The sequence below is a fragment of the Bacillus sp. PS196 genome (assembly GCF_037963555.1).
In the GTDB taxonomy this organism is placed as follows: Bacteria; Bacillota; Bacilli; order Bacillales; family Bacillaceae; genus Bacillus; species Bacillus subtilis.
In genome coordinates this window covers 1,267,992-1,381,249 of sequence record NZ_CP150159.1, presented here as the reverse complement: position 1 = coordinate 1,381,249, position 113,258 = coordinate 1,267,992, and the positions used below count along the sequence as shown (strand labels likewise).

The 113,258-nt window shown below is 45.0% G+C and carries 127 protein-coding genes, 1 pseudogene and 3 riboswitches (1 of these 131 only partly in view); of the genes and pseudogenes, 35 read left to right on the top strand and 93 right to left on the bottom strand.

Annotation, left to right across the window (positions count from 1 at the left end; all coding sequences use genetic code 11):
• Positions 1-230, bottom strand: the beginning of a protein-coding gene (gene ykoG / locus NST79_RS07360; RefSeq protein ID WP_029317700.1) for a two-component system response regulator YkoG. It extends 457 nt beyond the left edge of the window; 230 of the gene's 687 nt are visible here — the first part of the coding sequence; it begins with the start codon at positions 228-230; its stop codon lies beyond the left edge, outside the window.
• A gap of 101 nt (positions 231-331) precedes the next feature.
• Positions 332-444, top strand: a riboswitch (TPP riboswitch).
• A 96-nt stretch (positions 445-540) separates the two neighbouring features.
• On the opposite strand from ykoG, the gene thiU reads away from it, so the two are divergent.
• The 4 genes from thiU to thiX are packed head-to-tail and all read left to right on the top strand — an operon-like array spanning position 541 to position 4,110.
• Positions 541-1,143: a Ykof family thiamine-binding protein gene (thiU, locus tag NST79_RS07355; RefSeq protein WP_212059220.1), complete on the top strand. Its 603-nt coding sequence runs from the start codon at positions 541-543 to the stop codon at positions 1,141-1,143.
• Between the two features lies 1 nt (position 1,144).
• Positions 1,145-1,744, top strand: a complete 600-nt coding sequence (locus NST79_RS07350; protein ID WP_003232554.1) for an ECF transporter S component — start codon at positions 1,145-1,147, stop codon at positions 1,742-1,744.
• Positions 1,731-3,374, top strand: coding sequence for an ABC transporter ATP-binding protein (locus tag NST79_RS07345; protein WP_212059218.1), 1,644 nt, complete (start codon positions 1,731-1,733; stop codon positions 3,372-3,374). Before NST79_RS07350 ends, NST79_RS07345 begins: the two co-directional genes overlap by 14 nt.
• Positions 3,349-4,110 (top strand): CbiQ family ECF transporter T component, encoded by a 762-nt coding sequence (gene thiX / locus NST79_RS07340; RefSeq protein ID WP_212059216.1) that lies wholly within the window; start codon positions 3,349-3,351, stop codon positions 4,108-4,110. The genes NST79_RS07345 and thiX overlap by 26 nt, the downstream gene beginning before the upstream one ends.
• 33 nt (positions 4,111-4,143) lie before the next feature.
• Here thiX and rsbRB read toward each other — a convergent pair whose 3' ends face one another.
• Entirely contained in the window at positions 4,144-4,977 is an 834-nt protein-coding gene (rsbRB, locus tag NST79_RS07335) for an RsbT co-antagonist RsbRB (protein WP_003232560.1), read from the bottom strand.
• Positions 4,978-5,199: 222 nt separating this feature from the next.
• On the opposite strand from rsbRB, the gene isp reads away from it, so the two are divergent.
• From isp to guaD, 3 genes are all read left to right on the top strand, one after another.
• Positions 5,200-6,159: a S8 family peptidase gene (gene isp, locus NST79_RS07330; protein WP_212059214.1), complete on the top strand. Its 960-nt coding sequence runs from the start codon at positions 5,200-5,202 to the stop codon at positions 6,157-6,159.
• 132 nt (positions 6,160-6,291) lie between these two features.
• Positions 6,292-6,447, top strand: a riboswitch (SAM riboswitch).
• Positions 6,448-6,574: 127 nt separating this feature from the next.
• Positions 6,575-8,863 carry a 5-methyltetrahydropteroyltriglutamate--homocysteine S-methyltransferase gene (gene metE, locus NST79_RS07325; RefSeq protein WP_212059212.1) on the top strand — a complete coding sequence of 763 codons (2,289 nt, stop codon included), beginning with the start codon at positions 6,575-6,577 and terminating at the stop codon, positions 8,861-8,863.
• A gap of 171 nt (positions 8,864-9,034) precedes the next feature.
• Positions 9,035-9,505 (top strand): nucleoside deaminase, encoded by a 471-nt coding sequence (guaD, locus tag NST79_RS07320; RefSeq protein ID WP_212059211.1) that lies wholly within the window; start codon positions 9,035-9,037, stop codon positions 9,503-9,505.
• Between the two features lie 49 nt (positions 9,506-9,554).
• On the opposite strand, the gene NST79_RS07315 is transcribed toward guaD, so the two are convergent.
• Together NST79_RS07315 and NST79_RS07310 are read right to left on the bottom strand one after the other, a co-directional pair.
• The gene (locus NST79_RS07315) at positions 9,555-9,737 is read right to left on the bottom strand and encodes a hypothetical protein (RefSeq protein ID WP_212059207.1); all 183 of its coding nucleotides are present in this window, start codon (positions 9,735-9,737) and stop codon (positions 9,555-9,557) included.
• A gap of 15 nt (positions 9,738-9,752) precedes the next feature.
• The gene (locus NST79_RS07310) at positions 9,753-10,163 is read right to left on the bottom strand and encodes an organic hydroperoxide resistance protein (protein ID WP_003232570.1); all 411 of its coding nucleotides are present in this window, start codon (positions 10,161-10,163) and stop codon (positions 9,753-9,755) included.
• A gap of 142 nt (positions 10,164-10,305) precedes the next feature.
• Between NST79_RS07310 and ohrR the strand changes: the two genes are divergently transcribed.
• Positions 10,306-10,749 carry an organic hydroperoxide resistance transcriptional regulator OhrR gene (gene ohrR, locus NST79_RS07305; RefSeq protein WP_133954301.1) on the top strand — a complete coding sequence of 148 codons (444 nt, stop codon included), beginning with the start codon at positions 10,306-10,308 and terminating at the stop codon, positions 10,747-10,749.
• A 31-nt stretch (positions 10,750-10,780) separates the two neighbouring features.
• Here ohrR and NST79_RS07300 read toward each other — a convergent pair whose 3' ends face one another.
• The 9 genes from NST79_RS07300 to NST79_RS07260 all read right to left on the bottom strand — a co-directional run bounded on the left by NST79_RS07300 (position 10,781) and on the right by NST79_RS07260 (position 17,748).
• On the bottom strand, positions 10,781-11,206 hold the full coding sequence (locus NST79_RS07300; RefSeq protein WP_003232574.1) for an organic hydroperoxide resistance protein: 426 nt from the start codon (positions 11,204-11,206) through the stop codon (positions 10,781-10,783).
• Between the two features lie 125 nt (positions 11,207-11,331).
• The gene (gene proA, locus NST79_RS07295; protein WP_014479592.1) at positions 11,332-12,579 is read right to left on the bottom strand and encodes a glutamate-5-semialdehyde dehydrogenase; all 1,248 of its coding nucleotides are present in this window, start codon (positions 12,577-12,579) and stop codon (positions 11,332-11,334) included.
• Positions 12,580-12,590: 11 nt separating this feature from the next.
• The gene (gene proB, locus NST79_RS07290) at positions 12,591-13,688 is read right to left on the bottom strand and encodes a glutamate 5-kinase (protein ID WP_014479591.1); all 1,098 of its coding nucleotides are present in this window, start codon (positions 13,686-13,688) and stop codon (positions 12,591-12,593) included.
• 350 nt (positions 13,689-14,038) lie between these two features.
• Positions 14,039-14,941 (bottom strand): formyltetrahydrofolate deformylase, encoded by a 903-nt coding sequence (purU, locus tag NST79_RS07285; protein ID WP_021479442.1) that lies wholly within the window; start codon positions 14,939-14,941, stop codon positions 14,039-14,041.
• Positions 14,942-15,011: 70 nt separating this feature from the next.
• Positions 15,012-15,329, bottom strand: a complete 318-nt coding sequence (gene ykkD / locus NST79_RS07280) for a multidrug efflux SMR transporter subunit YkkD (RefSeq protein WP_015252242.1) — start codon at positions 15,327-15,329, stop codon at positions 15,012-15,014.
• Positions 15,329-15,667, bottom strand: coding sequence for a multidrug efflux SMR transporter subunit YkkC (gene ykkC / locus NST79_RS07275; RefSeq protein ID WP_003232583.1), 339 nt, complete (start codon positions 15,665-15,667; stop codon positions 15,329-15,331). The genes ykkD and ykkC overlap by 1 nt, the downstream gene beginning before the upstream one ends.
• A 77-nt stretch (positions 15,668-15,744) precedes the next feature.
• Positions 15,745-15,856, bottom strand: a riboswitch (guanidine-I (ykkC/yxkD leader).
• A gap of 32 nt (positions 15,857-15,888) precedes the next feature.
• Positions 15,889-16,407, bottom strand: a complete 519-nt coding sequence (locus NST79_RS07270; RefSeq protein ID WP_212059205.1) for a GNAT family N-acetyltransferase — start codon at positions 16,405-16,407, stop codon at positions 15,889-15,891.
• Complete coding sequence (locus tag NST79_RS07265) at positions 16,397-16,924, bottom strand: DinB family protein (protein ID WP_212059203.1); 528 nt, start codon at positions 16,922-16,924, stop codon at positions 16,397-16,399. The genes NST79_RS07270 and NST79_RS07265 overlap by 11 nt, the downstream gene beginning before the upstream one ends.
• A 92-nt stretch (positions 16,925-17,016) precedes the next feature.
• On the bottom strand, positions 17,017-17,748 hold the full coding sequence (locus NST79_RS07260; protein ID WP_015715759.1) for a DUF421 domain-containing protein: 732 nt from the start codon (positions 17,746-17,748) through the stop codon (positions 17,017-17,019).
• 144 nt (positions 17,749-17,892) lie between these two features.
• On the opposite strand from NST79_RS07260, the gene NST79_RS07255 reads away from it, so the two are divergent.
• The gene (locus tag NST79_RS07255) at positions 17,893-18,117 is read left to right on the top strand and encodes a hypothetical protein (RefSeq protein ID WP_212059202.1); all 225 of its coding nucleotides are present in this window, start codon (positions 17,893-17,895) and stop codon (positions 18,115-18,117) included.
• Positions 18,118-18,193: 76 nt separating this feature from the next.
• Here the strand turns inward: NST79_RS07255 and hmpA are convergent, their stop codons facing one another.
• Positions 18,194-19,393 (bottom strand): NO-inducible flavohemoprotein, encoded by a 1,200-nt coding sequence (gene hmpA, locus NST79_RS07250; RefSeq protein WP_003232593.1) that lies wholly within the window; start codon positions 19,391-19,393, stop codon positions 18,194-18,196.
• 238 nt (positions 19,394-19,631) lie between these two features.
• A complete protein-coding gene (locus tag NST79_RS07245) occupies positions 19,632-20,150 on the bottom strand; it encodes an acyl-CoA thioesterase (protein ID WP_003232595.1) in 519 nt (172 codons plus the stop codon).
• 159 nt (positions 20,151-20,309) lie between these two features.
• On the opposite strand from NST79_RS07245, the gene NST79_RS07240 reads away from it, so the two are divergent.
• Entirely contained in the window at positions 20,310-21,170 is an 861-nt protein-coding gene (locus tag NST79_RS07240; protein WP_212059198.1) for a dimethylarginine dimethylaminohydrolase family protein, read from the top strand.
• An 89-nt stretch (positions 21,171-21,259) separates the two neighbouring features.
• A complete protein-coding gene (gene pgl / locus NST79_RS07235) occupies positions 21,260-22,309 on the top strand; it encodes a 6-phosphogluconolactonase (protein WP_038428841.1) in 1,050 nt (349 codons plus the stop codon).
• Between the two features lie 44 nt (positions 22,310-22,353).
• Here the strand turns inward: pgl and NST79_RS07230 are convergent, their stop codons facing one another.
• The 10 genes from NST79_RS07230 to proG all read right to left on the bottom strand — a co-directional run bounded on the left by NST79_RS07230 (position 22,354) and on the right by proG (position 32,733).
• Positions 22,354-23,343 (bottom strand): oligopeptide/dipeptide ABC transporter ATP-binding protein, encoded by a 990-nt coding sequence (locus NST79_RS07230; protein ID WP_029317689.1) that lies wholly within the window; start codon positions 23,341-23,343, stop codon positions 22,354-22,356.
• Positions 23,344-23,355: 12 nt separating this feature from the next.
• Positions 23,356-24,246 (bottom strand): gamma-D-glutamyl-L-lysine dipeptidyl-peptidase, encoded by an 891-nt coding sequence (eepC, locus tag NST79_RS07225; RefSeq protein WP_041351222.1) that lies wholly within the window; start codon positions 24,244-24,246, stop codon positions 23,356-23,358.
• The gene (ykfB, locus tag NST79_RS07220; protein ID WP_212059196.1) at positions 24,243-25,343 is read right to left on the bottom strand and encodes a dipeptide epimerase; all 1,101 of its coding nucleotides are present in this window, start codon (positions 25,341-25,343) and stop codon (positions 24,243-24,245) included. The genes eepC and ykfB overlap by 4 nt, the downstream gene beginning before the upstream one ends.
• Complete coding sequence (locus NST79_RS07215; protein WP_212059193.1) at positions 25,340-26,299, bottom strand: LD-carboxypeptidase; 960 nt, start codon at positions 26,297-26,299, stop codon at positions 25,340-25,342. Before NST79_RS07215 ends, ykfB begins: the two co-directional genes overlap by 4 nt.
• An 87-nt stretch (positions 26,300-26,386) precedes the next feature.
• On the bottom strand, positions 26,387-28,036 hold the full coding sequence (gene dppE / locus NST79_RS07210; protein WP_212059250.1) for a peptide ABC transporter substrate-binding protein: 1,650 nt from the start codon (positions 28,034-28,036) through the stop codon (positions 26,387-26,389).
• Positions 28,037-28,038: 2 nt separating this feature from the next.
• The gene (dppD, locus tag NST79_RS07205) at positions 28,039-29,046 is read right to left on the bottom strand and encodes a dipeptide ABC transporter ATP-binding subunit DppD (protein WP_015252254.1); all 1,008 of its coding nucleotides are present in this window, start codon (positions 29,044-29,046) and stop codon (positions 28,039-28,041) included.
• Between the two features lie 4 nt (positions 29,047-29,050).
• The gene (gene dppC, locus NST79_RS07200) at positions 29,051-30,013 is read right to left on the bottom strand and encodes a dipeptide ABC transporter permease DppC (RefSeq protein ID WP_014476568.1); all 963 of its coding nucleotides are present in this window, start codon (positions 30,011-30,013) and stop codon (positions 29,051-29,053) included.
• A gap of 5 nt (positions 30,014-30,018) precedes the next feature.
• Positions 30,019-30,945, bottom strand: a complete 927-nt coding sequence (gene dppB / locus NST79_RS07195) for a dipeptide ABC transporter permease DppB (RefSeq protein ID WP_003245446.1) — start codon at positions 30,943-30,945, stop codon at positions 30,019-30,021.
• 16 nt (positions 30,946-30,961) lie between these two features.
• Positions 30,962-31,786 (bottom strand): D-aminopeptidase DppA, encoded by an 825-nt coding sequence (gene dppA, locus NST79_RS07190; protein WP_029317684.1) that lies wholly within the window; start codon positions 31,784-31,786, stop codon positions 30,962-30,964.
• Positions 31,787-31,914: 128 nt separating this feature from the next.
• Complete coding sequence (gene proG, locus NST79_RS07185) at positions 31,915-32,733, bottom strand: pyrroline-5-carboxylate reductase ProG (RefSeq protein WP_038428836.1); 819 nt, start codon at positions 32,731-32,733, stop codon at positions 31,915-31,917.
• 168 nt (positions 32,734-32,901) lie between these two features.
• On the opposite strand from proG, the gene htrA reads away from it, so the two are divergent.
• Entirely contained in the window at positions 32,902-34,260 is a 1,359-nt protein-coding gene (htrA, locus tag NST79_RS07180; protein ID WP_212059190.1) for a trypsin-like peptidase domain-containing protein, read from the top strand.
• Positions 34,261-34,777: 517 nt separating this feature from the next.
• Here htrA and NST79_RS07175 read toward each other — a convergent pair.
• The 4 genes from NST79_RS07175 to NST79_RS07160 form a co-directional block, all read right to left on the bottom strand.
• Positions 34,778-35,749: a glycosyltransferase family 2 protein gene (locus NST79_RS07175; RefSeq protein ID WP_015715747.1), complete on the bottom strand. Its 972-nt coding sequence runs from the start codon at positions 35,747-35,749 to the stop codon at positions 34,778-34,780.
• 11 nt (positions 35,750-35,760) lie between these two features.
• Complete coding sequence (locus NST79_RS07170; RefSeq protein WP_212059186.1) at positions 35,761-37,911, bottom strand: glycosyltransferase family 39 protein; 2,151 nt, start codon at positions 37,909-37,911, stop codon at positions 35,761-35,763.
• A 7-nt stretch (positions 37,912-37,918) separates the two neighbouring features.
• On the bottom strand, positions 37,919-38,065 hold the full coding sequence (locus NST79_RS07165; protein WP_003244977.1) for a hypothetical protein: 147 nt from the start codon (positions 38,063-38,065) through the stop codon (positions 37,919-37,921).
• Positions 38,066-38,165: 100 nt separating this feature from the next.
• Positions 38,166-39,116, bottom strand: a complete 951-nt coding sequence (locus NST79_RS07160) for a ring-cleaving dioxygenase (protein WP_003245086.1) — start codon at positions 39,114-39,116, stop codon at positions 38,166-38,168.
• A gap of 388 nt (positions 39,117-39,504) precedes the next feature.
• On the opposite strand from NST79_RS07160, the gene steT reads away from it, so the two are divergent.
• The 6 genes from steT to spoIISC all read left to right on the top strand — a co-directional run bounded on the left by steT (position 39,505) and on the right by spoIISC (position 43,977).
• Positions 39,505-40,821 carry an amino acid permease gene (gene steT / locus NST79_RS07155; RefSeq protein WP_212059184.1) on the top strand — a complete coding sequence of 439 codons (1,317 nt, stop codon included), beginning with the start codon at positions 39,505-39,507 and terminating at the stop codon, positions 40,819-40,821.
• A 275-nt stretch (positions 40,822-41,096) separates the two neighbouring features.
• Positions 41,097-41,714, top strand: coding sequence for a DUF47 domain-containing protein (locus tag NST79_RS07150; protein ID WP_003218470.1), 618 nt, complete (start codon positions 41,097-41,099; stop codon positions 41,712-41,714).
• Positions 41,715-41,726: 12 nt separating this feature from the next.
• Complete coding sequence (locus NST79_RS07145) at positions 41,727-42,728, top strand: inorganic phosphate transporter (protein WP_003232642.1); 1,002 nt, start codon at positions 41,727-41,729, stop codon at positions 42,726-42,728.
• A 109-nt stretch (positions 42,729-42,837) separates the two neighbouring features.
• A complete protein-coding gene (gene spoIISA / locus NST79_RS07140; RefSeq protein ID WP_089172519.1) occupies positions 42,838-43,584 on the top strand; it encodes a toxin-antitoxin-antitoxin system toxin SpoIISA in 747 nt (248 codons plus the stop codon).
• Positions 43,584-43,754, top strand: coding sequence for a three component toxin-antitoxin-antitoxin system antitoxin SpoIISB (spoIISB, locus tag NST79_RS07135; RefSeq protein ID WP_003232646.1), 171 nt, complete (start codon positions 43,584-43,586; stop codon positions 43,752-43,754). Before spoIISA ends, spoIISB begins: the two co-directional genes overlap by 1 nt.
• An 85-nt stretch (positions 43,755-43,839) precedes the next feature.
• Positions 43,840-43,977: a three component toxin-antitoxin-antitoxin system antitoxin SpoIISC gene (spoIISC, locus tag NST79_RS07130; protein WP_003232648.1), complete on the top strand. Its 138-nt coding sequence runs from the start codon at positions 43,840-43,842 to the stop codon at positions 43,975-43,977.
• 36 nt (positions 43,978-44,013) lie between these two features.
• On the opposite strand, the gene NST79_RS07125 is transcribed toward spoIISC, so the two are convergent.
• The 36 genes and pseudogenes from NST79_RS07125 to NST79_RS06950 form a co-directional block, all read right to left on the bottom strand.
• The gene (locus NST79_RS07125) at positions 44,014-44,907 is read right to left on the bottom strand and encodes an N-acetylmuramoyl-L-alanine amidase (RefSeq protein WP_014479567.1); all 894 of its coding nucleotides are present in this window, start codon (positions 44,905-44,907) and stop codon (positions 44,014-44,016) included.
• A gap of 12 nt (positions 44,908-44,919) precedes the next feature.
• Entirely contained in the window at positions 44,920-45,183 is a 264-nt protein-coding gene (locus NST79_RS07120; RefSeq protein ID WP_003232653.1) for a phage holin, read from the bottom strand.
• A 12-nt stretch (positions 45,184-45,195) separates the two neighbouring features.
• Positions 45,196-45,465 carry a hemolysin XhlA family protein gene (locus tag NST79_RS07115; RefSeq protein ID WP_015252265.1) on the bottom strand — a complete coding sequence of 90 codons (270 nt, stop codon included), beginning with the start codon at positions 45,463-45,465 and terminating at the stop codon, positions 45,196-45,198.
• Positions 45,466-45,517: 52 nt separating this feature from the next.
• Positions 45,518-46,357: a phage-like element PBSX protein XepA gene (gene xepA, locus NST79_RS07110; RefSeq protein ID WP_212059181.1), complete on the bottom strand. Its 840-nt coding sequence runs from the start codon at positions 46,355-46,357 to the stop codon at positions 45,518-45,520.
• A 46-nt stretch (positions 46,358-46,403) separates the two neighbouring features.
• Positions 46,404-46,568: an XkdX family protein gene (locus NST79_RS07105; RefSeq protein ID WP_015252267.1), complete on the bottom strand. Its 165-nt coding sequence runs from the start codon at positions 46,566-46,568 to the stop codon at positions 46,404-46,406.
• Positions 46,565-46,894: an XkdW family protein gene (locus NST79_RS07100; RefSeq protein ID WP_015252268.1), complete on the bottom strand. Its 330-nt coding sequence runs from the start codon at positions 46,892-46,894 to the stop codon at positions 46,565-46,567. Before NST79_RS07100 ends, NST79_RS07105 begins: the two co-directional genes overlap by 4 nt.
• A 2,191-nt stretch (positions 46,895-49,085) precedes the next feature.
• Positions 49,086-49,349 (bottom strand): annotated as a pseudogene (locus tag NST79_RS07095) (terminase); the annotation flags it as partial.
• Positions 49,350-49,351: 2 nt separating this feature from the next.
• On the bottom strand, positions 49,352-49,624 hold the full coding sequence (locus tag NST79_RS07090) for a hypothetical protein (RefSeq protein WP_003232665.1): 273 nt from the start codon (positions 49,622-49,624) through the stop codon (positions 49,352-49,354).
• On the bottom strand, positions 49,621-50,199 hold the full coding sequence (locus tag NST79_RS07085) for a YmfQ family protein (RefSeq protein ID WP_042974283.1): 579 nt from the start codon (positions 50,197-50,199) through the stop codon (positions 49,621-49,623). The genes NST79_RS07090 and NST79_RS07085 overlap by 4 nt, the downstream gene beginning before the upstream one ends.
• A complete protein-coding gene (locus tag NST79_RS07080; RefSeq protein WP_015252271.1) occupies positions 50,183-51,229 on the bottom strand; it encodes a baseplate J/gp47 family protein in 1,047 nt (348 codons plus the stop codon). Before NST79_RS07080 ends, NST79_RS07085 begins: the two co-directional genes overlap by 17 nt.
• Positions 51,222-51,647: a DUF2634 domain-containing protein gene (locus NST79_RS07075; protein ID WP_029317673.1), complete on the bottom strand. Its 426-nt coding sequence runs from the start codon at positions 51,645-51,647 to the stop codon at positions 51,222-51,224. Before NST79_RS07075 ends, NST79_RS07080 begins: the two co-directional genes overlap by 8 nt.
• A gap of 56 nt (positions 51,648-51,703) precedes the next feature.
• On the bottom strand, positions 51,704-51,970 hold the full coding sequence (locus tag NST79_RS07070) for a DUF2577 family protein (protein ID WP_003244812.1): 267 nt from the start codon (positions 51,968-51,970) through the stop codon (positions 51,704-51,706).
• On the bottom strand, positions 51,970-52,947 hold the full coding sequence (locus tag NST79_RS07065) for a phage-like element PBSX protein XkdQ (RefSeq protein WP_042974276.1): 978 nt from the start codon (positions 52,945-52,947) through the stop codon (positions 51,970-51,972). Before NST79_RS07065 ends, NST79_RS07070 begins: the two co-directional genes overlap by 1 nt.
• A 15-nt stretch (positions 52,948-52,962) precedes the next feature.
• Entirely contained in the window at positions 52,963-53,622 is a 660-nt protein-coding gene (locus NST79_RS07060) for a LysM peptidoglycan-binding domain-containing protein (protein WP_212059179.1), read from the bottom strand.
• Positions 53,615-57,496: a transglycosylase SLT domain-containing protein gene (locus tag NST79_RS07055; RefSeq protein ID WP_212059242.1), complete on the bottom strand. Its 3,882-nt coding sequence runs from the start codon at positions 57,494-57,496 to the stop codon at positions 53,615-53,617. The genes NST79_RS07060 and NST79_RS07055 overlap by 8 nt, the downstream gene beginning before the upstream one ends.
• A gap of 1 nt (position 57,497) precedes the next feature.
• Positions 57,498-57,647, bottom strand: a complete 150-nt coding sequence (locus tag NST79_RS07050) for a hypothetical protein (protein ID WP_003239113.1) — start codon at positions 57,645-57,647, stop codon at positions 57,498-57,500.
• A gap of 29 nt (positions 57,648-57,676) precedes the next feature.
• Positions 57,677-58,123, bottom strand: a complete 447-nt coding sequence (locus NST79_RS07045) for a phage-like element PBSX protein XkdN (protein WP_003232676.1) — start codon at positions 58,121-58,123, stop codon at positions 57,677-57,679.
• 90 nt (positions 58,124-58,213) lie between these two features.
• The gene (locus NST79_RS07040; RefSeq protein ID WP_003232677.1) at positions 58,214-58,657 is read right to left on the bottom strand and encodes a phage tail tube protein; all 444 of its coding nucleotides are present in this window, start codon (positions 58,655-58,657) and stop codon (positions 58,214-58,216) included.
• Position 58,658: 1 nt separating this feature from the next.
• Positions 58,659-60,059, bottom strand: coding sequence for a phage tail sheath family protein (locus tag NST79_RS07035; RefSeq protein ID WP_003245369.1), 1,401 nt, complete (start codon positions 60,057-60,059; stop codon positions 58,659-58,661).
• Positions 60,056-60,274, bottom strand: a complete 219-nt coding sequence (locus tag NST79_RS07030; protein WP_003232679.1) for a hypothetical protein — start codon at positions 60,272-60,274, stop codon at positions 60,056-60,058. Before NST79_RS07030 ends, NST79_RS07035 begins: the two co-directional genes overlap by 4 nt.
• A gap of 3 nt (positions 60,275-60,277) precedes the next feature.
• Positions 60,278-60,718, bottom strand: coding sequence for a phage-like element PBSX protein XkdJ (locus NST79_RS07025; protein WP_003232680.1), 441 nt, complete (start codon positions 60,716-60,718; stop codon positions 60,278-60,280).
• Positions 60,719-60,730: 12 nt separating this feature from the next.
• A complete protein-coding gene (locus tag NST79_RS07020; protein WP_116315571.1) occupies positions 60,731-61,216 on the bottom strand; it encodes an HK97 gp10 family phage protein in 486 nt (161 codons plus the stop codon).
• Positions 61,213-61,569 (bottom strand): YqbH/XkdH family protein, encoded by a 357-nt coding sequence (locus tag NST79_RS07015; protein ID WP_069703740.1) that lies wholly within the window; start codon positions 61,567-61,569, stop codon positions 61,213-61,215. Before NST79_RS07015 ends, NST79_RS07020 begins: the two co-directional genes overlap by 4 nt.
• Entirely contained in the window at positions 61,566-61,949 is a 384-nt protein-coding gene (locus NST79_RS07010) for a DUF3199 family protein (protein WP_033885235.1), read from the bottom strand. The genes NST79_RS07015 and NST79_RS07010 overlap by 4 nt, the downstream gene beginning before the upstream one ends.
• A 21-nt stretch (positions 61,950-61,970) precedes the next feature.
• On the bottom strand, positions 61,971-62,906 hold the full coding sequence (locus tag NST79_RS07005) for a phage major capsid protein (RefSeq protein ID WP_003232690.1): 936 nt from the start codon (positions 62,904-62,906) through the stop codon (positions 61,971-61,973).
• Between the two features lie 25 nt (positions 62,907-62,931).
• Positions 62,932-63,759, bottom strand: a complete 828-nt coding sequence (locus NST79_RS07000; RefSeq protein ID WP_003232691.1) for an XkdF-like putative serine protease domain-containing protein — start codon at positions 63,757-63,759, stop codon at positions 62,932-62,934.
• A gap of 19 nt (positions 63,760-63,778) precedes the next feature.
• Positions 63,779-65,266 carry a phage portal protein gene (locus NST79_RS06995; protein ID WP_024572593.1) on the bottom strand — a complete coding sequence of 496 codons (1,488 nt, stop codon included), beginning with the start codon at positions 65,264-65,266 and terminating at the stop codon, positions 63,779-63,781.
• A 3-nt stretch (positions 65,267-65,269) separates the two neighbouring features.
• Complete coding sequence (locus NST79_RS06990) at positions 65,270-66,571, bottom strand: PBSX family phage terminase large subunit (RefSeq protein WP_212059178.1); 1,302 nt, start codon at positions 66,569-66,571, stop codon at positions 65,270-65,272.
• A complete protein-coding gene (xtmA, locus tag NST79_RS06985) occupies positions 66,568-67,365 on the bottom strand; it encodes a phage terminase small subunit (RefSeq protein ID WP_019712461.1) in 798 nt (265 codons plus the stop codon). The genes NST79_RS06990 and xtmA overlap by 4 nt, the downstream gene beginning before the upstream one ends.
• 114 nt (positions 67,366-67,479) lie before the next feature.
• A complete protein-coding gene (locus tag NST79_RS06980; RefSeq protein WP_024572595.1) occupies positions 67,480-67,989 on the bottom strand; it encodes a sigma-70 family RNA polymerase sigma factor in 510 nt (169 codons plus the stop codon).
• 115 nt (positions 67,990-68,104) lie between these two features.
• Positions 68,105-68,311: a phage-like element PBSX protein XtrA gene (gene xtrA, locus NST79_RS06975; protein WP_015252285.1), complete on the bottom strand. Its 207-nt coding sequence runs from the start codon at positions 68,309-68,311 to the stop codon at positions 68,105-68,107.
• Entirely contained in the window at positions 68,308-68,658 is a 351-nt protein-coding gene (gene xkdD, locus NST79_RS06970; protein WP_212059176.1) for a phage-like element PBSX protein XkdD, read from the bottom strand. Before xkdD ends, xtrA begins: the two co-directional genes overlap by 4 nt.
• Positions 68,659-68,742: 84 nt before the next feature.
• On the bottom strand, positions 68,743-68,910 hold the full coding sequence (locus NST79_RS06965) for a hypothetical protein (protein ID WP_003245588.1): 168 nt from the start codon (positions 68,908-68,910) through the stop codon (positions 68,743-68,745).
• Positions 68,910-69,710: an ATP-binding protein gene (locus NST79_RS06960; RefSeq protein ID WP_015252287.1), complete on the bottom strand. Its 801-nt coding sequence runs from the start codon at positions 69,708-69,710 to the stop codon at positions 68,910-68,912. Before NST79_RS06960 ends, NST79_RS06965 begins: the two co-directional genes overlap by 1 nt.
• A complete protein-coding gene (locus NST79_RS06955; protein WP_212059174.1) occupies positions 69,610-70,446 on the bottom strand; it encodes a phage portal protein in 837 nt (278 codons plus the stop codon). The genes NST79_RS06960 and NST79_RS06955 overlap by 101 nt, the downstream gene beginning before the upstream one ends.
• Complete coding sequence (locus tag NST79_RS06950) at positions 70,433-70,612, bottom strand: hypothetical protein (protein ID WP_003232712.1); 180 nt, start codon at positions 70,610-70,612, stop codon at positions 70,433-70,435. Before NST79_RS06950 ends, NST79_RS06955 begins: the two co-directional genes overlap by 14 nt.
• A gap of 178 nt (positions 70,613-70,790) precedes the next feature.
• On the opposite strand from NST79_RS06950, the gene xre reads away from it, so the two are divergent.
• Together xre and NST79_RS06940 are read left to right on the top strand one after the other, a co-directional pair.
• Entirely contained in the window at positions 70,791-71,132 is a 342-nt protein-coding gene (gene xre, locus NST79_RS06945; RefSeq protein WP_212059172.1) for an HTH-type transcriptional regulator Xre, read from the top strand.
• Positions 71,133-71,294: 162 nt separating this feature from the next.
• The gene (locus tag NST79_RS06940; RefSeq protein WP_212059165.1) at positions 71,295-71,891 is read left to right on the top strand and encodes an ImmA/IrrE family metallo-endopeptidase; all 597 of its coding nucleotides are present in this window, start codon (positions 71,295-71,297) and stop codon (positions 71,889-71,891) included.
• Positions 71,892-71,934: 43 nt separating this feature from the next.
• Here the strand turns inward: NST79_RS06940 and NST79_RS06935 are convergent, their stop codons facing one another.
• Together NST79_RS06935 and NST79_RS06930 are read right to left on the bottom strand one after the other, a co-directional pair.
• Positions 71,935-72,771, bottom strand: a complete 837-nt coding sequence (locus tag NST79_RS06935; RefSeq protein ID WP_003245071.1) for a manganese catalase family protein — start codon at positions 72,769-72,771, stop codon at positions 71,935-71,937.
• A gap of 76 nt (positions 72,772-72,847) precedes the next feature.
• Positions 72,848-73,450 (bottom strand): poly-gamma-glutamate hydrolase family protein, encoded by a 603-nt coding sequence (locus tag NST79_RS06930; RefSeq protein ID WP_041344770.1) that lies wholly within the window; start codon positions 73,448-73,450, stop codon positions 72,848-72,850.
• Positions 73,451-73,555: 105 nt separating this feature from the next.
• Here NST79_RS06930 and NST79_RS06925 point away from each other — a divergent pair, with 105 nt between their 5' ends.
• The gene (locus NST79_RS06925; RefSeq protein WP_015715726.1) at positions 73,556-73,933 is read left to right on the top strand and encodes a PH domain-containing protein; all 378 of its coding nucleotides are present in this window, start codon (positions 73,556-73,558) and stop codon (positions 73,931-73,933) included.
• Between the two features lie 39 nt (positions 73,934-73,972).
• Here the strand turns inward: NST79_RS06925 and NST79_RS06920 are convergent, their stop codons facing one another.
• Entirely contained in the window at positions 73,973-74,926 is a 954-nt protein-coding gene (locus NST79_RS06920) for an N-acetylmuramoyl-L-alanine amidase (RefSeq protein ID WP_212059163.1), read from the bottom strand.
• Between the two features lie 120 nt (positions 74,927-75,046).
• Between NST79_RS06920 and NST79_RS06915 the strand changes: the two genes are divergently transcribed.
• Entirely contained in the window at positions 75,047-75,304 is a 258-nt protein-coding gene (locus tag NST79_RS06915) for a YciI family protein (RefSeq protein ID WP_024572656.1), read from the top strand.
• A 29-nt stretch (positions 75,305-75,333) separates the two neighbouring features.
• Here the strand turns inward: NST79_RS06915 and phrA are convergent, their stop codons facing one another.
• The 3 genes from phrA to yjoB all read right to left on the bottom strand — a co-directional run bounded on the left by phrA (position 75,334) and on the right by yjoB (position 78,011).
• Positions 75,334-75,468, bottom strand: a complete 135-nt coding sequence (gene phrA, locus NST79_RS06910) for a phosphatase RapA inhibitor PhrA (protein WP_003245487.1) — start codon at positions 75,466-75,468, stop codon at positions 75,334-75,336.
• Positions 75,458-76,594, bottom strand: coding sequence for a response regulator aspartate phosphatase RapA (gene rapA, locus NST79_RS06905; RefSeq protein WP_015252291.1), 1,137 nt, complete (start codon positions 76,592-76,594; stop codon positions 75,458-75,460). Before rapA ends, phrA begins: the two co-directional genes overlap by 11 nt.
• A gap of 145 nt (positions 76,595-76,739) precedes the next feature.
• Positions 76,740-78,011, bottom strand: coding sequence for an AAA family ATPase (yjoB, locus tag NST79_RS06900; RefSeq protein WP_212059155.1), 1,272 nt, complete (start codon positions 78,009-78,011; stop codon positions 76,740-76,742).
• A gap of 148 nt (positions 78,012-78,159) precedes the next feature.
• On the opposite strand from yjoB, the gene NST79_RS06895 reads away from it, so the two are divergent.
• The gene (locus NST79_RS06895; RefSeq protein WP_076457809.1) at positions 78,160-78,624 is read left to right on the top strand and encodes a DinB family protein; all 465 of its coding nucleotides are present in this window, start codon (positions 78,160-78,162) and stop codon (positions 78,622-78,624) included.
• Between the two features lie 224 nt (positions 78,625-78,848).
• Entirely contained in the window at positions 78,849-79,613 is a 765-nt protein-coding gene (locus tag NST79_RS06890) for a sulfite exporter TauE/SafE family protein (protein WP_003245643.1), read from the top strand.
• Between the two features lie 38 nt (positions 79,614-79,651).
• Here the strand turns inward: NST79_RS06890 and NST79_RS06885 are convergent, their stop codons facing one another.
• The 13 genes from NST79_RS06885 to NST79_RS06825 all read right to left on the bottom strand — a co-directional run bounded on the left by NST79_RS06885 (position 79,652) and on the right by NST79_RS06825 (position 94,739).
• Positions 79,652-81,145: an altronate dehydratase family protein gene (locus NST79_RS06885; protein ID WP_212059150.1), complete on the bottom strand. Its 1,494-nt coding sequence runs from the start codon at positions 81,143-81,145 to the stop codon at positions 79,652-79,654.
• Positions 81,142-82,584 carry a tagaturonate reductase gene (locus NST79_RS06880; RefSeq protein ID WP_003245710.1) on the bottom strand — a complete coding sequence of 481 codons (1,443 nt, stop codon included), beginning with the start codon at positions 82,582-82,584 and terminating at the stop codon, positions 81,142-81,144. Before NST79_RS06880 ends, NST79_RS06885 begins: the two co-directional genes overlap by 4 nt.
• Before the next feature lie 76 nt (positions 82,585-82,660).
• The gene (locus tag NST79_RS06875) at positions 82,661-83,662 is read right to left on the bottom strand and encodes a LacI family DNA-binding transcriptional regulator (protein WP_003244946.1); all 1,002 of its coding nucleotides are present in this window, start codon (positions 83,660-83,662) and stop codon (positions 82,661-82,663) included.
• An 87-nt stretch (positions 83,663-83,749) separates the two neighbouring features.
• Positions 83,750-85,018, bottom strand: coding sequence for an MFS transporter (locus NST79_RS06870; protein WP_003245531.1), 1,269 nt, complete (start codon positions 85,016-85,018; stop codon positions 83,750-83,752).
• A gap of 47 nt (positions 85,019-85,065) precedes the next feature.
• Positions 85,066-85,902: an SDR family oxidoreductase gene (locus NST79_RS06865; protein WP_003232752.1), complete on the bottom strand. Its 837-nt coding sequence runs from the start codon at positions 85,900-85,902 to the stop codon at positions 85,066-85,068.
• Positions 85,899-86,978, bottom strand: a complete 1,080-nt coding sequence (gene uxuA, locus NST79_RS06860; protein WP_212059148.1) for a mannonate dehydratase — start codon at positions 86,976-86,978, stop codon at positions 85,899-85,901. The genes NST79_RS06865 and uxuA overlap by 4 nt, the downstream gene beginning before the upstream one ends.
• A gap of 24 nt (positions 86,979-87,002) precedes the next feature.
• On the bottom strand, positions 87,003-88,022 hold the full coding sequence (locus NST79_RS06855; protein ID WP_003245542.1) for a zinc-binding alcohol dehydrogenase family protein: 1,020 nt from the start codon (positions 88,020-88,022) through the stop codon (positions 87,003-87,005).
• Positions 88,023-88,027: 5 nt separating this feature from the next.
• A complete protein-coding gene (gene allD / locus NST79_RS06850; protein ID WP_116315585.1) occupies positions 88,028-89,041 on the bottom strand; it encodes an ureidoglycolate dehydrogenase in 1,014 nt (337 codons plus the stop codon).
• 104 nt (positions 89,042-89,145) lie between these two features.
• Positions 89,146-90,525, bottom strand: a complete 1,380-nt coding sequence (locus NST79_RS06845) for an MFS transporter (protein WP_212059146.1) — start codon at positions 90,523-90,525, stop codon at positions 89,146-89,148.
• Positions 90,526-90,592: 67 nt separating this feature from the next.
• Positions 90,593-92,014: a glucuronate isomerase gene (gene uxaC, locus NST79_RS06840; RefSeq protein WP_212059144.1), complete on the bottom strand. Its 1,422-nt coding sequence runs from the start codon at positions 92,012-92,014 to the stop codon at positions 90,593-90,595.
• A 198-nt stretch (positions 92,015-92,212) separates the two neighbouring features.
• On the bottom strand, positions 92,213-93,391 hold the full coding sequence (locus NST79_RS06835) for an FAD-dependent oxidoreductase (RefSeq protein WP_003232765.1): 1,179 nt from the start codon (positions 93,389-93,391) through the stop codon (positions 92,213-92,215).
• Between the two features lie 39 nt (positions 93,392-93,430).
• The gene (locus NST79_RS06830) at positions 93,431-93,853 is read right to left on the bottom strand and encodes a DUF1641 domain-containing protein (protein WP_003220510.1); all 423 of its coding nucleotides are present in this window, start codon (positions 93,851-93,853) and stop codon (positions 93,431-93,433) included.
• Positions 93,854-94,241: 388 nt separating this feature from the next.
• Positions 94,242-94,739 carry a cupin domain-containing protein gene (locus tag NST79_RS06825; protein WP_029317652.1) on the bottom strand — a complete coding sequence of 166 codons (498 nt, stop codon included), beginning with the start codon at positions 94,737-94,739 and terminating at the stop codon, positions 94,242-94,244.
• A 131-nt stretch (positions 94,740-94,870) separates the two neighbouring features.
• Between NST79_RS06825 and NST79_RS06820 the strand changes: the two genes are divergently transcribed.
• The 3 genes from NST79_RS06820 to fetB all read left to right on the top strand — a co-directional run bounded on the left by NST79_RS06820 (position 94,871) and on the right by fetB (position 97,469).
• Positions 94,871-95,845 carry a multidrug resistance efflux transporter family protein gene (locus NST79_RS06820; protein WP_048655274.1) on the top strand — a complete coding sequence of 325 codons (975 nt, stop codon included), beginning with the start codon at positions 94,871-94,873 and terminating at the stop codon, positions 95,843-95,845.
• A gap of 119 nt (positions 95,846-95,964) precedes the next feature.
• Complete coding sequence (locus NST79_RS06815; protein ID WP_048655273.1) at positions 95,965-96,717, top strand: phosphate ABC transporter ATP-binding protein; 753 nt, start codon at positions 95,965-95,967, stop codon at positions 96,715-96,717.
• Positions 96,717-97,469, top strand: a complete 753-nt coding sequence (gene fetB, locus NST79_RS06810) for an iron export ABC transporter permease subunit FetB (RefSeq protein WP_212059141.1) — start codon at positions 96,717-96,719, stop codon at positions 97,467-97,469. The genes NST79_RS06815 and fetB overlap by 1 nt, the downstream gene beginning before the upstream one ends.
• 45 nt (positions 97,470-97,514) lie before the next feature.
• Here the strand turns inward: fetB and NST79_RS06805 are convergent, their stop codons facing one another.
• Positions 97,515-98,327: a uroporphyrinogen-III synthase gene (locus NST79_RS06805; RefSeq protein WP_212059139.1), complete on the bottom strand. Its 813-nt coding sequence runs from the start codon at positions 98,325-98,327 to the stop codon at positions 97,515-97,517.
• Positions 98,328-98,500: 173 nt separating this feature from the next.
• Between NST79_RS06805 and NST79_RS06800 the strand changes: the two genes are divergently transcribed.
• The gene (locus NST79_RS06800; RefSeq protein WP_003232781.1) at positions 98,501-98,689 is read left to right on the top strand and encodes a hypothetical protein; all 189 of its coding nucleotides are present in this window, start codon (positions 98,501-98,503) and stop codon (positions 98,687-98,689) included.
• A 40-nt stretch (positions 98,690-98,729) separates the two neighbouring features.
• On the opposite strand, the gene NST79_RS06795 is transcribed toward NST79_RS06800, so the two are convergent.
• Entirely contained in the window at positions 98,730-99,908 is a 1,179-nt protein-coding gene (locus NST79_RS06795; protein ID WP_212059131.1) for a glycosyltransferase, read from the bottom strand.
• Positions 99,909-99,930: 22 nt separating this feature from the next.
• A complete protein-coding gene (gene yjiB / locus NST79_RS06790) occupies positions 99,931-101,121 on the bottom strand; it encodes a monooxygenase YjiB (RefSeq protein WP_003232789.1) in 1,191 nt (396 codons plus the stop codon).
• 390 nt (positions 101,122-101,511) lie between these two features.
• Between yjiB and NST79_RS06785 the strand changes: the two genes are divergently transcribed.
• Positions 101,512-101,790 (top strand): hypothetical protein, encoded by a 279-nt coding sequence (locus NST79_RS06785; protein WP_003232791.1) that lies wholly within the window; start codon positions 101,512-101,514, stop codon positions 101,788-101,790.
• Positions 101,791-101,820: 30 nt separating this feature from the next.
• Here the strand turns inward: NST79_RS06785 and NST79_RS06780 are convergent, their stop codons facing one another.
• From NST79_RS06780 to fdhF, 4 genes are all read right to left on the bottom strand, one after another.
• The gene (locus tag NST79_RS06780; protein ID WP_076457825.1) at positions 101,821-102,447 is read right to left on the bottom strand and encodes an NUDIX hydrolase; all 627 of its coding nucleotides are present in this window, start codon (positions 102,445-102,447) and stop codon (positions 101,821-101,823) included.
• A 78-nt stretch (positions 102,448-102,525) separates the two neighbouring features.
• A complete protein-coding gene (locus tag NST79_RS06775; RefSeq protein WP_003244850.1) occupies positions 102,526-103,167 on the bottom strand; it encodes a DUF4352 domain-containing protein in 642 nt (213 codons plus the stop codon).
• A 196-nt stretch (positions 103,168-103,363) separates the two neighbouring features.
• The gene (locus NST79_RS06770) at positions 103,364-103,924 is read right to left on the bottom strand and encodes a DUF1641 domain-containing protein (protein WP_003232799.1); all 561 of its coding nucleotides are present in this window, start codon (positions 103,922-103,924) and stop codon (positions 103,364-103,366) included.
• Positions 103,917-106,874: a formate dehydrogenase subunit alpha gene (fdhF, locus tag NST79_RS06765; protein ID WP_212059129.1), complete on the bottom strand. Its 2,958-nt coding sequence runs from the start codon at positions 106,872-106,874 to the stop codon at positions 103,917-103,919. Before fdhF ends, NST79_RS06770 begins: the two co-directional genes overlap by 8 nt.
• Positions 106,875-107,019: 145 nt before the next feature.
• Between fdhF and NST79_RS06760 the strand changes: the two genes are divergently transcribed.
• Together NST79_RS06760 and NST79_RS06755 are read left to right on the top strand one after the other, a co-directional pair.
• Positions 107,020-107,595: a YjgB family protein gene (locus tag NST79_RS06760; RefSeq protein WP_014476503.1), complete on the top strand. Its 576-nt coding sequence runs from the start codon at positions 107,020-107,022 to the stop codon at positions 107,593-107,595.
• Positions 107,596-107,695: 100 nt separating this feature from the next.
• Positions 107,696-108,094, top strand: a complete 399-nt coding sequence (locus tag NST79_RS06755) for a DUF2809 domain-containing protein (RefSeq protein ID WP_017697549.1) — start codon at positions 107,696-107,698, stop codon at positions 108,092-108,094.
• An 8-nt stretch (positions 108,095-108,102) separates the two neighbouring features.
• Here NST79_RS06755 and NST79_RS06750 read toward each other — a convergent pair whose 3' ends face one another.
• Positions 108,103-109,002, bottom strand: coding sequence for a DUF2268 domain-containing protein (locus NST79_RS06750; RefSeq protein ID WP_212059127.1), 900 nt, complete (start codon positions 109,000-109,002; stop codon positions 108,103-108,105).
• Between the two features lie 126 nt (positions 109,003-109,128).
• Here NST79_RS06750 and NST79_RS06745 point away from each other — a divergent pair, with 126 nt between their 5' ends.
• Together NST79_RS06745 and NST79_RS06740 are read left to right on the top strand one after the other, a co-directional pair.
• Positions 109,129-109,296, top strand: a complete 168-nt coding sequence (locus tag NST79_RS06745; protein WP_014476499.1) for a YjfB family protein — start codon at positions 109,129-109,131, stop codon at positions 109,294-109,296.
• Between the two features lie 124 nt (positions 109,297-109,420).
• Positions 109,421-109,894, top strand: coding sequence for a YjfA family protein (locus NST79_RS06740; RefSeq protein ID WP_003244679.1), 474 nt, complete (start codon positions 109,421-109,423; stop codon positions 109,892-109,894).
• 39 nt (positions 109,895-109,933) lie between these two features.
• On the opposite strand, the gene pdaC is transcribed toward NST79_RS06740, so the two are convergent.
• A complete protein-coding gene (gene pdaC / locus NST79_RS06735) occupies positions 109,934-111,337 on the bottom strand; it encodes a polysaccharide deacetylase family protein (RefSeq protein WP_212059123.1) in 1,404 nt (467 codons plus the stop codon).
• Positions 111,338-111,589: 252 nt separating this feature from the next.
• Here pdaC and cotT point away from each other — a divergent pair, with 252 nt between their 5' ends.
• On the top strand, positions 111,590-111,838 hold the full coding sequence (cotT, locus tag NST79_RS06730; protein ID WP_015715704.1) for a spore coat protein CotT: 249 nt from the start codon (positions 111,590-111,592) through the stop codon (positions 111,836-111,838).
• 122 nt (positions 111,839-111,960) lie between these two features.
• Positions 111,961-112,950 carry a heme o synthase gene (cyoE, locus tag NST79_RS06725; RefSeq protein ID WP_212059235.1) on the top strand — a complete coding sequence of 330 codons (990 nt, stop codon included), beginning with the start codon at positions 111,961-111,963 and terminating at the stop codon, positions 112,948-112,950.
• Positions 112,951-113,258 lie beyond the last annotated feature (308 nt).

Genomic DNA, 113,258 nt, shown 5'->3' with positions numbered 1-113,258 from the left:
GGTATCTGCGAATCCGTTTTTCTCAAGCGGCGCAGCACTTCCAGTCCGCTAAGCCCCGGAAGCATGACATCAAGAAGCACCAAGGAATACCCGCCCTCCGCTGCCGCATCAAGACCTTCTGTGCCATTGTGTTTGATCGTGACGCTGTATCCTTCATATTCCAATTCAAGCTGAAGAACCCTGGCGATTTTTTCTTCATCTTCCACAATTAATATGTGTCCTTTTTCCAAATTTGACCATCCTCTCCCGTCCCTATATGAAAAAAATGATTTCGTTGTTTACAAAATGATTCTTATCATCTATTATGATGTCAAAATAAAAAATTGTATACGGAAAGCACTAGGGGTGCTGTTTTGGCTGAGATAAAGCGCGGAAGAAACGCGCTTTGATCCCTTATGACCCGATCTGGATAATACCAGCGTGGGGAAGTGCAGGTTGACCGAATGGTGTATTTTTTTGTGCGCTTAATCGATCTATGACTGCATATTCCCTTAGGATATGCAGTTTTTTATTTTACCAAAAAAACAGGAGGTCGGAGAAATGGAGCATATTTGCGGTACAAGCAGAATCGCCGGTTTTCGCTTCTCTTTATATCCGATGACGGATGATTTTATCAGTGTGATCAAGTCTGCGCTGAAAAAAACAGATACATCCAATGTATGGACGAAAACCGACCATATCAGCACGGTTTTACGCGGATCAATTGATCATGTATTCGATGCTGCAAAAGCCATTTACCTTTATGCAGCGAACAGCGAACAACACATCGTCATGAACGGCACGTTTTCCATTGGATGCCCGGGTGACACACAGGGGGATACATATCTTTCCAAAGGTGATAAGCGTGTCAATGATGATGCTGTCCGAGGCTTGAAGGCGGAAGCGCCGTGCCAATTTGCCCTTTATCCAATGAACGAGCCGGATTATATGGGATTGATTATGAAGGCTGTCGACATTGCAAAAGCCCAAGGCACTTTCGTACAGGGTGTCCATTACGCGAGCGAGCTTGACGGGGATGCGCATGACGTATTCAGCACATTGGAAGCCGTTTTCCGCATGGCTGAGCAGCAAACAAACCACATCACCATGACTGTGAATCTTTCGGCTAACAGTCCATCAAGAAAAAACAGAAAGCAGGGATAAAATGAAAAGCTGGAAAGTAAAAGAAATTGTCATCATGTCGGTTATCAGTATCGTATTTGCCGTTGTTTATTTATTATTTACACATTTCGGAAACGTGCTTGCAGGTATGTTTGGGCCAATCGCCTATGAACCGATTTACGGCATTTGGTTTATCGTTTCTGTGATCGCCGCGTACATGATTCGAAAACCGGGTGCGGCGCTCGTTTCTGAAATCATTGCCGCTCTCGTTGAGTGCCTGCTGGGAAATCCGTCTGGCCCGATGGTCATCGTCATTGGCATTGTTCAAGGACTCGGGGCTGAGGCTGTGTTTCTTGCAACACGCTGGAAAGCATACTCTCTCCCTGTCCTTATGCTGGCCGGTATGGGGTCTTCAGTAGCCAGCTTTATCTATGATCTCTTTGTTTCTGGCTATGCAGCCTATTCACCAGGTTATCTGCTCATTATGCTTGTGATCCGCCTCATTTCCGGCGCGCTTTTGGCGGGGCTTCTCGGAAAAGCTGTCAGCGACTCTCTCGCTTATACAGGTGTGTTAAACGGAATGGCACTCGGAAAGGAACTGAAAAAGAAACGGAAGCGGGCGTCAGAACATGCAAGCCTTTGATGAGCTTCTGACGGTTGAGCAGCTCAGCTTCTCTTATGAAGAAGACGAGAAACCGGTTTTTCAAGACATTTCGTTTGAGCTTCAAAAAGGAGAATGTGTTTTATTATTAGGACCGAGCGGATGCGGCAAAAGCTCGCTCGCCCTTTGTTTAAACGGTCTATATCCGGAGGCTTGCGACGGCGTTCAGTCCGGACATGTCTTTCTATTTCAAAAGCCGGTCACAGATGCTGAAACCTCCGAAACGATTGCTCAGCATGCCGGGGTCGTTTTTCAGGATCCTGATCAGCAGTTCTGCATGCTGACGGTGGAGGACGAAATAGCGTTCGGGCTGGAAAATCTGCAAATTCCAAAAGAAGAAATGACAGAGAAAATCAACGCCGTATTAGAAAAATTACGCATTACCCATTTAAAAGAAAAAACGGTCTCAACCCTTTCAGGAGGACAAAAGCAGAAAGTGGCTCTCGCCTGTATTTTGGCGATGGAGCCTGAGCTTATTATTTTAGATGAGCCGACCTCTCTTTTAGACCCTTTCTCAGCGCGGGAGTTCGTTCATCTGATGAAGGATCTTCAGCGGGAAAAAGGTTTCAGCCTCCTCGTCATTGAGCACCAGCTTGATGAATGGGCGCCTTGGATTGAGAGAACGATCGTACTCGACAAATCAGGCAAAAAGGCGCTGGATGGCCTGACGAAAAATCTATTTCAGCATGAAGCGGAGACACTAAAGAAATTGGGCATCGCCATTCCAAAGGTCTGTCATCTGCAGGAAAAGCTGAGTATGCCGTTTACTTTATCAAAAGAGATGCTGTTCAAAGAGCCTATTCCTGCCGGGCGTGTCAAAAAGAAGAAAGCCCCTTCTGGGGAGAGTGTGCTTGAAGTCAGCAGCCTTTCGTTCGCGAGAGGACAGCAGGCGATTTTCAAAGACATCAGCTTTTCGTTGCGCGAAGGCTCTTTAACGGCGCTTGTCGGTCCGAACGGAACTGGAAAATCGACGCTCTTATCAGTTCTGGCCCGTCTCATGAAACCGCAAAGCGGCAAAATCCTTCTCTATGATCAGCCGCTGCAGAAATATAAAGAAAAAGAATTGCGTAAACGGATGGGATTTGTTTTTCAAAACCCTGAGCATCAATTCGTCACCGATACGGTATATGACGAGCTTCTGTTCGGCCAGAAAGCAAATGCTGAAACTGAGAAAAAAGCGCAACACCTGCTGCAGCGTTTTGGTCTTGCACATTTGGCTGATCATCATCCGTTTGCGATCAGCCAAGGGCAAAAACGGCGACTGAGCGTTGCTACTATGCTCATGCATGACGTAAAGGTTTTATTATTAGACGAACCAACCTTTGGCCAGGATGCCCGCACGGCGGCTGAATGCATGGAAATGATTCAGCGTATCAAGGCAGAGGGAACCGCTGTCCTTATGATTACACACGATATGGAGCTAGTCTCTTCGTATGCTGACAGCGTGCTTGTGCTTCACGATACGGGCCTGGCCTTTGACGGATCTCCAGCGCAGTTGTTTTCTCAAGAAACAGGGCTTGTCCAAAAAGCAAAGCTCACCCTTCCCCTTCTATATGAATGGATGGCATATCAAGAGGAGGTGCGTGATGAAGCAGCCGTTACATCTCATTAATCCGACTGTGAAAGCGGCGGCGGTTTTTTGTTGTGTCGTCATGCTGTCGTTTATTTACAACCCTTACACTCCGGCATGTTTTTATATCATCATCGTTGCGGGCGTTTTACTGGCGGCCGGAATCCCATTGAAAAAATGGTTGTTGTTTACGATTCCGTTTTTGATTTTAGCATTCGGGTGCGTGTGGACAGCCGCAGTTTTTGGAAAGGTGCCGACAACACCGGATAATTTTTTGTTTCAAGCAGGCCCTATCTCAATTAACAGCGATAATGTGTCTGTCGGCATCTCCCTCGGGTTTCGTATTTTATGCTTTTCCGCCTTATCGATGATGTTTGTTTTTACAACCGATCCGATTCTATTTATGCTGAGCCTTGTCCAGCAGTGCAGGCTCTCACCAAAGCTCGCGTACGGTGTCATTGCAGGCTTTCGCTTTCTTCCGCTGTTAAAGGATGAGGTCCAGCTGATTCAGCAGGCTCATAAAATCAGAGGAGGAGCGGCGGAGAGCGGCATCATGAATAAAATCAGTGCATTAAAACGATATACCATACCGCTATTGGCAAGCGCCATCAGAAAAGCGGAACGAACAGCGCTTGCGATGGAATCGAAAGGATTTACAGGAAGCAGAAACCGGACATACTACAGGACATTGAGCGTGAACCGGCGCGACTGGGTGTTCTTTTGCCTCGTCCTCATATTATTCGCGGGATCCTTTCTCGTATCTTTATGTTTCGCATGATAAAAAATCCGCTATCACAGATAGCGGATTTTTTTATTGATGATAGTTTAATGCTTGGGCAAGGTTGGTTTTAATGGTAATATTCGAAAAGTCAATCCCCAGCTGTACAGCAGTTTGCGCAATTTCAGGCCTGATTCCTGACAGGGTTGACCGGACACCGATCAGATTAAGCGCCTCAATCAATTTAAAGATCTGGTGCGCCACCATCGTATCCACCACAACAACACCTGACAGATCGATTAACAGATGCTCCACACGTCTTTTCGCACAAGCTTGAAGCGTGTTTTCCAGAATAAACTTCGCCCGTTCGGTATCAATGTCACCGACAAGCGGCAGCAGAGCTGTTGATTTGCTCAGGGTAATGACAGGTGAGCTTAATTCCAATATCATTTCTCTTTGGGCGTTTAATTGCTGCTTGGCATTCATTTCAGCGTGATCAACGAATGTATAAATGGTGAAATCAAATACTTTTACAATCAAATCTGCCCATTTTTGCTTCTCTCCCGGTTCAAACGCTGATTCATTTTCTTCTGCGAACTTCTCAAAATACTTCGTATATAATCTCCTGTTTCTCATAAACTCCCGAATGACATACTGAACCGGTGTGTCGAGATGTTTTTGATCGTTGGTCAGCTCAATGACCCACTCTTGAAACTCTTCGAGAAATTGTTTTTCCGGTAAAACATACATGTAATTCAGATGCCGGTAAAATTCTCTGTCCTGCTCTTTCAATTCTTCCGTTACTGTTGCATTATGTAGGGCGTAAAGCGAATTCGGATCACTTTCCTCCATCGTTTCAATCCATTCCTCGGCCATTTGTTCCACATGCTCTGAAAAAAATGCATATAATTTTTCATTCAGTTTCATGACACTGCTCCTTTCCCCAACACTATTATAACTTGACTTACAGTTGAATCCCAGTCATACACGCCGAAGCCATCCAATATTTTGAAGATTACTAATTCTTTGGTGTGTATCCTATTTTTTCAAAATGCTTCAAATGGCTCTGTCCGAGCGCTTGCTTTTTTCATATAATATAAGGCAACACCCTTGAATCCACTTGAAAGCATAAAAAAGGAGGGCTTTTTTATGAATGGTGAAATCCGCTTGATCCCGTATGTGACGAATGAGAAGATCATGGATGTAAACGAGCTTCCTGAGGGCATTAAAGTGATTAAGGCGCCAGAAATGTGGGCAAAAGGGGTAAAAGGCAAAAATATTAAAGTTGCTGTATTAGACACGGGCTGTGACACAAACCACCCTGATTTAAAAAATCAAATCATCGGCGGAAAGAACTTCACGGATGACGACGGCGGCAAGGAAGATGCGATTTCCGACTACAACGGACACGGCACACACGTCGCCGGAACGATTGCAGCTAATGATTCAAACGGAGGCATTGCCGGAGTCGCGCCTGAGGCAAGCCTATTGATTGTGAAAGTTCTTGGCGGCGAGAACGGCAGCGGACAATACGAATGGATAATCAACGGCATCAACTACGCGGTGGAACAGAAAGTCGACATCATCTCAATGTCCCTTGGAGGGCCAAGCGATGTGCCAGAGCTGGAAGAAGCAGTGAAAAACGCAGTTAAAAACGGAGTGCTTGTCGTTTGTGCAGCGGGAAATGAAGGTGACGGCGACGAACGCACAGAAGAGCTTTCCTACCCCGCAGCTTATAATGAAGTGATTGCAGTTGGATCTGTTTCTGTAGCGCGAGAATTATCAGAATTTTCTAACGCGAATAAAGAGATTGACCTTGTGGCACCAGGAGAAAACATCTTATCCACCCTTCCCAACAAGAAGTACGGTAAGCTGACCGGCACTTCAATGGCTGCCCCTCATGTCAGCGGTGCGCTTGCTTTAATCAAAAGCTATGAAGAAGAATCATTTCAAAGAAAGCTTTCTGAATCTGAGGTTTTCGCACAGCTAATCCGCAGGACACTTCCTCTTGATATTGCAAAAACGCTGGCAGGCAATGGATTCCTGTATTTAACAGCTCCTGATGAGCTCGCAGAAAAAGCAGAGCAATCACATTTGTTGACCCTATAAGATTATTTTTCTTATATAATATACACCACATCATGTAAATAAAAATTTCAAATTCTATGTTGACAATGAATTTGAATTACTGTTAAGATTACCAACAAATGATTCAACTTTTCAAAAAATTAATAACATTTTCTCTTATCGAGAGTTGGGCGAGGGATTGGCCTTTTGACCCCAACAGCAACCGACCGTAATACCATTGTGAAATGGGGCGCACTGCTTTTCGCGCCGAGACTGATGTCTCATAAGGCACGGTGCTAATTCCATCAGATTGTGTCTGAGAGATGAGAGAGGCAGTGTTTTACGTAGAAAAGCCTCTTTCTCTCATGGGAAAGAGGCTTTTTGTTGTGAGAAAACCTCTTAGCAGCCTGTATCCGCGGGTTAAAGAGAGTGTTTTACATATAAAGGAGGAGAAACAATGACAACCATCAAAACATCGAATTTAGGATTTCCGAGAATCGGACTGAACCGGGAATGGAAAAAAGCACTTGAAGCGTATTGGAAAGGCAGTACTGATAAAGATACGTTTTTGAAGCAAATCGACGAACTATTTTTATCCGCAGTAAAAACACAAATTGACCAGCAGATTGATGTTGTGCCTGTTTCTGATTTCACACAGTATGACCATGTACTCGACACAGCAGTCAGCTTCAACTGGATCCCGAAACGGTTCAGACATTTGACTGACGCTACCGATACATACTTCGCTATCGCCCGCGGAATCAAAGACGCTGTATCTAGTGAAATGACAAAATGGTTTAATACAAATTACCATTACATCGTTCCGGAATATGACGAGAGCATTGAGTTCCGTCTGACAAGAAACAAACAACTCGAAGATTATCGCCGGATCAAACAGGAATACGGTGTGGAAACAAAGCCTGTGATTATCGGCCCTTATACGTTCGTTACGCTTGCTAAAGGCTATGAACCGTCTGAAGCAAAAGCGATCCAAAAACGCCTTGTGCCATTATATGTACAGCTTTTGAAAGAGCTTGAAGAAGAAGGCGTAAAATGGGTTCAAATCGATGAGCCGGCGCTCGTTACCGCCTCTAGTGAAGATGTACGCGGCGCAAAAGAATTATTTGAAAGCATTACAAGTGAGCTTTCATCCTTGAATGTGCTTTTGCAGACGTATTTTGATTCTGTTGATGCTTATGAAGAGCTGATCTCTTACCCGGTTCAGGGAATTGGCCTTGATTTCGTTCACGACAAAGGCAGAAATCTGGAACAGCTTAAAACACATGGCTTTCCGACAGACAAAGTGCTGGCAGCCGGCGTTATCGACGGACGCAACATTTGGAAAGCGGACCTTGAAGAGCGTCTCGATGCCGTTCTTGATATTCTCAGCATTGCAAAAGTTGATGAACTGTGGATTCAGCCTTCCAGCAGCCTGTTGCATGTTCCGGTAGCGAAACACCCTGATGAGCATTTGGAAAAAGACCTATTGAACGGATTATCCTACGCAAAAGAGAAGCTGGCCGAGCTGACAGCTTTGAAAGAAGGTTTAGTATCAGGAAAAGCGGCGATCAGCGAAGAGATTCAGCAGGCTAAGGCTGATATCCAGGCGCTTAAACAGTTTGCAACAGGCGCCAATTCTGAACAAAAGAAAGAGCTTGAGCAATTAACTGATAAAGACTTCAAGCGTCCGATTCCGTTTGAAGAACGTTTAGCCCTGCAAAATGAATCTCTCGGCCTTCCGCTTTTGCCGACGACAACGATCGGCAGCTTCCCGCAGTCTGCTGAAGTGCGGAGCGCACGCCAAAAATGGCGGAAAGCTGAGTGGTCCGATGAACAGTATCAAAACTTTATCAATGCGGAAACAAAAAGATGGATTGATATTCAGGAAGAATTGGAGCTTGATGTCCTTGTTCACGGCGAATTTGAACGGACAGACATGGTCGAATACTTCGGTGAAAAGCTGGCCGGTTTCGCCTTCACTAAATATGCCTGGGTTCAATCATACGGCTCACGCTGTGTCCGCCCGCCAGTCATTTACGGAGATGTTGAATTTATTGAACCGATGACAGTGAAAGACACAGTCTACGCACAGTCATTGACTTCCAAGCATGTAAAAGGAATGCTGACGGGCCCGGTTACAATCTTAAACTGGTCTTTCCCTCGAAACGACATCTCGAGGAAAGAAATCGCCTTCCAAATCGGGCTTGCCCTTCGCAAAGAAGTTAAAGCGCTTGAAGACGCAGGCATTCAAATCATTCAAGTCGATGAACCAGCGCTGCGCGAAGGCCTTCCATTGAAAACCCGCGATTGGGATGAGTATTTGACTTGGGCGGCAGAAGCATTCAGATTAACCACTTCTTCCGTGAAAAACGAGACACAAATTCATACACATATGTGCTACAGCAACTTCGAAGATATCGTTGATACAATCAATGATCTTGATGCCGATGTGATTACAATCGAACATAGCAGAAGCCACGGAGGATTTTTAGATTACTTAAAAAACCACCCGTATTTGAAAGGGCTTGGCCTTGGTGTATATGACATTCACAGCCCTCGTGTGCCGTCAACTGAAGAAATGTACAATATTATCGTTGATGCGCTTGCCGTCTGTCCGACTGACCGCTTCTGGGTAAATCCAGACTGCGGATTGAAAACAAGACAGCAGGAAGAAACGGTTGCAGCATTGAAAAACATGGTTGAAGCTGCAAAACAGGCAAGAGCACAGCAGACACAGCTAGTATAATTTGAAAAACCATCTGCATTTGGCAGATGGTTTTTTTCTATAATACAGCCACAATCGGTTTCTTATTTAGCAAATCCCCCAAATACTTTGTTTATTTTGCACTTTTTTAAGAATGTTCTTTGCATTCTTTTCGGCTATACTAATAACACTCTATTGACAGGAGGGATTGGGATGAATCATGAAACGTTCTTAAAACGGGCTGTCACTCTCGCATGTGAAGGAGTGAATGCAGGAATCGGCGGGCCTTTTGGAGCCGTTATCGTGAAAGACGGAGCCATTATTGCAGAGGGCCAGAACAACGTCACAACAAGCAATGATCCGACTGCCCACGCGGAAGTTACAGCTATTCGGAACGCCTGTAAGGTGTTAGGAGCATACCAGCTTGATGACTGCATTTTGTATACGAGCTGTGAACCATGCCCAATGTGCTTGGGCGCCATCTACTGGGCCCGGCCGAAAGCCGTTTTCTATGCAGCGGAGCATACAGACGCTGCCGAAGCCGGGTTTGATGATTCATTCATTTATGAAGAAATTGATAAACCCGCTGAAGAAAGAACAATTCCCTTTTATCAAGTGACTCTGACAGAGCATTTATCCCCGTTTCAAGCATGGCTGAATTTAGCCAATAAGAAAGAATATTAAAAGGATCAGGCATGTGCGGCCTGATTCTTGTTATTTCTCCAAGTAGCCGCTATGCCCTGTGCAAATACAAAACAGCATATACGCGCAATTCAGCACGGCAGACACCGTGCCAGCCACCCGCTTCATCTGTAACTTTTGGTTTAAAGGCATGCTTCAAACGCTTCTCTGACGTTTTATCATAAATCTGTGCCCGCCCCGCATGTCCGACACCAAAAAAACATCCTGAGAACACTCAGGATGCCGGTCATTATTTTAATTCGAGTTTTACATCAACATTTCCTCTGGTTGCCTTTGAGTAAGGACAGAATTCATGAGCGGCGTTGACAAGCTCTTGTGCCTTTTCCCGATCTAAATCTTTCGTGTTCACAACAAGTGTGACACCGATTTTAAACCCGCCGTCGCTCTCATCCTTCATGAGGCTGACCTGTCCTTCAATCTCCGAATCAATTTCGATATTCTGCTCTTTGGCTACGTGTTCGAGCGCGCCGCCGAAGCATGCAGCATACCCTGCCGCAAAGAGCTGTTCCGGATTTGTGCCGGTTTGTCCTTCTTTTTTGGCATTTGGCATGACAATATCAAAATCAAGAACACCGTCATCTGATGTAATATGTCCTGCCCGTCCGCCTCGCGCGGTTACTTTTGCTGTAAATAGTGCCATATTTCCCAACCTCCTTATTTGTATCTAGTTGTTATATTTCCCTTTCTGATCTTTTTAAACATGCTATGTTTGCCGAGAATAGGAAAAGTGAGGTTTTTCAGATACAATAGAATCGAATGACAAAAAAGAGTTGGTGAACAAAATGGAAAATAAATTTGATCATATGAAATTGGAGAATCAGCTATGTTTTTTGCTATATGCAAGTTCGCGGGAAATGACAAAGCAATACAAGCCGCTGCTTGATAAGCTGAATATAACATACCCTCAATATTTGGCTTTGCTTTTGTTATGGGAACATGAAACGCTTACTGTCAAAAAAATGGGCGAACAGCTGTATTTAGATTCAGGGACGCTCACTCCGATGCTTAAACGAATGGAACAACAGGGTTTGATTACGAGAAAAAGATCTGAAGAGGATGAGCGGTCCGTGTTGATCAGCCTGACAGAGGACGGAGCGTTATTAAAAGAAAAAGCGGTTGACATCCCAGAAACAATTCTGGGGCTCTCAAAGCAGTCTGGAGAGGATCTCAAACAGTTAAAATCCACTCTATATACATTGCTGGAAACACTCCATCAAAAAAATTGAGGATGCCTTGTACAAGGCATCCTCTTTTTATTTATTCAGCAACTTCAAGTGTCACATCAATATTTCCGGAGGTTGCTTTTGAATACGGGCAGACGCCGTGCGCTTTTTTCACAAGCGCCTCCAATTCTGATGCACTGACTCCTTCTCCTTTTACTTGCAGCGTCACACCAAGCTTGTAGCCCTGGTCCGCTTCATCCTTTAACAGGCTTACATTCGCTGTAACCTCTGTCTCTACTTTTACCCGTTCTGTTCTTGCGACAAGCTGCAGGGCGCTGTCAAAGCAAGCTGCATAACCTGCTGCAAACAGCTGCTCTGGATTTGTCGCTTTTTCTAATTTCTTGGCTCTCGGTGTCCCCGGCATTGCGACATCAAGCTCAAGAACGCGGTCTGATGAAATGACCTTTCCTTCTCTTCCTCCTACCGCTGAAACAGTTGCTGTAAATAATGGCTGACTCATTTTTCATTCCCCCAATATATTTTATGCAATTAAATTGTATACAATTAAATTTGAAATGTCAATTTTTCGCGTATAAAAAAGCTTATCTCGTAATGAGATAAGCTTTTTCATTGAACATTACCCCGCTATTCACGGATTTGCCCAGTTCCTTTAATGATGTATTTTGTAGAAGTCAGTGCAGGAAGCCCCATCGGTCCTCTTGCATGAAGCTTTTGCGTGCTGATACCGATTTCGGCTCCGTAGCCGAATTCAAAGCCGTCGGTAAAGCGGGTTGACGCGTTATGATAGACCGCGGCAGCATCGACAGCCGTTTGAAAATATGCCGCGTTTTTGTCATTTTCAGTTAAAATCGCTTCTGAATGATTGGTGCCGTATTGTTGGATATGCTTCACAGCTTCTTGGACGTTTTCAACCGTCTTTACACTGAGGACAGGCGCTAAAAATTCGGTTTCCCAATCTTCTTTTGATGCTTGTTTGCTTGAAGGATGAAGTTCACACACCAATTCATCACCGCGAATTTCAACTCCCGCGTTTTCCAGCTGGTCCAGCAATTCTTTCCCGTGCTGTCTTGCCCAAGCCTTGTGAATCAGCAATGATTCAATCGCGTTGCATACGGAAGGGCGCTGCGTTTTGGCATTTACGACAACCTTTTCTGCCATTTGCGGTTTGGCTGTTTCGTCAATGAATATGTGGCAGTTTCCTGCTCCCGTTTCTAATACAGGAACTGTTGATTCTCTCACAACGAGATCAATCAGTTTCTTGCCTCCGCGCGGAATCAATACGTCTAAGCCATCATTTAACGTAAAGAGCTCTTTTGCTGTCTCTCTGCTCGTATCCTCAATCAGCTGCACAGCGTGAATCGGAAGCGCTGATTGCTCAAGTGCTCTGTGAATGACACTGACGAGCGCTTTGTTGCTGTGGATGGCTGAGGAGCTTCCCCGCAGCACAACCGCGTTCCCTGTCTTCAGGCAAAGGGTAGCCGCATCAACTGTGACGTTTGGCCTCGCCTCATAAATCATTCCTACGACACCGAGCGGCACACGGATTTTTTCAATAAACAGGCCGTTTTCTTTTTCAATCGTTTCAAGAGAGTCGCCGATTGGGTCCGCTAAGTCGATTAAGAGCTCCACCGCGTCCGCGATATCGCGTATACGTTTCTCATCCAATGTGAGACGGTCAATGATGTCCGGTGTTAAACCATTCTCTTTTCCGTTCACAATGTCTTTTGCATTCTCCGCCAAGAGAAAATCCAGTTCTTTGCGGAGTCCGTTTGCAATGAGGCTGAGCGCCTCATCCTTCTCGGCTGTTGTTTTCATGATCATTTCGGCTGCTGCTTCTTTCGCCAGCTTCGCTTTTACAGAAACTTCACTCATTTTTCCGCCTCCTAGTCTTTTACATTGACCCAGTCATTCCTATGAATAACCTCAAACGTTTTCTCAAAATCAAGTTCGTCACTGCGTTTGCCTTTAGCCTCCATAATCTCCTCGGAGGAGTAATGAGTTTGGCCTTTGCCGATCACGCCGCCCGGTCCCCTGACTTCCACAACCGCCCCTTTCGGAAAGCTTCCGTTCACACCCACAACGCCAGCGGGCAAAAGGCTGCTTCCATTATGGATCATCGCCTCCTCGGCACCCGCATCAATGATAATTTCTCCCGATATCGGCGAGTGGAACTGAATCCACTGCCTTGTGTTGTTAACCGAAGATAGTTCTTTGTCTCCGATATAAGTGCCGTCTCCCCTGCCGTCCAAAATGTCCGCAAGTTTTTGCTCTCCGCTGCCTGTTCCAATGAATACTTTCACTCCCAGAGACAGCGCGGTTTGTGCGGCTAACAGCTTTGATTTCATTCCGCCGGTGCCGACCTTTGATCCAGCTGAACCTGCATATCCAAGCAATTCAGGCGTGATCTCCGGCAAATAATCAAATCGTTTCGCCTCAGGATTTTCATTTGGATTGGCATCATACAGTCCGTTAATGTCGGTGAGAATCATGAGCTGGTCCGCGTGAATCAATCCGCTGACTAACGCAGAAAGCATATCATTATCCCCGAATGTCAATTCTTCAACAGATGTAGAATCGTTCTCGTTGATAATCGGAATGACGCCCCGCTCTAATAATTCCATTATCGTAGCATACGCGTTTCGATACCGTTCTCTTTTCGAAAAATCATTTCTCGTTAAAAGGATTTGTCCCGGAGTTAATGAGTATTGTTTAAATTGATTCATATATTGCTGCATTAACAGTGTTTGTCCGACCGCGGCCGCCGCCTGTTTTCCTTTGATGGTAACGGGACGGGATGGATAACCGAGGCTGGAAAACCCCGCCGCTACGGCACCCGAGGTAATCAGAATCATTTCATGCCCCGCTTTTTTTAACACGGAAATCGCCTGAACATGCTCTCTGATTTTTGCCTCATCAATGCTTCCTTTGCTATTCGTGAGCGAACTGCTTCCTATTTTTACTACTATTCTTTGTTTTTTCATTTATTCTCCTCCGCGGCTCTTCTACAATAAAAAAACCCATTTCATCCTGATTCATAAGGACGAAATGGGTTTCCGTGGTACCACCTTGATTGAACGCGCTTGTGCACGCTCCGCTCTCCTGTAACGCCAGGTTATGCGCCTAGGTTTTCCCCCTAGGACTCCAAGGCAGGTTCGGCAGGTTTCATGCGGCAAAATGTTTCAGCGATTCATTTTGCTCTCTGTCACAGAAAGGTCTGCTTACTAATCCTCTTCAACGCTCAATGATTTTTTTATATTATGCAAAGAAAAAAGACACTTGTCAAGGTTTTTTGTCATCAAAAATAGCCCGCATTGCGCGGGCCTCTTGCAGTCTAGTTAAAGACGATTGTTTTATTTTCATGAACGATGACACGGTCTTCCAAATGCCATTTCACAGCACGGGCAAGCACGCTGCGCTCAATTGTTCTTCCGATGTTTTTCAGCGCTTCCGCATTATCGCGGTGGTCCACACGCTCAATATCCTGTTCAATGATCGGCCCTTCATCAAGATCGTTTGTCACATAATGAGATGTCGCACCGATCAGTTTCACGCCGCGCTCGTAGGCCCGTTTGTACGGATTCGCACCGATAAAAGCTGGCAGGAATGAATGGTGGATATTGATGATGCGATTCGGATGAGCCGAAACAAAATCAGGAGTTAGAATCTGCATATAGCGTGCGAGAACGATGACATCAACATCGTACTGCTCCAGCAGTTCAAGCTGCTTCTTTTCGACTTCCGCTCTGATGTCTTTGTTCGCTTTCATATAGTGGAATGGAATGTTCAGGCGCTCAACCAGCTCTCTCGCTTCCTCATGGTTACTGATGACAACAGCGATCTCCGCCATCAGGTTGCCGGTTTGCCATTCCCAAATCAGCTCATGCAGGCAATGAAGCTCCTTTGAAACAAAAATGGCGACACGCTTCAATTCACTTGCCAAAGTTAAGCTCCATGTCATGTCGAATTTTTCCGCTACAGAGGCAAACGCCGCCTGAAGAGATGTTTTTTTCTCACGAATGCCTGCGCAGTCGAATTCGATTCTCAGGAAGAACCGGCCGCCTTCAGGGTCTGTCGTATATTGATTTGATTCTATAATATTGGCACCGTGTTCAAATAAAAACGCGGAAACTGCAGAGACGATACCCGGCTGATCGGGGCAGCTGACCAAGAGCCGACCTTTATCCTCATTTCCGTCACGGTATTCGTCCAACCGCTGAGTCATATATGATTTCATGAATAATCCCTCTTATCTTTGTAAGTCTAAACTATTTATCCATTATACTGAAGATTTGATAAAAATCAATTTATGACAGAATTTTTAAACCAACTGCTGAGCATAAAATCAACGCGATAAAGAAGATCCGTTTGGCGTCTTTCTGCTCCTTGTAAAAGAGGATGCCGATAAGCGCCCCTCCGGCGGTGCCAATTCCTGTCCAGACCGCGTAAGCCGTTCCCATCGGAATGGTTTCCATTGCGTACGACAGCAAGGAAAATGAAGCGGCAAAACCAACAATGATCAACAGCACCCATTTCACGCTTTTTTCTTTCGCATATTGATTCATAAGGGCCACGCCGGCCATTTCTAAACAGCCCGCGCACAATAAACTGATCCAGTGCAGCATTATGCCTCGCCTCCTTTTTCCTCTGTCTCATCCTGTGTCACAAGCTTCAACCCGATTACACCGATTAAGAGCACGCCAATTAACAATAGCTTCGGCCATCCAACCGGTTCATGAAAAAGAACGATTTCACTAAGTACTGTTCCCGCTGTGCCGAGCCCGGTAAAGACGGCATACACGGTACCAACAGGCAGACTGTGAGTCGCCTTCATTAGAAGGTAAAAGCTAAATATGATGCCGATGGCAGTGCCGCTCCATGTTAAGGCTGAGTCAGCGTGCTTTAAGCCTATCACCCAAACAACCTCGAAAACAGCGGCAAGCACGACCAATCCCCATTTCATTTTGAGTCATTCCTTTCTATCTATTAAGATTCTCCGAAAACAAAAAAAGCCCGGACAGTCGTCTCACATGAGATTGACTCTCCCGGGCTTTTTTCCCTCCGTGTGCATACGCGCTTCTATTTACGCGTATGTGTTTTCTCTCGGACCAGTCCATGTCAATTGACATGCGGAACCCTAGAAAACTTTACATGATATCATGATACTAAACTGAGCTCTATCTTTCAATTGTAAGATTTTCTTTCATATACCGCGATCGGTTTATTCCATTTTCTGATCGTTTTGCTGTAATGCATGCCGATTTTCTCCGCTACCCGTATGGACGCTTTGTTACCCGGATCAATCAAAGCCGTCATTTTGCCGAGCTGCCGCACGTTAAAGCCATAGTCCAGACAGGCCCGAGCCGCTTCTTGCGCATAGCCGTTCCCCCAGTGGCGGCGGGCAAACATATAGCCAATTTCCATTACGGTTTGATTTTCGATCTGCTGGGGAACGATGCCGCATTGCCCCAAAAACTCCCCTGTCAGCTTATCTTCGGCGATCCACAGACTAACGCCGTACCCTTTTTCATTTCGTTGGTTCCAATTGACCCACTCGCGGGTTTGCCTCTTATCTTTTAAACCGGAATAATATGTCATGACGTCAGGATCATTAAAAAGCAGCCCAAACAAATTGGCTTGATCCCGATCTTCCATACAGCGCAAACGAATTCGATCAGTCACAAGCTTCGTTTTAGCGTTCATACTTCGCCACATCCTGCTTCCATTCTTTTTTGAGAGCTTCAATATGTGCCTGATGATAGCGGTTATGATCTGCCATATGCCAAATTCCCCATCGTATCGTCGCGGTGTCACCTTCGAAAGAAAGCGGCTGGTTCAAAGCATTTTCAGTTAAAGTGAAGCATACCGATTTCAGCTCGTCTACTACATGCTGATGTCTTTTCAGGAGTTCATCTAAGTCTGGCTGATTTACCGGTTCAGGCAGCCGTCCGCTTTCATCTGTCATCGGGCCGTATGCCTGTTCAATATGGTTCGGTATCCGATTTTCCTTGATACGCCAGACCCATCTGATATCAACATTTGTGATATGGTGCAAAAGCTGAGCCGTGCTGTTTTTTGTGTGGCAGCGCCCCTTATAGTAAAGTTCACTGTGTGTCATATGGCTTACGATAGAAGCCAGACGGAGACTGTTTTCTTCCACTGCGGAATACAGCAAACTGACCGTTGGCGCCATGTCGTTTCTTATGGATAAGTCCTTCATGTTCAGTTCCCCTCCTAACTAGGTACATTTGACACCAAACAAAAATTCCCTTTAAAAAAGAAAAAAAGCTCTCATTACAAGAGAGAGCCATCTTAATTGTTATTTCCCGGTTTATATAAGTAAGGATCATGCTGCGGTTCATTAGCGGTATTTAAATCAAGGGATATATCACCGCGTGCATTCATCGTGCCAAGGGTAATCGAAGACAGCAGTTTGGGGCTGTACCCTTTTTCCTCAAGCTTCTCAAACAGCCAGGATCGGTTTTTTTGGAGATATTTCAAATTATGATCAAGGATTTCGCCATCCAGTATGAGCGGAATCGGGATAAAATTCCGTTCAGCTTCCATATTCAAATCCCGCACCTGCACCGCTCTCGCTTCCTCTTTCGGGATGACGCTTACTTCTCCCGTTTCTTCAATGATAGCAAGATCAATGTCAGCCGGGTCGGCATAGCCCTTTTCCCTCAGCTTTCCAAGCAGCTCATTAACAGTCAGCCTTTCTTTACGAAGGCCGCGTTCATCAATATCCCCGTTTCGGATTAGGACAGTCGGGCTCACGACTAGGAGCCATCGCCATTTATTAGATAAAGAGAGCTTGCTCATGATAAGATAAAGCACCAAAAAAGCACCCGCATAATAAATTGACATCGGCAGCTTGGATGTAAGGATCGGCTCACTGATAATGGTTCCGATTGCGAAGGTCAAAAGCAGGTCAAAATTGTTCATTTGTGACACAGCTTTTTTACCGGCAAGCCGAAACAAAATATATGCAATCGAAAATACGATAACTGGCTTCAGTAAAAATACCCATACCATCCATAACACCGATCTTTACCTCCATCCGCTGGTCATATTGAGCCTATTGTGCCCCGTGGCAGGCCCTCTATGCATCAGTGTCTAGGCGAACGTGCATATCGCCTGAACATAACATAATAGAAAGTGACACCGATTGGAGGCGCAATACGCAATATGAAAAATCAGAAGTCGAATACCCTTTGGCCCTTTGATCTGCCATTGGCTCCCCAATCCGAGAGCTACCAGCAGCAAACAATCGACAGGCTGGCCGGTTTGGAGCTAAGGATGGAGCAACTAATTAGAGCGATTGAGGTAAACAATGAATTGCTGAGAACAATGCAAGAACAGCAAAACCGTGTATGCACAAATGGCGGCGGGTCTGTGATTGTCCGGATGTAGAAACCGGCGCTTGTCTGCCTTCTTATATCTCAATAAAAAACTCTTCTCTGAAAGGAGAAGAGTTTCATGTATGTGTTCAAACGGACTGCGCCAAACTTAATTGCGGGCCGAATAGCTCGTAATGGATAGACTCCGGCGCTGATCCGAGCTCTGATACAAGCTTATGCATTGCCGTAATAAACGACGGTGAACCGCAAATATAGTAATCCGCATCTGTGTTGGCAATCAGTTCTTTGAGGAATTGCTGATCAATCTGTCCTTCATGAAAATGCAGATCACCTGCACGGTCTTCCTCTGTCGGCTCGCGATACACAAATGCTGTTTTAACAGCAGAATGTTTTGCTGCTTCTTCTACTTCATGGCGCAATGCATGATATTCACTGTTTTTCGCCGCATGAATGAACAGAATTTGCCGTTCAGGCTGTTTGGAAACAGATGTTTTCAGCATGCTGATCATTGGTGTAATGCCAACTCCGGCACTGATCAAAACGAGATCTTTTTGTGATGCATGATCTAAAACAAAGTCCCCTGCCGGTGCGCTGATCTCTATTGAATCTCCCTCCTGCAGCCCATCGTGTAAGTAGGAAGACACGACACCATCTTTCTTCACTGAAATTCGATAATAGTCTTTTCCCGGCATATCAGACAGGCTGTACTGGCGGATATGCGTATATTCAGAATCAGGAATCCGCACTTTGATGCTGATATATTGCCCTGCTTGGAATTCAGGTAACGGCTTGCCGTCTTCCGGTTTCAAATAGAAGGATGTAATTTCTTTGCTTTCCCGCTCTTTTTTTGCGATAACGAATGGCTTATACTCCTTCCAGCCGCCGGCTTGCTCTTCAGCCTGTTCATACATGTCTTTTTCAATTCCGATGAACGCGTCAGCAATGACTCCGTACGCTTTTTCCCATGCCTGCATAATGTCAGGAGTTGCAGCGTCTCCCAATACATCTTTAATCGCAATCAGCAAATATTTACCGACGATTGGGTAGTGCTCAGGCTTAATTCCGATACTGCGGTGCTTGTGGCCGATTTGTTTGACAACCGGAATGATGTTTCCTAATTGGTCAATGTTTGCCGCAGCTGCAATAACGGCATTTGCCAGTGCAGTTCGCTGTGTTTTTTTCTTTTGGTTTGTTTGATTAAAAATGTTCAAAAGCTCTGGATGGTCTTGAAACATCCGATCGTAAAAACGGCCAGTGATTGTTTCTCCATGCTGTTGCAATACGGGTACAGTGCTTTTAATAATTTCGATTGTTTTGTTATCTAACATTTTATAAACAATCCTTTCGAAAAGATGTATTTAAAATATATCTTTAAAATACATGATCTTACGAATAAAAGATATATCTAAAATGAATCTTTAATAAAGTTGTCACAAAATTATCAATTTAACATGACATTTGTTGCTTTTTTATAGAATCCCCTAGCAAAAACGGACTAACCATTGTAATAATCACCATTGAAAAGTACAAAAAAACCCAAAACAACTTATGTTTTGGGTTTAACGTTCACCAAGGCTTATCAGTTCCGAGCGCATTTGCAAGCGCCTGGCTGTGTTTCTTGCGGTTCTTACGTTCATTAGCACGCTGTACAGCTGTATTATGCAGCATGATTTCTTCTTCTGTTTCCGGTACAACCCTCGGTACAGGCACCGGCTTGCCATTTGAATCTAATGCGACAAATGTCAAAAAGGATGTGGCAGCGAGTTCCCGTTCGCCAGTCATCAAATGCTCCTTAATAACTTTCACAAATACTTCCATGGAAGATGTGCCGACCCATGTCACATATGACTCTAGGCAGACAGAATCCTTTTGCCCGATCGGCTTTAAAAAATCTACAGAATCCATTGAAGCTGTTACCGTTTCACGTCTGCAATGGCGCGCCGCTGAAATAGAGGCAATGTCGTCTATGTAGCTCATTAATTTTCCGCCAAACAGCGTATTATGGTTGTTCGTGTCAAGCGGGAACACCCTGCTGGTTTTCACAACCTTTGACTCTTTACAAAATCTTGTTTCCGGTGTTTCCATACCTTTCTCCCCTTTGATGTCTGATCTTTTAGCTAAATGCACTTATATTCTCCTATTAAACAATATTCTCTTCCATTTGTCTAAAATTTAAAATGGTTTAATGATTTTCATGATGAGGGAATAATAAATGTATTCTTCACACTTTAGGAGGAAAAACAAATGGACGTATCCATCCCGAAATCTCAGCACAAAACGGTATGCCGAACGGAATACGGCACACTTCAAAAAGTGATCTTATGCAAACCTGAGCACATGACCATAAAAGATGTTATAAACGAAACACAAAAACATTTTGAAGATGACAATATTCATGTAAAAACCGCTAACGACCAGCACAGCCGCTTAGTGGAGGCACTTAGGTCACACAACGTTGAGGTCGTCCTTTTGCCCGTTCGCGACGGGCTACCAGAGCAGGTTTTTACTAGGGACATAGGATTTGTCATCGGAGAAAAAGCCTTTCTGTCAAGCATGACTGAACCGATTCGCCAAGGAGAAGAAGCCGTTATAAAAGATTTTTTTCACAGCCAAGGTATCTCTTACACCCGCATGCTTGATACGAGTATTGAAGGCGGAGACGTCATAATCGATGATGACATTGTTTATGTCGGAATCAGCCAGCGCACCGACATTTCAGCTATCGGCCAGCTGGAAGAGGCACTTCCTGAATATACGATCGTTCCAGTGAAGCTTCATGAAAAATTTTTGCATTTGGACTGCGTATTTAACATTGTATCTGAAAGCGAAGCGTTAATTTATCCACAGGCCATTGAGCCAGATGCAGCCGATATGCTGGCAAAACGTTATGATCTTATTGAGGTGCCCGAGGACGAACAATTTACGCTTGGCACCAACGTCCTTTCAATCGGAAAAAAAACGATCATCAGTCTCCCTGGCAACCGCCATGTCAATCAACAGCTATCGAAAAGAGGCTATCACATTATCGAAATTGACCTGTCAGAAATTATTAAATCAGGCGGCTCCTTCAGGTGCTGCACAATGCCGCTGATTCGAGGCGATTGAAGAATCTTCCCCTTTTTCATGTTTTGAACAGCTTATTTTAGCAAGATACGTTAATATAGAGGTGACATCATTTTTAAGGGGGAAATCGCATGACAAAATACATAGGATATGTGGGAACATATACAAAAGGCGGAAGCGAAGGAATTTATTCATTTGAGCTTGATACTGAGAAAAAAGCACTGAGCGAGCCAAAGCTGGCCGCTAAGCTGGGCAACCCGACATATGTGGCGCCGAATAAAAACAACACCATCCTTTACTCCATCGAAAAAGCAGACGGCCAAGGCGGAGTTGCTGCCTATCAAATCGATAAAAACAGCGGCGAATTGACATTTCTGAATCATCAGTTAATTGATGGCCCTTCGCCATGCCACGTAAGCGTTGATGATCAAAATCAATTCGTACTGACTGCCAATTATCACAGCGGGAAGGTACACGTTTTTCCGGTTCAGGAAGACGGCAGCTTGCAATCACCTGTTTCAGAGGCCGCTCACACAGGAAAAGGGCCGCACGAAAGACAAGAAAAACCGCATACACACTACGCGGGGTTCACACCTGAACACAATTATGTGGTAGCGGTTGATTTAGGTATAGATAAGCTCTACACCTATAAGCTGAAAGACGGTGTGTTGACTGAATCCGGAAGCCATTCCTTCGCTCCCGGTGCAGGACCTCGCCATATCGCTTTTCATCCGAAAGAAAAATACGCTTATGTCATGACAGAATTAAGCAATGAAGTGATTGCGCTTGAATACAACCCGACAGCCGGCGAATTTAGAGAAATCCAAGTCGTTTCTGCCATCCCTGATGATTTTACAGATAACAGCCAGGGAAGCGCAATACATGTCACGCAGGACGGACGTTTTGTTTATGTCGCAAACCGCGGCCATGACAGTATCGCCGTATTTGAAGTGAATCAATATTCAGGAGAGCTGGCTTTCGTAGAAAGAGTGTCGACAGAAGGAAACTGGCCTCGTGACTTTGTATTTGACCCAACGGAAGAGTTCCTCGTTGCTTCAAATGAAGAAACAGGCAACCTTGTCTTGTTTGAAAGAGACAAAGAAACCGGCCGATTGACACTCCTCCCATCAACGGTTTCTGTCCCTTACCCGGTTTGTGTAAAGTTTTTACATCAAGTATAATCAAATGGAGTGGCTCAAGTAAAAAGGAGCCACTCTTTTTATTTTTATCTCACTTTTTCCTTCGTTTCAGCATTTCGATACAAATGGCAAGCGACAAAACGGCCGGGTTCGATTTCTTGAAGCTGGGGACGAGATTCTCCACATTCAGACATCGCCTCAGGACAACGGGTACGAAACACGCAGCCGCTCGGCGGATTCACTGGGCTCGGCAGCTCCCCTTTCAAGAGAATACGCTCACGCTTGTCCTCCAATTCGGGATCCGGAATCGGAATCGAGGACAAAAGCGCCTTTGTATAGGGATGGAGCGGTTCACGATACAAGGTGCCGCTCTCTGTAATTTCCATCATGTGTCCTAAGTACATAACACCGATCCTGTCACTGATATGCTTCACCATCGAAAGATCATGGGCAATGAATAAAAACGTTAGCCCTTTCTCTTTTTGAAGCCGCTTCAGCAGGTTAACCACCTGCGCTTGAACAGAGACATCAAGAGCAGAAATCGGTTCGTCCGCCACGATAAATTCAGGATTCAGCGACAGTGCTCTCGCAATCCCGATTCTTTGCCTTTGCCCGCCGCTGAATTCATGCGGATAACGGCTGCCAAAATCGGGGTGAAGCCCAACTGCCTCAAGCAGCTCGTCCACGACGAGAAGCCGCGCTTTATGGGTATTGTAGAGATTGTGAATCTCCATCGGCTCCAAAATAATTTCTCGAACGGTCATGCGCGGGTTAAGTGAAGCATAAGGGTCCTGAAAAATCATCTGCAGTTTGCGGTTGAAGGCAAACTGCTCTTTTTCACTCAGTGCATGAAGATTTGTGCCGCGGTATGTCACGCTTCCTTCTGTCGGCTGATAAAGGCGCATCAGCACTCTCCCCAAGGTTGATTTCCCGCACCCTGATTCCCCGACTAGCCCGAACGTTTCTCCTTCACGAATCTGAAAGGTGACCCCGTCGACGGCTTTGACTGTCCGCTTTTTCCCTGCGTCAAAATGCATTTTCAGCTGGCTGACCTCTAACAAAGGCAGTGGCGTCATTTGTCTCCCTCCTTACTCTGAAAAACAGCGGCGCACCGCACAAAGTTCTTTTTCATAGATTGTCTCTTTTAATGTGAGGATTTCGATTGATTTTCCTGTCTTTGGAGAATGAAGCATTTTCCCGCCGCCTACATACAGACCGACGTGATGAATCGCTCCTTTTCCTTCCTCATAAGCAAAAAACAGCAGGTCACCGGCTTTCATATCATCAAGCGGGACACCCTTCCCCGCCTTAGCCTGATCTCCCGCATCACGGGGGATGCTGTATCCATTCGCCTTAAATATACTGTACATAAATCCGGAGCAATCAAACCCAAACCCGCTGATCCCTCCCCACAGGTAGGGAAGGCCAAGGAAAAACGCACCCGTTTGAATGATGTCTTCAGCAGTCCCTTTCTGTTGGCTGACAGGCACTGCATCACTTTGCTTCACAAACCTTTCTCCCAAAACAGTCGAAACCTTAAAATATCCGTTTTCTTTTGCAATGAAGGGGAGAACCGTCAAAAAGCTTAATTCGATCTCCTTTTCCCCATTGCTTCTGTACAAAAAGGCAGCAGGTTTGCTGATCATCACATCGTGTTGTGTATGGATGGGCTTTGTTTTTTCCAGCTGGTTCTTTTTCATCCAGCCCGGGTATCCGCGCGGATCCTTTCGGGATGGCTGGCTAGGCACGATCACAGAAACCCATTCCTCCTGTTCCGCTGTCACAAGTACCTTTTCGCCAAAGAGAACCTGAGTTTGGATTACATTGTCTGTACATAATCCAAGCCGTTCATCATACGTCATGCGCTCCAGCCAGTCTCTGATCATTACAGTCGGTTGAAGCATGAATTGATCAGACGGACGCGGTGAAACAGGCGCTGTCCAGATGTTGGCCACTGCTGATATGACAGTGTGCATCATTGCTCTTTTTCCCCTTTCAAAAGCGCAGTCCCGGTGATTCCGAGGCCCGGTTTGCCAGGCATCGAAACCGTGCTGCCGCTATATGTTATGCCGCCTTTGAATACATCTGTTTTCAGCATCAACGGCGCGTCAAAATCAAAGCGTGTGATGTTTCTCTTGCTTGCCGCAAAATGCGCCGCGGCCGTAATGCCCAGCTTCGTTTCGATCATGCTGCCGACCATACACTCCACCCCGCAGGCCTCCGCCATGGCATTAATTTTCTCTGCTCCGCTGATGCCGCCCGCTTTCATCAATTTAATATTGATCAAGTCTGCGCTCCGGGTTTGCAGAACTTCGAACGCCTGGCGCGGTGTAAAAACACTTTCATCAGCCATAATCGGCGTATCTGTTGCATCTGTCACCTTTTTAAGCCCAGCGAGATCATCTTTATGGACAGGCTGCTCGACAAGCTCAATGCCTAGACCCGCATCCTCCATTTTCCGAATGGCAGTTACCGCTTCCTTCGGCCTCCACCCCTGATTAGCGTCTAAACGCAGTTTCACAGCTGATCCGACACGTTTTCTGATTTCCTGGATACGGGCGATATCTGTTGCAATATCATCTTTTCCGACCTTTATTTTCAGCGTTTGAAAGCCTTGTTTGAGATAATTCTCGGCATCAGCTGCCATCTCTTCAGGTGAGTTGACACTGACGGTATAATCTGTTTCCAGCGTATCTCGATATCCGCCAAGCATTTGATAAAGCGGCAGCCCGCACATCTGCGCCCAGCCGTCGTATAGCGCCATTTCTACAGCAGCCTTCGCGCTCATATTTCCTGTAAGAAGATGCTGGATGTCGTGCAGTATGGCCTCACAGCCGGACAGGCTTTTTCCAAGCAATGCCGGTTTTAAAACATTGTGAATGGCACTTTCAATGCTATCCATGCAGTCTCCTGTAATCACTAACGTCGGGGGTGCTTCTCCCCATCCGACTGCACCGCTGTCATAAGTAATCCTTACTATGACTGATTCAGCCGTATACACAGTGCGAAGCGCAGTTTTAAACGGCTTTGTCAGCGGGACAGCGATTCGGCTTGTTTCGATTCGAATGATTTTCATGTCTTCAGCGCCCCTTCTGAAACGCCCGCCTCTATTACGACTGTTTTTTCTGCTGTATTCATAGCAGCTTTCGCACCAATCGGAACGGCAATACTTGGCGAGCAGTGGCCGATTTTAAATCCTCTCAGAGCAGGCCTGCCCGCAGAAATAATATAGTCTTCCAGCACCTGCTCAAGCGAGAGAGACTTCTCTCGCTTCACCGGGACACAATTGTGAAAATCACAAACTAGAATTCCCGCCGCCTCCGTCAGCTTCCCCGCCATTTTCAACTGATTCAGCATTCGGTCGATTTGATAAGGCTCCTCGTCAATATCTTCAATAAACAGAAGCTTTCCTCTCGTATCAATTTCAAATGGCGTGCCCAGTGTAGACGTCAGCAAAGACAGATTTCCCCCGACAAGCTCGCCTTCCGCTTTTCCAGGAACAAGCGCGGTCAGCGGAGAAAGCTCTTCTGTATAGGTGAATTCCGTCTCCTGGAAGAGCTGCTTATATGACGCTTTTGTCAGCGGGTGAACGTCGTCAAGGCCAATATCCGTGCTGAGCATCGGGCCATGGAAAGTGACAAGACCTGTGTTTTGATGAATGGCAGTATGTAAAAACGTAATATCGCTGTATCCCCAAAAGATTTTAGGGTGTTTGCGGATCAAGCTGAAATCAATGCCCGCGGCGATACGTCCTGTCCCAAAACCCCCGCATGCGCACAACACTGCTTTTACCTCCTCGTCTCTGAACATCTCATGGAGATCCGCCAGCCGCTCATCATCCTGTCCCGCTAAATAGCCGTGCTGGTTTTTCAGCGCCTTGCCCAACTTCACCTGAAGACCGAGCTCTTCTAAAAATAATAGCGCGGTGTCAAGCTTTTTTTGATCCGGCGGACTTGCGGGCGCGATCACTCCGACTGTATCACCCTTTTTCAGCGCTTTCGGCTTGTAATTCAACGAAAACACTCCTTTCATTTGCTCTGCACCCTACGTATACGTGCAAGAAAGAGAAAAAATACCGCTCCTTCGCATAAAGAAGCAGTATTTCCTCAATCACCGCCATCAGTTTTTATCTGCCCATTTTAAATCGATATAGCCGACAGGGTGACGGACAATTCCCTTTACTTGTTCATTTTGCAGGTGAACCTGATTATAAAAATAAACCGGAATGATCGGCGCTTCATTGATGAGCAGCTCTTCAGCTTGATGCATAAGAGAGAACCGTGTTTTTTCATCGGCTTCATTTTTCGCCTGTTTGATCAGCTGATCGTATTCTTTATTGGCCCAGCCTGTGCGGTTCATCGAATTACCCGTTTGAAAGGCTTCCAGAAAACTGATAGGGTCTGCATAATCAGGCAAAAATGAGCTTTGAGAGAATTGGAATTTCAGCGCTTTTTGATCCTCTAAAAATACGTTCCATTCCATATTGGCCAGCTTTACATCGACTCCAAGGCTATTTTTCAATTTTTGCTGAATAGCTTCGGCAATCTTTTTATGCTCCGGCTTTGTACTGTAAGTAAGCGTGATCGTAGGAAGCTTATTATAGTTTTCTTCCTTCATGCCCTTTTCGAGCAGCTGCTTCGCTTTGCTTTCGTTAGGCTTGATCAAGTCTCCGCCTGCTTCACGGAAATCTTTGCCGTCAGGCTGCGTAAATCCAGGCGATACAAAGGCGCGCGCCGGTTTTTCATTATTTTTCGTGACGTACTTTACAATTTCCTCTTGATCCACAGCCATCGCAAAGGCTTTTCTGATGTTTTCATTTTGAAACGGCTCCATGTTGACATTAAATCGATAGAAATAGAGACCCGCCTGGTCAACAATATTGACGTTATCCTGATCCATCAGCTGGTCGCTTAACTCTGCAGGGACATAAGCGGTATCAAGTTCCCCTGATTGAAACATCTGATAATCTGTATTTCTGTCACTGACCATCGCCCATTTCACCTTATCAAGCTTCACGGTATCTTTATCCCAATACGTGTCGCTTTTCTCCATAGTGATGCTGTCATCATGCTTCCATTCCGTCAGCTTAAACGGGCCGTTTCCGACAAATGTATCCGCCTCAGCAAACCACTTTGGATTGTCTTTATCGACCTTTTCATTTACCGGAAAATACGCAGGATTGGACACAACGCTCAGAAAATATTTTTGCGGTGCTTCCAGTGTAACTTCAAGGGTTCGATCATCCTTTGCCGTCACCTTCACATCGTCTTTTTTCCCTTTCCCGCTGTTATATGCTTCGCCGCCTTCAATAAAATAACCTAGGAATGCTGATGAAGCGCCTTTTTTCGGATCAAGCATCCGCTTCCACGCGTATTCGAAGTCTCCGGCTGTTACAGGATCTCCGTTTGTCCATTTCGCATTTTCCCGAATCGTAAATGTGTAAGTTTTATTATCTTTCGAAACAGACCACTTCTCCGCCATTGCCGGCTCAGGCTCATGATCTTTGCCAAGACGCGTCAGCCCCTCCATGATGTTATTTAACGGCTGCCATGACACATTATTAAAGCCGATCGGCGGATCGAATGAAGTCGGTTCATTTTCATTATTTACATACAGCACCTTTTCTCCGCTGGTTTTTGCCTTATCATGACTGCCTTCTTTTCCGGCCTGTTCATTTGCTGTGCACCCCATCAGCGCAAACGAAAGTCCTAATGCAAGACTCATGCCCCATAGCTTTTTCACTCGTTTCATCCTCTTCCCCCTTTTCATGTTCAATCCTTCGCATCTCCTGACAGCACCGCATGCTCTGCTCGTTGATCCTGCAGCCAGCAGTTGACGGTGTGCGAGTCAGATCTGATCGTCTGGCCCGGGTACACCCTGTCACACACAACCATCCTGTTCGGACAGCGGGCGGCAAACGGGCAGCCCGGCGGAGGCGAAAATAAATCCGGCGGCGTTCCGTCGATTGGGATCAGCTCAGCGCCATCTAAATCCAGCCGCGGGACAGAACCCAGCAGGCCTTTTGTATAAGGGTGCTGCGGCTGATAAAAAATATCTTTTCTCGTGCCGATTTCCGCCATTTTCCCGGCATACATGACTGCGACTCTGTCAGCTACCTGGGCAACGACCCCTAAATCATGTGTAATCAGAATGACGGACACATTCGTTTTTCTCTGAATCTCTTTAAACAGCTCTAAAATCTGTGCCTGAATGGTTACATCCAGGGCGGTGGTCGGTTCATCCGCAATTAAGATGTCAGGCTCGCAAATCAGCGCCATCGCAATGACAATCCGCTGTCTCATGCCGCCGCTGAATTGGTGGGGATATTGCTTTAGGCGCTCTTCGGGATCTGGAATACCAACCAATGACAGCATGGAAAGCACCTCTTTCCGTGCCGCTTTTTTGCTCATTTTTTTGTGGCGCAATAGCGCTTCCCCCAGCTGGTCGCCGACAGTCAGCGTAGGGTTTAACGCCGTCATCGGGTCTTGAAAAATCATAGAAATGTCGGCTCCCCTTATACCTCTCATTTCTTTGTCAGAGAGACGGCAAAGGTCTTTGTTTTTAAATAGAATGCTGCCGTCTGTCACCTTCGCCGAATAAGGCGGAAGCAGGCCCATGATGCTTTGGGAGGTAACGCTTTTGCCGCAGCCGGATTCGCCGACGATCGCAAAGGTTTCTCCTTTATACAAATCAAAGCTCACCCCTCTGACCGCCTGAACCGTCCCGCCGTAAGTCGTAAAAGACACGTGCAGATTTTGGACTGACAGAACTTTTTCCATACAGCTACCTCCTCAGCTTAGGGTCAAGCGCATCCTGCAATCCGTCCCCCAGCACATTAAACGCGTACATCGTCAGAGATATGAAAAAGGCCGGAAAAAACAGGCGCCACCAATGCCCAGATAAAATCGTGGGCAGGCCGTCATTCGCCATCACGCCCCAACTTGCAAACGGAGCCTGTATGCCGAGGCCGAGAAAGCTTAAAAATGATTCTGCGAATATGGCGGCAGGTACGGTTAATGTCATTTGTACGATGATCGCTCCCATAGTATTCGGCAGCAAATTCTTCCGGATGATGCGAAAGGTTTTCGCGCCAAAGGTTTTCGAGGCGAGTACATATTCATAATTTTTAATCTGAAGCACCTGGCCTCTTACAATTCTCGCCATGCCGACCCATCCGGTCACAGTCAGCGCCACAATAATCGTGCCCAGTCCCGGTCCCATGAGCACCATCAGCAAAATGACAACAAGCAGGTACGGCAGTCCGTACAGCACTTCGATAATCCTCATCATAATGCTGTCAATCCTGCCGCCTTTATAGCCGGCAACGCCTCCGTAAATGACACCAATCAAAAAATCAATCAGTGCTGCCATCACGCCGACAAACAACGAGATTCTCGCGCCATACCATGTTCGGGTAAACACATCCCGGCCGAGTTCATCGGTGCCGAACCAATGATCGGCTGAGGGCGGAAGATTTTGTTCTGTCAGTGATTGGCGTACGACACTATGGGGCGATAAAAAGGGCCCGATAACTGCCATGACAAAAAGAAATAAAAGAATAAAGAGTCCGGCCATCGCTAATTTATTTTTTTTCAGCCTCCTCCAGGCATCCTGCGTGTATGACAAACTCGGCCGCTTGACCGAATCTGCTTCCCGATTTTTTTCCTGATTCGAGACAAACCACTCATCAGGCACCTGATTGTGCTGTTCTGGCTGGCGTTCATCCGTTTGTACAGGGAGATTCACACGCTTCACCCTTTCTTATGCAGTTTAATGCGCGGGTCTAAGAGACCGTAGGCCAAATCGACCAAAAACAGCATGATAATCAGAATGACGCTGTAAAAAACGGTCGTTCCCATAATCACGGGATAGTCCCGCTGATTAATGCTTTCAACAAAATATTTTCCCATTCCCGGAATGGCAAAGATTTTTTCAATGACAAAGCTTCCTGTTAAGATGCTGGCGACGAGTGTGCCCAGGACGGTAATGACGGGCATGAGTGCATTTCTGAGTGCGTGTTTTACGATAATTTTGAATGGAGAAAGCCCTTTTGCTTTTGCTGTGCGGATATAATCCTGTGTCAGAACTTCGACCATGCTCGACCGTGTCAGCCTGGCAATGATCGCCATTGGCCCTACAGCAAGCGCTGCGGTCGGAAGCACCATATGAATCGGGCTCGTCCATGTCGCAGCAGGAAATAGTTTGAGATTGACAGCAAATTGCTGAATGAGCAATGTTGCCAGAATAAAATTCGGGATGGAGATGCCAAGTACTGCAAGACTCATCGCGGCGTAGTCCAAAAAGCCATTGCGGCGGAGTGCAGCAATTACGCCCAGCACCAGCCCAGAAATCACAGCAATGACAATCGCTGTCATCCCAAGCTCAAAGGAAACGGGAAATCCGCGTTCCAGCATATCATTTACACTGTCCGACGGTTTTTTAATTGAAGGTCCGAAATCGAATGTAATGATGGATTTTAAGTAGAAAATGTATTGGAAAATGAGAGGATCGTCTAAGTGATAGTAGGCTTCGAGATTTTTTTGAACGGCTTCATTTGTGCCTCTCTCCTCGTTAAAAGGAGATCCGGGAATGACCTTCATGAGAACAAAAGTCAGGGTGGTAATCACCAAAATCGTAGCTGCCATTGCCCAAAAACGCTTTATCATGTATCGCGCCAAAGCCTAAAACACCCCTTTAGCAGAATGATGTCCGCATCGCAAGCTCAGTCATGACAAGCATCGCCTGATAGGCTTCAAGCATGTCCTTCGCCTGAAATTGAACGGTTGTAGTTCCCGTCTTGATTTCCGTTCCCGGCATCAGATTCGCCCATTCTGCTTGGCCATAATTGGCGAATTCAATGCTCAGAACCGGCCTGTCAGGCGGTGTGAGCGGCTTGACTTTGTCCTTGTTTTGCAGGGCAAACGCAGTTTTTTCTGTCAACAGCCGTCCGGCTTTCGCAGGCGACAAGCACTTCACTGCGGATCTTGAAATGGTTTGTTTGACTGCGGCTGTTGTCACGTTCGGGATAAGCTCTTCCGCTTCCTTTGCCGCCCGGTCATCCCCGGCTACCATTAATACCGGGACACCATAATAACCGGCAACGTATGCATTTAATCCAAGCTCACCGACAGGCCGATCGTTTATGTAAAAATGACGGACGCCGAAAATCATGCTGTGTGACATGACACCGGGAGTCGAGGCTCTCGCATGATAACCGAGAAACAAAGCGCCTGTAAACGTATCATCCAGTCCCTCCACCATTGAAAATGGTTTGACGTCACCAGAAATCAAGTCTGCTTCAGGGTGAAGCTTTTCAACCATCAGATTATTCATCTTCGAATGACTGTCATTGACCAGCACCTCGGTACACCCGCTGTTAAACGCTTCAGCAATACAGTAGTTTGCTTCTTCAGTCATGATAAGCCGTCCGCGTTCATAATTCCGCTTGCCGGAATCCACAAAGGTATCGTCCGGAAGACCCGAAATACCTTCCATATCTACTGACATGTACAATTTCATAACGCTCCTCCTTTTTTACTAAATTATGAATATTCTAACAGATTATATTAAAAAAAGAGGAAAAATGCAATATAACTGGGAAAAATCTCAATCATTCAGTGATAAAAAAAGAATCCTCTTTCAAGGATTCATGTCTGTTTACCAACCTGTTCTGTAAGCAGTTCATATTTTTTCAGGGTTCTTTCAAACACCTCATCAAAAACGTCCGGCACAGAGGCGCGTATCACCTCAGCTCCCTCTCCCGTTATTCCGCCTTTGGTTGCGACACGTTCCAGCGTCTCCTCGAAAGACATATTTTTTTCGATCAGCACCTTGCCAGTTCCGTATAGCGAATGAATCAGAAAATCAAAGGCTTCTTCTTTGGACAGGCTGCTGTTTCTGACGGCAGACAGTGCCAGCTCTTCAAAGATTGCAGCTATGAACCCCGGTGCCGAGCTCGTTAAATTGCTGGCCGCATCTAAATTCGATTCTTTGATTTCTCGTACACGGCTGAAAACCGATAACAATTCATTCAGACGTTCTTTTTTCTCTGCAGCCAGTGCTTCACTGTGAACGACAAGTGAGATGCCAGCTTCTGCTTCGGACGTAATGGCAGGAATAACACGTGAGATACCGGCTTCTGTTTCTGCCTCCAAAAGACGCAGCGGCACACCGGCAGCTATGGATACGATGTGAGTATTTCTGTTCACATACGGGTGCAGACGGCGCATTGTTTCGATGACATGGAGCGGCGGGACGCATATCAAAATCAATTGGCACGTATTTGCCCAATTCTCCAACGGATCAGCCGATACGTTTGGATAATCTGACATGAGTGCCCGCAGCCGCTCCCCCTTCGTTCTCGTCTCAATAAATAGCTCATTCTCTTTTATTTGTTCATGTTTCAACAGCTGTCTGGCAATCATATCCGCCATGCTGCCATATCCAATCAATCCAATCTGTTCCATCGACTCAGTCCTTTCATATACAATATGAAGTGTACCGTTTTCCGCACTTTTTCACAATTTCCCATAATCTTTTCATTTTTATCCCACAGTTTTTGTTTATGATAAACTCAAGTCATAAACCTATCAATATAAATAGACATGTGAAAATAGAGAAACGGAGTGAACATGATGGATAACTATCGTGATGAAAACAGAACGAAAGGTAATGAGAATGAGGTCTTTTTAACGAAAGAGAACGATCAGAGCGCCTCCTACTCGGCCCGCAATGTCATTCATGATCAGGAGAAGAAAAAACGAGGATTCGGATGGTTCAGACCGTTGCTTGGCGGAGTGATCGGCGGCAGTCTTGCCCTTGGCATTTACACGTTTACACCGCTTGGCGACCATGATTCTCAGGACACTGCAAAACAATCATCCAGCCAGCAGCAAACGCAATCTGTTACAGCAACAAGCACCTCCTCTGAATCTAAAAAAAGCTCATCAAGCTCAAGCAGCTCATCTGCATTCAAGAGCGAGGACTCTTCTAAAATCTCAGATATGGTAGAAGACCTTTCACCAGCGATTGTCGGTATTACAAATCTTCAGGCACAATCAAACAGCTCTTTGTTCGGCTCTAGTTCTTCTGATTCCAGTAAAGATACAGAAAGCGGTTCAGGGTCAGGTGTCATTTTCAAAAAAGAGAATGGCAAGGCTTATATCATTACAAATAACCACGTCGTAGAAGGGGCATCATCACTGAAGGTATCTTTATATGATGGCACTGAGGTTACTGCAAAGCTGGTAGGCAGTGACTCGTTAACTGATTTAGCCGTCCTCCAAATCAGTGATGACCACGTCACAAAAGTGGCAAACTTCGGTGATTCATCTGATCTCAGAACAGGCGAGACCGTTATTGCGATTGGGGATCCGCTTGGAAAAGATCTGTCCCGCACAGTAACACAAGGAATTGTAAGCGGCGTGGACAGAACGGTTTCAATGTCTACATCAGCCGGCGAAACGAGCATTAACGTCATTCAGACAGACGCAGCAATTAATCCAGGTAACAGCGGCGGTCCTTTGTTAAATACAGACGGCAAAATCGTCGGCATTAACAGTATGAAAATCAGTGAGGATGATGTTGAGGGCATCGGATTTGCCATTCCAAGCAATGACGTAAAACCGATTGCTGAAGAACTGCTCTCTAAAGGACAAATTGAACGTCCATATATCGGTGTCAGCATGCTTGATCTGGAACAAGTGCCGCAAAATTACCAAGAAGGCACACTCGGCCTGTTCGGCAGCCAGCTGAATAAAGGTGTTTACATCCGTGAGGTCGCTTCAGGCTCTCCTGCTGAAAAGGCCGGATTAAAAGCGGAGGATATTATCATCGGCCTAAAAGGTAAAGAAATTGATACAGGCAGTGAATTGCGCAATATCTTATATAAAGACGCAAAGATCGGTGATACCGTTGAAGTGAAAATTCTCCGAAACGGCAAAGAAATGACGAAAAAAATTAAACTTGATCAAAAAGAAGAGAAAACTTCGTAAAACATAATGCCTCAGGCCGCAAAAGCGGTCTGAGGCTTTTTATTAGATAAAAGACCTAATTGTTCTATGAAACTTTCTGACGAGATATCCGTATATCATACAGATTGACATCATTCACATCAGATGCTAGAAACATCGTTTGCTAGGAGGCATGAACATGAAAACCGTGGGACTGAGTATGATCTGCGCAGGATTGGCTTTTCTTTTACTGAGCTTTCTTCTCTCTGAATCGACGTTGACGTGGGGAATTGTATTGGGTACCAGTATTCTATTAAACATAACTGGTACGGCTCTAATCATGCGTTTCTTAAAAGCCCCCCAATATAACAGCTGACATGCAGCAAAGCCGATGACGAAATCTTTAAGTTTTGCTGTTTTTATTTCGGCATGACTGAACCGCAGTACAAGCTCACAATCTCTTCTTTACCCAATTTCCATATATCTATCAGCATCTTTTGCTTTAGATCGGGCTCAGAGCATAAAAACCCCCTGTCCATTACGGACAGGGGGTTTGAGGTTATGACATATGCTGGTCTCTATAGAGTCTTTTATTTTCAATTCCATACGATTTTTGGACGATGTAAAGCGGCCTGTCTTTGGCTTCATCGTAGATTCTGCCGATATATTCGCCGATCACGCCCAAAATCAGAAGGACAATGCCGCTGAACAGGAGCTGGATCACAATAAGTGATGACCAGCCGGTAATCGTGCTGTCTGTGAATAGCTTCAGATACAGCACGATAAACATATACAGAAATCCAGCACCTGACATTAAAATCCCCGCATAGCTTGCCAGCTTCAGCGGTTTATGTGAAAATGTCGTGATGCCGTCCATTGACAGCTTCAGCATTTTCTTGAGCGGGTACTTTGTTTCTCCGGCAAGCCTTTCATCACGTACATACTCGACCGCTGTCTGTTTAAAGCCCACCCAGCTGACTAGCCCTCTGACAAATGGATTTTTTTCTTTTAATCTCTTCATTTCATCACAGACTTTTCTGTCCATGAGACGAAAATCCCCCGTATCAATCGGGATATCAATATCTGTCATACCGCTGAGAAGCCGGTAAAACATAGCCGCGGTTTGTTTTTTGAAAAAGGTTTCCCCTTTTCGTTTAGTCCGCACGGCGTACACGACCTCATAGCCTTCCTTCCACTTTTCAATCATATCTAAAATCAGTTCAGGAGGGTCCTGCAAATCGGCGTCAATGACGACGATTGCATTCCCCTGTGCATAATCCATACCCGCCGTAATGGCGATCTGGTGTCCAAAATTCCTTGAAAAATCAATAATTTTCACTCTCGGATCGATCAGGCTGTGCTCTCTTAAAATCTCAATACTGCGGTCTTTGCTGCCATCGTTGACAAAAAGCAGCTCGTAGTTTTCCTTCGTTTGATCCATGACCTCTTTTAAGCGCTGATAGGTTTCATGAATGACAAGCTCTTCATTATACACAGGTACAACAATTGAATATTGAATATGTCTGCTCATGTTTTTGCCTCCTATTCATCAGCATGTAGTTCGTATAATGTTGCTGACTGATTCATTCCGCCAGGTCCGCCCATTTTGACGTTTTCACCTGAAGCCTTGCTGCTTGATGTATCAGCCGAATCAGTATTTTCTGTTTTTTGATCAGAACTTGATTGCCATTTTTCTGATGCTACTTCTTTTCCATTTTTCTCAACCCATTCAACAATGTCATTGTTTCCGCCTCTTCCCATTCCAGAAGCCAAGAAGTATTTCACTTTTCCTTCTTTTACAAGTTTTTTGAATTGAGTCAGTGTGATCGCCGGGTCAGAACCGCTGTATCCGCCAATAGCCATGACAGCTTTTTTCGTTTTAATGATATATGGTGCCGCTGTGTTCGAATCGGTTGTGGCAAATAGGTATTCAGCTCCGGAGTTATTCTCCTCTAGATATTTGATCAGTTTTTCATTTACAGTCGCATCAGACATTCCCATGCCTTTTCCGCCCATTGATGCGAGCTGAGGGCCTGTTTCAGGCAGTGAGCTGTTGCCTCCGTACAGAAGTGGCGTACTTGCCCAATAAACTGGCATCACCAGCAATGCGAGGAGAGCTGCAAGTGAAACATAATAACTGAACGGTTTTTGGCGCTGTTTAAACAGCAGCAAAGCAATCGCTGACAACGCGCCGATAATACCTACACCGATGCTCCAGCCTGCACCGATTTGATCGTTGTAGTTTCTGAGAATAAACAATTCAAATCCAGTTGTCGCAATAATTGCTCCCGGCAAAAGCCATGCTTTCCAGCCTGTCTGATTGCGATACAGATGAACAAGGGCAACCCATCCCGCACCGACAAGAGCCGCAATCGGCGGTGCCAGCATGATGAGATAATAATGATGGAAAAATTCTGCGACACTGAAGAATCCGGCAATCGGTACAAGCCACGCAACCCAGAACACCGTTTCCTTCTGCTCTACAGATAATCTTCTTCTTTCTCTCGCGCCTGCGATCAGTAAGCCAGCGATTCCAAATATCGCAAATGGCAGAAGCCAGCTGATTTGATCAGATAACTCTGTTTGGAAAAGCCGCAGTGGACCAGGTGTTCCCGTTCCAAACATCCCTGAACCTGATTGCATTTTAGAACCGGTTCCTGTACCGCCTTTCCCTCCGTCTCCGCCAGGTCCGCCTTGGCCGCCATCTCCGCCGCTTGGAGGGCCTCCTTGACCGCCGCTTGGCATTTGGCCATTGGATGGAGGCGCCGCCATATTGCCATTTGAAGCTTTGTCATCATTTGATGAGCTGCTGCTTGATGACTGATTAGGCGGTGCTTGAGTGTTATCAGAAGAAGACATTTCTTTTGAAGCGTCTTTGTTTGGCACACCCTGGCCGCCGCCTGAATTTTGGCCTGTCAGCCGCTGAATCCCGTTATATCCGAAAGCCAATTCCAAAACAGAGTTGGTTTGGCTGCTTCCAATATAAGGCCGCTTGCTTGCAGGGATATTGTCAACAATGAGCGGCCACGATAACGAAACGGCTGCTAATACGGCTAACGCACTTACCAATGAAACGATTTTTTTCTTGATTGTGGCGTTTGCCGCAATCAGATAGAACAATAAGAAAGCCGGTAAAATCATGTAAGCCTGCAGCATTTTTGTATTAAAACCTACTCCAACAACGAAAAATGCTGCTAACAGCCAGATCAGCTTTCCTTTTCTGATCGCTTTAAAGAGAAGCCATGTAGCAAGCAATAAGAAAAATACCAGTAATGCATCAACATTGTTTGTACGTGCTACAGCTACAGCAATCGGTGTACATGCCATGATGAAAGAGGCAATTCTTGCTGCTGTCTTACCGAATGTCGGTTTTATTAACAGATACATTAAAAGGACAGAACCTACACCAGCAAGTGCCTGAGGCAGGATGACGCTCCAGCCGTGCATACCGAATATAAGTGCGCTGATGGTTTGTATCTGGAACGTAATGGGCGGTTTATCAACCGTTATAAACCCCGCCGCGTCGAATGAGGCATAGAAAAAATTATGAAAGCTTTGCATCATACTTGTGACTGCAGCGGTGTAATAAGGATTCACCGTATCATCATTCCAGATGTTATAGATATTTAAGAATGCAGATGCGAGCAAAATGAGGAGGAGGACGATATCCAGCTCGCGTTTTTTCTTTTCCACTTATTTTTCACTCCTTTTTGTCTAACTTTGAAATAGTGTAACAAGCAAATATGAATAAACTATTAATAAACAAAGACAATATTTTTGCCGAGGCCATTCCATACCAATCACCCATATTTGCAAAGGGTTTTAAGCCATTTCTCCCAATCAGCATCTGATATTTCCTCCCTAATAAGGCATGCTGTTTAGGTCAAAATTAATTATGGTAATAAAAAAAGCCCTCCGGCGGCGCCGGAAGGCAAAAGAATCACAATTTATTGGATCGGTTTCAATTTTGCTTCAATTTCTGCTCTTCGATGCTCTAGATATGGCGGAAGAGCAATCGTTTGGCCAAGCTCATCAAGATTTTCATCTACCATAAAGCCCGGTCCGTCTGTTGATAACTCGAACAAAATGCCGTTCGGTTCTCTGAAATACAGCGCCTTGAAATAGTAGCGCTCAACTATGCCTGAATTGCTAAAGCCTTCGCGGCTGATGATCCGGTGCCACCCGGCAAGTTCTTCTTCATCTCTTACCCGAAATGCGACGTGGTGAACACTCCCTTTGCCTTGACGCTCTCGCGGAAGATCGTTTCTTTCTATTAAATGGATTTCCGTTGCAGCACCGCCTTCTCCTGATTCCAGAATAACGGCGGTTCCTTGCCCTTCGACTGGTTCACGGCTGATTTCTGTAAATCCAAGAATATTCGTCAATACGTGTAAAGTTGGTTCAGCATATGGCACAGTCAGTTCAACCGGCCCTAACCCGCGAAACGAAAATTCTTCCGGAATGCCGCTCTGTTTAACAGGCAGGCCATATCCTTTTCCTTCCTCATCAGCAGTCAGCACAAGTCGCTGCCCCTCATGATCTTGAAATGCCAATATGTCACGTCCGGCTCTTTTGGAGATGCCGCTGTGCGTTACTTGCTGCTCTTCAAAACGTTCTTTCCAGTAATGCAGGGCTTCTGTGCCTGGAACGCGCAATCCAATAGAAGAAATACTGTTTGTTCCCGCATGAAACGGTGCAATGCGGGGAATCTCGAAAAACGTCAGCTCAGTTCCCGGGTTTGCCACTTCATCTCCGTAGAACAGATGGTACATTGTCGGTTCATCCTGATTGACGGATTTTTTGACGAGCTTTAATCCTAATACTTTCTTATAGAAATCCAAGTTTTTTTGTGCGTCGGCCGTTAATGCCGATACGTGGTGAATGCCGTTAACTTTCATATGCTGTCCCTCCGGGTTATTTTATCTCGATTTCGAGATATCATATCATAATTGTATATTTATTGTTCTAATAACAAAGTATTTTATTCGCATGAGAAAGTCAACATATCAGCTTCACCGAAGGTTCGTTCATTTTCTGAATTCTCATCTCCCCTCTGTACCGGCTAAAATCCTAATACAGAAAACACGAACTTTGTAAATAAAAATTATGAATTTTATTCGTTTATAGACCATTAAAACAGGTATTTCTACAGTTTTATCTGCTGTACACAAAGCAAATTTCGAAAATCAGAAAATTTATTTTATTTCACTTTTCTAAAATAGGGTTTACAATATGAAAAAATAGATTCTTCAACATGAAGCTTCAACATCATAGGAGGTTAAGGACATGCATACTGAAGACAACGGTTTGAAAAAAGAGATAGGCCTCTTGTTTGCCCTTACTCTTGTCATCGGAACCATTATCGGTTCTGGTGTTTTTATGAAGCCCGGCGCTGTGCTTGCTTATTCAGGTGATTCAAAAATGGCGCTTTTCGCCTGGCTGTTAGGCGGTATTTTAACACTGGCGGGCGGTTTGACAATCGCGGAAATCGGAACGCAGATTCCAAAAACCGGCGGGCTTTATACGTACCTTGAAGAAGTGTACGGCGAGTTTTGGGGATTTTTGTGCGGCTGGGTGCAGATTATCATTTACGGCCCGGCGATTATTGGCGCGCTGGGTTTATATTTTGGATCTTTAATGGCGAATCTTTTCGGCTGGGGATCTGGACTATCAAAAGTCATTGGAATTATAGCAGTTCTCTTTTTATGCGTCATTAATATTATCGGTACAAAATACGGCGGTTTTGTCCAAACGCTGACAACGATCGGAAAACTGATTCCGATTGCCTGCATCATCGTCTTTGGCCTTTGGAAAGGCGATCAGCACATCTTCACAGCAGTAAACGAAAGCATTTCTGATATGAACTTCGGGGCGGCTATTTTAGCTACGTTGTTTGCTTATGACGGATGGATTCTCCTTGCCGCTCTCGGCGGAGAAATGAAAAATCCCGAAAAGCTGCTGCCACGCGCTATGACGGGCGGATTATTAATTGTAACGGCGATCTATATTTTCATTAATTTTGCATTGCTTCACATCCTGTCAGCGAACGAAATTGTCACGCTTGGTGAAAATGCGACAAGCACCGTTGCAACCATGCTGTTCGGTTCAATTGGCGGAAAGCTGATCAGTGTAGGGATTATCGTCAGCATCTTTGGGTGCTTAAATGGAAAGGTGCTTTCTTTCCCGCGTGTTTCATTTGCAATGGCGGAACGCAAACAGCTTCCATTTGCTGAAAAACTGTCACATGTACACCCGTCGTTCCGCACACCATGGATTGCGATTTCTTTTCAAATTGCTTTGGCTTTGATTATGATGCTGATCAGCAACCCTGATAAGCTCTCAGAAATCTCCATTTTCATGATCTACATTTTTTATGTGATGGCCTTTTTTGCAGTGTTTATTCTCCGCAAGCGAGCAAAGGGAAAAAAGCGCGCCTACAGTGTTCCGCTTTATCCATTTATGCCAATTCTGGCAATCGCGGGCTCCTTCTTTGTGTTAGGCAGCACACTCATTACAGATACAATGAGCTGCGGATTATCCATCCTCATCGGCCTTGCCGGACTGCCTGTTTATTACGGGATGAAAAAACGAAAAGCAAGCTGATAAAACGGTTCCCTTGTTTAGGGAACCGTTTTTTGGTGAAACAGAAGATAAAAGTTGACAGGAAAAACACAACTTTTGATATACTTTTTACGTTAAGCAGAAAGTTTTTGCAAACTTGGGTCGTTTTTTTAAAGCGAAGTAGGTCAAAATAAGGAGACACGATTTATCAAAAAAGTCAAGATACGTTTTTTTCGACTTTACCTGTTTTTTTTCGACAAAAGGCTATATAATAATTTGATGTGTGCATTGTTCATTCAAACTATGGAGGGTTTTTAATGATAAGAAGAAAAAAAGATAAGTTCTCACTCCTTTTAACAGAAATTGCAAAGAACATAGACGAAACTGCAGAATATTTTGTGAATTTTAAGGTCACTAACCAAACGACTCTTAAAGAATTTGCAGATACGTTAAAGGAATATGAAACAAAAGGTGACAATCATGTTCATGTCATGATTAAAGAGCTTAACAAAGCGTTCATCACTCCTATTGAGCGCGAAGATATCCTTCAGCTGACAAACAGCTTGGATGATGTGCTTGACGGAATCGAACATTTCTCTGCCATGATGGAGATTTTCTCAATTACTTCATCAGACGAGCATATTGATAAATTCAGCGGATATATCAGAGAATGTGCGAAAGAGATTTTGATTACGATCGAGCTGCTGGCAGAAAATCGCTTAAAGGATATTCAGCCTCACGCAATCAAAATTAAAGAGTATGAGCACAGTTGTGACAACTTGCACAGAAAATCATTAAAGAATCTTTTCGGAAATGAAACAGATCCAATCAAAGTCATTCAATATCGTGAAATATACGAAACGCTTGAAGAAATCGCCGACTCTTGTCAAAGTGTTGCCAATAATCTTGAAACCATCATTATGAAAAACGCGTAACGAGGGGTAAAAATGGATATTCTATTAATATTAACGATACTAATAGTCATTTGTGCTCTGGCGTTTGATTTCATCAACGGGTTTCATGATACGGCAAACGCAATTGCGACTTCGGTATCAACAAAAGCGTTAAAACCACGCCATGCCATTATATTGGCTGCTGTGATGAACTTTGTCGGAGCAATGACGTTTACAGGTGTTGCCAAAACCATTACGAAAGACATCGTAGATCCTTATACGCTGGAAAATGGCTCTGTTGTCATTTTGGCTGCGCTACTCGCTGCAATTGCCTGGAACCTTATCACATGGTACTACGGTATCCCAAGCAGCTCATCCCATGCCATCATCGGCGCTATTGCCGGTGCAGCCATTGCGGCAGCCGGATTTGCAGCGTTAAACTATAAGGGCTTCATTAAAATCATTGAAGCACTGATTCTATCACCAATTATTGCCTTTGTCCTTGGTTTTATTCTTTATAGCATCGTTAAGCTGATTTTCAAAGACAGCAACTTGGCGAAAACGAATAAGCAATTCCGCAGAGTGCAGATTGTAACAGCTGCCCTGCAATCGTATACACACGGAACAAACGATGCGCAAAAAGCAATGGGAATTATCACAATGGCTCTCATCACAGCGAATTTACATACTTCTGCTAATGATATTCCTACCTGGGTGCAATTCGCCTGCGCGACAGCCATGGGTCTCGGAACATCAATCGGCGGCTGGAAAATCATCAAAACCGTTGGCGGAAAGATCATGAAAATCCGTCCGGTAAACGGTGTTTCCGCTGACTTAACCGGAGCAGCCATTATTTTCGGCGCCACGTTTATTCATTTGCCGGTCAGTACAACCCACGTCATTTCTTCATCAATTCTTGGCGTCGGTGCGTCACACCGGGTAAAAGGCGTAAACTGGGGTACGGCCAAGCGAATGCTCATTACATGGGTCATCACGCTTCCGATTTCAGCGACACTTGGTGCCATCGCCTACTTTATTTTAAATATGATATTTTAATGTCACACCGCTTCTGTCAAAGGAGCGGTTTTTTTGATGGAACAGGAAAACCATCCGGATCTCTCGAATACAATAAGCAGAACCTATTTCAGATGTGAGGGATTCGAATATGGTTTTATTCTTTCAGATCATGGTCTGGTGCATCGTGGCCGGACTGGGGTTATACGTGTATGCCACGTGGCGTTTCGAAGCGAAGGTCAAAGAAAAAATGTTCGCCATCCGGAAAACTTGGTATTTGCTGTTTGTTCTGGGCGCTATGGTATACTGGACATATGAGCCCACTTCCCTATTTACCCACTGGGAACGGTATCTCATTGTCGCAGTCAGTTTTGCTTTGATTGATGCTTTTATCTTCTTAAGTGCATACGTCAAAAAACTGGCCGGCAGCGAGCTTGAAACAGACACAAGAGAAATTCTTGAAGAAAACAACGAAATGCTCCACATGTACCTCAATCGGCTGAAAACATACCAATACCTATTGAAAAACGAACCGATCCATGTTTATTATGGAAGTATAGATGCTTATGCTGAAGGTATTGATAAGCTGCTGAAAACCTATGCTGATAAAATGAACTTAACGGCTTCTCTTTGCCACTATTCGACACAGGCTGATAAAGACCGGTTAACCGAGCATATGGATGATCCGGCAGATGTACAAACACGGCTCGATCGAAAGGATGTTTATTACGACCAATACGGAAAAGTGGTTCTCATCCCTTTTACCATCGAGACACAGAACTATGTCATCAAGCTGACGTCTGACAGCATTGTCACGGAATTTGATTATTTGCTATTTACGTCATTAACGAGCATATATGATTTGGTGCTGCCAATTGAGGAGGAAGGTGAAGGATAATGGAACGTGCGTTTCAAAACAGATGCGAGCCCAGAGCGGCGAAGCCGTTTAAAATCCTGAAAAAACGTTCAACCACCAGTGTCGCAAGCTATCAAGTCAGTCCGCATACAGCAAGAATCTTCAAAGAAAACGAACGGCTGATTGACGAGTATAAACGAAAAAAAGCATGATCACACTAAAAGGACAAGGGAAAACAGCTCTTGTCCTTATTCCTTTTCTTAAAGGGTGACATATAATAAATACAAACAGAGGATAATGTCAGGTGATACAGTGAAAAAATTGGTGAGGCGTGTGAAGTTTGTTGATTACGGAAGGTTTGGGCTTTCCGGGTACTCGCTTCGGGTGAGGGAGCGCAGTGCTGGAATTATTAAAAAGTTGAAGAAGAAAAAATAAATCCCGGAGCAGCTCCGGGATTTTTATGGTCTTTGATCAGCTTAATTGCGCTGCGATCTTCGCTTTCGTCGCAGGCCCGTAGATACCGTCAGCAGTTAGACCGTTAACAGACTGAAAACGGGCAACTGCGTCAGCTGTTTTCGGTCCGTAAACGCCGTCAATTCCGTTGTTAACAGCGCCTTTATCAGGGTAAAAATACAGAGCCGCAAGTGCTCGTTGCACCTGAAAGACGTGTTCTCCTGAGGTATATGGTGTTGTCAATTGAATGATACCATCAGGGAGCGGATAGAGCTCGGGTTCTTCAGCGGACGATGGAGCACTTACAATTAATACTTGACCAACGCGAATAAGATTCGGGTCTTCGATATTGTTCCACTCTTGCAGCTGAGCAACCGTAACACCAAATGCTCTCGCTATAGATGTAAGTGTGTCGCCCTGTTTCACGACGTAAGTTTGGCTGCCGCCTCCCCCAATTCCTGCTTTGAACGAATCCCACGTATCTAACAATTTTCGCGGACATTCCTTCCCTGACCAATACTTATGAGGGACGACATTGGCGAGACTGATATTATGTTCAGCCATTAATGTTTTGATGAGCCACTGGGCATTTGCTGTTGCTTTTGCAAAATCGCCATCGGCATTTTCGCAAATTTCAATTCCAATAGAAGCCCGGTTGCCGCTGCCATTTCCGTCTCCCGCATGCCAGCCGTTTTCATTTAAAGGCAGATGCTGATAAATTTCTGTATCATCAACTGTAAAATGCCAGCTTGTCGTCGTATCAGGATTTTTCAAATAGCGGGCATGCGCTGCAGCATCTGCTCCTACTGCGGTATTCGCTGTGTTGTGCACCGTAATGTAAAGCGGCGTCATTGCGTAGCCTGGACGGTTATTTGCGCCAACCGGAATAAAGTCTTGAATAATGTTAACCATTTTCATCTCTCCTTATTTCGTCAGATTATTGTCCCTTAACAAGTCGCGCTGTTTTTTTCCTTTTTCTGTTACATAGTTGTTTTTAAACCAAGCGGCAAGTGTCGTTCCAATTGTAAATGCGATGGAACCGGCTGAATAAAGAGCGTCAGCGAGCTGATTGACCTGCTCCTCCTGAATGTCCAATGGTGATTTGCCGAGCATCAGCATGGTCTGGTTGATTAAAGCAATTAAAAGAAGCACCGTCCTGATGACCGTGCCCTTGTCAAACGTGTTCATGAAAATCCCCCTTTAATGCTGCAGCAGGCTGTACATAATGGCGATGGCTCCGCCAATGATGCCTGTAGACACTGCTGTAATGATGGCACCTGTGATGGTGCGTTTAATCCACGTGGTGTTTTCTTCAATTTTGTTTAATTTTTCGTTCAGCGTCATGATTTGCTGGTCTTGACGGTCAGACACGCGTTCTAATGCGGAAACCCTCTGCTCAAGTGCTTTGTGCTCGCCTTTTATGTCTGCTAAGTCCTGCTGAAACACATTCACATCTGCCTCTTGCTGCATTATTCACTCCTCCTTCACATGCAGATCACCTCCCTTCCGAGAGCCAAAACTGTTATGAAACAGCGGTCCCTTTTACCGAGAGAGTACCGCCGGTGATACTGACGATCTCCATGATGAGCTCCTTAAACCCTTTAATATCGAAGGCCCATGCCTCAGCTTTTCCTAATGTACTCAAAGCAGAGATGGCATCATCAGTTTTCACGCCTCTGATCGGCAGTTTCTGCCCTGACACCGATTTGCCCCAAAATTTGACTTCGCTCATTTCTGCTGTGCCGTAGACTTCAACGAGTAAATGCGCGGCACCGTCAACAGGTAAAGCAGCCCCCTCACCGGCGGACTCTGCATTTTCATGAAAGACAAAGTCAAATGTTTTGCGAGCCTCGACTTTCAGCCGTCCATCGTGTGTTTGATTCTCCGCAAAGTCAATCTGTAAAGGCGTTTTTCCATTGACACGCACATCCATCTCACCCGCACCGACTGATTGGTATAATACAAACTCAGATTGCTGAAGATTCCCGTTCACATAGCGGAAACGGTAATAGCGTTTAGAAAGATATACCCAGTCCGTCGCTGTCAGGACACCTGCTGCGACATTAACTGCTGCTGTCGTTGTCCAAACATTGTTATTGTCACTTTCTTCTATAAAGAGCGTACCTTCACGATCTGCATACGCCCAGCCCTTCACTTTCGAAATCAGAACTGCGCCAAGCCTGTCCTGCCCGAGCTGACTGTATGCCTCAGTAGCCTTTAAAGCAGCATTTGTCAAAATCTCCGCTACGCCTGACAAATTCGAAACAGGTGTCACAAAATCATTTTTTCCTCCTCGATAGGGCTTTACAGCGCCGGCTTTTCCAGCCTTATCGAGAGGAAATTCATATTGATACTTCACCATCTTCATCCTCCTTTGATCTAAAAACAGGCAAAATAAAAAAGCCTTACTACATGGCTTTACCGGTAATTTCTTTATACTGGTCAGCTGTGATCAGCTTTTTGTTCACACCCTCTGCCAGATCCTCAATTGAACAGTCTTGATATGCTAAGGCCTGCTTCACCATATCTGCTGTCGCCCACTCATAATAGAGGGCAAGCACCCAATAATTCATTCGGCAAGATCTCCTTTCAAGGAAAGTAATGATAGCTTTATATCTGACAACTCGTTACCTAATGTTTTGTTCAATTCTTCAAGCTGCTTGCGTGCCAGCTTTTCTTGTGACAATTCTTGAGCGAGAAGCTCCACCTGATCAGGCGGCTCATACGGCGGATTTTTTTGCAGCTCCTCCCACCAGGTTTCGAGTTCTTTTTGTGTTGGGATTGGAGCGCGCAGGTTCCACTCGGCTATATAAGACCCTTCCCCGTCATTTTGAACGATAAAATCTCTTGTTGGGTCTGCACTGGGGTATTTAAACATGATTGCTTCTGCGATCATCATTTTGCCTCCTATCTTATACTGTAGGATAGTTAAGTCCTCCAAGTTCTTGGATGTCTATATAGTTGTATAGCTCGTTAAAATCGGATACACCTCTTCTATCATCACCGCTATAATTGCAATAACAATAGATCTCTATATAGTCACCTTTGTTCATAGGAACGGTTACATTACCATTTAATCCAAGGTACATTTCATTTTGCTTATCAACAAAGTCCCCTCTCTTATGGTCAATTGGTTTATACAATGATCCATTGAGATAGAGTTTCAGATGAAAATTGATGTAAGCCGGTGTATTTATCATATACAGCCCAACTCCCACTAAAAACATTCCATCATTAGGAGCAACGAATCTACTATTTTTTGTATCAAATGCATTGTGACTATCTTTTCTTTTGCGGTTAAATTGAATTTTTGTGTGGGCTTTTTTATCCAAATACTGTATGCCTGTAGTTCCTATATTTGCATGAGCAAATCCAGAAATTTTATGCCAAGCTGTCCAGCCTGACCCACTCCACCAGTGCCGTATCCATGTACCAGTACTATCAATGTAACTGCCAGATTCATTTCCAGTGCCATAAAAATATTGAACAAATCTAAAATCACTGTGTTTCTCATTTTTCACGAAGCCGTAACGAAGCGGATAACCGGTATTATTTCCTTGACCAATATCTATTAAAGTTAATCCCTGAGGATACTCATCCCCTCCAGTTCTAGCATCTGTTATTGCATCAGAACCTGAAAGTTTGGTTAATTTTTGATTTGTATAATTTGTATCTACATAGGTTTTAGCATCAGCTAAAGCTTTGTCTGCTTTTGCCTGTGCTCCTTGTGAATTTTCAATCTCCATCCACGGAGTCCATTCTTCTGAATCTTGCTTTTTATTTCGGATAAATTTTCTTCTGTTGTCTGGAATAGAAGCTGTTTCTCCCGAATAAGTAGTAAATTCTTGATACGGATAGGTACCAACATTATATACAAGCAAATACCCATTTCTATTAATAGGAGCATTTAATTCAGTCGTAGAAGAATAAATATAATAAAATCCTGTTTTAATAATATTATTTAAATCTTCATTGTAGAATTTTCCCAACGTTCCATCATCTTGAGTCAATTTGAAAATCTGACTGTTATTCCACTTAGTTTTATCGTTCTGGGTGACATGGATTTCCGTGTTATTAGCATGACTGTCCGTATAAAGCTTTGCTGTATTTAAAACAGTTTCTAGTTCATCTGATGAAGGGATCGTAATAAACTCAGTCCAGCCTGTGCTATCATACCAGTGACGAATAAATATTTTCTTTTGACCTGCGTTTCCGGCATAAAAGAAAAATTGTGCAAATCGATATACGCTCGATTTTATATTCAGCACCTCACCAAATTCATAGGGATAACCTGTAGACCCTTGAAGAATACTGACGGTGGTAATACCGATTGGATAATTGTTACCTGAATATGCTGCATCTTGATATAGTGACTCATCAGCAATTTTATTGATATTTTCACTTTTTAATTCTTCTGAAGTAATCAGCCGCTTCCATCCTCTGAACTCACCGTCAGTATGAACCATTCCGATCCAAATGGTCACTTCATAGCTTTGGTAAGCAACAATTGTTTTTCTGCTGCTCTCTCCCTCTATGACATCATAGTTATACCAAGCATTATCTCCTTCAACTGGGTTGTTTACTATATTTTTACCTAATGCATAATAAAAACCGGTTGATAATGATAGAATATCTGTCCCATCAGGTACCCTAGTTCTTCTACCATTATCTTTGGTCAATTTTTTGAGTTGAGCACCATTCCATTTCACACGTTCATCATTAGTGATGTGAATGTTGCTATTACCAATATGTTTGTCTATATAATTTTTAGCATTTTCCTCAGCCTGTTCAGACTTACTCTTAGATCCTGCTTCTGTCTCGAATGATACCCATTCGGACCACACTCCGCTGGTTAATGTTTTTCTCCAAATTCCCCCGTCATTTGTCATAGCAATCGCTTCCCCGTCGTTTTCGGAAAAGTATAAATAAATGCCTTTCGTTGATTGTGGAGGTGTATTCACTCCTGTATTTTCTGTGTGAAAAGTAAATGACTTCCTTTGCTCAGCAGCTGCTTTGTTAAAATCTTGTCCATTGTCTATATTGATAAAGACTGAACCATCATCTTTTGTAATCTTCGATAACTGACCCCCATTCCATTTCTCTCGCTCTTCCTCTGTAACATGCCGCACCTGATCTTGCTCATGCTTGTCAAAATCCTTCTTCGCCGCCTGCTGCACATTATCCACATTCCCCAGCCCGATTTGCGCCTTTGTTGTGTTGTGGGGGTTGTTCATGTCGTTTTTGTGGGCGGCCAGGTCTGTGTGGGCGTCTTTTATGCCTTTTTCCCAGCGATTGACGTCATCTTCGTTGATGGGATCATCCGGAAGCCAGTCTGTTTTTTCTTCGTATGCCATGTTTACACCACCTCAAAAGTAAATCTGAAATCGAGTGTTCTGTTTTCGCTGACGTCCAGGTCAGTCTTTCTCTCTGTAATCACATTGCCCAGCTCGTCAAAAATTTGTACCGTTTCGATATGCTTGATGTCTTCCTCACGTTTTGTCAGAACGGTGACGGTCGCACCGTCAATGGCGAGCTCTACTATTTCTGTTTTTTGGCCGTTGAGCAGCACGTGATCGATTCTGCTTTTTAGATCAGCCGCTGTGCGTTCTCTGTATATGGTTGAAATCAAGTTAAAACCACCTCATTGTTGTTAAGAGTGACAGAATAACCGACCTTGAGCTCACTGGCTGTTCGGTATCTGCGGTGATTCAGGATGACTGTATCTTTGATTTGCAGCGTCTCATTCAATCCGCCTCTGAGCGTATACGCCAAATGAGCGGGTTTCATGTTTTCTATCGCTTCGATCAGCTCATTCATGTGCTGGAGGTCATCAACATTGATATCCACGTTAAAGCGGTATTCACCGGGAAGCAGACGGACCTGTGCAGACGGGTTTTTCAAGAAACGGTTTACCGCCTGCTCAATGGCCCTGTATGTGATTGGCGGGATGTTCGACATTTTGGAAATGAGCCGCAATCGTCTGATCTCATCTGTGTCGCCTGATTCACGCGGTACGTTTAAAATCTTTTCCCAGCGGCTGAGCCCCCATGTCGCCGTCGGTACGAATAACTGATCCGTCAGATCAAATATGCTGTTATTCTGTTTATCAAACTCAGGCGCTTCCGCTTTCAGCAGCTCGGCCATTTCTTTAAGGCTGGTGAGAAACGGCGGCAGATACGCTGTCATGTCATCTTGTTTGCTCAATGATCTTCACCTGCCCAAGCTTAGGAATTTCCACGTCGCTCAGCACCAGATTTTCAGACGTGCCGTTGATTTGAATATTGGAGTAGTCACTGACTGATGGTGAATTATAGACGATATTGTTAATTTGAGACAGGCGGATGACGTTATCTTCAAACGCCATTTTCTTAAAGAGATTTAAAACGCCTTCCTCAATTTCTGACTTCACTTCATCAATTGAGTGATTGATCTCAGGCAGCACTTCGGCAGAAATCTCAACTTCTTTCCAGACCGCGCTCTCCACTGTGACAACGGCTCCGATTGGCGCCTGTCCCTCTCCCTGCCCTGGTTCAGGGTCGATATAATCTTTCACTTTTTGAATTAAAATTTGAGAAGCGGGCTCAAGATTCGCATTCGTGACGACAATTTTGACCGTGCCTTCACCGTTCCAAAGCGGGAAGATCTTTGCCTTGCCCACACCGTCCACTTCTTCAGCCCACTCTTTATAATGCATTTTATTGGCACTGACGGCCTCACGCCGAACCCTTGTAAAATACCGTTCTCGCAAGCTGTCATCTCCCTCTTCCTCGCGCCCCGGAATCAGGATTTCTTTGACTATAGCCGTTTCTAAACCGGGAATGGTATCCAATGACAGTAAATTGCGTCCGGTCAGATTGGCGTTTCCCGCTTCACCAGGAGTTTCACAGATGAGCGTCCCGTCTGCCGTATATTGAAAATAAAGATTATCCACGTAAAAGCGGGAGCCGACAGGAATAGTAACTCCAGATGTAAACTCTCCCGCTCTGACAGCCTTTGTCGCGGCAGTTCTTTCAATTCCCGCTTCCGCTGCACGCCTGTCTAAAAATTCGCCTTGTGCGGTATCAGAAAAAACTAGCTCAAGCACAGTATCCAGCCATATATAAGACTTCGCAAGCTCGGCCGCCGCCGGGGCTAACGCATTATAAATGACACTGCCTTCTCTTGTATCAATATCTGCGGAAATGCTGTTCAGCATACGCTCCATAATCGCTTCAAAAGTCTGATCTTCAAACATCTTCGCCAATCACCTCCTCAATCTCAAGCGTTCCTTCATCCGTCTCCACCACGAAGGACACATGAAACGCGGCGCCTTGTTTTTCAATCTCAAAATCTGTTACAGCCGATATCCGGTCATCATAAACCAGCGCCTCTTCTATCAGCCTCGGGATCTCCATCTTTTTATAGGCATCAGTTGTCTCATGATCGGTCAGCACGTCCTGAAGCTCGTTTCCGACATTATGGCTGTATATGGAATACGCATAGCGTTCTGTCTGTAAGGCGATATACACGAACTGCCTGATCGCTTCAAGTCCGGTAATCAGCTCATTCGTAATTCTTCCGTTTTCAAAATCTATTTTGTACGTTTGCGAGGTTTCAATGATTTCACTCACATCTTCAATATCTTCAAACTCCACTTCTGGTGTCAGGGCCATGATGCCCACTCCTTTTACATGCTAAATAAAAACCCCTTCGTACTGAAGCGGTTTGTCTATACCTTATCTAAAATAAAAAACGATTGCCCGCCAGTCAGAGCCGCGGTCATGAGGCGATCCCCCGGCTCGAGTGCATCGTCTCCTCCGGACTGCATTCGTTTTGGGATAATGATGGCGTCTTCCGGTATGATCAGTTTGCTGTTTTCTTTTAATTTGATTTCCACAGGAGAAACCGAAACAACTTCAGCCGGGAGCAGTTCTACCGGAGACTCAGCGTCAACTGCGCCGACTGCCAAATGTTTTATAGCCTCACTTAATCTCATCAGGAAACTCCTTCCGGCATCGTATTCTTTTCGACAACATCGATCGTCATCGTATGTTTCGTTCCTTTAAATTCATGCCGGTCCGTATCTACCCAATAGGTTTTCTTGATGCCGGCCTCCGGAATCGAAATATAGACAGGCAAGCCGCTCTGCACTTCTGGGATGCCCACTGCCTGAATATTTTTCAGTTCTTTTTTCACGCCCTTTTTTTCAGCAAGACGTACATCTGCCCGCTGCTGAAGCTGTGCCTGGTTGATGTCATCTGTGACCGTTTCCGTATATTGAAGCACACCGTATTTATTTAAGCCTGAACTGTCCTTAGCAGAGGCTTTATATGTCTTATTGTCCTGTTGCCGGCGAAGCACCACCCGAGTAGCAGTGTCGTTTATAGAAGTGCTGTATTGGTAGCCTGTGATATTGACGCCCGTTTCAAGCACCCATACCTCTGACGGATCTGGCCAAGCGCGCAGACCGAGCTTTCCTTTTTCCGAATACAGCTGGTAATGTCGTCCTGTCTGGCTTTTCGTCTGTTTCAGCGCTTTTAATATGATGTCATACAATGTCGTATCATTTTTAATGACAAGACTTTTGATCGTATGGCCTGTGTTTGCGATCGAGGTTGTCGGTATCTGGAAGTCACTCGCAATCCTTCTGATGATCTGGTCGGCCCGCTGATTGGAAAACACGTACATATCCTGGTTTTTGACCAGGTACTGCAGCATGTCATAAGCGCTGAAGGCAAGCGTATGCTCGTCCGGGGTTCTTGCAAAAACAATGCCCCGAAACAGCTCTTTTCCCTTCCATTTAAACAAGACCGTATCTCCTTCTGAGACACTGTAATACGTCTGGTCGCCCTGCTTGGTGACGATGGTCGCTTCAATGGAACGCGGCGCCTGATAACGATGGCCTTCAAGCGATACGCTTTCTGCAACCAGCTCAAGCCACTCTGTGTCTTTAATGACGAACAGTTCTATCATCATACATCACCTGTTTCATTGCGGTATCTTTAATTTTTGGCCGGGAAAAATCCAGTGGCCCGGCTGCCTGATGTTCCGTTTGCTTCGTTTGATCATTGCTGTTTTATTGGCGTTCCAAATTTTGCGCCATTGGTTGCTGTTCCCGTAAAATCTGCCTGCAATGTCCCATAGCGTGTCTCCCTTTTTGACTGTGTACGTCTTCGGCGCAGCCTTCGACGGACGTTTTGCCTTTGTTTTTTTCTTCTGCTTGATTTTCCGCGGGGAAGCGGTTTTGTATTCTTTTAATTGAATATCAAAGGAACGATCACCTATATCCTGCTGGCCTTCGCTATAGGAAAAACCTTCAATACTGCATGTTAAATTCACTTTAGTTCCCGTAATCAAAAACTGAACCGGTTTTTTGGCCTTCATCCATTTTTCAATTTTTGTTATCGCATTTTCCGGCGACGGGAAGTTTTGATATTCTGCTATTGGGCTGTATTTCTTCGGAAAAAACGAAGAGAACGAAATTTCTTTCGCTCCTTGTTCGTCAATAAATGTAAGGTCACCGAACTTGGCTACTTTAACCGTCTCATTCTGAATCGTATTTGAAATATTCAGCTGGTCGGGAAGAACGGGGAGCCGCAACTTGTCCTTCCCTTGTGAAATCCAAAATTCATATACGGATTTAGTCAAATGCAACGACTCCCTTCGTTCCAATATTGATATCCTTTTGCAGTTCATCTATAAGCGCCTGCTTGATTTTCGCTGCAAGGCTTTCAGCGTCCTGTCCATTATGGAAGTGCTGGTCTCCGTTAAACTCAATCTTTATTTCTTTCGTTCCGGCTGTTTGTATCGTTTGCCGTGTACCGGATGTAACTGCTGAAACTTGTCCTGAAGAAAGCTCAGACTGCTGGGATTGAGACGGATCTGTCACTTCCATTCCCAGAGCTTGCGCAGCTCTCTGAAGGAGGTAGCGGCCGCGGATACCTCGCTCCTCCGGAATGATCCATTCCCGCTTGTTTCCTTCACCGACACGGGCAATTTGTTCTTTCGTGATCAGCCCGCCGTTTGCATAACCGACATAAGGACCGCCACGTTTCAGGCTTTTAATGCCAGGTACATTATCAATTGAGCCGTATCTGCTTTTGATATAGCCGATCGCGGCAGCAGCGTTGTGAATCGGATTTCTAATGTTACCCATGCCCGGTGCTTTATGAGCATTAAATGTGGTTGGAACTGTCTGCATGAGTCCTTGTGATGGATTTCCCGCCTTCGCGTTGCTATCCCACAGGTTAATAGAGTTCGGGTTGCCCCCTGATTCATACTGTGCAATCGTCATTAATCCCGAGAGCCAGCTCAATGGTGTCTTTGTGGCCATCATTGCTGCCATAAGCCACTGTTTCACATTTCCCCCTACTGCACCCATTCCGGAATAAGCAGCTGCCAATGAACCGGCTTGTTTTTCTGCGTATTTTTTCACATCGACAGAATCCAGTCCTTTTACAACACCGACAGAGGCAAAACGCCCCAAGCTCATCATGACTCGAGAAGGTGAATGGATATCTAATTCTTCACGGAAAGCCTGCTCCACTCTCTTGGCCATATCCTTTGCTGCTTGTTTTACTTCACTGGATTTAGAATTCATGCCTGTCACAAAGTTTCCAATCAAACCGGAGCCCCAGCTGTTCGATGTGTCTTTTGAACGCAGGAACGGTTTGTCAACATGTGTACTCACATACTGTGCAGTCCCTGTTTGGGTTGAATTTTGTCCTTGCGCAAAGCCTTTGACCGTTCCTGTGCCCCATGAAGACGATTTGCTCACAGTGGCTTGGAACGGCGTTTTAACTTTTGATTGCAAAAAGCCGTCTGTTCCGGTTGCAGTGCCGCTTTGGCCCTTGGCATACCCACTTACCATTTGTTTACCGTAATTTGGTGAAGCAGAAATCATTTGTGTAAATGGTGTATTGATGTTTTTCTTTTTCCAGTCTTCCATTTTGACAGGTTGGTTACTTATTCCCTTGTCAAAGCCCTCTGAAAATTGCTGTCCGAGGTCTGAAGCTTGTCCGTTAAGGCTAGATGTGTTAATAGAAGGTGACATTGAAGCAGAATGGCTGCCAACAGTGTTTAGAGCTGTACCACCTGAAAGTGTAGAGGCTGATGCCATATCATCGACCACATGCATGCCCAATTTCGATGCGGCTTGCGCTAACAGCATTTTGCCGCGGCCGCGATTGTTGTCGACTGGAATGACAAATTCCTTACCCGCTTCACCGATCCAAGAAATAGTTGGTTTCGTAATAAAACCACCTGAGGCGTTTTTATCAGTTTTCATTCCAAAGTCTCTGTGAGCTTTCTCTCGTCCATTTTGAAAATGCTCTACCTTTTCTTGAACCCAAGACTTCACTCCGCCGCCCAATTTTTGAGCAGTTTTTACTACCTTCCCGCCTGTAGACTTTATTGCATCCCAAGAATCTCCTAATATATTTTTTCCCCACTCTTTTACTGAATCCCATTTTCCAGACCACCAGTCTTTATTAAATAGGCTGTCCTCAAGTGTAGATTTGAATTTTTTCCAAAGTGACTTTGTATTTTCCCATTTTTCCTTTGTCCAGCCTTTAACACCTTCCCACTTACCGGACCACCAATCTTTATTAAAGACTGTTTCTTTTACTTTCGACTTAATTGATTCCCAAACAGAAACGGCACCGTTCCATTTTTCTTGAGCCCAGCTCTTAACGCCTTCCCACTTACCGGACCACCAATCTTTATTAAAGACTGTTTCTTTTACTTTTGATTTAACAGAGTTCCATACAGAGGAAGCTTGATCCCATTTTTCCTGTGTCCAACCTTTTACCGATTCCCATTTTCCGCCCCACCAATCACTGTTGAAAAGCGTAGACTCTAATGTACCGTATGCATAACCAGCTTTTTCAGCCCACCAATTTGAGTCAAAAAAAGTAGTAGAAGCTGTATCTTTTATATTAGTCCACGTATCACTAAGGCCTCCGAGAGTATCACTCGTTGTTGTTTTAACACCTGTCCATTTTTCATTCCACCAATCACCATTAAATAATGTATTTGAAATGTTCTCTTTGATTTGAGAAGTATCAAACATCTTACCAATGTTCTTACCTGCTTCTTCGCCGCCGATTCCGCCTACTAACCCGCCGCCAATTCCGCCGATTGCGCCGCCGATTGCTGTACCTTCCGGACCAACGAAAGATCCAATCGTTGCACCAGCTTCCGCTCCGGCTGTTGCACCAGCTTCCGCTCCGGCAATACGTCCTCCAATTGAACCAACCTTTTCGCCAGCATTATCTTTATTGATTCCAGCTAAATCAAATACTGCTAAAGCAGATCCTACGTATGGAACAGCCTTTCCCATTCCTCTGAACGCTTTACCTAGTTTGGATGAATCTTTCCCTAGCGATTTTAACCCTCCAAGCCAGTTCTTTAACTTGGAACCCGAGGTCCTAGGTGCACTTTCAGCAGGTGTGCCGCTTTGGCGTCTTCTTATCACCTCTCCAGGAACCTTGAGTGTTCTGTTTGGAGCCTTTGTGGGACTTTTCTTTTTTCTATAGGTTTTTTTATTTTTAGTGCTCGGATTGAGGCCGCCGCCTTCACAGCAGTCACAGCAACAATTTCCTCCTGTATTACGGTTAAGGACTTTTTTATCTGTGTCAGAATTTTCACCAGAATCGTCCTTTTTTTGTGGTCCTAGAATTTTATCAATGATCTTATCAAACACATCATTTTTCAGCTTTTCTATCAATCTCTCTTTGAAACGATCCAAAAAAGCTTTGCCTATTTCATTGAGCGTATCTTTGATCCAAGGCCAAGCTGATTTTGTCCACCAATCCTTCAGCCAGCCTTTTATTTTTCCGACCCATCCAGGTTTTTGATCTGAGTTTTTATCAGAGCCTTTATCTGAGGATTTGTCTGATTCTTTCTTAGAAGTTTCTTTGTTAATCGGGCTTTCTTTTTTATTGATTTTGTCTGATATTTTTGTCTTAACAACCACTTTTACATAATAGGTTTTTTCAAATTTCCTTAGAAGGGCTGTTAATCGATTAACTGTTTTGGTGATTTCATCGATGACCTTTAGTTTTACTGTGTATCCGTTTTTCAAATTTTTCTTAATATAACCGATAATCCTTTTAACTGTAGAAGTAACCTTGTCATCTGGAATCAAAAGGAATGATAGCTTTTGATTAGATAGCATCTTCTTTATTTTTTTATACGCAGCTGCTGTCCGGTCTACCAAAGAGATAGTCAGCTTCGTTTCTTTCGGCAGCCGTTTAAGTTTTCTTTCAATTGCATCAAGCTTTGAAGTGACTTGGTCATCAAGTACAACTTTAATTTCAAGCGATTTCGCGAATTTCAAAATGATATAGTCGTTTATTTTTCTCAGCCGGTAAAATGCCTGATCTTCCGCTCTGATACTGATTTTGATTTGCCGATTAATGGTTTTGACTTTTTTTTCGACCTCTTGGAATCCTTTATGTATCCGTTTTAGTTTTTTAGATACCTTGTCTTCGAGATCAAAACGGGCTGTTAATTTTGCGATATTAGTTCCCTCCTCTCCTTGATTCTTTTTCTAATAGATCTAGCTTATAACCTATCAACCCAAATAAAAGAGCTTTAAAATGTTTTGGTGCTTCATATAATTCAAGAAGTTGGGATGGCGAGTAATGAAGCTCATGCATTGCATAGTACAAATACACAGCTTCCTTATCGCCATCCTTTACTAGTTTTTTGCTTCTTCTTCTAGATCTTCAAGATCATCTTCAAAACCATTGATTTCAATTGCTTTATTCAGCCAGTTCGCATACTCTCCCCCAACAGATAATACACGTTTGGCAACTTCTACCGGATCCGCAGTTTTGTATGCTTCCCTTAAATCTTTTGAACGAAAATCAGGATAAATAGTAGATTCGATGGCAATTCTCGCATAAAAGCGCTGGGAGTCTAAATCTTTGACACGGCCGCGGCCTTTCACATTTTTAAATGTGGTGTTTTCTTTCTCTAATTCATCAATCCGTTCAGTAGTAATTGGTTTTAAAATAAACGGAATGACATTCCCTTTTTTATCAACAAAACGCTTTGAGATCGGCACTTTGATTTCCTCAGCTTCAATTGTTTTTCCCGGCATAAAAAAGGAAAGATCATATACGTTTTCGTTCTTCTCGCTCATGTAAAAAACTCCCTTGTCTATTGTTTGGTTTCATCTTTAAAAAACAGACCTTTCTAAGAAAGGTCTGCGTATGTGCTGATTCAGCTTTGATTAAAACGTGTCAGATAGCTTTTCAGGGACGTCGAAGTCTTCGAATGTAAATGGAACTTCTTCCTCTAACGCTTCTGAATCGACATCAAGGCTTGCGATTTTGGCAGAGTCAAAGTTGACGTCGTACAGCGTGACTCGCTCTGTGCCCCGGCCTGAGGATTGATCATCCAGCACGGCTTGGAGTGTGAAATAAGGATCGCTGCCTTTTTTGACATAGTCCATCATCAATAGCACGAATTTTGATGTGACTTTGTAGAACGTTGCGGTCCCTGTTCCATTTGCCCCTGTTGTTTTATGGCCTGTCATGCGGCGGCCCATAATGTTGACTTCGGATTTGTTTTTCTCAACGTTTGCTTCAAATGTTTTGATGTGCGCCATTTCCTCGCCATCGAGAAATAAGCGGCCTTCTTTTCCTGAGATTGTGTTTTGTGCTTTTAATGCCATATTAGTTTACCTCCACATTAAAGTAGAATTTTTCTGCTGCATCGACAGGCTGTACAGCCAGGTCAATCAAGAAGCCGTCACGATCTTCATTCATTGAAATTGTGATATCTTCATCGGAATCAAAGCCAGTGATGCCGCCTGCATCCTGAAGTGTTGTCATGTATTGCGTGATCATCGTTTTTACATACTGCAGTCCGTCTTCAGATGCCGGGATATCGCTTCCGCTGCCTTTTCTTGATTTAATTAAGGCTTTCAGCTCGCGTGTTAAATCATTATTCACAGCATCCAGGACACGAACGATTTTGTTCTTCGCAAATTTCTTGTTTTTCTCAGCTGTGAACGTCACGAGTGAGTTAATGTCCTTTTCTACGCTGACGGATTTATCACGGGCATCGAATGTGAATAAAAATTCACCTTTGCCCAGACGTTCAACAATCGTATCGTGGTCAAGTCGGTGTAACACATCAACTGCGCCTTCGTACTCTACAAATGTGAGTGATTGGTTAAAGGTTGCTCCTGCACTCGCTCCAGCTACCCAAGCTGTTGCTTTGTCCGGTGTAACTTCCGTGCCATCTTCAAGCAGCACACCCTCAGTTACGTTGATGATGCCTTCATAATCACCGGCATAATTGGCTGTGACGCCTTGCACTTTTTGTCCTTGGCCGTCGCGCAGGCGTTTAATGAAAGCAGCAAACGTCGCCTTCAACTGGTCACCTTCTGCAACAGGCAGCGCAATCACATCAAAGCTCTCCGTTTCAGCCGCGGCTAAGAAATCTGTATAGTCGGAGTTGACAGGGGCTTTATCCGTACCGCCAGATAAACGGATTCCCGCGGATGCATTCAGCGTCTCAGCTGCAGTGTCTCCTTCTGATCCAGTGAGAGGAATCGTTGAAGAAAGATCGCCTGTCCCGGTAAAAGTGACATAGCCGTTAGCTGTTAATTCTTCAGCCTTTTTGACAGTCTGTTTATCAACCTCTGATTCGTCCATATATGTTGTCACATCGAAAGAATTAGCATCCAGCACATTTTGATTGATGCGGATGATAATGTCATTACCTTTTGTTCCGCCATATACTGCAGTTGCTTTGACGCCTTCAGCAATATCAGCAGACGCTCGGACACCTTCGGTTAGACGGTACATCAATACCGTTTTCGCATTTTTCTTCGCTTCACGCAGCAGCAATAAAGACGGGTCATCAATGCTGAGGCCCACTTTTTTGTTTAGGTCTTCAACGCTGGAAATGGAGACGAACGTTTTCGCTTCGCCCCAGCTTGATGCGACCGGAAGTGCGACTGTTCCCCGTTCACTGAGTGATACCCGCTCCTGTGCCGTCGTTTTAAAGTTAAAATAAATGCCTGCACGTTCTTTTTCTTTGCCTGTTGTAAATGTTCCGCCATTCATGATGACATGACCTCCTTGGTTAGAAATGTTTGAATCAATTGGTTGGCTTCTGATTTCGTCATACGTGGTTGATCCACACCAAATAAAGCCCCCTGAAGAATATCCGGCTTAACGCCGAACAGTTCCTTCGCGTGCTTAATCAAATCCGCTGTATCAAATAGAGCTTCCCGGCTCTTTGTATGTACAGCCTTCTTCTGTTGTTTGTCCTTTGACACTGTTTATTTCACCCCGCTGTTCATGTCTATATCCTGTAAGACAGGCTGTTCTGTTTTGTGATAATAATATCGGCTGCTCCACCTGATCACCATGGCCGCCTCGCCCCTGTCTCCTACCCTTGTCTCGATTTGGGAGATGCGAACCATATCCCCCGTCTTCTCGCCGGATTCACTCAGCAGCGGAATCATATTTCTCGCTTCTCTTATGGCATCCGCGAGCCTGTCCGCTTCATCCAGCGCCTGAACGGAGTCCAGATGAAACAGTTTTACATTGAGACTGTAGGTTTTTTTAAATGTGGAGACCGTATCTGTTTCCTCGAAAACAGATGGTGGCGGGACGTATAACGACGGCACCTGAAAGTGATCAGGAAGCTCGCGTTCATAAATGGGAACAGACCACCGGCTGTACAAAAACGCCATGATCGATCCTGTTTCACTGTTCATCCTGCTCCTCCTTTACAGCTTCTTCAGCCACTGGCGCAGTTTGCTTTCCAGCGATTTTTCAAACAGCTGTTCATATAAAAGCAGTGCATGATCCCAGTAGCTCGTGCCCGGTATCCATTTTCTCTTGAGCGCCATTCCCGTTGAAGCCGCTGGATCATAAATAAACCGTGAGCCTTGAAAACGCCCCGGCACCCATCTCACATCTTGTTTTGACGTCCAATGGCCGTCATTAAGAAATGAGGCGTAATCAAGCTGTGTCCCCACCTCAAGCGAAAGCCCGCCGCTTTGCACAATCCAAAGATTGTCCTCTGCGCCTTTCTCAAAGGAACTGAGCAGTTTTTCTGTATCAATCGTTTGTGTGCTGATGAGTTCAGATTGGACGATCTCCAGAAAATCTTGCCCGCACTCCTCAAGCCACCGGGACGCCTGTCTGGAAAAACCGCCTGAAGCCGCTTCTTTTAATGCCGTGTTCAGCTGTTTCAATCCCGCTATTTTCATAGGCTTTCATCCCTGACTGCGATGACCTCCCAATGATGATGTCTGATCCTTTTCGGCAGCTTTAGTATATATTTATGATTCTCCCAAATGATTTTATCGTTCACGCGGATGTCCGCTGACAACGGAAAATGGACGAGAAAGCTATGATATACAGTTTGATCCGGCTCCTCCTGAATCAGCTGCTGTGTTTTTTCGGTAAAATAACAAGGGACATCTTGTTCATCGGGTGTATCCGGATATGAAATCACCGGCTGCAGCCTGTCTGCCGGAATCCCAAATCGGCCTGCAGACGGCGCTTGCGCTGCTTCATGATAAATATCGCAACGGTGAATGAGCATCTGCCTGTAGCTCATAAAGATCTCACCTTCAGTCTGGAGGATTCAGGGACGTAGCCCGGCTTGATAAACTCTTCGAGCAAATGATACACCTCAGGCCGCTGAATCCCGCCTTCTCCGGAAACCGTGTAGGAATAATCCCCCATTTTCTCAGACTGATAGCTTGATGAGGCAGATTCATCGCTGTTGACAAGCGCAAAATACTGGGCAAGCTTTACTAAAGCCAACTTCACCTTACCGGGCAGCGGATCATACAAGCTGTTTTCAAAGCGGTGGCCCGTGATGAGAGCCGCTTCTGCTTCCGCCTCGATGATATCCTGCGCCAGCAGCTCTTCCGGCCTGTTTTTCACCCGATCATAGACCGAATAGGAGGCTACGTCAGTCGGTTTAATGAGCATGAGCTGACCACCTCGTTTCTATTATTCTTTTACGTTAATTAATTTCGCGCAGGCATCCTCTTCCTCGAACTTGCTGTCCAGCTTGGCCGTTAAGACAATAATGAATTTACGGGAGCGGATGTCTTTGTCGACCTCAATTCGGATATTGCGGGAGAAGCCGAGAATGATATTTTTCGGATGTGTGAGAATGATATCAGAAGCGTCATATTGCGCGTCTCCCTCACCGACTGTGTACGGCTGAATATTGGATACCCCTTTGACCGGTACGCCGAATGCTGTTGACAAGCCGCCCTGAACAGCCTGGTCCCCAAGGTTTGTCTGGCGGTCTGCCACGCGGTCCTTCCATTCAACTTCTAAGCCGTGAGACGTATAGAATCTGAATTCCTGAGGGATGCGCAAATATTTCGGCGGAACTGCCTTTAAGCCTTTCTTGAATGTCGCTCTGGACAATTCTTCACCGTTCATGTCAACGATATGGGAAACCGCCTGTTTGCGGATGCCGTCCAGCTGTGCCAGATACGGATCAGCTGATGCTGTATCACCGTTAACGATCAGCTCTTCAATATCAACTGCTGCGCGCTCTGCTAAAATTTGCATGATCGTCTGCTGCAGGCCGTCTTTTTCAATATTGTTTTCAAGTGTGTCATACGTAATGTTAATTTCCGCAATGACTTCCTTCGTGTTCAGCTGGACCGTGCTTGTCGTTGGAACTGTCAGCTCGTCGTTTGACAGTGCTTTTCCTTCTTGCGCAGCCCGCAGAATACGCTGGCCGAAGCCGATTTTTTCAAATTTTTGCGAATCGTTTTCCATTTGAATCACGCGGGATTCACTGAAAATGGTCGGCGTGTTTTGCACCATGCGGATAAAAGCCGATGCTTGCGCAGGGTTCATAAGCCCGCCGCTTTTTAAAGCAGAAAGCGACATTTCCGCTTTCCGAATGATCTCTTGATTTCTCAATTGATTTCCTCCTCCTTGACTGGTTTTACAGCAGTCCGCTCCAGATTGATTTTTTGACTTGCTCTGTATTGCCGCCCGTATCGTCCGCTGTCTGCTTAGACGCGCCTCGCGCTTTTTCCAAAGCCTCGATGCGTTCGATCAGCGGGGCAAGCATGTCTTCAACGAGCTTTTTCAGACGCTCGTCATCACCCGTCTGCTCCGGCTTTTCCTCCGTGTCTGTGTTTTTTTCAATCCGCTCAAGCCGTTTGAGCAGAGGGTAAAGCGCATGCTCGAATGATTCTTTCATGTCTTCTTTTCTCATTTCTTCAGTCTCCTTCCCTGTTTTGTCAGCAAGCATTTGCTTGAATACACTGAAGAATCCCGCTTTTTCAACCGGTTCTTCCTCATATACATCTGCAGTGCCCGCCATGCTGTAGCCAGTGATGATTCCAGCCTTGATCTGTTCCCACACCTCGTCTGACGCTCTTGTCACGAGCACCCATGAGCCCTTTGTAATCCGCTTTGACCCGATCATAAAATCATCGGGCGCCACATAGGACTCGACCACGACGCCGGTTCCGCCCTCAAAGCTGTGATTGATATCAATCTCCCGTGCCTCCGCGAGAAAACCGTGCGCCGCTTTTTCAATTTCCTCGGCGGTCATAAAATCGCCGTGGGCATCAGGAACATCAGGCTCATACACGATTCCGTACACGAGCTTTTGTTCATCCTGCTCACTTTTTGTAAACAGCCGAACCTTTTTTTCAAATGACGGAGGTTTGGCTGACTTCGTAAAGAAAAATTCTGTCTGGTTAGCCGCCTTGTCCACATAACTGACAAAGCTGATTTTGGCATTTCTTAATTCTCGCGCCACCTGCTTGATTCACCTCCCTTCAGGACGTTTTGATATCTTCGATGCTTTCTTTCAACTCCTGCATGAGCGCAGCCAGGTTTGTCTTTTCCGCATCCTGTCCTGCAGGCCGTTTATAAATGTCCTCCGGCCACTCCTCAAGTGTTTTTCCAAGCACCCGTCCGGCAAGGTCACGTAAATCATTCGGTGAGACTGCTCCGGCTGTAATAAAAGGACCGAGCACCTTCGCAATCTCAAGCGGATCACGAAAGTCCGGTCCTTTTAATGTCAGCCTGACGTCATGGATATTCAGCTCCGGCAAAAGCAGCGTGTTCAGTTTATTCACGAGCGTTTTTCGCTCCGGCTGAAAAACCTGCTCCTCCGTAATTTTTCTAGCAGTATCAGCTGTCGCCCGGTTGTATTCCTGGGCCTCGCCTGTATACAGCGGCGGGAGGCGGAACGCGGAACGCAGCTTATTTCTGCTTTTTTCATCGTATTCAAGAAACAAGGCGTCGTTTTGGAGAATTTCAGCCAAAGATTTGATTTCCACGGAAACCGGCGTAATATCCTCGCCTCCATGGAGATCCTTTTCTTTTGCGATTCCTTCCGCTTCGATCAGGAGAAATTTATGGGCGTTTTCCACGCCTTCAAGATCATTCATGTATTCCTGCAGCTCCCGGTAAGAAGCTTCAGACAGCATCCCGTTTTCCACTGTAATCGCAGCGGGGACGTGACGCCCCTGCTTAAAATACATAAAATTGAGCTCTTCTGCTTTTCGGGCTCCATATAAATTGACAATATTGCCGATCCAGCGGGGTACACCGTATACGCCGCTTCCGATTTTGAGGTGAATGGCTTCATTTGCTTGATACTTCTCTGCCAATGTGTTTACATATTCACCTGTACGCATATCCATTTTTCGCGGATCGCCGTATTCTTTAAAAAATACTTTCTTTCCATTAATCATCTGCACATATTTTCGGAAGCGTTTTTGCCTTTTGATCCTTTTCATTTTCCCGTTTTCTTCATATATAAATGAGACCTCAACAGGCTCGCCAGCTCCGCATACACGCATATATTTCACATCTAAATATTCGATGCCGGCAGGTTTTCCCGCCCCGTCGCGAAGCACTTCCATAAATCCGTTGCCTGTTTTTTCTCTGTCTTCGATGGCATAGCCTAAAATCATTTCAGCTGATTCATCAAAGTGAAGACATTTATAAAAGGCTTCGAGTCTGGCCCAGTCTTTTTCCGCTCTTTTCTTTTTTGCCTGATCGACATCACTTGCGTTGACATCAAATGTGTACTCAACATCGAATCCAAAGCCTGTAATATTCACTCTGTACGCATCAATGCATTGCTGAAGAATGGTCGAGTATTCGGCAATGGTTTTGAGCTCGATGATATTGTAAGGCGGAGCGATAATGTCCTCTCCGTACAGCTCAGAAAAGTCATCTTCATAGATTTGCTTTGTCTGAGGAGCGGCGGCATTGGCTTTAAATACAGTTGCTCTGACTGTTTGATTGTGCATGATTTATGACCTCCTCCTTTCTCGGTTCGGCCGGATTCGTTTGTGTGCTGTCTCTTTCATATCAGCAACCTCATAATCATCAAGCGCATACCAAATGGCAGAAAGCGTATGCGGGTCAATCGTGAATTCATCCTCAATCAGAGCTCCGTTTTTATCTTTGGCATACGTAAGTGTCTTGAGCTCATAGATGACATTTTCACAGCGGTCCGAACAGAAGATTTTTTTGAACCGTTTTACCTTTTTGGTATATTGAAGCCTGGAGCCGGGAAACTTTCTGGCTCCAACCATCCGAAAGCCCTGCTGGCGGAAATATTGGATGCTTTTCGGCTCAGCCGAGTCGGCTTTGATCAATTCCTGTGTCTCAATAAACTCACGCAGCTCCTCAGCCGTCCTATCATCTGTCATTTTATTTTGATAATACTCCCAATAAATGTAGAGGTATTTTTTTTCAGGATCTACAGCAAGCCGGACGACGGCATTATAGGATTCCTCGAATCCAAAATCCATACCTGTACGAAAGATTGGCTTGCGGATGGCTGCGATACATTTTTTTACTTGATCATGCGGGAGTACCTCGAACTGCGGCAGCACCCTGATCCCGTTGACGCCGAATCTTCCTTTGCGGGCAATCCGGTACAGGTCGGGATCATATTCTTTGAGCCCGTCAAGCTGTTTCACATAGCTTTCCGGGAGAAAAAGATTGTCGTTAGCGGTGGAATGATGGTAATACGTATCTCCCTTTACAATCGTCCGCTTTTCGTAAAGTTCGCTGTCATCCAGCACAAACCGTTTCTTGCGTTCATCCCAAAAAAAATGCCTATACGTCCAATTGGAGGTGCCGACGGGATTGGTGGTACAGATCATATGAAGCTTTAGCTCAGGATGGCGAAGACGTCCGATTAACTCCTTGAACCCCTCATACTTCACCTCTGAGCACTCTTCAATCCATATTAATGAAATGTTATGAACCGATTTTAATTTTGCCGGATTGTCCATTCCTTTGAACATGATCCGGCTGCCATTGTGAAATCGCAGCTGCAGCGGGGAAGAAAGAGATGCCACGGCCTTTGTGAGACCGAGCTCTTCGATCACCTCTTGAAACAAGGCGAAGGTCGAATCCCGATGGGTATCGAACACCTCCCGGATCACAAGGGCCGTCCGTTTTTCCTTCAGCAGCTTAAGCACGATTTTCAATGCGGTATGATAGCTTTTGGATGAGCCGTAGCCACCGACAAGAAACTGGTACGTCTGCTCCCAATTGAACACGTAATCTTCGAAATGTGGGTTGATTTCTTTTACAATCATGACTTGCGCTCTTTTCGTTTGATCATAATTTCAATCGGCTCTTGGCTATCATCTGTTTTCTCCGCTTTTTGTTTGGCAAGCTTCAATTTCTCATTTTCTATTTTTTGTTTAAATTGATCTGGAAACAAATCAAAATATAAGGATAGCTTCTCAAGCGCCTTCATTTTATCTGCAAGCTTGATGGCAATGCCTTCTTTGCCAAGCTTTGCTTCCGTTACAATGGTGCCGTCAACGAGCCCGGAGTCTTTGACATCGACAAAGCTGATTTCCTTCATAATCGGGTTATCATCTTCATCAAACAGCGGACCCGATTTCCCGACAGCCTGGACCTCTTTTTTTCCAAAGGTCACATAGTCCGTAATATCCGCAAACGCGATCTTGATATAAACCTGCAGCACATCCATCGCTTCAATAAACATCTCATTGACCATTTCTTTTTTTATGCGTCTGATTTCAGCAGCGACCTTTTCGTTTTTTAAGAGCCGGCTGCCCGTCACATGAGCGCTGTCCGGAGAATAGCCCGCTTTGATTGCTGACTGTGTGGCATTGAAGCTTTTGACGTAATACAGGCAAAACAGCCGCTGGCGTTCATTTAATTCATCGTTGTCTATAGGGCGCTGTTTTTGTTCGTTTTTGGACGCAGAAAACAGGGCCTCTTTCCATTTGTCTTGTTTTTTCCAGATGCCGATTGTTTTCGCGGAAACACCGATTGTGTCCGCAATCGCCCGATTTGTGATCTTTCCTTGATGTTGTTGATAGATTGCTAATGCTTGTTCGCGAAGTTGTGTTTTCATGCTACGGCATCACCGCCACCTCCAGCATGGTTGTCTATTCATAAAAGCGGCTGATCAGCCAGCCGCTTATGTGTCATGCTATTCACTTATAGGTGGCAAACGTATGACAAGCTTTCATGCAAGTGATCGATTCATTTCTTCCTGCTGTCTTTGCATCTTTACGATTGCCCGTTTGATCGTCGTTTGCACTGTCGATTTTTTCACGCCGAGAAGATCGGCGATCCGTTCATAAGAAAAACATTCTACCTTATGCAGCAAAAACATTTCCTTTTCTCTGTCCGTTAACAGGGCTAATGCTTCTCGAATTCTCTCTCTGTCTTCTTCTGATACCTGTCCGTCCGGCTCAAACATCATAGCGCTGGAAAATGATTCGATGATTCTCGGGTCCTTGATCATCAGCCGCTGGTAGGCATCACGCCGGTCAATCGCCCGTCTGATGCCGGGCTGCCTTCCTTTTTCAAGCCACTCTGTTACATATTCAAGATCAGTAATCATATTTCTAATGATTTTTTTATCCTTCAGCTCTTCAGCTGAGAGCACGGATTCATCTGCCTCAGCGAGCGGTTTATATTGGTTTCTTGTTTGTTTGAGCGTTCGTTTATATTCAAATAGTAAGTCTTGCATTCTATGATCCTCCTCATTTTTGGCAAATAAAAAACGGACACCAATCAACGCACAAATGCTGTGCAGTTGATCAGTGTCCGCAGGCTTTCCGTCTTGGACGTATTCTGTTTTCGCTTTAATTTAATTTGTAGCCGATTTCAAATTCCACTCGGGCAAGGTCGCCCTTTCTTGTTTCGACGAGCGTTTTTCCATGCTCGGGCGCTTCTGTGATCCATGCTTCTTGCTTGATGCCGTCCACAATAATGACACGGATTTTCCCGTTCTCCAGCTGGCTCTCCAGCGTGATGGAATCAATATGCAGCAGTTTTTTAGGATGAATCATGTTTTATTTCCTCCCCTTTTCGGTGCAGCGCTTGCTTCAGCTTTTTCTAATAGCTGAATGATGCGCTCCTTTGAATGAATAGAATTCCCTTTCAGAAAATCAAGTGCTGCTTTAGACGCTTCCAGCAATTCAGGCGCAGCGGCCATCAAAGCGGCATTGCTTTTTTGCGAATAAGAGCTAAGGTCAAATACAGCGGCAATCAGCCGTCCGTTTGAATATGGGAATCTTTCTTTTTCTTCTTCACTGTAAGCTGAATAAATATAGATCGGTTTCGTATCCCCGCACGGGACAGCACGCCATGGCGCAGGGCTTTTCTCTGTCTGTTTTGTTTTTTCCAACACTTTCACTTCCCGTCGTCCTTATACCATTGTTCAATGTTTTTTTCTGTTCGCTTTGCCCGAAACAGCAAAGCGATTAGTGCAGTCAGCTGTTTAATCATAGATATTCAGCCTCGCTTTTCCCGCTGTCAGCATTTGCTCCAGCTTTTGAATGACAGGCGTTAAATCAGTGCCGGACCGGCAGTTCGGACATGGATGAAAAACGACTCCAATACCGGTATGTTCCACAATGACTTTCTTTGTTTGACAAAGCTTACACATTATCTGACGCCCTCCAATCTGTGGTTAAGCTCGTAGGCTGCTCCTTTGATAATCACTAAATAGTCACTGCACATCTCATAGATTCTCGTGCCGAGCGCTTCATCAACCCGTACAAGTGCTTCAATAGTCAGCTCGCTCGAAAGCAAAATCGGTTTATGATTTAAGTAGCGATAGTTGAGTACCGAATACATTTGCTCTAATTGCCAATCTGTAGCGCGGGGTTTGCCGTTAACCGGTTTAAACAGATCATCAATGAACAGCACATCCGCCTGCTTCATCCGGTTCAGCTTCGCTTCTAATAGGGCAAAATCATTTTTCAGATCAGTAAAGCCTTCCACGAACGGAAAATAAATGACAGGCACATAGCATGTTCTCATTAATTCGTTGGCAGCGGCAGTCAAAAGGTGTGTTTTCCCTGATCCGGGCTGTCCTAAAAGGGCAATGCTGTTTTTTCGGCAATCCTTGATTTGTTCATAATCGGCAACATACTCTTTTGTACACTCAAATGCGTCTTTTATGGCCTGCGGCTTTCCCTCCGTGCGGAATTCCTTGAAGCCGAGCTGTCTGAAAGCGTGGGTAATCTCACTTGCACCCAGCAGCCGCTTCACTTTCCGTTCTGCCATGCAGCTGCACATCGTCCAGACTTCCAGGCCATTCTGCCTGACGAGATAACCTCCCTGATCCTTGCAGCGCAGGCAATCATACCTGCTTGCGTCTGATTCGGCCGGTTTGTCCGCCAGTAATGGACGTCTCCCTCTTCTCAGCTCGTCCAAAATCTGTTCGATTGTTCGTTTTGTCATGTTTTTTCATCCTCTCATGCTGAATTGCGGCATTCTTTTTGGCTTGCTGCGCGAAAAATCGCTCTTCAATGAATTTCGAGCAGTAGCGAAAAGCCTTGATTGTTTCAGAAGCGGCGGTCCGCCGGTTTTCAAAAGCCTGAAAGCATTCTTCAAGCCATTTGATTGTTTGCGTGACAGGAACGCCGATGGCAACAATGCGGGCGATGGCTTGATAATCTCTTGAGGAAGGATACACGGTGCGTCCTTCTTGAGCCGACCGTAATTGTGTAAACCGCTTCGCAATGTGATCCACTGCATCATCAGCAGCAGTATATTTGTTTGTTTTATCTATATCTGTACGGTCGTTTGTGTCCGGTGTCTGCGGCGAAAATGGCCGTTCTTTTAGACTCCCGTGTACAGTATTGTCCGATCTGAAGCTGAATTTTTTGGAATACTTTACCGAAATCACCAGTCCGTATGGCGCACGGACGGCCTTTATGTAATCATGGTTTTCGAGAAGCTCCAGCCATCTTCTGACGGTTTTTTCACTTACGCCGAAGACTGCCGCCATTTCTCTCGCTTTTAACGGCTTATGGCCGAGTACGATGCCCCAGCTTACGCCGTCTTTTTCGATTTCTTTTGTTGTTGAGCTGATAAACCAGAGAAACAGCCATAGCGCCGGGCCGATTTTGTCATAATGTTCTGAATTCAATAACCCTGAATACGTCGGAAAAGGATAGCTTTTATCGTTTTTCATTGTACGCCGCTTCTCCTTTTAACATCATGTATGCTTGAAACTGTTCCTGCGTTTCAAAGTGAAACACTGGAAGGCCGCATGCGGTAAACGAAATGGTGCCGCCGGATTGTCCGAGATGGCGCTGATCTATGGGATTTTCACTAAAAACGATTTGGATCGGATACATGTGATCACTCTCCTGATCTTTTTTTGATACATTTTGTATCAGCTGTTACCAAGTATAAACGATACATTCTGTATCATCAAGTTATTTTTGATACTTTTTTTATCATAACTTTATTTTGATACATATTGTATCTATAATCATAAGTAACGTAGGGAGATTAAAAAAGAGAGGTCATAGTATGATAGGCGGCAGATTGAAGAGTCTCAGAGGGAAAAGGACACAGGAAGAAATCGCATCACACATCGGTGTGTCACGGGCACGATATTCCCACTATGAAAATGGGCGAAGCGAACCTGATTACGACACACTCCAAAAGCTGGCTGATTACTTTCAAGTAACGACTGATTACTTATTAACGGGGAAAGACAAAAAATCCGATAACGATATGTTCTCAGATCCGGACCTGCAGCTTGCATACCGCGATATGCAGGATTTTTCCCCAGAAAGCAAACAGCAGGCCATCGAATTTATCAACTATTTAAAAGAAAAAGAGAAAAACCGCAAACCGAAAAATAAATAAATCGTTCTCTGTTCTCTAAAACATATAAAAAGTAGACCGATATAAAGAAAAAAGTGTTTATTTTTAAAAGAAAAGGGAAAGATTTCTACACTACTTTCCAGTCCTATACGGGCTTTTCTTTCTCGCTAAAAACAGAACAAACGTTCGAAAGGGAGTATTCAATTGGGCGATTACTTATCACATCTGGAGGAATACGTTAAAAATTTATACGGCCGGCTGGGCATCACATCCCCTCATCACATTGACATGCTGAAAATCGCAAAGGATCTGGATATTTGGGTGCATTTTGAGGATATGGGGAGCATGATGGTGAAATACGACGGCATGTACAGTATCGTATTGAACCAAAAAAAGTCACGGGAAGAGCAATGGGAGGATTTTGGCCATGAACTGTGCCATGTGTTAAAGCATGCAGGCAATCATTTTCAGATGAACAAGCTCTTCAGAGAGCTTCAAGAATTCCAGGCAAATCAATTTATGTACCACTTCTGTGTGCCAACCTTTATGCTGTTGCAGATGGAACTGCCGCAATGGAGAAGCCAGGCACTCGCCACAATTGCGGCGGTATTCCGGGTAACAAAGGAATTTGCTGATAAAAGGCTTGACATGTTTGAACGGCGTAAAACAGGTATTCAATTTCAGAAGCGGCTCGCTTATTTATTATCTCACAAGCGGCCACATGCGTACGAGGAAGGCGATCAGCAGCACTTGCAGGTCGCTGAGGAAAAAGCGTTATATCATATTGGCAAAAACATCTGATCAAATACGGGCTAAGGATATATTCCTCAGCCCAGAAGAGAACCTAACATTTCGACATTGGGGGAACTGTATTATGCAGCCACATGGGCGCCGGTTTAAGATGAGGCGCAGATGCGAACGCAATCGGAGCCGGGATATACCTGAATTCACCCCGGCCGTCAAAGGCTTCCCCATGTGCCCATCTTCCTTGTGAGCTTTCATCCCCCCTGGAAAAGTTAAACAGGTCATAGGAGACTTCCTGCTTTTCGAGCTCACGCGGAAACGTCGTCGGGACGACAATATCCCGTTCTCTCTCCTCCAGCTCTTTAATGGCCGCGTACCACATATTTTGATGATAGGTATCCCTTGCAATCAAAAATGACAACATATCTCTTACCCCTGGATCATCGGTCATGGCATAAAGCCGTGTCACCTGAAGGCGTCCTTGGGCCTCCGCATTTAAGTTAGCGCGAAAATCGGCCAGCAGGTTTCCGCTTGAGATAATGTATTTTGCATTCCACGGATAGCCCTCACTATCTGATGCCATCGCCCCCAATCCGGACACAATCGCGTGCTGAGGATTCATCCCTGACATGACTGCTGCAATAGCGGGATTGCTTTTATAAGCATCCTCCTGTACATCCGCGGGTGCATTGTCCAGAAGTCTGGAAATCATCGTTGCCAGCATTTCTACGTGCCCAATCTCTTCGGTCCCCACATCATATAACAAATCTTTATACTTAGCATCCGCCCTGCAGTTAAACCCTTGAAACAAATACTGCATCATGACGCTAATTTCACCGAATTGGCCGCCGAGCACCTCTTGAAGTTTTTTCGCATAAACCGGATCAGGATGAGCTGGCTTTGCTTGATATTGAAGCTCTTTTATATGATAAAACATGAATCATTCCTCCCCACACTTTCGCACAACCCCAGCGTATGAAGGAATAGGCCCACCGTGCAGGTCCCGTCTAGTTTTATTTATAAAAGCCAAGCTTGACGGCTTCCACATATCGATCAAACAAATCGTTTTGTATGTAGCTTTTATCACGGCACCCAAAATTGCGGAATAGCGCGTTTCGCTGTGCCGTGCTTACCTCCAATTGCAGTCCCATTTCTCTTTTCGTCCGATTGACAATATTGCTTGGGTGTACACCTGCCAGGCGGTCTTTCTCATTAGTGAGCTCGGCGCTGAAACCCGCTTCATTCAGACGCTCACAAATGAGCTTGGCTTTTTTACGATCCGCCCCGCCGACCAATGTATGCGGGATTTTCGGATCATAATACCCGTGAAACGCTAATGCGTAATGGTGGTCATTCACTTTTTCTAAAGCCAGCGGCTCATCAAAACGAATGCTAGTGAGATGCAAGGAACGGTTGTTTCGCTGCTTTAGACCCTCAAACAAATAGATGGAACATCGATCCGAAAATGCCCGCACCAGTTCACTGACGCCAGGCTCAATTCTGCCGCCGTGAGGACCGAGGACGATAAGCTCACTTCCGTTTTTCTCCTCATAAATAATCCGGTACTCCGACTCAGAAGCAGAAAGGGCCGCAAAGCTGTCATACATATCTTCCATCTTGAACGCCCCCCTTTACCAGTCAGCACCAGTTTACTCTACTCATCTATGAATGAAAACCTTTTTTATAGTATGATTTGATAGAATACGCAGAGGAGGTATATGATGGGGTTTATTGATGGATTACTCGGCAATGCATCAACACTGTCAACGGCAGCTGTGAAAGAAGAGCTTGCCCATATTTTGCTGGAGGGTGAGAATGTTGAAGCCGCGTTTAAGCTGGTTCGCGATTTGATTGTCTTTACTGAAAAGCGGCTTATCCTTGTGGATAAACAGGGAATCACAGGCAAGAAAACGGAATTTCAATCGATTCCGTACAAAAGCATTTCCAGATTCAGCGTGGAAACCGCCGGCCGCTTTGATCTCGATTCAGAGCTGAAAATTTGGATCTCCGGCGCAGAACTTCCTGCCGTCTCAAAGCAGTTTAAAAAAGATGAGAGCATTTATGATATTCAAAAGGTGCTTGCCGCAGTTTGTATGTAAGATAAAAAGACGGAAGCTTCACAGCTTCCGTCTTTTCATTTACAGCTTTTCCTCCAGCTTCGCTTTCGTTTTCGGACCGTAAATCCCATCAGCCGTTAAACCGCTGACAGACTGAAAACGTTTCACTGCATTTGCTGTTTTCGGGCCATAAACGCCGTCAACGCCGTGATTTTCCGCTCCTTTATCAGGATAAAAATAAAGAGCGGCTAAAGCGGTCTGCACCTGCTTTACTTTTGTCCCTTTCGTCAGCGGGCTTGTCACTTTGATCACGCCGGATGGGAGCGGATATGAGGGTGCGGCATGGCTTTTAGAAGCAGATGCCGTCTGAGGCAGTTTGATCACTTGTCCGACTTTAATGTAATTCGGGTCAGTAATATGATTGATGCTTTGCAGCGTTTTCACACTGACTCCGTGTGATGCGGCAATCCCTGACAATGTGTCGCCTTTTTTCACATGATATACAGACGCTGAAGAAGAGACTGCAGCTTTTTTAGCTGATAAGCCCCCGTTTAATTCCTTTTCAATTGCCGCCTTCACTTGATCCCAGCGCCCCTCTGATAAAATGCGGTGCGGGCAATACTTTCCGTTCCAGTCCTGGTGCTTTCTCACACGATCGATGCCCCAGCCGCGCTCCTTCAAAAGCTGTGCAACAAATGAAATCGCCAAGGCTTCAGCTGCCTCATACTTCGGGCCTCCCGATTTGCTGTAGCAAATCTCAACGCCAATTGATTTGCGGTTTCCCGGACCGTTTGTGCCGTCACCTGTGTGCCAGGCGTTTCGGTTAAGTGGCAGACCTTGAATCACCTCTTTATCATCGACTGCAAAATGAAAGCTTGTCGAGCTTGTGTTCCCGATCATATAGCTGATTTCATTGGCCGCTGACGCATCGTTTGCCGTGTTATGAATGGTAATGTATTCAGCGGACATTGCATTAGGACACTTCAACGCGTATTTCGCCTCAGAAACCAAATTTTTCTTTACTGGAATGCTCACCTATCATCTCTCCTTTTCTTTTTTCATAAATAGGTGGCATTCGTAGGACGAAAAGCTCATATCATCTATCACCGTAATATGGATAAATGTGTTAAACTGAAGTTCATGGAGGGTCTGAATATGTATACATATTTAATGCTGACAATGAGAACGGAGAAATTTAATCAGGAGCATGTTGCTGGGCACTATGAATTTCTGGATCGTTTACAGGCAGAAAAGCGTTTAAAAATGTTTGGGCCATTCAGCGACGCCACAGGCGGAGCGTATGTCATCGAAGCAGGTTCACTGGAAGAGGCAGCGGAAATCGGGCATGCGGATCCGCTGGTGGCAAGTGGATCTTCTGAGCTGACGATAAAAGAATGGAAGCTGAAGAAATAAAAAAGACCCCTAAGGGTCTTTTTTATGCATCATGTTTGATTGCGTGCCGCAATATGAAATGTTTTCCCTTCTGTGTTTGCTGTTTCACCTGCATGAACCATCACCTGAGTAAAGCTGAACCCGACCGCAACGAGCAACAAACCTGACATCCATTTAGATTTCATATAAACAATCTCCTCTCTGGATTTGTTTTTGTGCGTGCACCATTTTCTCATAAAATGAAAGTGCTTTTTCGGGCTGTCCGTTTTCTATATAGAATTGGGCAGCATCATGCGCCAGCTCTTCAATATAAGGATACAGCATATGTTCTTCAAGAAATTGAAAGGTGTGTGAGACCGATTCTGTGTCAATGTTTTTTCCGTATAACGCATGTAAAAATTGAAAAAGCTCCACAAATAATTCATCACTGTATTGACGGGCGATTTCCAATCCTTCACGATACTTTTTTTGCGCTTCGGCGTCATTTTTTTGTTTATACAGAACTTGTGTTAAAGAGTAGATAGAATGCGGAAGATTATCGAACTTTTCCGACTTGCAAATAGAAACAGATTTCTCAAAGTATTCGGCTGCCTTTTGCAGTTCACCCATTTTCTCATAGCAGTTTCCGAGATTATATAGGGCGGAACTGATCAGGCGGGGATTGCCTTCTTTCTTTGCAAGATCTAAAGCCAGTTCTAAGTGGGGCAATGCTCTTTCTGGATACTGCATATCATCATAATTACCTGCAATAACGAATTCACATTGGATTCTGCGGACGGTGTACGTTTCATACATTTGGTATGTTTCTAATGCCTGAACGGCGTAGCTCATCGAAACATAGGTTTGTTTTAAATTGTAAAAAATCTCAGCCATTTTAAAAGCAAACTCTGCTTTCTCAATATCATCCGAGACGAGGGCAAGATTCTTTTCTGCCCGTTTATAATACATCATGGCACTGACAAACATCTTCTGCTTAAATTCATACATTCCTCGAAAAAAGTTAAAGTAATATTCGAGAAGCCCTGTCAGCTTGTACTGATTCCCTTCGATGTCTTCTAACAATTCTGAAAACTCTAGCTGCGACGTGTCCTCTCCAAAAGGCTTAATGTAATCCAGCATGACACGGTGCCTGAACTCCATTAAAGAATAATACAGCAGCAAATCTTGGTCTTCTTCCATATCCTCAATTTCTCTTTCTACTTCGAGCTTGACCCGTTCGGCTTCAGCGACGTGGAACTGCCGGATATGAGTATACCATTCATTAATTTTAAGCCCGACATAAGAGGACGGAATCGTCTGCTTCATCCTCAATTAATCCCCCCTTTTTGAATTACCCGAGATATGTCATATTTTATCATATTTGCAAGAAAAAGAAGAACGCAAAATAACCGCAATTGTCGAATTTCGGCTAACCGCAACAAAAAAGCACGGGTTTTTCAAACACCCGTGCTTTCTTTTAGTGAAAACCGACTTTGTTTCTTTCCATCCAGCTTCCCCGCTGGCTTTTTCTTTGCTCTCCTGTCATGTCTTTCACCATGGTTTCAATATGATGATTCCCTTCTTGGTGCCATTGAAGGGCTGAAGATACATATAATTCTCCCAGCTGTGCAAAGGAAAAGCCTTCTGTAAGTTTTGCGGCGTTTTTTATTTCTCCTTCACTCAAAAAGATGCCAAAGCCTCTCATTTTCATATATTCCAGCCGCAGCTCTTCATCCGGAAGCCCGATTTCATAGGCACGGTCAAATCGCCCTGCACGATTCATCAAACCTGGATCGATCTCTTCGGGATAGTTTGTCGTACCGATGAGAAATAGCCCCTCTTTTGATGTCGCGCCGTCCAGCGTATTGAGAAAAAAGGACCGCACATCTTCCGGCATCGAATCTATATCCTCGATGACCAGAACTGCAGGAGCGAGGCGTCTCGCTGCCTGAAAGACTTCTTCTATTGTCTCGCTCGACGTAAATTCAGTAATTTGCCAATAAGCAACAGGTGCATCGATACTGCCTGCGATCGACTTCACTAACGTCGTCTTTCCGTTTCCAGGAGGTCCATATAACAGAATGCCGCGCTTATAAGGGATGTCATATGTTTGATAAAACGATTTATCACTATGAAAAAACTGATCAATTGATCTGTATATCTCTTTTTTCAATAGCGGATTCATGATGACATGACTCCGCTGAACCTCTCTGACAATAGCTTCCTGCTCTCTTGAAGTCCCTCCATCTCCATCCGTAAACACGGTCACTTTCCGCTTGCTTTTTTCCCAAAGACGCGGTCTGACTCCCTCCAGAAATGCACGCATCTTTTCATCGTTAACCGCAAACAGACAATCAAAACTCATAATGCTCCCATCTTGAAAATATGGAATTCTGGCAAAAGCAACTCCCTTTTCAGGATACGCGTATACACTGTTTCTTATAGACTTATGGACGGTATAATCCGGTTCTTTCTCATCTTCATCGTAAGCAAAGGTTTTCTTTTCAAGCTTTTCAAATATATATGCCACATGCTCAGGCTCCAATGAACCGCTGCGGACATCTTCTACAAGAAGCTCCCAGTATTCCGTATTTGGATCATCACTGGCATAGAGCTCATAGAATACACCGTATTGATCATAAAGCGTTTCTTCAATCCGTGTGATAAGGTAACCGAAAGTGCCGTAGCCCGCCGCAGCTCTTTCATTCTCTTTTTCTTCGTACTGATAAATGAAAGGTATGTTAGTCATGTTTATACTCCATTTCATGTTTTGTGAACGTTATATATACGATTGACATAGCATTTTGTTTCATCCCACAGCATATTACTTGTGAATTCATAACCGTTGATATAGGATTTCATTGCACCATTTATTTTTACATATGGAGGAGATCATAATGAGCCAATCCAATCAAATTGTCAGCCATTTTTTATCCCATCGAAACGTGACCAATGAGCTTGCCGAAAAAATCAGCAAAGACCACTACAGCTACAAACCGGCAGAAACATCAATGTCAGCAGAAGAGCTGGTCAAACACATTCTTACGTCTTTCCACTTGTTCGCAAATGTCATTAAGGAAGGCAATGCCTCACCATTTCAAAACAAGCAGGTGGAAACAGAAACAGATCTCAATGTTCTGGCAAAAACATATACAGAAAAAACGGTCGCTATCCTTGAACAGCTGACTGAAGAGCAGCTGGACAGAGAAATTGATCTGACATCCGCTTTCGGCAGAAAAGTCACAGGCCGCGCGCTGCTTCAGCTTGCAATGGAGCATGAAATTCACCATAAAGGCAACCTGTTCGTGTATGTGCGGGAAATGGGCCACACTGAGCTTCCTTTCTATCAGCAGCGCATGTAGCGTAAACAAGAAAAAAGATACCTGTTAAGAGGTATCTTTTTTTTGTGCCTTTAGTACTTCTCGATTTCGTCCAGACACTCATTATAGGGCAAATGAATAGAGATATTGAGCATACCAAAATTTCAAGCAGCTAACGTGCAAAAATTCAAAAAATTTAATTGATTAACGCGTCCTAATCATATATAATCTGATAAAAATAGTCGGGTTTTCAGGAGGCCTTTATCATGAGTGTAAGCATCATATTGATGGGTTTGTTTGTCGGAGCCTTAGTCGGATTGACGGGAGTGGGTGGAGCGGCCTTATTAACTCCCCTTTTAATTGTGCTTGGAATTAATCCTTCCATCGCGGTCGGTACAGATCTTGTATATAACTCGATCACAAAGCTGTTTGGCGTTGCCTCCCATTGGCGGCAGAAAACGATTAACTTTAAATTGGTAAAATACTTAGCCATCGGCAGTATTCCGAGTGCTTCGCTAGCCATTGGCATATTGCATTTGTTCCCCGCCTTTCACCAGCATCAGGAAGAAATTATTAAGCACGCTCTAGGATATGTGTTAACGCTGGTTGCCATTTCAATCATCGTTCGTTTGTTTTTGGATAGAAAACTTCGTCCCAACCGCTGGCAGCTGATGCCGCTTGAAAATAAGCGGGCGCTGACAATTCTTATTGGTGTTGTGTTTGGGTTTATCGTCGGATTAACATCAATCGGTTCCGGCTCATTATTTGCAATTGCCATGATTTACTTATTTAACATGAAAGCGTCACAGATTGTCGGAACCGATATCGCGCATGCATTTCTTCTTGTTACGGCAGCAGGCATTTTGAACGCAAGCTTCGGAAGCGTGGATTACATGCTGGCAGCTAATCTGCTCCTCGGTTCAATTCCCGGCGTACTGATCGGGAGCCATCTTTCGCCTCGATTCTCCCCGCGTCCGCTGCAATTTATTATGGCGTCCATTATTTTAGTCAGCGGTTTAAAATTGATTTAATGAAGAAGGCTATCCGCTTGAAGGATAGCCTTTTCTTATTATAGCGTCACACCCGATTTAAAAATGGCGAGTTCTCTGAAATCATTTTTTTCATGGTTCACAAGCTGGCCGCTTGCCACCTCAACCATATAATGGATAAACTCACGCAGCACATATTCCTCATGAACATCATCCTCTGCTAAAAGGCCTGCGTTAAAATCAATCCAATGCGGCTTCGCTTCATACAGCTCGGTGTTTGTCGCTACTTTCACCGTCGGGACAAAGGTGCCAAACGGCGTGCCTCTCCCCGTTGTAAAGAGGACAATTTGGCAGCCGGCAGCCGCCAATGCGGAGGAGGCGATCAAATCATTGCCTGGCGCGCTCAAAAGCGTCAGCCCTTTTGTCTTGAGCACTTCCCCGTATTTCAAGACATCCGTGACAGGAGAAATCCCCGCTTTTTGCGTACAGCCCAGGGATTTATCCTCAAGTGTAGAAATGCCGCCCGCTTTGTTGCCCGGTGAAGGATTTTCGTACACCGGCTGATCATGTTTAATAAAGTATTGTTTGAAATCATTGATTAAATCGACTATCTTATGAAACACTTCTTCATTGGCAGCCCGCTGGATCAGGATGGTTTCTGCGCCGAACATTTCCGGTACTTCCGTCAGCACAGTACTCCCTCCCTGTGCAATGAGATAATCTGAAAAACGTCCAAGCAGCGGGTTTGCGGTTATGCCGGAAAAACCGTCCGAACCTCCGCATTTCAGCCCGATCTTCAGTTCAGACAGCGGAATGTCTTCTCTCTTATCTCCTTTGGCCGCTTCATGAATTTCCTTCAGCAAAGCAACGCCTGCCTCCATTTCGTCGGTCACCGACTGGGATTCCAGAAACTTCACCCGCTTCAAGTTCACATCTTGCAGTGCTTCCTTCATTCTTGCCAGCTCATTGTTTTCACAGCCAAGCCCTAACACCAAGACGCCGCCGGCATTTGGATGGCGAATGGCATTCAGCAGGATCTGCTTCGTATTTTCATGATCGTCGCCAAGCTGCGAGCATCCGTATTGATGCTTTAACACCAGTACGTTATCAAATGGAGCAATATCCCCTGTTTCTCTGACAAAACGCTGCAGCATTTTTTCTGCTATTCCATTGACACAGCCGACAGTTGGGACAATCCACAATTCATTCCGTACACCCGCATCTCCGTTTTCTCTTCTAAAACCTTTAAACGTCCGGTTCTCATTAGAATACGGATTTTCATCAAATCTCGGTGTATAGCTGTATGATTGGATATCAGACAGGTTTGTTTTCGTATTATGGACATGAATATGCTCTCCGATCGAGATATCTTGTGATGCATGCCCAATTGGAAACCCGTACTTGATGATGCTGTCATTTTCTTTAATAAGCTGCAATGCAATCTTGTGGCCTCTTTTTATATCATCCTTTACTTCAAGCGACACGCCGTAAGCATGCAGCCTCTCTCCCTTTTGAATATCCCGCAGAGCAAGAAGGACATTATCTTGCTTATGAATCTTTATAAACGACTTCAACGTACCTCTCCCCCTTGTATGCAGTATTGTTCAAGAGCCCTCTGCATGCCCAGCTCATGAATATGATTCAAGTAAACAGCGACTCTATCAGTCAGCTTCGGTATCTCATTGAGATCTGCCCCCCACAGCCGCTGTTCGCCTAACACTCTTGATGCAATCCGAAGCATGTCGCCATCCTCCTGACACCAAACCTCTTTGAAAAATTGAAGAACTGCCGGATCATCCTGCAATGTCTCGTTATCATGATAAAAATACAGAAGAGCGCTGAAAGAAAACACCAAGCGTTCAGGAAGCTGTCCCTTTTGTTCAGCATATTCCTTAAGAGTCGGCAGGTTTCTCGTTTTGAATTTGGAAATGGCGTTCAATGCAATGCTTTCCAGGTAATGCTTAATATACGGGTTTTTAAAACGGTTCAGCACATCGTCAGCATACTGAGAAAGACCTTCCATTTTTAAAACAGGAAGAATTTCGTCATCAATCAGCTCTCTTATAAATCGCCCCACTTCCGGATGCTCGACTGCATCCCTAACAGTCTTCAAGCCGTATAATAAAGCCACTGGCGTCATTGCTGTATGAGCGCCATTTAAAATTCTTACTTTTTTAGTCCGGTATGGGGTGAGGTCGCTGACGATCTTTGTATGCAGCCCTGCAGCCGCAAAGGGAAGTTCTTTTCCAATCCAATCAGGCCCCTCGATAACCCACAAATAATATTGCTCTCCCACAACTATCAAATCATCCTGATAGCCAAGATCTGCCGTGATCTCATCAATGCTGTCGACGGGAAAACCCGGAACAATCCGGTCTACTAAACTATTACAAAATGTATTGGCCTCATGAATCCACTGTGTAAATCCTTCCTCCAGCTTCCACAGATGTGCATAATGAAGAACCGTTTCCCTCAGCTTTTCACCGTTATTCTCGATCAGTTCACATGGGATCAGGACACACCCTTTTGTCTGATCTCCTTTAAAAGCCTGATAGCGAAAGTAAAGAAATGCAGTTAATTTCCCAGGGAATGTTTTTTGCGGCCTATCCTCTAAACGATCTTTTTCATCACATACAATCCCAGCCTCAGTGGTGTTGGAGATAATAAACCGAAGCCTTTCGCTTGATGCCAATTCTTTGTATGCTTCATAATCAGAAAACAGGTCAATTCCCCGGCTGATTGAGTTGATAATCATATGCTCGTTTACCGCTTCTCCGTCTTTCATTCCTTGTAAAAAAAGTGTATATAATCCATCTTGCTCATTTAATCGTTTGATTTTTTCTGAGCCTCTTGGCTGGACAACTGCCACGCTCCCATTAAAATCAGTGTGTTGATTCAATTGATCAATCTGCCAATCGATAAATCCCCGAAGAAAGTTTCCTTCTCCGAATTGGAGAATTTTTTCTGGATACTGAGTATAGTGATCGTACACATTTTTATTCAGCTTCTGCACCCTTATTGCCTCCCTCTCACTTTATGCACACGTTAACATTTTTCTGTATAAAGAATGCCCGCTGAAAAACGGGACATCACGTCGTCAATCGTCTGACTGAATCACGCACCATAAATTCTGTGTTTTCCAAGATTTTTTCTGCTTTTGTTTCGGGCTCGCTGATCAGCGACAAGAGTTTTTGCGCACCGAGCACGCTTATTTTCTCCACTGGGCGCTTTACTGTTGAAAGCCTTGGCGTGATGTACTGTGAAAACCCAATATCATCAAACCCGATCACCGAAATATCATCAGGAACGCGCAGGCCCTTTGCGAATATCGCATTCATCGCTCCGATTGCCATGTCATCATTCGAACAAAAAACAGCGGTTGGAGGATTCGGCAGTGCCAGCAGCCGCTCCATCGCTTGAAAGCCGCTTTCCATATCGTACTGTCCTTTGACACTGTATTCATGCTTGATCGGAATATGATGTTGAATCAGTGCGGATAAGTACCCTTCCTTTCGCTGCTGGGAGGATTTAAAGCCTTCGATCCCCTCGATGATGGCGATGTCTTGATGTCCGGACTGAATGAAGTATTCTACAGCTTCTTGAGAGCCTTCCTTGTCATTGGACAAAATATTCGTGATGGTACGATCATCAATATCACGATTCAGCACGACAAGCGGAATGTTTTTTTCGCGAATATGGTAAATAAAAGAATTATCAATGTCACTTTGGCTCATTAAAATGATGCCGTCATATCTCATCGGTGTAACGGAGTCATAGTTTTTCAGATCATCAATGCCGCGCACATACAGATTGTAATCCTCACTTATGGCTTGATTGACGCCTTTGATAGTGTCTGCAAAGAAGCTGTGTGAGGTTCCGTTTGTAATGCTTGTAAAGAATAGCCCGATCGTATGCGACTTTTGCATCGCCAGACTTTTCGCATTTACATTTGGTGTATAGTTGAGCTGCTCTGCTAGCTCTAATATTTTTTTCTTCGTATGTTCTTTGATGTAAGGGCTGTTGTTGAGTGCTCTGGAAACAGTAGTGTGGGATACGTTTGCGAGTTTTGCGATATCTTTTATGGTTACCATCTAATTCCCTTCCTTATCATACCGGCTGCGATTATTTACTGTATATTGTATCATCAAACATACCGCCTCTCCCACTATATTTCCAGATTAATAAGACACAGGATTCTCAGCTTCTGTTCCCGCTGGCTTACCAATGATTGGACGGACAAAACGAATCACAGCAAGTGAAGCGAAGACAGCCAGCCCACCGGCAAGCAAAAATGCTCCAGAAAACGTGCCTGTTTGGTCAACAATAAATCCGGTTAAAGCCGGGCCGATAATTCCTGCCGTGTTGGCGAGGAAATGCATGAAGCCGCCAACAGAACCGACATTGTTTTGATCAACCACATCTTGAATGACAGCCCAATAGATAGCACCGGTCAAATAAAGAAAGAACACTGACAGAGCGACAAGAGTGACAGCCCCCGCAGTCGTTGCCACAAGCCCGGCAAAACCAATCAGGACAGCTGATGAAAACAAACACGTGACAAGCACAACCTTGCGCGAGAACAGCACACCTTTTCGGGCCGTTTTTTTGTACACATAGTCAGAAACAAATCCCCCCGCAGCCAGCCCGATAAATCCTAAAATCCACGGTATGACCGTGATGACACTCATCGATTCAACACTTAATCCCCGCTCGTCGACAAGATAGCTCGGAAACCATGTCAAAAAGAAGAAGAGGATGTAGTTGTAAGCGAAAAAAGCGAACGCCGTGAACAGGACTGTTTTTTGCTTCAGGTAAAAGGTGAGCGGAATTTTTTCTCCGGGAGACGTTTCTGCTTTTATTGCCGGTGCTTCCTTGATCGTCTCTTGCGGCTTTTCTTTGACAAACTTGAACCAGAGCACTGCCCATATCAATCCAATAATCATAATGAGAACGAAGGATACCTTCCAGCTGAACGCCACTGCGATCATGCCGACTATCGGGCCGGAAATGGCTCCCCCGAGGGGCGTGCCGCTGTTGGTTACACCGATAACGGACGCCCGCTGGGTCGGCGGGAACCAGTTGTTCACCATCTTGTTGATGGTCGCCGAAAGCGGGCCTTCTCCCATTCCGAAGAGAATGCGTATAATCAGCAGGCTGACAAAGCCAAAAGCGAGGGCGACTGCTCCGCTAAACAGCGACCAAACAACCATCGCGACAAACAAGGTCAGCTTTGCCCCATAGCGGTCGGATGCCACGCCCCCAAGAAAATTAAAAATGGCATAACCTATCGAAAAACTGCTGAAAATCAAGCCCATTTGTGTGGCAGACAATGTGAGATCATCCTGAATAAAAGGAGCTGCAATGGAAAGCGCCGAGCGATCCAGGTAATTAATCACCCCTGCCAGGAACAAAAAAAGGATAACGGGAAGCTTATCTTTTGAAAACATCTCAACCTCACCCCTATGTTGGTTCAGTTTCTGTTGCACCGCTTTCGTTACACACCTGAATAAGCCATAAATCCTCCATCGACAGGAACGGTGATCCCAGTGACAAAACCGGAATAGGATTCATCCGCCAGCCAAAGGAGCGTACCGAGCAAATCCTCCGGTTTTCCGAAGCGCTTCATCGGTGTTCCCGCAATAATTTTGTGAGATCGGCTGGTGAACGTTCCGTCTTGGTTGATCAGCAGATCATGATTTTGTTTTGTCAGAAAGAAGCCTGGGGCAATCGCATTGACCCGCAGCCCGGTTTCGGCAAAATGAACAGCCATCCACATCGTAAAATTATTGATGGATGCTTTCGCAGCACTGTATGCCGGAACCTTCGTCATAGGTGAATAAGCACTCATGGAAGAAAGGTTGATGATCGCGGGTGAATCCGCCTTCAGCAGTTCTTTACCAAACACTTGCGAGGCCAGAAACGCACCGGTGAAATTGGTGGAGAATACAGTTAGAAAGCCCCTCTCATCCATATCAAAAAAGGATTGGCCTTCTCCCGCTTCTTCATATGTCTCCACATCGGTTATCGCGTCAGGATGATTGCCGCCAGCCCCGTTAATTAACAGATCAACAGCGCCAAATTGGCCAAGGATGTCTTCCTTTGCCCGCTCCAGTGACATCCTGTCCAGCACATCCGCAGCAACAGCGCACGCTGTGCCGCCAGCCGCCGTTATCTCCTTCACGACCGCTTGGCCTTTTTCAGCCGTCCGATTCAATATCGCCACCTTCATGCCATGACGGGCTAGCTCCCGTGCCATCGCAGAGCAAAGCACGCCGCTGCCGCCAGTGATGACAGCCGTTTTACCAGTCAGGTTCTCATGCAGCGGGATCATACGCCCACCTCTTTTTTTGCCATTGCTTCATAGGCGTCCCACAGCCCGTTCAAATACATGATGCCAAGTGCCCGATCGTATAAGCCATATCCCGGGCGGCATTGCTCGCCCCAAAGATGGCGCCCATGATCCGGTCTGACATATCCTTCGTAATCCTGCTTATGCAGTTCTTCCATCACGCCTTGAATGTTGATCGAACCATCCTTTGTTAAATGAGATGTTTCAATAAAATCGCCATTCTCATAAATTTTCACATTGCGAATATGTGAAAATGGAGCGATGCCGGCATACGTTTTAGCGATCTCCACCATGTCGTTAGCGGGATTGGCTCCCATTGAACCTGTACAAAAGGTGATACAATTAGACGGTGAATCTGATATCGCCCGCAGCTTCTTATAGCTTGCCTCTCCTGTGATAATGCGCGGCAGTCCGAAAATCGGCCACGGCGGGTCATCCGGATGAATGGCCATTTGAACACCATAGGCCTCAGCAACAGGAAGAATTTCCTGCAAAAAGAATGATAAATTGTCCCATAGCTTTTCTTCATCGACCGTTCTGTAGGCAGCAAAAAGCTCTTTGATCCGAGCCAATTTTTCGGGCTCCCACCCCGGCAGTGTCATGTCGGATGCTTCCTCCACCGTCCGAATCAGCTCTTGAGGATCAAGGCTTTCCACCTTGGCCTTTTCAAAAAACAGAGCGGTCGATCCATCTTCTAGCGGCCGGAACATGTCCGTGCGTGTCCAATCAAAAACCGGCATAAAATTATAGCAGATCACTTTCACGCCAAATCCGGCAAGGTTGCGGATCGTTTGCTTGTAGTTTTCAATATACCGGCCGCGTTCTTCGTTCCCAAGTTTAATCGCTTCGTGAACATTCACGCTTTCTACAACTTCAGCATGAAAACCATAGGATTGAATATATTCAGTCTCGGCTCTGATTTCTTCTTTTTCCCACACGTCGCCGACGGGCTTTTGATGGAGAGACCAAACGATGCCTTTGACACCGGGAATTTGCTTCACGTGTTCAAGTGTGACTGTATCGTTGCCTCGTCCATACCATCGGAATGTCATATTCATGCTCGCACCTCCGGATTCAGTCATTTAATCAAACGTGATGACGGCTTTCCGCACCTGATCTGGATGCTCCTTAATAAACTGAAATGCATGATGAACGTCATCAACTGAAAATGTATGGGTCACCAGCCCGTTATGCATTAACCGGCCTCCATTCAAAAGCTCTACCACTTTTGGAAACTGATTGGTCTGCAATCGGGATCCGGTTATCGTGACTTCTTTTTTTGTAATTGGCAGCTGAGAAATCTGAGCCGCTCTTTCATCAAATCCAAGCACAACCACATGTCCCGCCGGTGACACAGCCTCAATTGAAAGTGCAAAAGTCTCCGGCAGGCAAACAGCATCAATGACCACGTTTGCTCCTTCATTCCCAGTCCATTCAAGGACCCGCTCGGCAACATGTTCTGCTTGGACATTTACAACAGCATCGGCGCCGTTTTCTTTCGCAAATGCCAGCCGCTCGTTGTTCAAGTCAGTCATCATGACAGCAGCGCCCGCCAGTTTTGCCATTTTTAACACACAGATCCCGATGGGCCCCGCTCCCTGGATCAGGACGGTATCACCTTTTTCCACCTGGCCTCTCCACACTGCCTGGGCGCCTATCGTATAAGGCTCGGCCATGACTGCTTCCTCCCAAGGCAAGTCCTTTGAGACCGCGTGAAGCTGTCTTTCCGGAAGCACAATATATTCCCGCATGCCTCCGTCCTCATGTACGCCAAATACAGAAAGCTTGGCGCAAACATTCGGCCGCCCTTTGCGGCAGGCATAGCACGATCCGCAATAAGAAATCGGCTCAATCACCACATGATCACCGGGTTTTAGGCTCTGTACATTCGCACCAACTGCCTCCACTTGTCCCGTTACCTCGTGTCCGATGACTCTCGGGAGGGTAGCGAGCGGATTCGTTCCATGATAAATGTGCATGTCTGAACCGCAAATGCCGACTCGCTTGACTTTCACGAGCACTTCATCATCCTTTGAAAGAACTGGCTTCTTCACCTCCGCTGTCACCAGATCATACGCTTTTCGCACTTGAACCGCTTTCATTTTTCTCACCTGCTTTTTAAGAATTCATACACGCTCCGGACGATAGAAATTCCGTTTTTCTTATTTCTTTCTTCATGCAGCTGCTCGATCTCGCCGGGCACATACACTCTTTCGAATCCAACAGCCGGCGGTGATTGCTGCAGTTCATCAATCATGTCATCCATCTGCTCTAAAAACGTATCCCAGTCAGTAAAAAAGGCTGGATTGATCGCGCAAACGTAATGCCCCAGCTTTCTTTTTTGATCAAGGCCGCTGTACATTTTGGCAATATGAGGACCAAAAGCCGCGCCCGCCAGCAATCCGGAAAACACATCCACTACAATCGATAGTCCATAGCCTTTCGGGCCGCCGAATGTTGAAAGTGAGACGACCTTGTCAGGATCAGTTACTGCTTCTCCGTTTTCATCGACTCCCCATCCTTCAGGAATTTCATTGCCCTCTTCACGGGCCTGCAGAATCTTCCCAAAAGCCACTTTGGATGTCGCCATATCTAGGATAAACGGTTTTTTATGCTTAGCCGGAACACCGTAAGCAATCGGATTTGTCCCTAAAAAAGGAGTCCTCCCCCCAAACGGGACAACGATACTGTCTGTATGCGTCATTGCCATTCCGATCAGCTTTTTGTCAGCCGCTTTTTGCACAAAATAGCTTAGCGCTCCGCAATGGCTGCTGTTTACGGCCGTGACCATGCCGACTCCGTTTTTCTTCGCCATGTCAATTGCATGGTCCATCGCCATGTCGCAATTCACATGACCGAAACCATCGTCTCCGTCAAGCACCCCGGTCACAGGCCCCGTTTCTTTAAAAACAGGCTGTGCCCCAGGATTGATCCCTCCCGCTAAAAGCCTGTTCACATAGTGTTCTGTGCGCAGCACGCCATGCGAATGTACATTGCGCAAATCAGCGTGCACGAGAACATCTGCTACTTTTTCAGCATCTCGTTCATTCAAACCGGCACCGGCCAGCTTTTGTCGAACGAGTTCCTTTGCTTCTTCAGATGCAATTGTTATCGTTTTCAAGCAAGTGCCTCCTTCCTTTTCAGTTTTTTGGGCACTCTCCTAGCGAAACCCCTACAAACACATTTTATTTACAAATTATTTTAAATATTCTCTATATTATATTGTCAGCTCTTTTGATGAAGATCCTGAACGATCTGAGCATGCTGCTTGTCTGTGAGTTTATAAAGAAAGCCGATAATGATCATCGCTAATGCCAAAGCAATTGCCGGATACAGAAGAAGCAGCGCTTTGATGCCAATCAGCGCCTGTGCTGTCTGGACTGCATTCGGCACATAGCCGATAATCCCCAAACCGATCCCCGAGAGAAAGCCAGACAAAGATTGAGCAAGCTTTCTTGAGAAATTGAAAAGTGAATATGTCGTTGCTTCCTTCCGTTCACCGGATTTCCATTCGCCATAGTCGATAATATCGGAGACAAGAGCCCACGTGATGCCATTTGGGATACTGATTCCGATAAAGGCGATACTGGCGAGAATTGTAAACACATAAACGTTAGATGGAAGCATAAAGTTGATCAGATCCGCGGCCACACTGATGCCAAAGCCGATCATTGCCGTTCGTTTCTTTCCAAACATCTTGACGAGCTTTGGAAGGAATACGACGCCCAAAAAGGAAGAACCAATAATGATGAAGTTCATATAAGCCATTAATTCAACATTGCCCAAGTTATATTGTGCGAAATAGACGAGCATGGCGGATTTAATGTTGTATGCGGAAATTGAAAAAATCGTCATCAGGACAAGGGTTAACAGCGGTTTATTTGTAATAAATGTTTTGACGACAGATGAGAGTGTTAATTTTTCTTTGGGTGCTTCCGATATGATAATGCGCTCTTTGCAGTTGCGGTAGCAAATATAAAACCAAAACACACCGAGCGCGGCGAACAAGCCCATGACCACCGGGTAGCCGACCTTCGGATTATCAAACTTGACGAGCAGCGGCATCACGGCCACACTTGTGATAAACAAGGCGCCAAGTGATCCGATTTGGCGGAACGTCGAAATGGAGGTCCGGTCCTCAGAATTTTGAGTCATCGCTGCCCCTAATGAGCCGTACGGAATATTCACAAACGAATAGCCGATGCCCCAAATCATATAGGATGCATATGCATATATCAGTTTTCCGGTCGTTGATACATTGGGAGACAGAAAAATAAGAACAGTAAGCACCGCAAGCACGATGCTGCCGATTAATAGATAAGGCCTGAATTTCCCCCGTTTGCCAATGTTTTTGCGATAATCGATTGATGAGCCGACAATTGGATCTGTTATCGCTGCAAACAGCTTACTGACTAAAAAAATGCCGCCGGCCATCGCAGCGGGGATTCCCGCTACATCAGTGAAATACTTCAATAAATAAATCTGGCCGAGATCAAACATAAAACCGTTGCCAAAATCACCAAAACCATAGGACATTTTCTCTTTCAATGAAAGCCTTTTTTCCGTTTCGACCGACACAACCTTATTTGCCAGTTCAGTTCGCATGTTCCACCTCTGTGTCTTAAGAATTTTCGGATAGTGATCCGCTCAGCGATGCTGAGCGGATACTTTGTTACACGTTTGCTTTCTCTTCTTGAAATTGAAAGTAGTGTTTCGCATTGTCATAGCAAATCCCCTGAACGATGCTTCCCAGAAGCTCCATATCGCGTGGCACTTCGCCGTTTTCCACCCATTCTCCAATCAAATTGCAGACGATCCGCCTGAAATATTCGTGGCGCGTATACGAAAGAAAGCTTCTGGAATCGGTGAGCATGCCGATAAAACGGCTGAAAAGGCCAACATTTGATAACGCTTTCATTTGGTCGAGCATCCCGTCTTTAGTATCGTTAAACCACCAGGCTGTGCCGAATTGTATTTTTCCTGGGGTAATACCGTCCTGAAAACTGTTGATCATGCTGGCGATGACATAGTTATCATTTGGATTCAGTGAATATAAAATCGTTTTCGGCAGCTGGTTCTTCATCTCAACTGAGTTCAACAGCTTGTATAAAGGCTTAGCAATTTCTTCATCGTTCATTGAATCATACCCTGTATCAGGTCCGAGCCTTTTCATCATTTTTGTATTCGTGTTTCTTAAAGCGTTGATATGAAACTGCATCGCCCAATCGAGCTCCGCATACAAACCGCAAAGAAACTGAAGCGTATATGTCTTAAATTTCTTCTCATCTTCACAAGAAACCTCTGTTCCTTGTAATCTGTCAGAAAAAATCCGTCCAGCTTCTTCTTTTGTTGTTTCGGCAAATACCATTGAATCTATCGCGTGATCAGAAACTCTGCCGCCGGCTGAGTGGAAGAATCGCACTCGTTTTTCCAACGCCTTTAAAAACTCATCATAGGTTGCAATGGATATGGCGGCGGCATCTTCAAGCGCCTGCACCCACTCAGGAAAGCCTTCACGATTGATCTCAAGCCCTTTATCCGGCCGAAATCCAGGCAGCACGCTGACAGGAAAGTCTTTGTCTTCTCTTAATAATAGATGGTATTCAAGAGAATCGACAGGATCATCAGTTGTGCAAACGACCTTTACATTTGATTTTACGATTAAATCCCTTGCCCCGAAGCCTTCCCCTTGGAGCAGTTTATTTGTCTGTTTCCATATAGCCGGCCCGGACTTCTCGTTTAAAATCTCATAAATGCCAAAAAAACGCTGCAATTCTAAGTGAGTCCAGTTGTAGAGCGGGTTGCCAATCGCCATCGGCACGGTTTTCGCCCAAGCCATAAATTTCTCCTCATCAGGCGCATCTCCGGTAATGTATGTCTCCTCAATTCCATTGGCTCTCATGATGCGCCATTTATAATGGTCACCATACAGCCAGGCTTCCGTGATGTTTTGAAATGTCTTATTTTCATAGATTTCTTTCGGACTTAAGTGGCAGTGGTAATCAATAATTGGCATGTCTTTCGCATAATTGTGATAGAGGCTGACAGCGGTTTCATTTTTCAATAAAAAGTTTTCGCCCATGAAGGGATCCATGTCCTCACCGTCTTTCATTCTATTTCAAAATGTTAACGTTAACATTTTGATTTGTTTTTATTTTACCTTTATATTCCTCTGGGTTCAATCTCTTTTTTGAAAATAAAATGTTAACGTTGGCATATAAACAAAAAAAAGACATTGCCAGAAAGCACTCGGAAAGGAATGCTTTTGGCAATGCCAGATTCATTAAAAGGATTAGTAAGCCAGGCTGAAAAGTCCTTTAATATGTGTCAAATATCGTACATTACTTGCTTCTTTCATCAAGGAAGCAGGAAGACCTTTAAGCGGTGTAGAATTAGCACCAATGATGGCAACCGCGTCTTTGCGTCCAAGGCTTGCAAGTGTACCAGAGTTTACTGGCTTGAATGTTTCAAGCGTTTTGCCTTCTAGGTAAGCGAATAGGTTGTAACCGATCAGCTCACCCATTTGCCATGCGATTTGTGCAGTTGGCGGGTATGGACGGCCGTCTGGACCGAAGTAAACTGCGCTGTCTCCAGCAACGAATACATCTTCATGAGATGTAGATTGCAGGAAGTCATTTACAGTCGCGCGTCCGCGGTTCACTTCTAGGCCTGATTCACCGACTAATGGGTTACCTTGTACGCCGCCAGTCCAAACAAATGTGTTGGCAACAACTTTAGATCCGTCTTTCAGATCGATTACGTTTCCTTCTACATTTGTAACAGGAAGACCTGTTAAGAACTCAACGCCGCGTTTTTCAAGGCTTGCAGTCGCACGCTCGATAAGATCATCCGGAAGAACAGGAAGGATCTTCGGACCTGCTTCAACAAGTTTCAATTTGATTTCTTTATGGTCTACGCCGTATTTTTTCGCAAGGTTCGGCATGATGTCAGCAAGCTCACCAACAAGCTCAACACCTGTTAAGCCGCCTCCGCCGATAAGGATTGTTGCATCTGCTTCGTTTTTCGTTTTAGAGTACTCGCGCACACGATCTTCAACATGTTGGAAGACTTTGTTTGCATCGGCAGCAGATTTCAATACCATGCTGTTTTCTTCAAGACCTGGGATGCCGAAGTAAGCCGTTACAGAACCAAGACCTACAACAAGCGCATCGTAAGTTAATGTAGAACCGTCAGCAAGCGCAACTTCTTTTTTATCAACAGAGAAAGAGCTTACTTCCGCAATTTTAAGATCAATGTCTTTGCCTTTGAAAAGTTTTTCTAATGGCATTGCAACCGCTTTTTCAGACACGTTTCCTGCAGCAAGGCGGTGTAATTCCGTAATGATTTGGTGAGTTGGGTATTTGTTTACCACTGTCACGCGTGCTTGTTCTTTTGTGTAATGTTTGCGAACTGTTAGAGCAGAAAGAACTCCGCCATAACCAGCGCCTAGAATGACAATATGTTTTGACATCGTATATCCTCCGTCCTTTATATCAATTTGAATCTGAGATTATTTTTGGTTTTCGCGTTCGTTCATGACTTCAAGGTAGCTGTTAGCAAAACGGAACAGCTTTTGAGCTTGAGGATCTTTCAGCATGCGAAGAAGGCCGAAAAGTCCAATTGTTTCGTTGCTTGCTTCCGCGCGGTCTTTTGCTTCAATCGCAGTCGCAGCTACTTCTTTCGCTGTTTCTTTTACAGGCTCAAGAATTTCAGTGATCGCACCGACTGTGTCGCTTTTTAACACTTCGTCAGTCGCTACAGACTGAGCGAAATCATAAGACTTCGTTAAAATATTCACTAACTCAGTCAGCTTCGGAAGCTGGTCAACTAAAACAGTCAATGATTCTTGAACTTCTGGCTTTAATAGCTGATCAATAAGATCTTGCTGGCTTTGGCTGACAGACGCATTTGTTTGATCGATTGTTTCTGGCATATCCAATTCTCCTTTACTATAAGCAGTTTGCTGATTTTTTTGGAAAGGGTAGTGCCTCTCCCTGTCTCACGCTTTTAAGGCATAAGAATAAGGATTGTGAATTCGTGCACAATCATTTACAAAAATAAATGTTTACTACCCAGTTTTTCATCTTGCCATATTCAGTATTATTTTTATCTAAAAATAAACAATTGAATAAGTCAAAATCCTTTACTCTCTCTGAAAATAGCAAACACAAAAAACTCCAATTCGATTACCTTCTATATGATAACACTTTTTGAACAAAATTTGAACGTGAATTGCTTCGATTATGAAATTAATTTATATGGAGCTCATGTCATAACGTTTCTGCGGCACTAGTTATTGACAATCCAACAATTTCTCCCCTTCACTTTACCCATATTTCCAATAGAGGCTCTCTTTTTCCTGTGATCGGATCATTCGCCGGCAACGCCGCCTGCTTAATCTGTTTGACCGCTTCCTCCCGCTCATTCGGTTTCCCCGTCTTCATATCATACTGAACGCCACCGGGATAGGCGCCAAGGACAGTAAAATCGGGGCTTGAGCTGAGCTTTTTATGTCCGACTCCGGCTGGAATCACGACTGCGTCGCCTGATTTGAAAGGGATGGCAGCCCCTTTTTCTCCCCCAAACTGAATCACAGCCTCTCCCCTAAGGGCAATCAGGACTTCATGCGTATTGCTGTGATAATGATGGTATGGAAAAACACTCCCTGACCAGCTGTTTGACCAGCCATGCCGGATGACGATCCGCTCTGCCAGTCCGGTGTCCTTAAGCGCGTTTTGATACACCACGAGCGGAAAATCAGGGTGATTCGGAATCCTGCCGTCATCCGGAAAGAAGTATGTCTGTGTCTCTTTTTCCATCAATTTCACCTCCCTTTTTTGTCTTCCACACATAGCGGTTCGCAAAACATGATGTTTTTCTCATGATTCCATTGATCTGCATGATACCGAATAGTATAGTATAAAAAAATAATGCCAGAATGAGGGATATCATGAAAGCTATCGTTATCGGAATATTGGCTTCACTCTTTTTCGCCGTTACCTTTATATTAAACAGAGCGATGGAGTTATCAGGAGGCAGCTGGCTTTGGAGCTCTTCGCTGCGCTTTATTTTTATGGTGCCATTTTTATGTTTGATTGTCATCATGAGAGGGACATTCACGCCTCTCTTACTAGAGATGAGGAAAAAGCCGTTTTATTGGATCAAATGGAGCTTCGTCGGTTTCGTGCTTTTTTACGCGCCGATTACATTTGCGGCTGCATACGGTCCGGGGTGGCTCATAGCCGGAACCTGGCAAATTACAATTGTAGCCGGGGTACTCTTATCTCCTTTGTTTTATGTCAAACAAGATATGCCGGGCGCTCCGCAGCTCGTTCGCCAAAAGATTCCCCTGGTTTCACTTGGCACTTCTGTGATCATCCTGATTGGAGCGGCTCTGATTCAGCTTCAGCATGCAGAATCGCTTTCTGGGAGGATGCTGCTTTTCAGTGTGCTGCCGGTTGTCATTGCGGCTTTTGCCTATCCGTTAGGAAACCGAAGAATGCTCGAAGAATACGGAGGCCGGCTTGATACATTTCAGCGCGTGCTTGGAATGACATTGGCAAGCCTTCCATTCTGGCTTATATTAGCAGCTTACGGCTGGTGGTCAGATGGCCTTCCAACAGCAAGTCAAACCGTTCAATCCTTTATCGTTGCCGTCAGCTCAGGCATCATTGCGACGGTTTTATTTTTCTGGGCCACTGATATGGTAAGAGACAATCCGCAAAAACTCGCAGCTGTTGAAGCCACTCAATCCGGTGAAGTGATTTTCGCGCTGCTTGGTGAAATTGTTCTGCTGTCAGGCGTTTTCCCATCTCTTTTATCATTTGCCGGTTTATTCATTATAATAGCGGGGATGATGTTACATACCTTCACTTCACAGCCGAGAAAACCGAAAAAGAAAGCACAGTCAAATCTGACTGCGTAGCATCTGCAGGAGAATGGGTGAAAGCCTGTTCTCCTTTATTTGTGCTACCAAAAGGAATCTGTTTCACGTTATAGTTAAATATAATGTCAGCCTACTTATATTGAAAGGTGATTATTGTAATGGAAGCAAACGATCAAACACAAAACATACCAGCCATCTCCTTCAGATCAGTCAGAAAAAGCTATAAACAAGATGGACAAACCTATGATGTGCTGCAGGATGTCACCGGAGACATTCAACAGGGTGCAATCGTAGCCGTTTTAGGTCCTTCCGGCTCAGGCAAAAGCACCCTCCTTTCTATGTGTAATTTAATGAGAACGCCTGACAGCGGCGAAGTCAACATATATGGAAAGGAAGTCAGAGAATGGAATGTCAATGAGCTGAGGCGAACGGCAGCCCTCGCGTTTCAATCGGCTCCCGTGCTCGACGGGACAGTGCGTGACAATTTAAGTCTTGTACAAAGGCTGCATCAATCCCAGCTGTACTCTCCTGAAAAGCTGGCTTCTCTTGCAGGGCTGCCGCCAGAGCTGTTAGATAGAAGCGCCAGAGACTTATCGGGCGGGCAGCGGCAAAGACTGTCACTGGCCAGAACGCTCTCAAATCCTTCCTCCATTCTATTGTTGGACGAAATCACGTCGGCCTTGGACCCGGTTTCTGCTCTTGAGATTGAAGAACTGATCAAACGTCAGCATCAAGAGAAAAAATGGACAGTCATGTGGGTTACTCATAATATGGAGCAGGCAAAACGAGTAGCCGATACCATTTGGTTTATGGCAGATGGCCGGCTGCTTGAAATCGCTGAAACCGAAACATTTTTCTCCGCTCCGCAGCATGAAGCAGCGAAAGAATTTTTGAAGGGAGGCACTCGGTAATGGATTACCTTTCTCTCTCTTTAACGATGATCTTTGTTTTGATCGCCTTGTTTTTATCAAAATCCTTTAAAGCCGGTGTAGAAAAAGACATGATCATCGCCACCATCCGGGCCGCGGTGCAGCTGCTTATCATCGGTTATGTTTTGTCGCTGATTTTTCGCGGAGACCACCCTGTTTTTATCCTGCTGATGGTGCTGTTAATGCTCGCGGTGGCGGCGCAAAATGTCATCAAGCGAAAGAAAAATGCAATCGGTTCATTTTGGAGGGTGTTTGCCGCGTTAGCAATCGTAGAAATGGTGACGCAGGGAATTCTTCTGTCTCTTCATATCATTCCGCTTACGGCACGATATGTCATTCCGATCAGCGGGATGGTCATCGGAAATTCGATGGTGCTCTCAAGTTTGTTTCTAAACCGGCTTAACTCAGAAGTCGGCGTTCGCAAAGAAGAAATTCAATTAATATTGTCACTTGGCGGCACACCGAAGCAATCCATACAGCGCATTCTTACCTCAGCGATGAAAATGAGTATGATCCCGACGCTCGAAAGCCAGAAAACACTGGGTCTTGTCCAGCTTCCCGGCATGATGACTGGCCAGATTCTAGCCGGCGCGGACCCGATTCAGGCAGTACGCTTTCAGCTCTTAATCGTGTTTACAACGATAGCCTCAGCCGCGCTGACTTGTGTAATCTTAAGCGTGCTGACATACCCATCATTATTCACCGTTCATCAGCAGCTGAAGCAGAATGAATGACAGACAAAAGCCGCTTTCCAATGGAAAAGCGGCTTTTTGTACTTGTTATTCCTTTTCTTCATAATACTTGGCCAGCTCAACAATCATCGCACCCATCCGCTCAATCTCTGGCGCAAGCAGTCTCGTAATGCCCTCTTCCCGCAGTGCTTCAGCAGTCACTTTTCCGACAGCAGCTGCGATGGCGCGTTCTTCGAATACCTTCTTCACTTCATTGATATAACCTCGCCCCTTAGCAAAATCAAACAGGGAACGAACCTGAATGGCCGTTGTAAAACAAACGGCATCGATCTCACGGTTCATCAGCTCTCGGCATAACCGCTCCACCGTTTCCTCCTCCGGCGGGATGTGCTGATAAGGCAGAATCGGCAGGACAGACGCGCCTTTTTCTTCAAGAAATGCCATGAGAGCCGGCGCTTTTTCGCCATGAAGCTGCACCATGACTGTTTTTCCTGAAAAGTCGTGAGGCTCCAAAGAACGGATTAAGCCTCTTGTTGTCCCGTCTTCATCCGAAGCTTCCGGTGTGATTCCAAGCTTTTTCAGCGCAGACAGCGTTTTGTATCCCCGGCATGCCGCTTTCGCTTGGCAAATGGCCTGCAGAAACTCATCTTTCAGTCCAATTTTCTCTGCCATATCGACAAGAGTCTCCAACCCGATGCCTGTCGTGAAAATGACCCAGTCAGCTTTTTCTTCCGCAAACGTCCGCAAATCCGGCTCCACCTGCTTCTCTGCTAAGTAAACTGTACCTTGGAGAGGCCGGATGACAGGTATTCCGCCCTGTTTTTCAATGATTGTACTGATTTCTTCCGTTTTTCGTGAGCCACCGATTGCCACACGTTTTCCAAGTAACCCTTTTCCCATACCCGTTTCCTCTCCTCTTTGCATAGGCTTTTTATGTATACAAGCTTATTAAAGCTATTTTGGCGCAAACCAAGGGAGAAATCAAGATAAACCCAAACTCCTAAAATCCATTGAATACGCCGGAAGCTTGCTGTAAGATAAACAGCAGACACGTCTTGTAACGGAGGATCGACATGGAAACAAAAAAAGAAGAATATGAAACAAAAGGCTACGATACATCGATTGTTTACGAATTCAATGAATATCCGGATGCCCGCAGCGGGCGCTGCGACAACTGTGATTACACACTGTTCAAAAGCTCTGTAAAAGGCGGAAAATTTCTTAGAGAATGCCGGAGATGCGGGATGAAAAAAAATATTTAAACAGAAAACCGAAATCAAATTGATTTCGGTTTTTATGTTTTTACTGCGGGACAGCGGATTTTTTCATAAACGCTTCAATCTCAGCTGCCGCACGCTCCGCTCCGCCAGCTTCTTTTACATCCTTTTGCATATTCTTGACGCGGCTGAGCAGCTCTTGATCACTGGATACAGCCTGAACCGCTTCCTGCAGGCTGGAAACAGTCACTTCCTCTTTCGGCAAATAAACGCCAAGGCCTAATTCATCAACCCGATTTGCAGTGAGCTCCTGCTCATACATTTGCGGAATGACGACAAGCGGCACACCTGCGTTCATCGCTTCCATCGTACTGTTCATCCCGCCATGAGAGATGAACAAATCAGCTTTCTCTAACACCTCAAGCTGCGGCACACTTTGGCGAATGGTAAAGTTAGCAGGAATATCCTCCAAGCTTTCTGGATCAATCGTTTTCCCAACAGACATGATCACTTGCCATGAAGAATCCCGAAATGCCTTGATGCACATCTTGTAAAATTCCGGCCATGCGTTAAACGCCGTACCCAAAGAAATCAGCATAAGCGGGCGATCATCCTTGTCAATCAACAGGCTTTCTTTTTCCTTCCGTTCTCCGAGAGAGGGGCCGACAAAACAGAAACGGTCATCGAACGTCTCATGCTGAATCTGAAAAGACTTCGGCATAAAGACAATATTTAATGCTTCCGGCACAGCTAACTGTTCAAATGAAACAGCCGGCAACTTCTCTTGCTCCAAGTAGGCTTTAAATTCAGCCTCTGCTTCTTTTATTTTCTTCAGCATGTCTTCATTTCCTAACTGAAAGGATTCATTTTGGGCATATGACGAACAGAGCTTAATGACCGGAACATTAAGCTTTTCAGCAAACAATTTACCAGCCAGCGCAACAAAGTCATAGATGATCAGATCAGGCTGATCATCCTTATATAACTCCTCAAGCTGCGGCAGAATGCTGAGTGATTCTTTCAAAAGGCTGAGGGGCGCGTCATTCTTTTCCATCATCTCCCTGATTTGCTTAGGATCAATATTCAAGGATGTATGATAGATCAATGCTTCTCCACCGGCTTGCTGAACAGCGGGCGCAAACTCCTCAGTCGTCGCGTACGTGACACGGTGCCCTTTCTCACAAAGCTTCTCTACTAAAGCAAGCGTAGGATTGACATGTCCGTACGCCGGGATATTGATCATCGAAATATGGTACTTTTTCATGAATCTCCAGTCTCCTTATCTATTACATTTTCACACGGAAGCTCTTTAATCCGTATATCACACTGTTTTCAATCGGAGTGATACTGACGCACTCCATATGAGGAAAAGCAGAAATCAAAGACGTTAACGCGATATTTGCTTCAAGACGGGCAAGCGGGGCCCCAAGGCAAAAATGGATGCCGTGGCCAAACGCAATATGCGGATTGGGATGGCGGCGGATATCAAACATGTGCGGTCTGTCAAACTTTGCTTCATCACGATTTGCCGATGCCACAAACGCCAAAACCATATCACCTTCTTTAATCAGGTGCCCCCCGATCTCCGTATCCCGCTTGGCAATGCGCCTCAAAACCGGGGCCGGCGCTCTGAAACGCAAGGCTTCCTCCACTGCCTGAGGCATCAGTTCAGGATGGCTGCGCAGTTCCTCGTAAACGCCTGGCGTTTCTAATATGCTGTACATCGCATTTGAAATCAGGTTTGTAGTGGTTTCATTTCCGGCCACCAGCAGCAGCGTGCAAAACGGAATCAGCTCTTCACCGGACAGCTTCTCGCCTGTTTCTTCCGCTTCCACTAAAATAGAAATAATATCCTGTTCCGGTTTGTTTCGCTTTTCTTCTATGATGCCGGCAAAAAACGCGGCCAGTTCTTCCTCACACTTATCTCGTTCTTCCAAAAAGGCTTTTTCAGCTTCTTCACTTTTATCCTTCGGTGTACTGACCAGAAGATCAGACCATGCTTTAAACTGTTCCATATGCGCTGAAGGCACTCCCAGCAGCTCAGATATCACAATAACCGGAAGCGGGTATGAAAAATCGTGAACAAGGTCAAACTCACTGCGCCCCTGAAATTTTTGAATCAGTTCATCTGTGATTTCTTGAATTCTCGGTTCCCATTGCTTCATCACGCGCGGAGTAAAGGCTTTGTTCACGACTGAACGGATTTTTGTATGCTTCGGCGGGTCCATGTTAATGATGGAATTTCCAATAGAGCTTGTCTGCTGCGGCATGCAACTGGAAAACAACTCTTTATCCCCAACAACTTTTTTGACATCATCATAAAGAAAAACGCTCCACACTTGGTTTTCTTCATCAAAGGAAACAGGCGCATCCTTTCTCATCGATTCATACCATGGAAACGGATGATACGCATCCTGTTTGTTTTTCCCATTGAGCAGCGCTCGCTGCAAGGCTTGCCGGCGGTTTAACACATTCATGTACGGTCACTCCCCTTGAAAGAATTCAGCAATTAATGTTCCACTTCACCTCCCGCTTTCGAAAAAGAGAGGGACTACCACAAATAATTAAATTGATAACAGCAGGCAGGCGATCACGATGTTCGATGCAGGCATCATATATTCCCCCTCGAATTTCGTTCATCTTACCATAATCTTTCAATTTTTTTCTATTCTGCACTGCTGTTTTGGCTCACAACGTGACCTTAGGCATAAGCACGCAAATCCAATATGGATTCAATTGCACCGCTCCGCTCAAAAAACGCCTCTGTTTTCAACCAAATGCACTAACTCCAAAAATGACTTTCCCATTATGTAAAATAATTTGGTTCTATGATTAAATAGAAGGTAAAAGGTGAAGGAGAGAACAACGTGGCAGCACAGACTGATTACAAAAAACAAGTTGTCGGAATCCTACTTTCACTTGCATTCGTACTCTTTGTGTTCTCTTTTTCTGAGAGACATGAAAAACCGCTTGTTGAGGGAAAAAAACAGGAAAACTGGCATACTGTCGTCGACAAAGCCTCCGTCAAAATTTATGGCAGCCGATTAGTTGAAGAAAACAAATTAAAGCAAAAACTCGGCCATAAACAAGCCGATTCTATTTTGACCCTTCTGAAACTCGCCAACGAAAAACACATTACATTATAAAAAAGAAAGAGCCCACAGGCTCTTTCTTTTTTAGTCAAATATCGTTTTCTTGTCCGGATGGCGCAAAAAGTCAAACAGCATGCTAAGCTGTGAGGGTGTGTTTCGTTTAGGAGAAAGCGGCGGGAGTCTGTCTTCCGGAAAAAAAGCGGCATGATTCGTCTCGATCCCTGTTTCCCCCTGCCCGCCCGTCATGCTGCATGCGATGAAGATTTTATAATAGTGATAAGGCTGAGGGGGATGAGAGTGTTTATGGCTGTCTAGCACGGCCAGCAATCGAGACGGCTCTGTATCGTACCCCGACTCTTCTTTGATTTCCTTGACAACGTTTTCAGCCGGCGATAAACCAATCTCGCAAAATCCGCCCGGCAGCGACCACAGCTCATCATGCTTCTCCCGGACAAGCAAAATCTGATTCTCTCTGAATACAGCGCCGCGAACATCCGCTTTCGGTGTTGGATAGCCCTTCTCGCCTTGCCATAAATCAGTGATAACTTCAATGTCCTTCTCCGAGTAATCCGCCATCATTTCCGCGCTAAGCTTCATTAGCTCTTCGTACCTCTCCCTGTCGTACACATCCTTGGAAAAAGCAAGCCCCGCTTGGGCGATCGCCCGAATCCGCTGTGCCCGTTCCAGCCATTTGGTTTGCACTTTTATCACTCATCCTTTCAAGTCAAGTTTCGCTATAAAAAATGCACGTTTTCCACAGATGAAAAACGTGCAACTGTAAATTAGCTTCTAATCTAACTTCACCAAGTAATCAATATCGTCCTTTACTCTCTCTTCTGTATTACTGCTATTTGTATCAGCTAAAAACGGATTATATACCAGTGTGTAATGTTTCTGTTCTCCTTTAGGGATGACATAACTGAGTACACCTGTAACCTTTTTCCCCGATACTAGTGTTCCTCCCATAAGGATTCTGCCCTTCTCTTCTATAGAAAAAACAGGCCGCACTGATTGATCATTCTTATCTCTTAAATCAAACCCGATAAAATTGTAGCTTATTGAATCTTCCCCTATATTTTCCATCGTAACTTCTATAATAAGCCGTTCCTCATCATCTTTTATTGTTTTTGTCTCCTCATTTACAGCTCCGCCAACATTCATATATTCACCTTTTTGCACTCTATCAACTTTATTCACTGTAAAATTCGTATGTCCTGCTTTAAATGTTTCTCCTATTTTATGTATTTGATCATCTTTTTTGGTCTTCGGCTCACCGCCTTTTTTCAATTCCTTATCAAGTTCCTTTTCAAGCTCTTCTTGCGATTTTTTCTCTTTCGGTTTTTCCTTCTCTGACGCATCGCTCGATTGGCTGCACGCAGAAAGCGCTAACCCGATCGTCAAGACAAATAATAGTAATAAGACTTTTTTCATGATTGTTCCCCCATCTAAAGTAATCGATTTCTATTATAATCAGATTTTTCCTTTTCTTAACAGGTAAGAAAGTAACGATTATTTCTATCTCATTCATCACAATCTTACTTCTTCCTAGTATTTGAATATTTTTTACTAGTCCATTAGACCTTTTCATCAAAAAACCCGAGCTGGCTGAAGCCGCTCGGGTGGGAGGTCAATCTCGCTTATTCATTCCTCTTTTCTCTCGGGGTTCCTGATGATGTTTTTGGTGTTCCGGAGGCTGCGTCGTGCGTTCCAGCTCCTTTGTATCTTGTCCCATTCCTTTTAAAAAGGAAAAGAGCAGTGTAATTGATTTGTTGATTTCCGGGTCTTTTAGCGAGCGGATAATATCAAAATAACCTGTCTTTTCTTCACTGTTTTTCTGCTCTACAGCGCTTGCCACACCCGCATTCACTTTCAAAATGAGAGGCTCCAGCTGCTTCACGTCCAGCATGCCGAGTGTTCCAAACAGAAGAAGCAGATTTTTCAGCGTATTGGCTGTTTCCTCTGTATCTGCCTTTTTCACCAGGATATCAAGAACTTTATCCCCTTGACCAAAAAGGCCGCGGAGCAACGGCAGGACACCGCGCTCGTTCATATGGCCCAGCATATGCAATGTTTCGAGAATCGCTTCTTTGTGGTCAATTAGAGCATCTTCAATTTCCCGCAAATCACGCTTTCGCTGATCCTCTTCTGTTACCTCGATTTTTTGGATTCGTTTAATCGCTTTAGCCATTATGGCCCATCCCCCTTTTCACAGCGTCACCAGGGAAAATATAATCCTTCCGCGCCCATTTCTTATGAACCTGCACACCGATTTGCGGCTGCGGATTGCCGTTGCGGTGGTTGATCTTAGGCAGCGGGCTGATTCCGTCGTGCTTCAAAATTTCCATCTTGGCCGATGTTTCTTTGTAAGCAGGCGTATCGGTATCCTTATCGGCATGGCTGCCTGTTAACAGGTTGATCGCCGCTTCCCCTGAATCGTTCATTGGCAGATATACTTCCTTCCCTTTGACTCGATCAGTAATCAGGCACTTCACTTTGACATTTCCGAAAGGCGATGTGAGTCTGACGAGGGTTCCGTCCTGAATCCCTCGTTCTGCCGCAAGCTCAGGAGAAATTTCTAAGAAAACTTCCGGTGTTTTCTCCGAAATCCCTTTTGATTTGTAAGTCAGGTTCCCTTCGTGGAAGTGCTCCAAGAGCCGCCCATTGTTGACATGGATATCATATTCCTCACCGAATTCCTCAGGCTCTGTCCACTGGACAGGGTAGAGAATGGCCTTGCCGTCCGGGAAAGGGAAGCGCTCTGTAAAGAGTAAAGGCGAATCCTTTCCATCAGCGTTTACAGGCCATTGCAGGGAATTATAGCCCTCAAGACGTTCATAGGTGACACCGGCATAAATCGGCGACAGCTTGGCTGCTTCCTCCATAATGTCTGCAGGATGCTCATAGTGCCAGCCGGCGCCAAGCTTATTGGCAACCTCCATAATAATCTGCCAATCCGGCTTTGATTCACCCAGCGGTTCAAATACCTGATACAAACGCTGAATCCGGCGTTCTGTGTTTGTAAACGTTCCTTCTTTTTCAAGGCTTGGGCTCGCAGGAAGAACCACATCAGCAAACTCCGCTGTACGTGAAAGGAAAATGTCCTGCACCACAAAGAAATCAAGCTTTTCATATGCGGCATGTACATGATTGATGTTGGAATCCACCAAGCCCATTTCTTCACCTTTTACATACATCGCTTTCAACTGTCCGGAATGGATTTTTTCAATCATTTCGTGGTTGGTCATGCCCGGCTCCTTCGGCAGCGGCACACCCCACACCCGCTCGTATTTTTGACGGACTTGTTCATCCGTCACTTTTTCATAGCCCAGTAGTCTGTCAGGCATACTCCCGAAGTCACTTGCTCCCTGCACGTTATTATGGCCGCGCAATGGGTAAGAACCTGCTCCCGGTTTTCCGTAGTTTCCTGTCACAAGCAGCAGGTTAGAGATCGCCGTGCTCGTGTCGCTTCCTCCAATGTGCTGTGTCACGCCCATCGCCCACAATGCGCACACACTGTCAGCTTGCCCGATCATCTCTGCCATTTGGATAAGGGTTTCTTGATCAATCCCGGTTTTCTCCTCAGCATATTCAAGTGTGTACGGCGCGAGGCTTTTTACATATTCATCCCGTCCGTTCACTCTTTCTCTCAAAAATCGTTCATCGGCCTTGCCGTTTTCTATTAAATATTTGGCGATCGCATTCAGCCATACGATATCCGATCCGGCACGCGGCTGGACAAATAAATCGGAGCGTTCTGCCATTTCGTGTTTTCTGATATCCGCGACGATCACTTTCTGCCCTCTCAGCTTATGAGCCCGTTTAATGCGAGTGGATAAGACTGGATGCGACTCAGACGTGTTCGAACCGATAATCAAAACAAGGTCCGCTTGCGCGATATCTGTAATTGATCCTGAATCACCGCCATAGCCGACTGTCCGGAACAGGCCGGCAGTCGCAGGAGATTGGCAATAGCGGGAGCAGTTGTCCACATTATTTGTGCCAATGACCCCTCTGGCCAGCTTTTCCATAAGATAGGATTCTTCATTTGTACATTTAGAAGATGTAATAAAAGCGAGAGAATCCGGGCCAAACGCCTCTTTTAATTCAGTGAACTTGCTGGCGATCAGCGATAACACCTCCTCCCACTCTGCTTCACGGAAATGATCGCCTTCCCGGATCAGCGGCTTTGTCAGGCGTTCTTCGCTGTTGACGAAATCCCAGCCGAACTTGCCTTTCACACAAGTAGAAATGCCGTTGGCTGGCGCTTCCTCCTGCGGCTCTACTTTCAGAATGTCTCTGCCCTTTGTCCAGACATCAAAGCTGCAGCCGACGCCGCAATACGTGCAGACGGTTTTCGTTTTTTTGATTCGTTCATCACGCATGGCCGATTCCATATCAGAAATGGCGAGAATCGAGCCGTAGCCTGTCTCTACGCCTTTCGTGATCTCAATCATCGGTCGCAGCGTTTCGTTATTGATGCCTGTTAAATATCCGGCTTCCCCTTCCATTCCTTTTTCCATCATCGCGTTGCACGGACAGACCGTTGAACAATGGCCGCATGACACACATGACGACTCATTGATCGGCACGTCGTTATCCCAAATGACGCGCGGGCGTTTCCGCTCCCAGTCAATGGTCAGCGTTTCAGTTACCTGAACGTCCTGGCATGCCTCAACACAGCGTCCGCACAAAATACATTGATCTGGATCATACCGATAAAACGGATGGGATTCATCCTTATGGTATGGCTTGTGATCAAACGGAATGCTTTGGTGATTGATTTTCATTTCCTTCACCGTATTATGTATTTCGCATCCCCCATTGTTGTAATCGCAAACTGTACAATAAAGCTCATGATTATATAAAATCTTGTCCATCCCGATGACCTGCGCTTTTTTCACGTCAGGTGAGAGCGTATCAATGATATCCCCATCCTTTAATTCAGCGGAGCACGACCTCTTCAGCTCACCATTGATGCTGACGATGCACGTATCACATGTCTCAATCGGCCCTAAGCTTGGATGATAGCAAACTTGCGGCACTTCAATCGAGCTGTTATTCAAAAGCTGCAGCACCGTCTGTTCCTCGGACGCTTCCATTTCAACGCCGTTTATTGTGATTTTTTTCTTGCCAGGCATCTCCATTCCCCTTTCTTGCTTTATATACCGAATTACCTATTTCAGTTCCCTTACAACAACTCAATAAAACATACAAAGCGCACTCACATGTTTTATTGCACTAACACCGGGAAACGGGATGGTAGATAAAAAAGGAGGGATTAACATGAAAAAGACAATGTCTGCTATTACCGCTGCGGCAGCAGTAACAAGCTGTTTTACCGGCTTTGGGGCTGCGTCCTTTTCAGCACCGGCAAAGGCCGCAGCTCAAACAAACACACTCTCAGAAAACACGAATCAATCAGCCGCCGAGCTTGTCAAAAACCTCTATAACACCGCCTATAAAGGGGAAATGCCTCAGCAGGCGCAAGGCCTTACCATTAACAAAAGCACAAAAGGGGATGTCCACGCTGCGTTTGGGGAACCGGAAAGACCAGTCGGGGGAGACAATCGATTTGATTTATATCACTGGAATATGGGACAGCCGGGCTACGGATTTTCCTATCATAAAGACATGACAATTTCAGAAATCCGCTACTTTGGAACCGGTGTGGAACGTCAGCTGAATTTAGGCGGAGTTACGCCGGAAGTGCTGCAGAAGCAATTAGGACCAGCAAATCGGGTGTTAACCGTCCCGTTTACCGATGAAATCGATTATGTATATGATACAGGCCGCTATGAACTCCATTTTGTAATAGGCACAGATCAGACAGCCGACCATGTAAACCTAAAAGCAAAATAAACACCCTATGCGGCTATTCAGCCGCTTTTTTAGTGGACAAATAAAAGCTATATTCCTTACAATACAGGGAGATGAAAAAGAGACGGGGTATCAATTCGCAATGAAGCGAAATCGTTGGATATATGCAGTTTTCACCGTACTGATCATTGGGCTGGGGCTTGGATCCAGAGCATTCTCCAGTGTTCTTCCTGATACTCTCAATACTTATCTGGGAGACTCGTTGTGGGCCGCCATGATCTTTACGGGATGCGGATTTCTATTTCGGAAGCTGAAGACAATGATAACGGGCATTATCAGTCTTTCTTTCTGTTTTGTCATTGAATTCAGCCAGCTCTATCATGCCGAATGGATCGACCAGATTAGGGATACTTCTCTTGGCGGGCTTGTACTGGGGTACGGTTTTTTATGGAGCGATATCGAAGCATATACAATCGGAATTGCCGCCTGTGCCGCCATAGAACTGCTGGTTTTGGGAATCAAAAAGCGCCGCTGTATGTGACGCTTTTTTCATGTAGAAAACAGCCCGCATTGAGAAAGAATGGTCTTCGCATCCAAACGTGTGGCCTCGCTTATCGTGATATGATGTTGATTCATAAATGACTGAACGGCATGATAGCCAACTGCATAACCCGCAAAAGCCGATAAATCTGCAGGCTTAAAGCCTTGGTCGTTAGCAATTGGATCACCAAACATATAACGGCTGACTTCCGAAACTCCTTTCACATCCAACACCTCATTAATCACATCAATGGAATATTGCAAATCCTCATGATCAAAACGAGTTACCCAAGGGCCCAATCGTTCCGTACCAAACAGCTCTCTGGCGAATGATTCCGCCAATCCTTCAATCACAAGATAATCCCCGACACTTACAGAGCCATGATGAAAATCTATATACGAAAACCGCACATTATGATGAAACTCATGAGCAATAATGGAAGGAATCCTTGGCAGGTTATAACGGTTCGGATTAATCCATACATGAATAAAGCCCGGTATCCCGCCAAACCCGCAGTAGCCTTTTTGCAGCTGAAGCTTATTTGGATCAGCGATATAAAGGCCGAATTTGATCTCCTTTGCATTCACCCGCAGCTGTTCGCGCTCATCAAAAAGTATGCATTGCCGAAGTGCAGATTCCGCAGTCTCTGAAACATGTGATTCTTTCAGTATTCGCAGTGCTTTCTGTCCGATTTCAACATCACGGACATCCAAATAGCCAAGCATTTTCGCAGCCATGATCACATCATAGCCGTTTGGCTCCTTCGCTTTCAGCGGAACATGGATGGCGGTCCACATCTTTTCAAACGGCCTCATCATCGTATACCGAAATACATCTTCTCTTTTCTGTTCTTCCATTGAAAACAGCTTTTCGTATTGCTCAAAGGTCTTTTCCATTACTAGATTCATCCTGATTCCCTCCTTGTCAAAAACATACGATATGCCGCAGCGTAAGGGTCAACAAGAGAAATTAAGCCATTTTTCACTGTAAAATCATACAAACCCGCCGATAGGTAAGGCATAGGAGGTGGAACCATGGATATTCCTGCTTTATCGGTTGCGATGCATCAAGCATCCCTTGCCCAGAATGTAAATATTGCTTTAACGAAAAAAATGCTGGACACCGCCCAGCAAAATGCCGATCAAACCTTAAAGATGATTCAACATCCAACTCTCGGACAAACCATTGATGTAAAAGCATAACCTCATACCAGAGGCGGCCAAGAACTCCATCCTCCCGGCCGCCTTTATTGTTCACAAAAAAGCATGCATGTTTTGATTGTTCCTCCATATGATTTATTGTTTGCCATATTAAGGAGGTCATAAATTGAAAAGACTGTTTATGAAGGCTTCATTGGTGTTATTCGCAGTAGTATTTGTTTTTGCCGTCAAAGGTGCACCCGCCAAGGCGGAAACCCATGCCTACGATGGAAAAAGCCCTTATTACAATGATTGTGCGTCCAGCGGCTCTACAAAAAAATCCTCAAACTTAGTGAATGCCAGCAATCAAGTCATCGGAGTAGTCGAGCTTAAATTCAGCAGTACATGTAAAACGGCTTGGGCAAAAATCACGATGAATAATACATTGACGTCTGGCTATGAAGCAAATGCGGAGATTACCCGGAACACAGACGGAAAAAGATATAATTGTGATTCTGCAGGCGGCAATGGAAAAGCGGTGGCCGGCCAAAAGTCTTGCTATACACCGATGGTATATGATTTAGATCCAAGGACTTCTTACGCTTTCGGCAAGTATTCAGGACCAAACTTAAATGTTTGGGCCACCACAGGCTCTTATTAAATAGAAAAAAGGCTGTCCGTACGGACAGCCTTTTCTAATTTATTTCGCTTCTCTTTGTTTTTTAACCTCTTCAAGCTGAGAAACTGTCACCAATTGATAGCCTTGATCGGTGAGCTTTTTTATAATTTCATCGGCCGCATCAGCAGAGGTGCGGTAAATATCGTGAATCAAAATGGTTCTTCCATCTCCCGCCTGATTCATGACACGGTCAACAATTGTTTTTTTGTTACGGTCTTTCCAATCTTCCGGGTCAACATCCCATAACGCAACATCCATTTTCATTTGACTCCGCAGTTCATCATTAATGCCGCCGTATGGGGGTCTTACAAGCGTCGGACGATATCCGCTTATTTTTTCAATGATGTCTTGCGTATCATTGATCTGCTTTAACGCTTCTTTCACTGAAAGCCTTGTGAGAAGCGGATGGCTCCATGAATGGTTCCCCACCTCATTTCCTTCTTTCAGCATTCTTATTAGCGTTTCCGGATAATATTGAACTCTGCTCCCCAAAACAAAAAACGTGGCATGACCCTTATATTTCTTCAAGGAGTCTAGAATCTGATTTGTTGTCGCAGGATTCGGGCCGTCGTCGAAAGTAAGCGCAATGACTTTTTGATTTGGATCAACTGTTTCCTCTTTGGGTAAAGAAATCACTTCATGCTTCGGCTTTTGTTCTTTGATTTTATTTTTATTTTTTGCTTTATCAATATATTGTTCTTTCAGAATGTCTTTCAAAAGACTTTTCTTAATGGCAATCGATTGCTCTCCAAGATAGCCTGCTGCAACCTGATATGTGTCAAAGTAAAGTTCGATATAATCCTCCTTGATGGCAAAGCGGCTGAAATTTTCTTTTTTCGGAGCCGTCCCTTCCTTTAACAGTGCATCGTCCGCGGCAATGTCCTTATTCTTTTTCAGCTCGTGATAAGCGATTAACGAAAGCTTATGTAAGTAGTCAGCGTCCTCTTTGAAAATATCATCAATGGAAAGAAACGCTTGTTTATTAAAATCATAGTTAAACGTTTTTTTCACGGTTTGCCCGTGTGCCCCGCCGATGTATTTATATTCATTAAATACAATCGCCACTGTCTGTTTGGCATAATGGACAATTTTATAATCAACATTTAATTCGTTGCGTTTTGTCGTATGCTCTTGGTCAACGTCCTTTGTTTCCTTTTGAAATTGACGAACCTCTTTTTCTGCGAATCTTTTTAATGCCGAATCCATTTTTTCATTTTTGAAAACGGGATAGTTAACCGCGTAATTAAAAGTTTTCCCGTCATTCACAAGCGTTGCGATCTCAACATTCCCATATTGAGAATCAGTTCTTACTTTATTCATGACCGTTTCTTTTTTCAATGAATGATTATGGAAAAAGCCGATAAGGCCCACCACACATACAACTGCTATTAATACATGAAACCATTTGATTCTTTTTGCCAACAACAAAAACTCCTTCTTTCGTAGCCATTTCGATTTACTCTTCATCAGTTGGAACTGTATCTATTTAGAAATGTTTTTGTAACATTGTAGTAACATTTATTTCACATTTGTAATACTATGAGATTTAGAAGTTCATGTCAATCCTTTTTAAGGAATTTCATCATAAAAAAACCGAATTTCATGAATGTACATACACCCAACTTAAGCATCAGGAATATGGTAAAAGGAATAAAAAAAGCTAGGGAGGTTTTCCTCTTGGATTACCCTTTGAATGAACAGTCATTTGAACAAATTACCCCTTATGATGAAAGACAGCCTTATTATTATCCGCGTCCGAGACCGCCATTTTATCCGCCTTATTATTATCCAAGACCGTATTATCCGTTCTACCCGTTTTATCCGCGCCCACCTTATTACTACCCGCGCCCGCGACCGCCTTACTACCCTTGGCACGGTTACGGCGGCGGTTATGGCGGAGGATATGGCGGGGGTTACGGTTACTAGTCGCCGCATATCAAAATGGGGGCAGTCCAGCTCCCCATTTTTTTGTTTTAAAAATGACAATATCATGAAAAATATAGGAAATAATTGTGATTCCGTCCCCCTCTTGTTACGATAACAAAAGCATGCAGTTTTGGGGGAGGCGTCTATTTTTGAAGAATACAAGAGATTCTGCAGCCATATCTGAAACAAAATACATAAAAGCTTCGAACCGGGTAACCATTTACGATTTTATCAAACTTGCAAAACCCGGCATTATCATATCAAACTCGATAGCAGCCTTCGGCGGATTTTGGATCGCGTTTGCAAGCGCAGAAAAAACGTTAACCGGCTTGGCTTTTTTGATGACAATGGTAACAGCAATGTTGGGAACCGCGTTTGTGATGGCTTCCGGCACTGTCTATAACAACTATTTTGATCGGCATATGGACGCAAAAATGGCACGCACTCGCAGCAGGGCCTCGGTCACAGGGAAAATGCCGCCAGCCATGATCTTAACATATGGCTCTGTGTTAGGAATCGCAGGTCTTGCCATGCTTTATTCCCTTAATCCATTAACGGCCTTTCTCGGACTGGCCGCCTTTATTTTTTATGCGATCATCTATACGGTATGGGTGAAACGAACGTCTGTGTGGAGCACATTTGTCGGGAGCTTTCCAGGTGCTGCGCCGCCATTGATGGGGTATTGTGCCGTAACCGGTGACCTCAGTATGACAGCAGTGCTGTTGTACACGATTATGTTTCTGTGGCAGCCGCCGCATTTTTGGGCGATTGGGATAAGACGCAAAGAGGAATATCGTGCCGCTGGCGTTCCGCTCTTGCCAGTAGTCAAAGGCAACCATGTAACAAAAATAAAAATGATGCAATATATTGCCGTCCTGGTGCCGGTCACGCTATTATTTCCTTTCTCTCTCGGCACCGGCCATATAAGCCCATTTTATTTCTTAGCCGCCTTGGTTCTCGGAGGCATATGGATCAAAAAAAGCATCAAAGGATTCAAAACAGACGATGACGTGAAGTGGGCAAAGGATATGTTTGTCTACTCGCTTATTTATTTTTGCTTGCTGTTCTTCATCATGATGATCGATTCATTTATGATGTTTCTGATCAGATGATGCAAAAAGAGCCACACATTAATGTGACTCTTTTTTGTTTGGAAAAACAGCATCTAATAGAAATGTCATGGCAAAAAACACAACCATGCAAATCAAAAATCGTATAATCTCACTCAAAATCCAGCTATCAGCTATGCGCATACCATCGGTTTCTCGGAGGGTTACGCATATTGAAAAAATCATGAGTATGTTTTTTAGGGTTTCTTTGTTCATAAAATACCATCGCTTTCTCGATAGGATGACTTAAAGGCAATGAGATAAGTCATCAAGATATAAAATGTGTCGCATCGTTGCATGTTTTGATTGAA

What these genes read in the sequence shown, in the direction of transcription:
- thiU (WP_212059220.1), top strand. Translation starts at nt 541, where the DNA reads ATGGAGCATATTTGCGGTACAAGCAGAATCGCCGGTTTTCGCTTCTCT.
- NST79_RS07350 (WP_003232554.1), top strand. Translation starts at nt 1,145, where the DNA reads ATGAAAAGCTGGAAAGTAAAAGAAATTGTCATCATGTCGGTTATCAGT.
- NST79_RS07345 (WP_212059218.1), top strand. Translation starts at nt 1,731, where the DNA reads ATGCAAGCCTTTGATGAGCTTCTGACGGTTGAGCAGCTCAGCTTCTCT.
- thiX (WP_212059216.1), top strand. Translation starts at nt 3,349, where the DNA reads ATGAAGCAGCCGTTACATCTCATTAATCCGACTGTGAAAGCGGCGGCG.
- rsbRB (WP_003232560.1), bottom strand. Translation starts at nt 4,977, where the DNA reads ATGAAACTGAATGAAAAATTATATGCATTTTTTTCAGAGCATGTGGAA.
- isp (WP_212059214.1), top strand. Translation starts at nt 5,200, where the DNA reads ATGAATGGTGAAATCCGCTTGATCCCGTATGTGACGAATGAGAAGATC.
- metE (WP_212059212.1), top strand. Translation starts at nt 6,575, where the DNA reads ATGACAACCATCAAAACATCGAATTTAGGATTTCCGAGAATCGGACTG.
- guaD (WP_212059211.1), top strand. Translation starts at nt 9,035, where the DNA reads ATGAATCATGAAACGTTCTTAAAACGGGCTGTCACTCTCGCATGTGAA.
- NST79_RS07310 (WP_003232570.1), bottom strand. Translation starts at nt 10,163, where the DNA reads ATGGCACTATTTACAGCAAAAGTAACCGCGCGAGGCGGACGGGCAGGA.
- ohrR (WP_133954301.1), top strand. Translation starts at nt 10,306, where the DNA reads ATGGAAAATAAATTTGATCATATGAAATTGGAGAATCAGCTATGTTTT.
- NST79_RS07300 (WP_003232574.1), bottom strand. Translation starts at nt 11,206, where the DNA reads ATGAGTCAGCCATTATTTACAGCAACTGTTTCAGCGGTAGGAGGAAGA.
- proA (WP_014479592.1), bottom strand. Translation starts at nt 12,579, where the DNA reads ATGAGTGAAGTTTCTGTAAAAGCGAAGCTGGCGAAAGAAGCAGCAGCC.
- proB (WP_014479591.1), bottom strand. Translation starts at nt 13,688, where the DNA reads ATGAAAAAACAAAGAATAGTAGTAAAAATAGGAAGCAGTTCGCTCACG.
- purU (WP_021479442.1), bottom strand. Translation starts at nt 14,941, where the DNA reads ATGAAATCATATATGACTCAGCGGTTGGACGAATACCGTGACGGAAAT.
- ykkD (WP_015252242.1), bottom strand. Translation starts at nt 15,329, where the DNA reads ATGCTGCACTGGATCAGTTTATTGTGCGCGGGCTGTTTAGAAATGGCC.
- ykkC (WP_003232583.1), bottom strand. Translation starts at nt 15,667, where the DNA reads ATGAAATGGGGATTGGTCGTGCTTGCCGCTGTTTTCGAGGTTGTTTGG.
- NST79_RS07270 (WP_212059205.1), bottom strand. Translation starts at nt 16,407, where the DNA reads ATGAACGCTAAAACGAAGCTTGTGACTGATCGAATTCGTTTGCGCTGT.
- NST79_RS07265 (WP_212059203.1), bottom strand. Translation starts at nt 16,924, where the DNA reads ATGAAGGACTTATCCATAAGAAACGACATGGCGCCAACGGTCAGTTTG.
- NST79_RS07255 (WP_212059202.1), top strand. Translation starts at nt 17,893, where the DNA reads ATGAAAAATCAGAAGTCGAATACCCTTTGGCCCTTTGATCTGCCATTG.
- hmpA (WP_003232593.1), bottom strand. Translation starts at nt 19,393, where the DNA reads ATGTTAGATAACAAAACAATCGAAATTATTAAAAGCACTGTACCCGTA.
- NST79_RS07245 (WP_003232595.1), bottom strand. Translation starts at nt 20,150, where the DNA reads ATGGAAACACCGGAAACAAGATTTTGTAAAGAGTCAAAGGTTGTGAAA.
- NST79_RS07240 (WP_212059198.1), top strand. Translation starts at nt 20,310, where the DNA reads ATGGACGTATCCATCCCGAAATCTCAGCACAAAACGGTATGCCGAACG.
- pgl (WP_038428841.1), top strand. Translation starts at nt 21,260, where the DNA reads ATGACAAAATACATAGGATATGTGGGAACATATACAAAAGGCGGAAGC.
- NST79_RS07230 (WP_029317689.1), bottom strand. Translation starts at nt 23,343, where the DNA reads ATGACGCCACTGCCTTTGTTAGAGGTCAGCCAGCTGAAAATGCATTTT.
- eepC (WP_041351222.1), bottom strand. Translation starts at nt 24,246, where the DNA reads ATGATGCACACTGTCATATCAGCAGTGGCCAACATCTGGACAGCGCCT.
- ykfB (WP_212059196.1), bottom strand. Translation starts at nt 25,343, where the DNA reads ATGAAAATCATTCGAATCGAAACAAGCCGAATCGCTGTCCCGCTGACA.
- NST79_RS07215 (WP_212059193.1), bottom strand. Translation starts at nt 26,299, where the DNA reads ATGAAAGGAGTGTTTTCGTTGAATTACAAGCCGAAAGCGCTGAAAAAG.
- dppE (WP_212059250.1), bottom strand. Translation starts at nt 28,036, where the DNA reads ATGAAAAGGGGGAAGAGGATGAAACGAGTGAAAAAGCTATGGGGCATG.
- dppD (WP_015252254.1), bottom strand. Translation starts at nt 29,046, where the DNA reads ATGGAAAAAGTTCTGTCAGTCCAAAATCTGCACGTGTCTTTTACGACT.
- dppA (WP_029317684.1), bottom strand. Translation starts at nt 31,786, where the DNA reads ATGAAATTGTACATGTCAGTAGATATGGAAGGTATTTCGGGTCTTCCG.
- proG (WP_038428836.1), bottom strand. Translation starts at nt 32,733, where the DNA reads ATGGAACAGATTGGATTGATTGGATATGGCAGCATGGCGGATATGATT.
- htrA (WP_212059190.1), top strand. Translation starts at nt 32,902, where the DNA reads ATGGATAACTATCGTGATGAAAACAGAACGAAAGGTAATGAGAATGAG.
- NST79_RS07175 (WP_015715747.1), bottom strand. Translation starts at nt 35,749, where the DNA reads ATGAGCAGACATATTCAATATTCAATTGTTGTACCTGTGTATAATGAA.
- NST79_RS07165 (WP_003244977.1), bottom strand. Translation starts at nt 38,065, where the DNA reads ATGCTGATTGGGAGAAATGGCTTAAAACCCTTTGCAAATATGGGTGAT.
- NST79_RS07160 (WP_003245086.1), bottom strand. Translation starts at nt 39,116, where the DNA reads ATGAAAGTTAACGGCATTCACCACGTATCGGCATTAACGGCCGACGCA.
- steT (WP_212059184.1), top strand. Translation starts at nt 39,505, where the DNA reads ATGCATACTGAAGACAACGGTTTGAAAAAAGAGATAGGCCTCTTGTTT.
- NST79_RS07150 (WP_003218470.1), top strand. Translation starts at nt 41,097, where the DNA reads ATGATAAGAAGAAAAAAAGATAAGTTCTCACTCCTTTTAACAGAAATT.
- NST79_RS07145 (WP_003232642.1), top strand. Translation starts at nt 41,727, where the DNA reads ATGGATATTCTATTAATATTAACGATACTAATAGTCATTTGTGCTCTG.
- spoIISA (WP_089172519.1), top strand. Translation starts at nt 42,838, where the DNA reads ATGGTTTTATTCTTTCAGATCATGGTCTGGTGCATCGTGGCCGGACTG.
- spoIISB (WP_003232646.1), top strand. Translation starts at nt 43,584, where the DNA reads ATGGAACGTGCGTTTCAAAACAGATGCGAGCCCAGAGCGGCGAAGCCG.
- spoIISC (WP_003232648.1), top strand. Translation starts at nt 43,840, where the DNA reads ATGTCAGGTGATACAGTGAAAAAATTGGTGAGGCGTGTGAAGTTTGTT.
- NST79_RS07125 (WP_014479567.1), bottom strand. Translation starts at nt 44,907, where the DNA reads ATGGTTAACATTATTCAAGACTTTATTCCGGTTGGCGCAAATAACCGT.
- NST79_RS07120 (WP_003232653.1), bottom strand. Translation starts at nt 45,183, where the DNA reads ATGAACACGTTTGACAAGGGCACGGTCATCAGGACGGTGCTTCTTTTA.
- NST79_RS07115 (WP_015252265.1), bottom strand. Translation starts at nt 45,465, where the DNA reads ATGCAGCAAGAGGCAGATGTGAATGTGTTTCAGCAGGACTTAGCAGAC.
- xepA (WP_212059181.1), bottom strand. Translation starts at nt 46,357, where the DNA reads ATGGTGAAGTATCAATATGAATTTCCTCTCGATAAGGCTGGAAAAGCC.
- NST79_RS07105 (WP_015252267.1), bottom strand. Translation starts at nt 46,568, where the DNA reads ATGAATTATTGGGTGCTTGCCCTCTATTATGAGTGGGCGACAGCAGAT.
- NST79_RS07100 (WP_015252268.1), bottom strand. Translation starts at nt 46,894, where the DNA reads ATGATGATCGCAGAAGCAATCATGTTTAAATACCCCAGTGCAGACCCA.
- NST79_RS07080 (WP_015252271.1), bottom strand. Translation starts at nt 51,229, where the DNA reads ATGTTTGAAGATCAGACTTTTGAAGCGATTATGGAGCGTATGCTGAAC.
- NST79_RS07075 (WP_029317673.1), bottom strand. Translation starts at nt 51,647, where the DNA reads ATGGCCCTGACACCAGAAGTGGAGTTTGAAGATATTGAAGATGTGAGT.
- NST79_RS07070 (WP_003244812.1), bottom strand. Translation starts at nt 51,970, where the DNA reads ATGAGATTAAGTGAGGCTATAAAACATTTGGCAGTCGGCGCAGTTGAC.
- NST79_RS07065 (WP_042974276.1), bottom strand. Translation starts at nt 52,947, where the DNA reads ATGATAGAACTGTTCGTCATTAAAGACACAGAGTGGCTTGAGCTGGTT.
- NST79_RS07045 (WP_003232676.1), bottom strand. Translation starts at nt 58,123, where the DNA reads ATGAGCGAGAAGAACGAAAACGTATATGATCTTTCCTTTTTTATGCCG.
- NST79_RS07040 (WP_003232677.1), bottom strand. Translation starts at nt 58,657, where the DNA reads ATGGCATTAAAAGCACAAAACACAATCTCAGGAAAAGAAGGCCGCTTA.
- NST79_RS07035 (WP_003245369.1), bottom strand. Translation starts at nt 60,059, where the DNA reads ATGAATGGCGGAACATTTACAACAGGCAAAGAAAAAGAACGTGCAGGC.
- NST79_RS07025 (WP_003232680.1), bottom strand. Translation starts at nt 60,718, where the DNA reads ATGAACAGTGAAACAGGATCGATCATGGCGTTTTTGTACAGCCGGTGG.
- NST79_RS07020 (WP_116315571.1), bottom strand. Translation starts at nt 61,216, where the DNA reads ATGAAAATAGCGGGATTGAAACAGCTGAACACGGCATTAAAAGAAGCG.
- NST79_RS07015 (WP_069703740.1), bottom strand. Translation starts at nt 61,569, where the DNA reads ATGAGCTACAGGCAGATGCTCATTCACCGTTGCGATATTTATCATGAA.
- NST79_RS07010 (WP_033885235.1), bottom strand. Translation starts at nt 61,949, where the DNA reads ATGCTCATTAAACCGACTGACGTAGCCTCCTATTCGGTCTATGATCGG.
- NST79_RS06995 (WP_024572593.1), bottom strand. Translation starts at nt 65,266, where the DNA reads ATGCACAATCAAACAGTCAGAGCAACTGTATTTAAAGCCAATGCCGCC.
- NST79_RS06990 (WP_212059178.1), bottom strand. Translation starts at nt 66,571, where the DNA reads ATGATTGTAAAAGAAATCAACCCACATTTCGAAGATTACGTGTTCAAT.
- xtmA (WP_019712461.1), bottom strand. Translation starts at nt 67,365, where the DNA reads ATGAAAACACAACTTCGCGAACAAGCATTAGCAATCTATCAACAACAT.
- NST79_RS06980 (WP_024572595.1), bottom strand. Translation starts at nt 67,989, where the DNA reads ATGCAAGACTTACTATTTGAATATAAACGAACGCTCAAACAAACAAGA.
- xtrA (WP_015252285.1), bottom strand. Translation starts at nt 68,311, where the DNA reads ATGATTCATCCTAAAAAACTGCTGCATATTGATTCCATCACGCTGGAG.
- NST79_RS06965 (WP_003245588.1), bottom strand. Translation starts at nt 68,910, where the DNA reads ATGTGTAAGCTTTGTCAAACAAAGAAAGTCATTGTGGAACATACCGGT.
- NST79_RS06960 (WP_015252287.1), bottom strand. Translation starts at nt 69,710, where the DNA reads ATGACAAAACGAACAATCGAACAGATTTTGGACGAGCTGAGAAGAGGG.
- NST79_RS06955 (WP_212059174.1), bottom strand. Translation starts at nt 70,446, where the DNA reads ATGAAAAACGATAAAAGCTATCCTTTTCCGACGTATTCAGGGTTATTG.
- NST79_RS06950 (WP_003232712.1), bottom strand. Translation starts at nt 70,612, where the DNA reads ATGTATCCGATCCAAATCGTTTTTAGTGAAAATCCCATAGATCAGCGC.
- xre (WP_212059172.1), top strand. Translation starts at nt 70,791, where the DNA reads ATGATAGGCGGCAGATTGAAGAGTCTCAGAGGGAAAAGGACACAGGAA.
- NST79_RS06935 (WP_003245071.1), bottom strand. Translation starts at nt 72,771, where the DNA reads ATGTTTTATCATATAAAAGAGCTTCAATATCAAGCAAAGCCAGCTCAT.
- NST79_RS06930 (WP_041344770.1), bottom strand. Translation starts at nt 73,450, where the DNA reads ATGGAAGATATGTATGACAGCTTTGCGGCCCTTTCTGCTTCTGAGTCG.
- NST79_RS06925 (WP_015715726.1), top strand. Translation starts at nt 73,556, where the DNA reads ATGGGGTTTATTGATGGATTACTCGGCAATGCATCAACACTGTCAACG.
- NST79_RS06915 (WP_024572656.1), top strand. Translation starts at nt 75,047, where the DNA reads ATGTATACATATTTAATGCTGACAATGAGAACGGAGAAATTTAATCAG.
- phrA (WP_003245487.1), bottom strand. Translation starts at nt 75,468, where the DNA reads ATGAAATCTAAATGGATGTCAGGTTTGTTGCTCGTTGCGGTCGGGTTC.
- yjoB (WP_212059155.1), bottom strand. Translation starts at nt 78,011, where the DNA reads ATGACTAACATACCTTTCATTTATCAGTACGAAGAAAAAGAGAATGAA.
- NST79_RS06895 (WP_076457809.1), top strand. Translation starts at nt 78,160, where the DNA reads ATGAGCCAATCCAATCAAATTGTCAGCCATTTTTTATCCCATCGAAAC.
- NST79_RS06890 (WP_003245643.1), top strand. Translation starts at nt 78,849, where the DNA reads ATGAGTGTAAGCATCATATTGATGGGTTTGTTTGTCGGAGCCTTAGTC.
- NST79_RS06875 (WP_003244946.1), bottom strand. Translation starts at nt 83,662, where the DNA reads ATGGTAACCATAAAAGATATCGCAAAACTCGCAAACGTATCCCACACT.
- NST79_RS06870 (WP_003245531.1), bottom strand. Translation starts at nt 85,018, where the DNA reads ATGTTTTCAAAAGATAAGCTTCCCGTTATCCTTTTTTTGTTCCTGGCA.
- NST79_RS06865 (WP_003232752.1), bottom strand. Translation starts at nt 85,902, where the DNA reads ATGATCCCGCTGCATGAGAACCTGACTGGTAAAACGGCTGTCATCACT.
- uxuA (WP_212059148.1), bottom strand. Translation starts at nt 86,978, where the DNA reads ATGAATATGACATTCCGATGGTATGGACGAGGCAACGATACAGTCACA.
- NST79_RS06855 (WP_003245542.1), bottom strand. Translation starts at nt 88,022, where the DNA reads ATGAAAGCGGTTCAAGTGCGAAAAGCGTATGATCTGGTGACAGCGGAG.
- NST79_RS06845 (WP_212059146.1), bottom strand. Translation starts at nt 90,525, where the DNA reads ATGCGAACTGAACTGGCAAATAAGGTTGTGTCGGTCGAAACGGAAAAA.
- uxaC (WP_212059144.1), bottom strand. Translation starts at nt 92,014, where the DNA reads ATGGATCCCTTCATGGGCGAAAACTTTTTATTGAAAAATGAAACCGCT.
- NST79_RS06835 (WP_003232765.1), bottom strand. Translation starts at nt 93,391, where the DNA reads ATGTCAAAACATATTGTCATTCTAGGCGCTGGTTATGGCGGAGTTCTT.
- NST79_RS06830 (WP_003220510.1), bottom strand. Translation starts at nt 93,853, where the DNA reads ATGCCAGAAACAATCGATCAAACAAATGCGTCTGTCAGCCAAAGCCAG.
- NST79_RS06825 (WP_029317652.1), bottom strand. Translation starts at nt 94,739, where the DNA reads ATGGAAAAAGAGACACAGACATACTTCTTTCCGGATGACGGCAGGATT.
- NST79_RS06820 (WP_048655274.1), top strand. Translation starts at nt 94,871, where the DNA reads ATGAAAGCTATCGTTATCGGAATATTGGCTTCACTCTTTTTCGCCGTT.
- NST79_RS06815 (WP_048655273.1), top strand. Translation starts at nt 95,965, where the DNA reads ATGGAAGCAAACGATCAAACACAAAACATACCAGCCATCTCCTTCAGA.
- fetB (WP_212059141.1), top strand. Translation starts at nt 96,717, where the DNA reads ATGGATTACCTTTCTCTCTCTTTAACGATGATCTTTGTTTTGATCGCC.
- NST79_RS06805 (WP_212059139.1), bottom strand. Translation starts at nt 98,327, where the DNA reads ATGGGAAAAGGGTTACTTGGAAAACGTGTGGCAATCGGTGGCTCACGA.
- NST79_RS06800 (WP_003232781.1), top strand. Translation starts at nt 98,501, where the DNA reads ATGGAAACAAAAAAAGAAGAATATGAAACAAAAGGCTACGATACATCG.
- NST79_RS06795 (WP_212059131.1), bottom strand. Translation starts at nt 99,908, where the DNA reads ATGAAAAAGTACCATATTTCGATGATCAATATCCCGGCGTACGGACAT.
- yjiB (WP_003232789.1), bottom strand. Translation starts at nt 101,121, where the DNA reads ATGAATGTGTTAAACCGCCGGCAAGCCTTGCAGCGAGCGCTGCTCAAT.
- NST79_RS06775 (WP_003244850.1), bottom strand. Translation starts at nt 103,167, where the DNA reads ATGAAAAAAGTCTTATTACTATTATTTGTCTTGACGATCGGGTTAGCG.
- NST79_RS06770 (WP_003232799.1), bottom strand. Translation starts at nt 103,924, where the DNA reads ATGGCTAAAGCGATTAAACGAATCCAAAAAATCGAGGTAACAGAAGAG.
- fdhF (WP_212059129.1), bottom strand. Translation starts at nt 106,874, where the DNA reads ATGCCTGGCAAGAAAAAAATCACAATAAACGGCGTTGAAATGGAAGCG.
- NST79_RS06760 (WP_014476503.1), top strand. Translation starts at nt 107,020, where the DNA reads ATGAAAAAGACAATGTCTGCTATTACCGCTGCGGCAGCAGTAACAAGC.
- NST79_RS06755 (WP_017697549.1), top strand. Translation starts at nt 107,696, where the DNA reads ATGAAGCGAAATCGTTGGATATATGCAGTTTTCACCGTACTGATCATT.
- NST79_RS06750 (WP_212059127.1), bottom strand. Translation starts at nt 109,002, where the DNA reads ATGAATCTAGTAATGGAAAAGACCTTTGAGCAATACGAAAAGCTGTTT.
- NST79_RS06745 (WP_014476499.1), top strand. Translation starts at nt 109,129, where the DNA reads ATGGATATTCCTGCTTTATCGGTTGCGATGCATCAAGCATCCCTTGCC.
- cyoE (WP_212059235.1), top strand. Translation starts at nt 111,961, where the DNA reads ATGCAGTTTTGGGGGAGGCGTCTATTTTTGAAGAATACAAGAGATTCT.